At 72.7% G+C, this 115,343-nt stretch carries 89 protein-coding genes (1 of these 89 running past the window's edge); 27 read left to right on the top strand and 62 right to left on the bottom strand.

Annotation, left to right across the window (positions count from 1 at the left end; genetic code table 11):
- The 5 genes in view from BIU97_RS17470 to BIU97_RS01500 are tightly spaced (at most 49 nt apart) and all read right to left on the bottom strand, a layout consistent with a single transcriptional unit that may run on beyond the window.
- On the bottom strand, window positions 1–815 hold the 5' portion of the coding sequence (locus tag BIU97_RS17470; protein WP_071296881.1) for a glycosyltransferase. It extends 106 nt beyond the left edge of the window; the window shows 815 of its 921 coding nt (coding positions 1–815); the start codon lies at window positions 813–815; its stop codon lies off the left edge, out of view.
- Window positions 812–1,855, bottom strand: a complete 1,044-nt coding sequence (locus BIU97_RS17465; protein ID WP_071296880.1) for a glycosyltransferase — start codon at window positions 1,853–1,855, stop codon at window positions 812–814. The genes BIU97_RS17470 and BIU97_RS17465 overlap by 4 nt, the downstream gene beginning before the upstream one ends.
- Complete coding sequence (locus BIU97_RS01510; RefSeq protein ID WP_083420770.1) at window positions 1,852–3,042, bottom strand: glycosyltransferase family 4 protein; 1,191 nt, start codon at window positions 3,040–3,042, stop codon at window positions 1,852–1,854. The genes BIU97_RS17465 and BIU97_RS01510 overlap by 4 nt, the downstream gene beginning before the upstream one ends.
- A gap of 9 nt (window positions 3,043–3,051) precedes the next feature.
- Window positions 3,052–4,275 carry a lipopolysaccharide biosynthesis protein gene (locus BIU97_RS01505; protein WP_071296878.1) on the bottom strand — a complete coding sequence of 408 codons (1,224 nt, stop codon included), beginning with the start codon at window positions 4,273–4,275 and terminating at the stop codon, window positions 3,052–3,054.
- Between the two features lie 49 nt (window positions 4,276–4,324).
- Complete coding sequence (locus tag BIU97_RS01500) at window positions 4,325–5,587, bottom strand: hypothetical protein (protein WP_139195844.1); 1,263 nt, start codon at window positions 5,585–5,587, stop codon at window positions 4,325–4,327.
- A gap of 126 nt (window positions 5,588–5,713) precedes the next feature.
- Here BIU97_RS01500 and wecB point away from each other — a divergent pair, with 126 nt between their 5' ends.
- Window positions 5,714–6,892, top strand: a complete 1,179-nt coding sequence (gene wecB / locus BIU97_RS01495) for a non-hydrolyzing UDP-N-acetylglucosamine 2-epimerase (protein WP_071296876.1) — start codon at window positions 5,714–5,716, stop codon at window positions 6,890–6,892.
- A gap of 19 nt (window positions 6,893–6,911) precedes the next feature.
- Here wecB and BIU97_RS01490 read toward each other — a convergent pair whose 3' ends face one another.
- The 5 genes from BIU97_RS01490 to BIU97_RS01470 form a co-directional block, all read right to left on the bottom strand.
- The gene (locus tag BIU97_RS01490; RefSeq protein WP_139195843.1) at window positions 6,912–7,325 is read right to left on the bottom strand and encodes a hypothetical protein; all 414 of its coding nucleotides are present in this window, start codon (window positions 7,323–7,325) and stop codon (window positions 6,912–6,914) included.
- A 55-nt stretch (window positions 7,326–7,380) separates the two neighbouring features.
- A complete protein-coding gene (locus BIU97_RS01485) occupies window positions 7,381–8,841 on the bottom strand; it encodes a sugar transferase (RefSeq protein ID WP_254782826.1) in 1,461 nt (486 codons plus the stop codon).
- Window positions 8,838–9,797: a WD40/YVTN/BNR-like repeat-containing protein gene (locus tag BIU97_RS01480; RefSeq protein ID WP_139195842.1), complete on the bottom strand. Its 960-nt coding sequence runs from the start codon at window positions 9,795–9,797 to the stop codon at window positions 8,838–8,840. The genes BIU97_RS01485 and BIU97_RS01480 overlap by 4 nt, the downstream gene beginning before the upstream one ends.
- 13 nt (window positions 9,798–9,810) lie before the next feature.
- Window positions 9,811–11,250, bottom strand: coding sequence for a polysaccharide biosynthesis tyrosine autokinase (locus BIU97_RS01475; protein WP_071256863.1), 1,440 nt, complete (start codon window positions 11,248–11,250; stop codon window positions 9,811–9,813).
- 159 nt (window positions 11,251–11,409) lie between these two features.
- A complete protein-coding gene (locus BIU97_RS01470; protein WP_071296872.1) occupies window positions 11,410–12,480 on the bottom strand; it encodes an acyltransferase family protein in 1,071 nt (356 codons plus the stop codon).
- A 181-nt stretch (window positions 12,481–12,661) separates the two neighbouring features.
- Here BIU97_RS01470 and BIU97_RS01465 point away from each other — a divergent pair, with 181 nt between their 5' ends.
- Window positions 12,662–13,384 (top strand): CPBP family intramembrane glutamic endopeptidase, encoded by a 723-nt coding sequence (locus BIU97_RS01465; RefSeq protein ID WP_071296871.1) that lies wholly within the window; start codon window positions 12,662–12,664, stop codon window positions 13,382–13,384.
- Between the two features lie 72 nt (window positions 13,385–13,456).
- Here the strand turns inward: BIU97_RS01465 and BIU97_RS01460 are convergent, their stop codons facing one another.
- The gene (locus BIU97_RS01460; RefSeq protein ID WP_139195841.1) at window positions 13,457–13,855 is read right to left on the bottom strand and encodes a hypothetical protein; all 399 of its coding nucleotides are present in this window, start codon (window positions 13,853–13,855) and stop codon (window positions 13,457–13,459) included.
- A 147-nt stretch (window positions 13,856–14,002) separates the two neighbouring features.
- A complete protein-coding gene (locus BIU97_RS01455) occupies window positions 14,003–14,635 on the bottom strand; it encodes a TetR/AcrR family transcriptional regulator (RefSeq protein ID WP_071256871.1) in 633 nt (210 codons plus the stop codon).
- Between the two features lie 117 nt (window positions 14,636–14,752).
- On the opposite strand from BIU97_RS01455, the gene BIU97_RS01450 reads away from it, so the two are divergent.
- The gene (locus BIU97_RS01450; protein ID WP_071296869.1) at window positions 14,753–15,274 is read left to right on the top strand and encodes a hypothetical protein; all 522 of its coding nucleotides are present in this window, start codon (window positions 14,753–14,755) and stop codon (window positions 15,272–15,274) included.
- Between the two features lie 31 nt (window positions 15,275–15,305).
- Here the strand turns inward: BIU97_RS01450 and BIU97_RS01445 are convergent, their stop codons facing one another.
- The 4 genes from BIU97_RS01445 to BIU97_RS01430 form a co-directional block, all read right to left on the bottom strand.
- A complete protein-coding gene (locus BIU97_RS01445; RefSeq protein ID WP_071256877.1) occupies window positions 15,306–15,977 on the bottom strand; it encodes a response regulator in 672 nt (223 codons plus the stop codon).
- Window positions 15,974–17,317, bottom strand: coding sequence for a sensor histidine kinase (locus BIU97_RS01440; protein WP_083420768.1), 1,344 nt, complete (start codon window positions 17,315–17,317; stop codon window positions 15,974–15,976). The genes BIU97_RS01445 and BIU97_RS01440 overlap by 4 nt, the downstream gene beginning before the upstream one ends.
- A complete protein-coding gene (locus BIU97_RS01435) occupies window positions 17,304–18,281 on the bottom strand; it encodes a CPBP family intramembrane glutamic endopeptidase (protein WP_071296868.1) in 978 nt (325 codons plus the stop codon). The genes BIU97_RS01440 and BIU97_RS01435 overlap by 14 nt, the downstream gene beginning before the upstream one ends.
- A 95-nt stretch (window positions 18,282–18,376) precedes the next feature.
- Window positions 18,377–18,868 carry an SRPBCC family protein gene (locus tag BIU97_RS01430; protein ID WP_071296867.1) on the bottom strand — a complete coding sequence of 164 codons (492 nt, stop codon included), beginning with the start codon at window positions 18,866–18,868 and terminating at the stop codon, window positions 18,377–18,379.
- A 147-nt stretch (window positions 18,869–19,015) separates the two neighbouring features.
- Between BIU97_RS01430 and BIU97_RS01425 the strand changes: the two genes are divergently transcribed.
- Window positions 19,016–21,613, top strand: a complete 2,598-nt coding sequence (locus tag BIU97_RS01425) for a LamG-like jellyroll fold domain-containing protein (RefSeq protein WP_217640085.1) — start codon at window positions 19,016–19,018, stop codon at window positions 21,611–21,613.
- Window positions 21,614–21,732: 119 nt separating this feature from the next.
- Window positions 21,733–22,710, top strand: coding sequence for a hypothetical protein (locus tag BIU97_RS01420; protein ID WP_071296865.1), 978 nt, complete (start codon window positions 21,733–21,735; stop codon window positions 22,708–22,710).
- Window positions 22,711–22,750: 40 nt separating this feature from the next.
- Here the strand turns inward: BIU97_RS01420 and BIU97_RS01415 are convergent, their stop codons facing one another.
- The 4 genes from BIU97_RS01415 to BIU97_RS01405 form a co-directional block, all read right to left on the bottom strand.
- The gene (locus BIU97_RS01415) at window positions 22,751–23,314 is read right to left on the bottom strand and encodes an arsenate reductase/protein-tyrosine-phosphatase family protein (protein ID WP_175472392.1); all 564 of its coding nucleotides are present in this window, start codon (window positions 23,312–23,314) and stop codon (window positions 22,751–22,753) included.
- Window position 23,315: 1 nt separating this feature from the next.
- On the bottom strand, window positions 23,316–24,614 hold the full coding sequence (locus BIU97_RS01410) for an adenylosuccinate synthase (RefSeq protein ID WP_071256888.1): 1,299 nt from the start codon (window positions 24,612–24,614) through the stop codon (window positions 23,316–23,318).
- A gap of 174 nt (window positions 24,615–24,788) precedes the next feature.
- Entirely contained in the window at window positions 24,789–24,953 is a 165-nt protein-coding gene (locus BIU97_RS17865; protein ID WP_175472391.1) for a hypothetical protein, read from the bottom strand.
- Between the two features lie 128 nt (window positions 24,954–25,081).
- Window positions 25,082–28,579, bottom strand: coding sequence for a S8 family serine peptidase (locus BIU97_RS01405; RefSeq protein WP_071296863.1), 3,498 nt, complete (start codon window positions 28,577–28,579; stop codon window positions 25,082–25,084).
- Window positions 28,580–28,896: 317 nt separating this feature from the next.
- On the opposite strand from BIU97_RS01405, the gene BIU97_RS01400 reads away from it, so the two are divergent.
- From BIU97_RS01400 to BIU97_RS01390, 3 genes are read left to right on the top strand one after another with little or no spacing between them, the layout of a single operon-like run.
- Window positions 28,897–29,544 carry a TetR/AcrR family transcriptional regulator gene (locus BIU97_RS01400; RefSeq protein WP_071296862.1) on the top strand — a complete coding sequence of 216 codons (648 nt, stop codon included), beginning with the start codon at window positions 28,897–28,899 and terminating at the stop codon, window positions 29,542–29,544.
- Complete coding sequence (locus BIU97_RS01395; RefSeq protein WP_071296861.1) at window positions 29,541–30,275, top strand: hypothetical protein; 735 nt, start codon at window positions 29,541–29,543, stop codon at window positions 30,273–30,275. Before BIU97_RS01400 ends, BIU97_RS01395 begins: the two co-directional genes overlap by 4 nt.
- Window positions 30,272–32,353, top strand: coding sequence for a YhgE/Pip domain-containing protein (locus BIU97_RS01390; protein WP_071296860.1), 2,082 nt, complete (start codon window positions 30,272–30,274; stop codon window positions 32,351–32,353). The genes BIU97_RS01395 and BIU97_RS01390 overlap by 4 nt, the downstream gene beginning before the upstream one ends.
- Before the next feature lie 108 nt (window positions 32,354–32,461).
- Here BIU97_RS01390 and BIU97_RS01385 read toward each other — a convergent pair whose 3' ends face one another.
- Window positions 32,462–33,232, bottom strand: a complete 771-nt coding sequence (locus tag BIU97_RS01385) for an endonuclease domain-containing protein (protein ID WP_175472390.1) — start codon at window positions 33,230–33,232, stop codon at window positions 32,462–32,464.
- 431 nt (window positions 33,233–33,663) lie between these two features.
- On the opposite strand from BIU97_RS01385, the gene BIU97_RS01380 reads away from it, so the two are divergent.
- Window positions 33,664–34,653 (top strand): LacI family DNA-binding transcriptional regulator, encoded by a 990-nt coding sequence (locus BIU97_RS01380; RefSeq protein WP_071296858.1) that lies wholly within the window; start codon window positions 33,664–33,666, stop codon window positions 34,651–34,653.
- Window positions 34,654–34,812: 159 nt separating this feature from the next.
- On the opposite strand, the gene BIU97_RS01375 is transcribed toward BIU97_RS01380, so the two are convergent.
- From BIU97_RS01375 to BIU97_RS01355, 5 genes are all read right to left on the bottom strand, one after another.
- The gene (locus tag BIU97_RS01375) at window positions 34,813–37,206 is read right to left on the bottom strand and encodes a LuxR C-terminal-related transcriptional regulator (RefSeq protein ID WP_071296857.1); all 2,394 of its coding nucleotides are present in this window, start codon (window positions 37,204–37,206) and stop codon (window positions 34,813–34,815) included.
- A gap of 55 nt (window positions 37,207–37,261) precedes the next feature.
- Window positions 37,262–37,735 carry a hypothetical protein gene (locus BIU97_RS01370; RefSeq protein ID WP_071296856.1) on the bottom strand — a complete coding sequence of 158 codons (474 nt, stop codon included), beginning with the start codon at window positions 37,733–37,735 and terminating at the stop codon, window positions 37,262–37,264.
- Window positions 37,732–52,644 carry a DUF7507 domain-containing protein gene (locus BIU97_RS01365; RefSeq protein WP_071296855.1) on the bottom strand — a complete coding sequence of 4,971 codons (14,913 nt, stop codon included), beginning with the start codon at window positions 52,642–52,644 and terminating at the stop codon, window positions 37,732–37,734. Before BIU97_RS01365 ends, BIU97_RS01370 begins: the two co-directional genes overlap by 4 nt.
- A gap of 185 nt (window positions 52,645–52,829) precedes the next feature.
- On the bottom strand, window positions 52,830–53,465 hold the full coding sequence (locus BIU97_RS01360; RefSeq protein ID WP_071256918.1) for a TrmH family RNA methyltransferase: 636 nt from the start codon (window positions 53,463–53,465) through the stop codon (window positions 52,830–52,832).
- Between the two features lie 23 nt (window positions 53,466–53,488).
- Window positions 53,489–54,154 carry a TetR/AcrR family transcriptional regulator gene (locus BIU97_RS01355; protein WP_071256921.1) on the bottom strand — a complete coding sequence of 222 codons (666 nt, stop codon included), beginning with the start codon at window positions 54,152–54,154 and terminating at the stop codon, window positions 53,489–53,491.
- A 131-nt stretch (window positions 54,155–54,285) separates the two neighbouring features.
- Between BIU97_RS01355 and BIU97_RS01350 the strand changes: the two genes are divergently transcribed.
- Window positions 54,286–55,083: an HAD-IIA family hydrolase gene (locus BIU97_RS01350; RefSeq protein WP_071296854.1), complete on the top strand. Its 798-nt coding sequence runs from the start codon at window positions 54,286–54,288 to the stop codon at window positions 55,081–55,083.
- A gap of 144 nt (window positions 55,084–55,227) precedes the next feature.
- On the opposite strand, the gene BIU97_RS01345 is transcribed toward BIU97_RS01350, so the two are convergent.
- On the bottom strand, window positions 55,228–56,118 hold the full coding sequence (locus BIU97_RS01345) for a CPBP family intramembrane glutamic endopeptidase (RefSeq protein ID WP_071296853.1): 891 nt from the start codon (window positions 56,116–56,118) through the stop codon (window positions 55,228–55,230).
- Between the two features lie 37 nt (window positions 56,119–56,155).
- Between BIU97_RS01345 and BIU97_RS01340 the strand changes: the two genes are divergently transcribed.
- The 3 genes from BIU97_RS01340 (at window position 56,156) to BIU97_RS01330 (ending at window position 58,280) form a co-directional block, all read left to right on the top strand.
- Window positions 56,156–56,845: a metal-dependent transcriptional regulator gene (locus BIU97_RS01340; RefSeq protein ID WP_071256936.1), complete on the top strand. Its 690-nt coding sequence runs from the start codon at window positions 56,156–56,158 to the stop codon at window positions 56,843–56,845.
- Between the two features lie 181 nt (window positions 56,846–57,026).
- Window positions 57,027–57,629: a hypothetical protein gene (locus BIU97_RS01335; protein WP_139195840.1), complete on the top strand. Its 603-nt coding sequence runs from the start codon at window positions 57,027–57,029 to the stop codon at window positions 57,627–57,629.
- 87 nt (window positions 57,630–57,716) lie between these two features.
- Complete coding sequence (locus BIU97_RS01330; protein ID WP_071296851.1) at window positions 57,717–58,280, top strand: hypothetical protein; 564 nt, start codon at window positions 57,717–57,719, stop codon at window positions 58,278–58,280.
- A gap of 134 nt (window positions 58,281–58,414) precedes the next feature.
- On the opposite strand, the gene BIU97_RS01325 is transcribed toward BIU97_RS01330, so the two are convergent.
- Complete coding sequence (locus BIU97_RS01325) at window positions 58,415–59,692, bottom strand: sodium:proton exchanger (RefSeq protein ID WP_254782824.1); 1,278 nt, start codon at window positions 59,690–59,692, stop codon at window positions 58,415–58,417.
- Window positions 59,693–60,031: 339 nt separating this feature from the next.
- Complete coding sequence (locus BIU97_RS01320) at window positions 60,032–60,676, bottom strand: HEAT repeat domain-containing protein (protein ID WP_071296850.1); 645 nt, start codon at window positions 60,674–60,676, stop codon at window positions 60,032–60,034.
- A gap of 116 nt (window positions 60,677–60,792) precedes the next feature.
- Between BIU97_RS01320 and BIU97_RS01315 the strand changes: the two genes are divergently transcribed.
- A complete protein-coding gene (locus BIU97_RS01315) occupies window positions 60,793–61,746 on the top strand; it encodes an aldo/keto reductase (protein ID WP_071296849.1) in 954 nt (317 codons plus the stop codon).
- A gap of 266 nt (window positions 61,747–62,012) precedes the next feature.
- Here BIU97_RS01315 and BIU97_RS17460 read toward each other — a convergent pair whose 3' ends face one another.
- Window positions 62,013–64,253 (bottom strand): septum formation family protein, encoded by a 2,241-nt coding sequence (locus BIU97_RS17460; protein ID WP_071296848.1) that lies wholly within the window; start codon window positions 64,251–64,253, stop codon window positions 62,013–62,015.
- A complete protein-coding gene (pyrE, locus tag BIU97_RS01305) occupies window positions 64,250–64,801 on the bottom strand; it encodes an orotate phosphoribosyltransferase (protein WP_071296847.1) in 552 nt (183 codons plus the stop codon). The genes BIU97_RS17460 and pyrE overlap by 4 nt, the downstream gene beginning before the upstream one ends.
- A gap of 101 nt (window positions 64,802–64,902) precedes the next feature.
- On the opposite strand from pyrE, the gene BIU97_RS01300 reads away from it, so the two are divergent.
- The 4 genes from BIU97_RS01300 to BIU97_RS01285 all read left to right on the top strand — a co-directional run bounded on the left by BIU97_RS01300 (window position 64,903) and on the right by BIU97_RS01285 (window position 69,203).
- Window positions 64,903–66,576 carry a hypothetical protein gene (locus tag BIU97_RS01300; RefSeq protein WP_071296846.1) on the top strand — a complete coding sequence of 558 codons (1,674 nt, stop codon included), beginning with the start codon at window positions 64,903–64,905 and terminating at the stop codon, window positions 66,574–66,576.
- 64 nt (window positions 66,577–66,640) lie between these two features.
- Entirely contained in the window at window positions 66,641–67,984 is a 1,344-nt protein-coding gene (locus BIU97_RS01295; protein ID WP_071256947.1) for a M23 family metallopeptidase, read from the top strand.
- Window positions 67,985–68,024: 40 nt separating this feature from the next.
- Window positions 68,025–68,861: an exodeoxyribonuclease III gene (locus BIU97_RS01290; protein ID WP_071296845.1), complete on the top strand. Its 837-nt coding sequence runs from the start codon at window positions 68,025–68,027 to the stop codon at window positions 68,859–68,861.
- A gap of 93 nt (window positions 68,862–68,954) precedes the next feature.
- Window positions 68,955–69,203 carry a hypothetical protein gene (locus BIU97_RS01285; RefSeq protein WP_071296844.1) on the top strand — a complete coding sequence of 83 codons (249 nt, stop codon included), beginning with the start codon at window positions 68,955–68,957 and terminating at the stop codon, window positions 69,201–69,203.
- A 9-nt stretch (window positions 69,204–69,212) separates the two neighbouring features.
- Here the strand turns inward: BIU97_RS01285 and BIU97_RS01280 are convergent, their stop codons facing one another.
- Together BIU97_RS01280 and BIU97_RS01275 are read right to left on the bottom strand one after the other, a co-directional pair.
- Window positions 69,213–69,620 (bottom strand): aldehyde dehydrogenase, encoded by a 408-nt coding sequence (locus BIU97_RS01280; RefSeq protein ID WP_071256953.1) that lies wholly within the window; start codon window positions 69,618–69,620, stop codon window positions 69,213–69,215.
- Between the two features lie 242 nt (window positions 69,621–69,862).
- The gene (locus BIU97_RS01275) at window positions 69,863–70,786 is read right to left on the bottom strand and encodes an AEC family transporter (RefSeq protein ID WP_071296843.1); all 924 of its coding nucleotides are present in this window, start codon (window positions 70,784–70,786) and stop codon (window positions 69,863–69,865) included.
- An 84-nt stretch (window positions 70,787–70,870) separates the two neighbouring features.
- On the opposite strand from BIU97_RS01275, the gene BIU97_RS01270 reads away from it, so the two are divergent.
- Window positions 70,871–71,467 (top strand): nitroreductase family protein, encoded by a 597-nt coding sequence (locus BIU97_RS01270; RefSeq protein WP_071256959.1) that lies wholly within the window; start codon window positions 70,871–70,873, stop codon window positions 71,465–71,467.
- Between the two features lie 39 nt (window positions 71,468–71,506).
- A complete protein-coding gene (locus tag BIU97_RS01265) occupies window positions 71,507–72,265 on the top strand; it encodes an HAD-IIB family hydrolase (protein WP_071296842.1) in 759 nt (252 codons plus the stop codon).
- Between the two features lie 235 nt (window positions 72,266–72,500).
- On the opposite strand, the gene BIU97_RS01260 is transcribed toward BIU97_RS01265, so the two are convergent.
- Together BIU97_RS01260 and BIU97_RS01255 are read right to left on the bottom strand one after the other, a co-directional pair.
- The gene (locus BIU97_RS01260; RefSeq protein ID WP_071296916.1) at window positions 72,501–73,124 is read right to left on the bottom strand and encodes a phosphoribosylanthranilate isomerase; all 624 of its coding nucleotides are present in this window, start codon (window positions 73,122–73,124) and stop codon (window positions 72,501–72,503) included.
- 68 nt (window positions 73,125–73,192) lie between these two features.
- Window positions 73,193–74,245, bottom strand: a complete 1,053-nt coding sequence (locus BIU97_RS01255) for a serine/threonine-protein kinase (protein ID WP_071296841.1) — start codon at window positions 74,243–74,245, stop codon at window positions 73,193–73,195.
- A gap of 196 nt (window positions 74,246–74,441) precedes the next feature.
- Between BIU97_RS01255 and BIU97_RS01250 the strand changes: the two genes are divergently transcribed.
- The gene (locus BIU97_RS01250) at window positions 74,442–74,645 is read left to right on the top strand and encodes a DUF2945 domain-containing protein (protein WP_071256965.1); all 204 of its coding nucleotides are present in this window, start codon (window positions 74,442–74,444) and stop codon (window positions 74,643–74,645) included.
- A gap of 4 nt (window positions 74,646–74,649) precedes the next feature.
- On the opposite strand, the gene BIU97_RS01245 is transcribed toward BIU97_RS01250, so the two are convergent.
- A complete protein-coding gene (locus tag BIU97_RS01245) occupies window positions 74,650–75,387 on the bottom strand; it encodes a DedA family protein (RefSeq protein WP_071296840.1) in 738 nt (245 codons plus the stop codon).
- A gap of 51 nt (window positions 75,388–75,438) precedes the next feature.
- Window positions 75,439–76,578, bottom strand: a complete 1,140-nt coding sequence (locus tag BIU97_RS01240) for an ROK family transcriptional regulator (protein WP_175472389.1) — start codon at window positions 76,576–76,578, stop codon at window positions 75,439–75,441.
- 36 nt (window positions 76,579–76,614) lie between these two features.
- On the opposite strand from BIU97_RS01240, the gene BIU97_RS01235 reads away from it, so the two are divergent.
- Window positions 76,615–78,342 (top strand): beta-N-acetylhexosaminidase, encoded by a 1,728-nt coding sequence (locus BIU97_RS01235; RefSeq protein ID WP_083420764.1) that lies wholly within the window; start codon window positions 76,615–76,617, stop codon window positions 78,340–78,342.
- A 479-nt stretch (window positions 78,343–78,821) separates the two neighbouring features.
- Here the strand turns inward: BIU97_RS01235 and BIU97_RS01230 are convergent, their stop codons facing one another.
- From BIU97_RS01230 to BIU97_RS01145, 19 genes are all read right to left on the bottom strand, one after another.
- Window positions 78,822–80,918, bottom strand: coding sequence for a PTS fructose transporter subunit IIABC (locus BIU97_RS01230; RefSeq protein WP_071296838.1), 2,097 nt, complete (start codon window positions 80,916–80,918; stop codon window positions 78,822–78,824).
- A 65-nt stretch (window positions 80,919–80,983) separates the two neighbouring features.
- Window positions 80,984–81,994, bottom strand: a complete 1,011-nt coding sequence (locus BIU97_RS01225; RefSeq protein ID WP_254782823.1) for a 1-phosphofructokinase family hexose kinase — start codon at window positions 81,992–81,994, stop codon at window positions 80,984–80,986.
- Window positions 81,991–82,779 (bottom strand): DeoR/GlpR family DNA-binding transcription regulator, encoded by a 789-nt coding sequence (locus BIU97_RS01220; RefSeq protein ID WP_071296837.1) that lies wholly within the window; start codon window positions 82,777–82,779, stop codon window positions 81,991–81,993. Before BIU97_RS01220 ends, BIU97_RS01225 begins: the two co-directional genes overlap by 4 nt.
- Before the next feature lie 286 nt (window positions 82,780–83,065).
- A complete protein-coding gene (locus BIU97_RS01215) occupies window positions 83,066–83,977 on the bottom strand; it encodes a carbohydrate ABC transporter permease (RefSeq protein ID WP_254782821.1) in 912 nt (303 codons plus the stop codon).
- Window positions 83,974–84,975 carry a carbohydrate ABC transporter permease gene (locus BIU97_RS01210; RefSeq protein ID WP_083404470.1) on the bottom strand — a complete coding sequence of 334 codons (1,002 nt, stop codon included), beginning with the start codon at window positions 84,973–84,975 and terminating at the stop codon, window positions 83,974–83,976. Before BIU97_RS01210 ends, BIU97_RS01215 begins: the two co-directional genes overlap by 4 nt.
- Before the next feature lie 3 nt (window positions 84,976–84,978).
- Window positions 84,979–86,304, bottom strand: a complete 1,326-nt coding sequence (locus BIU97_RS01205) for a sugar ABC transporter substrate-binding protein (protein WP_071296836.1) — start codon at window positions 86,302–86,304, stop codon at window positions 84,979–84,981.
- 303 nt (window positions 86,305–86,607) lie between these two features.
- Complete coding sequence (locus BIU97_RS01200; protein ID WP_071252973.1) at window positions 86,608–87,795, bottom strand: ABC transporter permease; 1,188 nt, start codon at window positions 87,793–87,795, stop codon at window positions 86,608–86,610.
- On the bottom strand, window positions 87,792–88,529 hold the full coding sequence (locus BIU97_RS01195) for an ABC transporter ATP-binding protein (RefSeq protein WP_071296835.1): 738 nt from the start codon (window positions 88,527–88,529) through the stop codon (window positions 87,792–87,794). Before BIU97_RS01195 ends, BIU97_RS01200 begins: the two co-directional genes overlap by 4 nt.
- Entirely contained in the window at window positions 88,526–89,599 is a 1,074-nt protein-coding gene (locus BIU97_RS01190; protein ID WP_071296912.1) for a peptidoglycan-binding protein, read from the bottom strand. The genes BIU97_RS01195 and BIU97_RS01190 overlap by 4 nt, the downstream gene beginning before the upstream one ends.
- An 8-nt stretch (window positions 89,600–89,607) precedes the next feature.
- On the bottom strand, window positions 89,608–90,138 hold the full coding sequence (locus BIU97_RS01185; protein WP_071296834.1) for a hypothetical protein: 531 nt from the start codon (window positions 90,136–90,138) through the stop codon (window positions 89,608–89,610).
- A gap of 17 nt (window positions 90,139–90,155) precedes the next feature.
- Window positions 90,156–91,325: a sensor histidine kinase gene (locus tag BIU97_RS01180; protein WP_071296833.1), complete on the bottom strand. Its 1,170-nt coding sequence runs from the start codon at window positions 91,323–91,325 to the stop codon at window positions 90,156–90,158.
- Window positions 91,325–91,978 carry a response regulator transcription factor gene (locus BIU97_RS01175; RefSeq protein WP_071296832.1) on the bottom strand — a complete coding sequence of 218 codons (654 nt, stop codon included), beginning with the start codon at window positions 91,976–91,978 and terminating at the stop codon, window positions 91,325–91,327. The genes BIU97_RS01180 and BIU97_RS01175 overlap by 1 nt, the downstream gene beginning before the upstream one ends.
- Before the next feature lie 22 nt (window positions 91,979–92,000).
- Window positions 92,001–92,123 carry a hypothetical protein gene (locus BIU97_RS18425; RefSeq protein WP_302846690.1) on the bottom strand — a complete coding sequence of 41 codons (123 nt, stop codon included), beginning with the start codon at window positions 92,121–92,123 and terminating at the stop codon, window positions 92,001–92,003.
- Window positions 92,124–92,171: 48 nt separating this feature from the next.
- The gene (locus tag BIU97_RS01170; RefSeq protein WP_071296831.1) at window positions 92,172–92,726 is read right to left on the bottom strand and encodes a DUF2231 domain-containing protein; all 555 of its coding nucleotides are present in this window, start codon (window positions 92,724–92,726) and stop codon (window positions 92,172–92,174) included.
- Between the two features lie 156 nt (window positions 92,727–92,882).
- Entirely contained in the window at window positions 92,883–95,051 is a 2,169-nt protein-coding gene (locus tag BIU97_RS01165; RefSeq protein ID WP_083420761.1) for an ATP-dependent Clp protease ATP-binding subunit, read from the bottom strand.
- Window positions 95,052–95,104: 53 nt separating this feature from the next.
- Window positions 95,105–96,505: an MFS transporter gene (locus BIU97_RS01160; RefSeq protein WP_071296830.1), complete on the bottom strand. Its 1,401-nt coding sequence runs from the start codon at window positions 96,503–96,505 to the stop codon at window positions 95,105–95,107.
- A gap of 166 nt (window positions 96,506–96,671) precedes the next feature.
- Window positions 96,672–96,950: a twin-arginine translocase TatA/TatE family subunit gene (gene tatA, locus BIU97_RS01155; protein WP_071296829.1), complete on the bottom strand. Its 279-nt coding sequence runs from the start codon at window positions 96,948–96,950 to the stop codon at window positions 96,672–96,674.
- A gap of 175 nt (window positions 96,951–97,125) precedes the next feature.
- On the bottom strand, window positions 97,126–98,721 hold the full coding sequence (locus tag BIU97_RS01150; protein ID WP_175472388.1) for a sugar transferase: 1,596 nt from the start codon (window positions 98,719–98,721) through the stop codon (window positions 97,126–97,128).
- A 124-nt stretch (window positions 98,722–98,845) separates the two neighbouring features.
- Window positions 98,846–101,578: a glycoside hydrolase family 2 protein gene (locus BIU97_RS01145; RefSeq protein WP_071296828.1), complete on the bottom strand. Its 2,733-nt coding sequence runs from the start codon at window positions 101,576–101,578 to the stop codon at window positions 98,846–98,848.
- Window positions 101,579–101,815: 237 nt separating this feature from the next.
- Here BIU97_RS01145 and BIU97_RS01140 point away from each other — a divergent pair, with 237 nt between their 5' ends.
- From BIU97_RS01140 to BIU97_RS01130, 3 genes are all read left to right on the top strand, one after another.
- Window positions 101,816–102,235 carry a pilus assembly protein CpaE gene (locus BIU97_RS01140; protein WP_071253182.1) on the top strand — a complete coding sequence of 140 codons (420 nt, stop codon included), beginning with the start codon at window positions 101,816–101,818 and terminating at the stop codon, window positions 102,233–102,235.
- A 63-nt stretch (window positions 102,236–102,298) separates the two neighbouring features.
- On the top strand, window positions 102,299–103,129 hold the full coding sequence (locus tag BIU97_RS01135) for an aldo/keto reductase (RefSeq protein WP_071252992.1): 831 nt from the start codon (window positions 102,299–102,301) through the stop codon (window positions 103,127–103,129).
- A gap of 91 nt (window positions 103,130–103,220) precedes the next feature.
- Window positions 103,221–104,588: a GntR family transcriptional regulator gene (locus tag BIU97_RS01130; RefSeq protein WP_139195839.1), complete on the top strand. Its 1,368-nt coding sequence runs from the start codon at window positions 103,221–103,223 to the stop codon at window positions 104,586–104,588.
- Window positions 104,589–104,627: 39 nt separating this feature from the next.
- Here BIU97_RS01130 and BIU97_RS01125 read toward each other — a convergent pair whose 3' ends face one another.
- The 6 genes from BIU97_RS01125 to dnaK form a co-directional block, all read right to left on the bottom strand.
- Complete coding sequence (locus BIU97_RS01125; RefSeq protein ID WP_071290550.1) at window positions 104,628–106,643, bottom strand: Ig-like domain-containing protein; 2,016 nt, start codon at window positions 106,641–106,643, stop codon at window positions 104,628–104,630.
- A 98-nt stretch (window positions 106,644–106,741) separates the two neighbouring features.
- Window positions 106,742–107,887, bottom strand: a complete 1,146-nt coding sequence (locus BIU97_RS01120; protein WP_071252998.1) for a class I SAM-dependent methyltransferase — start codon at window positions 107,885–107,887, stop codon at window positions 106,742–106,744.
- A 34-nt stretch (window positions 107,888–107,921) separates the two neighbouring features.
- Window positions 107,922–108,332 (bottom strand): heat shock protein transcriptional repressor HspR, encoded by a 411-nt coding sequence (locus BIU97_RS01115; RefSeq protein WP_071253183.1) that lies wholly within the window; start codon window positions 108,330–108,332, stop codon window positions 107,922–107,924.
- A 126-nt stretch (window positions 108,333–108,458) separates the two neighbouring features.
- Window positions 108,459–109,472, bottom strand: coding sequence for a DnaJ C-terminal domain-containing protein (locus BIU97_RS01110; RefSeq protein ID WP_071253000.1), 1,014 nt, complete (start codon window positions 109,470–109,472; stop codon window positions 108,459–108,461).
- Between the two features lie 23 nt (window positions 109,473–109,495).
- The gene (locus tag BIU97_RS01105) at window positions 109,496–110,137 is read right to left on the bottom strand and encodes a nucleotide exchange factor GrpE (RefSeq protein ID WP_254782819.1); all 642 of its coding nucleotides are present in this window, start codon (window positions 110,135–110,137) and stop codon (window positions 109,496–109,498) included.
- Window positions 110,134–111,993, bottom strand: a complete 1,860-nt coding sequence (gene dnaK, locus BIU97_RS01100) for a molecular chaperone DnaK (protein ID WP_071253002.1) — start codon at window positions 111,991–111,993, stop codon at window positions 110,134–110,136. The genes BIU97_RS01105 and dnaK overlap by 4 nt, the downstream gene beginning before the upstream one ends.
- 254 nt (window positions 111,994–112,247) lie before the next feature.
- Here dnaK and BIU97_RS01095 point away from each other — a divergent pair, with 254 nt between their 5' ends.
- Together BIU97_RS01095 and BIU97_RS17860 are read left to right on the top strand one after the other, a co-directional pair.
- Window positions 112,248–115,043 (top strand): Ig-like domain-containing protein, encoded by a 2,796-nt coding sequence (locus BIU97_RS01095; protein WP_139195838.1) that lies wholly within the window; start codon window positions 112,248–112,250, stop codon window positions 115,041–115,043.
- A gap of 16 nt (window positions 115,044–115,059) precedes the next feature.
- On the top strand, window positions 115,060–115,343 hold a 284-nt coding region (locus BIU97_RS17860; protein ID WP_175472387.1), incomplete at its 3' end, for an Ig-like domain-containing protein.

Genomic DNA, 115,343 nt, shown 5'->3' with positions numbered 1-115,343 from the left:
CGGTCACGGACGGCCAGACGTGCGGCCATCACCAGTCGGGCGAGGGTCCAGAGCCACACCCGGCGCCGGTGGTACTTGCGGCCGAACACGATCACCGAACGCGATGCCTGCTCGTACGCGACGGTCGACCGGGCCGTTCCCTCGTACCCGTCGGGTGACACCGTCCCACCACGACCGTGCTGGACGAGGACGTCCGCGGCCACCCGGAACCCGGGCCGCTCGCCGTGCCGCCGCATCCGGGAGACGAACTCGACCTCCTCGCAGTACAGGAACAGGTCCTCGTCGAGGACGCCGTGCTGCTCGAAGCACCGACTGCGAGCGAGGAACGCCGCGCCGAAGAACGTCGACTCGAAGCGTCCGGACCTCGGCGCGGTCAGCAGGCCGCGTCCGAGCAGGAGGTCGAACCCCGGCGAACTGAGCACGGTGTCGGCATCGCCCCGGTAGGTCTCGACGAGCGCTGGGGACACGATCTGCACGGCGTCGTCAGCGAGCAGGACATCGAGCAGGGCGCGGACCGTTCCGGGGGCCGGGTCGACGTCGGGGTTCAGCACCAACACGAACTCGTGCCCGGCGTCGACGGCCGCTCGGATGCCGAGGTTGTTCCCGGCTGCGTAGCCGAGGTTCCGTTGCGCGCTGATGACCGTGACGCGGTCACCGAGGCCCTCGAACGCCACGCGGTCCACTCGCTGCTCGTCGGCGGAGTTGTCCACGATGAGGACCTCGGCCACCTCGGGGTCCTCGCTCACGGACCGTGCTGACGCCGCGGCCTCCGCTTCGGAGCGGTACGAGACGATGACCACCGCGGTGCTGCTCACAGTGCTCCGATCGCGGAACGGGCTCGGGTGTCCCAGTCGTTGTCGTCGAGGAACGCCGCGACCTCCTCCGGAGGCCGACGAGGAGTCCCGGTCGCCGCCCGGACGGCCCGGACGAACGCGTCGGTGCCGTCCGCCCGGACGATGTGGTCTCCGAAGTGTTCGAGTTCGGGGTAGTCCGAGCAGACGACCGGTCGCCCGGACACGATGTACTCGTACACCTTCACCGGGTCGACACCGAGGACGAGGGGCGTCGTCTCGAACGGCATGACGAGCACGTCGCTCGACGCCATGAGCGAGAGCACCTCGCCGTGCGGCCGGGCCCCGACGGCGCGCAGACGCGGGTGGGCCGGCACCGCGACGTCCGCCGGTCCGACCAGTTCGAAGCGGAGGTGAGGGTCGGCGTCGAGCAGTGCGAGGACGTCGTCGAAGCGGAACCACTCCGAGACGGTCCCGATGTACCGGACGGTCCCGGGCTCGACCGCGCCGGGCGATGCGAAGCGTTCCTCTGCGCTCGACCGGTCGAGGGCGTTCCGGACGACCAGGGTCCGCGCGGTGGGCTGGACGTCCCCGATGTCCGCTGCGATCGCCGCGCTCGAGCACCACACGACCTCGGCGAGCGCCAGCAGCCGTCGTTCGGCGTCGACGTCGGCCTCGGTCGCGTCGGCGAACTGCCGGTTGAGGTCCATGCAGTCGTAGACGACCCGGATCCCGGCAGCACGGAGGAGACGTGCGAGGGTGTGGTGCCGCGCATGCGTCACGACGACGACGGACGGCCGCCACAGCAGGAGCAGGAGCGCCGAGACGGCGCTCAGGGCCACGTCCGCTGCTCGGAAGCGGCTGCGGAGGCGTTGCGGCACGAGGGGCAGGTGTCGCACCGGGACCCGCAGTCGCTGCCCCTGCACGAGGTTCCGCCGGTTGACGAAGAGCGAGTCGAAGAACGCGACTTCGACGCCCACTCGTCGCCCGATCGCCTCGCTGAGGAAGTGCGGACGCTGCTTGATCCACCGGCTGCTCACGTGCGACACGTACGCGACCCTCATGCGGAGGAGTCCTCGTACATCGCACTGATGCGCCTGGCGATGCTCGACCAGGCGTACGAGTCGACCGCGAACGCTCGGGCTCGCACGCCCATGTCGCGCCGCTCCGTGTCGGTGCGTGCCGCGAGCGTCGCGACCGCGACCGCCAACTCGTCGTCCGCGCGCGGAGGGACGAGCAGGCCGGTGGCGTCCGACACGAGTTCGGGGAGACCGCCCACGTCGGTTGCCACGATCGGGAGGCCGCTGGCCATCGACTCCAGGGCCGAGAGGCTCGTCGCTTCGAGGAGCGAGGGGATCAGACAGATGTCCGAGGCACGGAGGTGCTCGGCCATCCCGAGCGCGTCGACCGAGTCGACCACCGACACGTGGGAGCGGGCTCGTGCCAACGACGTGCGGATCTCCGCTGCGTACTCGGGGAAGTCCGACTCTCCGGCTCCGACGAAGAGCATCGAGACCCCCGCGGGCCAGGCGTGGGAGCTCATGGCACGGGCCGCGTAGAGCACGCCCTTGCTCGGTGCCCAACGGCGGGGCACGATGCAGACGGTCTCGTGCTCGGCGATCCCGAGTCCTCGCCGCAGCTGCCGACGTTCCTCCGGGTCGGCGGGCCGGAAGGTCTCGACGTCGACACCGTTCGGGACGTAGCGGATCGGACAGCGCACCGCTGCCTGCTCGGCGAGCTCCGGCGACGGCCCGGTCGCGGCGTCGAAGTGCGCGGTGAGCCACCGTGTGATCCACCTGCCCGCCACCGGGATGCGCCGCAGGATGAGGAACTCGCCGAGGTGGTTGGTCCAGACCTGCCGCAACCCGGTCTGCGCCAGCCGCCGCGCGATGACCGAACTGGTGATGAAGTCGTGGTGGTGGACGACGTCGAAGCGCTGTTCGAGGTCGGCGTCGGCCAGCACCCGGCCGATGCGACGACCGATGCGGACACGGGCCAGGAAGTTGGAGAGGAAGCGTCCCCCACCGGTGCTGCGTCGACTCCGCGAACGCCCTTCCGTCGCGGCCGCGTCGGGATCGATCACCCACAACTCCGGCCCCTCGACCGGGAGCAGGCTCTGACCCGGGCTGGTCCGCCCCACCGTCACCTCGTGACCGGCGGCGACCAGCTCCTTGGCGAGGTTGTGGACGTGCAGCTCGACGCCACCTCGGGTCCGGTCGACGTAGCTGTTGGTCAACATCAGGATTCGCATGGCGCCTCGTCAGATCAGGGTCAGGAGAAGGGCGGACAAGAGCGCGGCGACACAGGCCGCCGTGACGGTCACGGCGCGCCGATCGAGGCCGAGCCCCGGGCCGACCCGTCGCAGGAACACGGTGATCGCTGCGGCGCGGGTCGCGGTGCCGAGTGCGATGGCGGCTCCCGCAGCGACCCACCCGAAGGCCAGCACCAACGCGACACAGCCGACCGCGGCTGCGACGACGCCGAGCGCCGTCGCGACCGAGACGAAGCCCGGCCGGCCGAGCCACATGAGCGCCGCCGATCGGTTGTCGGCCAGTGCCTGGAACGCACCCGCGCTGAGCGAGACGATGACCGCAGCGCGGACCGTGGTGACGTCGTAGCTCGGGGGCAACCAGACCGGCAGCAGGGCGAAGACGAACACCACGACGCCCAGGGCGACGACGAGCAAGAGGAGTTGGATCCGCACCAGGTTGCGGTCGAGGCGTCCGCGGAGGTCGCGCTCGTCGACCGCGGCCTGCGCCCGCGTCGACCAGTGCGCGTCGAGGGACGCTCCGATCGTCGTCACCCCGCCGATGAGCAGGGAAGCGTACTGGAAGCCCGCCAGTCCGACCGGCCCGGCGACGAAGCCGACGATGATCCGGGCGAGGAGCAACGTCGCCACTGCCAGCACGAGGTGCGGGACGAGACTCAACGACTGCACACCGATGCGTGTCATGCCCTCGTCGGTGCGTCCCGGGTCGCGCCGACGCACGAGCGGCAGGACCAGGACCGTTCCCGCCACCAGGGCGAGTGCGTAGGACGCGAGCGCGACGTCGAGCGACCCGGAAGCCCATGCCACGACGGTCAGCAGGAGGAGCGCGACGAATTGCGCCCAGAGCGTGAGGACGGCGTAGGACAGCGCTCGGTCGAGGCCCCTGACCACGCCGATGCCGATGATCGAGCACCCCGTCGCAGCGACGACCGCGATCGTGCGGAGGACCGGTTCGTCGTGCTGGACGAGCACACCGGCCGTGCTCACGAGTGCGACGACGATCAACGTCCCGAGCAGGAACCGGACGAGTCGCCCGTCCGGTCCCCCGGCACGAGCGGGATCGCGGGCCAGGCGGTTGGCGATGTGGAGGTGGGTGCCCAGGGTGACAACCGGCGCGAGGATGCTGCTCACCGCGAGCACCGCGGAGAGCTGCCCGACGGACTGCGGCGCGAGGATCCGACCGAGGAGCGGCCAGACCAGGAGCGTCGTGCCCACGACGGCGAGCGGCCCTGCCTGGAAGAGGCCGAACCGGATGCGTTCGGCGTTAATCGACGACCTCCGGCAACGGCCCGGACCGCTGAGCCGACGCACGGCTGAAGAGCACGTGGCCGACGGCGGAGCAGATGACGAGCAGGACGAACGTGAAGGTGAGGTTGATGAGGAGGTACGCCCCGTTGCCGTTCAGCAGGAAGACCCGGATGCCGTAGACGGCCACGCCGGCGCCGAGGGTGGCGAGCGGGCGGGACGGACGCCGGAGGCGGACGACGGCGGCGTGCCAGGCGAACCCGAGGGCGATGAGCACGAGGACGCACACGAGCACCGGCATGCTGTAGAGCAGGTACACCGGACCGCCGACCGTGACCGGGACGAGGAACGCACCGCGTTGGATCGGCGTGCCGGTCACCACCGACGACACCAGTTCGTCGAACGAGTACCCCTCTGGTGCCGTGCCGAGGTACCGACCGAAGAGGACGCCGACGTCACGGATCAGCACGGACGTGTCCTCGGCGATGCCGACGGGTCGCGCGGTCAGCGCCGTGTAGCCCGCGATGATCGCATCGCTCGTCGATCGCCGGACGACGTACGCGAGTCCGGCATCCGACCCTGCCAACGTCTGATACTTCGAGCCGACGTACGTGACGTAGGCGATCGCGACGACGCCACCCGCTGCGAAGCCGAGCAGCTGCTTCACACCGAGCCTGCCGAGCCGGATCGTGAGTCCCAACGCGGTGATGATCAGCACCTCGATGAGGCCGCCCTTGAACCCGAGGAAGACCTGGGTGACGGCGAAGACGATCCAGAGCGTCATCGCGGGTCGCCGGGATCCACGCGACAGCGTCGACAGGCCGATCAAGGCCGCGATCGGGAGGGCGTAGAGCACGGCCCTGCTCGGGAACCCACCCAGTCCGCTCGACCCGACGTCGAAGCGGCTCGTCTCCACGCTGCTGCTCAGCAGGGGGATGCCGACCGCCGAGAAGTGCAGGACGGCGAGGAGGCCGAGCACGACGACGCACCCGCGCAGGAAGGAGAGGAGCCACGGCGGGGTGGTGTCCGCGGGCGGCGGGAGCCCGGGGCCCATCCGGCTCGCGACGAAGACGCCGACGGTGAACAGCAGCGGAGCGAGGAGCACCACCGCCTGACCGCGGACCGGCCCGCGGTCCTGGATGAGCAACGCGAACCCGACGGTCGGGAGGATCCACTGTGCGAGCATCACCGCGGTCACGCCGAACGCCCCGGTGCCGACCCGGCGACGGGTGCCGACGGGCGTCGCGCCCGTGGAGGACCTCGCGGTGGCCTGACGTGGCAACGAGACCCCCTCAGCGACAGACCGGGCGTCTCCCGTGCAGCAGCATTCTGCCAGATCGTCGCAACCGACCGCAGGACGATCGCCGCCTAGAATCGCGCACTGGGGGCACAGGCCTCCTCACAGCGCATGGAGACTCACTTGCACATCATGCCGATCTACGGCACCCGTCCGGAAGCGATCAAGTTCGCCCCGATCGTGAAGGCCTTGACGGCCCACCCGACGCTGACGACCCACGTCACGGTGACCGGGCAGCACCGCGAGATGCTCGACCAGGTCAACGAGGTCTTCGGCATCGTGCCCGACACCGACCTCGCCATCCTCAAGCCCCGCCAGACGCTGGTCGACATCGCGACCGCGACCATGCAGGGTCTCGACGAGTTGTTCGCCCGCGAGACGCCGGACGCCGTGGTCGTCCAAGGCGACACCTCCACGGCGTTCGCTGCAGGGTTGACGGCCTTCTACCACCAGATCCCCGTGGTGCACCTCGAGGCCGGTCTCCGGAGCCACGACCTCCGCCTGCCGTTCCCGGAGGAGGGGAACCGGAGGCTGCTCACCCAGATCACGTCGCTGCACCTCGCCCCGACCCCGCAGAGCCGTCAGAACCTGCTCGACGAAGGCGTCGACCCCGAGACCGTCGTCGTGACGGGGAACAGTGTCATCGACGCGCTCCTGCAGGCGCGGTCACGCGACCACGCGTCGTTCTCCGACGACGCGCTGCAGCGAGCGGTCGACTCCGGGCGTCGCATCCTCCTCGTGACCTCGCACCGACGTGAGAACCTCGGCGGCGGGATGGAGCAGATCGCGGCAGCCCTGGTCGAACTGGCGACGGCGCACCCCGACCTCCTCGTCGTGGTCCCCGTCCACCGGAATCCTGCGGTCCGCGAGACCCTCCTGCCGCCGCTGCGAGGTCTGGACAACGTCGTGGTCACCGAGCCGGTCGGGTACGGCGAGTTCGTGCACCTGCTCGATGCCTCGTCGATCGTGCTCACCGACTCCGGGGGAATCCAGGAGGAGGCCCCGGCGCTGGGGAAGCCCGTGCTCGTGATGCGGGACTCGACCGAACGGCCTGAAGCCGTCGAGTTCGGCGTCGTCCGGCTCGTCGGGACGACGGCGTCCGTCATCGTCGACGCCGTCGACGAACTGCTCCGCTCAGACGCGGCCTACGCGGCGATGTCGCACGCCGTGAACCCGTACGGCGACGGTCTGGCCACCGAGCGGACCATCGCTGCGTTGGAATCGCTGGCGGCGGGTCGACCGGTGTCCGAGGTCACCGGCTTCGACCCGCGCGGCGACGCGCCCCGCTGACCAGGTCGGGGTCGAGCTGTCAACCGGTCAGGAACGGCGCGGCAGCTGCGACCAGACCGGGAACCCCGAAGACCGCCGCGTACACCGAACAGATGGCGGCGACGTCCTCGGCGGACCGCCGCCGCTCCGGCTTCCTCGTCTCGTCCCGCGCGAACGCAGCGCACAGTTCCTTCAGGACGGTGAGGAACGCGCCGACCACGACGAACCCGAGGGCCACCCACCCGTTCGGCGCGATGAGCACGACGAGGGTGAGCGCGGTCGCTGCGAGCACCACCGCGACAGTCGCCACCTTCCAACTCCGGAAGAACCGCCGGACTGCTCCGGGGTCGTGCGCCGGGCCGGTCTCCGGCCCGACCGCGCGACCGGCGCGATCCGTCGGCGTCCGACGACCGGTCAGCACGGCGTTCGTCGCCAGTCCGGCCAGGAAGACCACGGACAACCCACCGACCGCGAGCGGCCGTCGCCACCGTCGCGCTCGCACAGCGCCGTCAGTGCGCATCGTGCCCGGGGCGCAGGACGGCCTTGACCGTGCGCCAGAGGATGACCATGTCACCGGTCATGGACCAGTTCTCGACGTAGTACAGGTCCAAGCGGATCGCGTCCTCCCACCCCAGAGAGGAACGCCCTCCGACCTGCCACAGTCCGCTCATGCCGGGTTTGAGCAGGAGACGCCGGCGAGCAGCGTCGTCGTAGAGGGCGACTTCCCCTTCCCGCTGCGGTCGCGGCCCCACGAGGCTCATCGTCCCGAGCAGGACGTTGAAGAGCTGGGGGAACTCGTCGAGGGAGTGCTTGCGGAGGAAGTGGCCGATCGAAGTGACACGGGGGTCGTTCTCGACCTTGAAGAGCGGCTTGTCGGACGTTCCCTGGCGCTCGAGCAACGCGGCGAGCTCGGCATCGGCGTTCACGCGCATCGACCGGAACTTGAGCATGCGGAACGGTTCCCCGTTCTGCCCGATCCGCTCCTGGCGGTAGAGCACCGGCCCGGCGCTGGTGGCCTTCACGGCGACCGCGATCGCGACGAGGACCGGTGAGAGCACGGCGGTCAGCAGCGCCGCTCCGACGAGGTCGAAGGCACGCTTCAGGAAGTGCGTCGCACCCTCGTACCGCGGCATCTCGACGTGGATCAGCGGGAGCCCGGCAACCGGACGGGTGTGGATGCGGGGGCCGTTGATCTGGGTGAGGCTCGGCGCGACGATGAGGTGCTGTCGACCGCCCTCGAGCCCCCAGCTCAGCTCGCGCACCGCCTGCGCGCCGAGTTCCTCGGAGCTCGTCACCGCCACCGTGTCGGCTCCGGTCGTGTCGAGGGCTGCGAGGGCGTCCGTGATCTTCCCGACGACCGGCACGCCGGTCCCGCCGATCGTCTCACCCGCACGCCCGTCCGGCACGCACACCGCGACGACGCGGTACCCCTCCTCGGGATGCCGGGCGAGTTCTCCCGCCAGGTGCTCGACGCTCGACCGTGACCCGACCAGGAGCACCTGTGCCGAGTAGTTGCCGTTCCACCGCTGCGCGTTCAGCCACTGCCGCCAGATCCACCGACTGAACATGAGGACGACCGTCCCGAGCGGGAAGGCGATGAACACGTAGCCACGAGCCAGGTCGACCTTGAACACGTAGGCCACGATGGCGACGAACGCGAACAGTCGGATCGATGCGTCGACGATCCGCCGGTACTCCGCTGAACCGGTGCCGATGTAGCGGTGGTCCCTGGTGTCGTAGAGCGCGAGGACGACGAGCCACGCCACGATGATCCCGAGCGAGACCGCCGTGTACCCGATGGCCAGGTCGGCGACGCTGCCGCTGACCGCCGCGCTGTCGAAGCCGAACCAGGCGATCTGGACGCCGAAGACGACCCAGACGAGGACCAGGAAGTCCGTGGCAACGAGGCGACGCGCGTACCGCTTCGCCCAGGGGACCTCTGCGGTGGTCTGCCGACTCGTCAACGTCACCACGTGGCGCCGCCGTCGTCGGAGACCAGGACGTCGTCGCCTGCCCACAGCCAGACGGCCGTCCCCACGCGAGCGAGCGCGACGGCGCCGCTCGCGTCCGCACCAGTGGCGCAACCGACCGCGGTCAGGACCGTTCCGTCCGAGGGCAGCGAGGCGAGCTGCACGCCGTCGCAGCCCGTCGCCCCGCTCCGCGCGACCGTGAAGACGGCGCCCTCGGCCGCGAGCGACCGGACGCCACGGACCGGCAACGAGGCCCAAGGGGACGACCCCGATCGCGACACCAGCCCGTCCTCGCACACGACGGCGATGGTCAGGTCGGCTTCGGCTGCCTCGACGGGCTCCGCGCAGGGCTCGGCGACGGTGCCCGACGACAGGACGACCCCGTCCGGACCGACGACGATGCCGGCAGACCCCACCACGCCCTCGCGCCACGTCGTGCCGCCGTCGGTCGACGTCCGCACCACTGTCGCGCACGTCGGGCCCGAACCGATGACGACCGAGACGCCGGCCTCGTCGGCCCGGAGCGCCAGCACGGCACCCCGCACGTCCCCGAGGTCGACCCTCGTCCAGGAAGCACCACCGTCCTCGGTGTGTTCCAGGACTCCGTCTGCGCCGCCGCACGCCCCTGACCAGGCGCGCCACGCATCGCGGCCGGTCGAGGCCGACAGCAGACGGCGGACGGGCACCACCGAGGCGGCCGGGTCAGCCGTGGCGGAGGTGGACGGTCCAGCCGACGAGGTCGGTCGGGCGGGCTCGCTCGACGGCGGACGCGGAACGCTGGAGAAGGTCGGGACGGGACCGGGGGTGCCGTTGGAGGAGGGCTCCGTACGGGACAGCGCGAGGGCGACGAGGACGACGTCGACCACGACGAGCACGACGACGAGCACGGCGATCCAGACGAGCGTGCGGCGCGTGGGGGTGCCACGCGAGGCCTTGCGTCCCCGGCGGCGACTCACGCGGGGACCTCGGTCACCTGACGGCCCCGCGGGCAGCAGCGGCACGGCCGCGCTTCGGCGGCTTCGGCGGCTCGGCCTGGTCGTCGTCCTGCAGGCCGTACCCGTAGGCGTAGCCGTACCGGCCGTACCCGTAGGCACCCGGCCCCTTCGTCGGCATCATCGTCATCACGAAGCCGGCGATCGGGGCACCCACGTTCTCGAGCGCGCTGACCGCACCGGCGAGCTGACCCTTGTGGGTGCGCCCTGAGGCCACCGCGACGATCGCGCCGGAGGCCTTCTTCGCCAGGATCGCGGCGTCCGTGACGGGCAGCAGCGGCGGGGCGTCGAAGAGCACGTAGTCGAACTGCTGCTCGAGCGCGGCGATGAGGTCCTGCATGGCACGGGAGCCGAGGAGTTCGGAAGGGTTCGGGGGGATCGGACCGGCCGGCAGGACCACGAGGTTGCCACGGCCCCAGGGCTGCGCCACGTCCTCGATCTCCGCGCGCCCGATGAGGACGTCGGTCAGACCGACGCCGCCCTCGATGTCCATGTACTGCGCGACCTTCGGTCGGCGCAGGTCGGCGTCGATGAGGACGACGCGGAAGCCGGCGTTGTCGAGCGCGATCGCGAGGTTCGCGACGGTGGTGCTCTTGCCCTCGGACTCGACCGACGACGTCATCACGAAGGTGCGCGACCCGGTACCGATGTCGAGGAACTGCAGGTTCGTCCGGAGCGTGCGGAACGACTCGGCGCGGGGGCTGCGCGGGTCGACCTGCACGATGAGCGGACGCTCGGATGCCTTGCTGTCGAAGGCGATCCCGCCGACGACCGGCTTCTCGCTGATCTTCTCGACGTCGGACTCGGTGCGGATCCGGTTGTCGAGCGTCTCGCGCAGGACGGCGACGCCGACGCCGAGCGCCAGGCCCACCAAGAGGCCGAGCACGACGTTGACGGGGACGTTCGGGCTCACCGGGGTGTTCGGCACCTGGGCTTCCTTGACCCGGGTGAGCTTGACGGTGGCGGTGCCGTCCGCGTCCGTCGCCTCGATGTTCTGCACGACGTTCGTCAGGCTCTCCGAGGTCGCGTTCGCGATGTCGGCCGCCTGCTTCGGGTCGGTCTCGTCGACGGTGATCGAGATGAGCGTGGTGTTCAGCGGGGCGTCGGAGCTGACGATCTCCGCCAGCTCGTCCGAGGTCATGTCGAGCTTCAGGCTCGAGATCACCGGGAGGAGCACGATCGGCGTCTCGACCAGGTTCGAGTAGGTCAACACCCGCTGCTGGGTGAACGTGTTGCCCTGTGCGAGGTCACTCGCGCTCCCGCTGGTCTGCGTCGAGACGAAGACCTGCGCCGAGGCCGAGTAGACCGGTTGCTTGAGCAGCGAGTAACCCGCCGCTGCCGCGACGCCGATCAGCGCCAGGACGAGCATGAAGACCCATCCCTTGCGCAAGACCGCGATGTAGTCGCGTAGCTCCACGCGGCACCCTTCCCCGAATGTCGCCGTGTCCTGCAGTCCCTGTCACAGGTCGACCGGGATCGTCCCAGCGTTCGGCATAGAAATAGTGCCACACGCAAGCGTCGCCGCGACGCATCGTTCGCAGGCCGATCGACCGGGCGCCGACCCTGGTCCCACCGTTCAGGACGGCCGTCGACCCGACTGCGACGGCACGGGCCCTCGACCCCGTGAGAAGCGACGCCCGAGTTCGATGAACGGTGTCTCGAACCAACGGTGGACGACCCATGCGGCGGTCACGGAGAGCGTCACCGCGACCGGGACACCCGCCCACGGCGACGGGACGACGCTCCGGACGCCGTCGATCACCGGGAGGTGGAGGAGGTACAGCGCGTAGCTGACCGCACCCAGCCAGAGCATGCTCGGGACGGAGCGGGACGACCTGCGCAGCGAGAACACCGTGAACAGGAGCACCCCGACCCAGACGGAGAGGTTGAACCCGATCAGACCGTAGCCGTGGGCCGGGTCCTGCTGCGATGCGATCAACGGCGCGCTGCAGAGCGGGACGACGACGAGCGTCGCGCAGGCGTACCCGATCCAGACACGACTCCCGCGGCGCTCGCGCAGGTGGATGCTGTGCCCGAAGGACGCGAGGAAGAGCATCAACGGCGTCGTGGCCGGGAGCTCCTTGCCGATCGCGTACCCGGTGACGGACATCGCTGCGTAGAGCGCGAGCCAGGCGTAGCCCGCGTAGACGGTGCGGTCGAGGTGTCCCAGGTGCTTGCCCAGTCCGGACTGGACGTAGTAGAGCAGTTCCGGCCCGAGGGTCCACGCGCTCCCGAGGACACTCGGCAGCGCGACGATCCCCTGCACCATGAGCAGGTTGGCGACGAGCACGAGGATGCCGTGTTCGGCCGCTGGGTGTGTGGGAAGCTGCACCAGGATCGCCACGCCGAGGACCAACCAGTACACGGGGAAGAGTCGCCAGAACCGACGCACCGCGAACACCCGGACGTCTTGGGTCGACAGCATCATCCCGACCACGTAGCCGCTCACGAGGAAGAACGCGACGACACCGATCCGACCGACGCTGAGGTACTGGAGGGCGTACCGGGTGTACTCCGGCATCCACGCCTCGAGCGCGTGTTCGAGGACGACCGCCGCGGCGGCGACTCCCCGGATCGCGTCGAGGAACTCCACCCGACCGGCTCGGACGGAGGCGTCGGGGGGCGTGACGTCGCTCGTCTGCGGCATGGGGCCTCCCCGGGCGCACCGCGTCGTCGTCCCTTGGTGAGCAGGCACTCCGCGTCGGCGCATGTGGTGCGGGTCCTGATCGATCCCGCACACCGATCCTACCCAGGAAATGACGGGTGATCACGTCCTCACCGGAGTGCAGCTCGAGGGCTGACCCCGCCCCGTCCCGTACGGTGTCGACATGCAGCCCGACCAGGACGCGCCGACGACCACCCCCGGTACCGCGGCTGCCCGCGACCTCCGCGTGGTGCTCGTCGCGATCGCCGTGGCGGTGGTGCTGTCGCGACTGGTGACCGGCGTCGCCCGGTCCGGGGCCCTGCCGTCCCCGGTCGTCCAGGTGCTCGCCGCGGACCTGGCGGTGTGGGTGCCGCTCGCGCTCGGCGTGTGGTGGGTCCTCCGCCGTTCGGCTCCCGTGGCGCTGGTCCGTCGGCTCGGCCTCGGCTGGCCGGACGCGGTCGCGGCGATCGGGGTCGCCGTCGTGTGCCGTGGGCTCGACGCGGGCCTGTCGGTCCTGTTCTCCGGCACGACGGGCCTGACGCCGCCGGTGACGCTCGGCCCGCCCGACGTCGTGCCGCTCGTGGTGGCGGCGGTCGGGGTCTGCGTCGTCAGCCCGGTGCTCGAGGAGGTCGTGTTCCGCGGGGTGCTGCAACGCCGCCTGGCGTCGGAGCTGACGCCGCGCACGCGCTTCCTGGCGGTGCTGCTGACGGCGTTCGTGTTCGCGCTGACGCACGTGCTCATCGCGGGTGCGCCGTCGCCGGTGGCCGGCTTCCAGGTGTTCGTGACGACCTTCGTGCTCGGCCTGCTCACCGGCGTGCTCGTCGCGATGACCGACCGCCTCGGTGGTGCGGTCCTGGCGCACTTGCTGTTCAACACGGTCGCCGTCGTCGCCACGTGGCCGCGCTGACCCGGGTCCGCACCGGGAGCGTCCGGCCGCGCAGCCGACGTCGGCGTGGACGTCGGCGTCGGAGCGGGTCCGTCACGCGCGGTGGTGCTCGGCCTCCGCGTCCACCTGTCGGCGGGAGGGGCGCCGCGCGCCGACGATCGCCCACGCCGCTCCGGCCAGCACGAGGACGGCTCCGGTGACGGCTCCGGTCGTGCGGGTGCCGTCACCGGCGCCGTCGTCGGTGAGTGCGCCGAGGGCGAGTCCGGCACCGACGACGAGCAGCGCGAGGGCGATCACCGTCACCCGACGGTCCGTCCAGCGGGCGCTGCCCGGCGGCAGGCCGGTGAACGCGGCGACGACGGCCACCCAAGCGGTGAGCACCCACCAGTTGACGGGGACGAACCGCCCGAGCACGAGCAGGGCGACGAACGACGCGACGGCTCCGCCGACGCACCAGGTGCGCCAGTTCCCGAGGTCGTCGTCGGTCGTCATGCGCCGACCGTACCGGAGCGGCATCGGCTCCGACCGGTGCGGTGTTCGCGCCGCCACCCGAACCCGAATCGAGCAGCGGCGCACGCGGACGCAGTGCGTCTGCGCCTCGGACGCACGGGGCGTCCTCGGTCTGTGGGGGTGGGTCGGTCAGCCCACCAGGTCCAGGTCCCACACGGGCGGGACGTAGGCGCGCTGCCAGCCCTCGCGCAGGCGGGTGACCGCGCGGTCGTAGGCCTCGAGCAGGTCCATGTCGGGGCGCACCATCGACTGCAGCTGCAGGCCCTCGTAGGTCGCGAGCAGCTGCTCGGAGCCACGGGCCGGGTCCATCGTGTGCGGCTCGCGGCCGAGCAGCACGTCGCGCTCGAGCGCGTGCTGCACGAACGCGTGGAAGCGACGCCAGCGCGCGTGCAGCATCGGCGCCAGCGGGTGCTCGGGCGAGGCGGCGATGTTGAGCGTCGCGGTCAGGAAGCGCATGAGCGTCGGGTCGGCGACGTTGGCCGTGACGATGGCGCGCAGGAAGCGGACGGTGCCGTGCTGCTCGGCGATCGGCATGAGCGGGGCGGTCCGCTCCTCGTTCCACTTGTCGATGGTCGCGAGCAGCAGGCCGTCCCAGCTCGGGAACGCCTGGTCGACGACGTCGACGGACTCCCCGGCCTCGGCGGCCACGACGGCGGGGGTGACCTCGTGCATCGGACGGGAGCGGAGCGCCCGCTGCATCGCCGCGACGACCTTCGGCCGGAGGTCGTCGTCGTGGGCCCGGCCCGAGGGTTCGTTGTGCATGGTGACGAGTCCACCACCCCGCGGGGCACGTCGACTACCCCCAGAACGGGAACGCGCGTTCCCTGGCTGGCCGGCGGGACGCTGGACGCCCGGAGCGCGGTGAGCGATACTCAGGCGATGGAGCGGAAGCAGATGCTGACCATCGCCGTCCTCGCGGCGGCCACGGCGAGCGTGCTCGCCGGGTGCGCGACCGGGGGCACGACCGGGGCCGGCGACGGCGCCGACGGCCCGAGGGGCGCGGGCGACGACGTCGTGGGGTCGGGGTCCTGCATCGACTACGTCGCGGCGAGGACACCTGCCGAACGCAGCGACCTCGCGACCCTGGTGGTCGACGCCGAGGTCACCGCCACCGACCGCACGGTCGAGGTCGGCGGGGTGTACGAGGTGCGACGGGCCAGGATCACCGGCGTCGAGAAGGGTGACTCCCCCGGCCGCACCATCGACGTCATCAGCCCCTCGGACCAGTGCACGACGGGCGGGCAACCGGTCGAGTACCTCGAGGGCGACCCGCTCGCCCAGGACGGCACCTTCCGTCTGTACCTGCACCGGAGCAGCGACGACGACGTCTGGCAGCTCGTCGTCCCCGGCGCCGCCGAGCCGATCACGGCCACGGCCACGGCCACGCCCGCGGCCGACTGACCGACCCGACCGATCGATCGATCGATCGACCCTACGGCTGGTCCGGCACCGTCACGATCCGGTTCTGGTACGCCCACACCACGGCCTGCAGCCGCGACCGCACCCCGAGCTTCGGCAGCATCCGCGCCAGGTGCGATTTCACGGTCGACACCTCGAGCACGAGCGCGGCCGCGATCTCCTCGTTCGACATCCCCTGCGCGAGCAGCAGGAGCACCTCGCGCTCCCGGGCGGTGAGCACCCCGTCGGCCCGGTCGCCGGAGACCGGCTGCAGGCTCCGCCGCGACACGAACTCCCGCAGCACCCGCCGGGTCAGGGCCTGGTCGAGGGTGCCGTTGCCGGCGGCGACCTGCCGCACGGCGTCGACGATGGTGTCCGGCTCGGCGTCCTTGAGCAGGAACCCGGAGGCGCCCGCCTCGAGCGCCCCGAACACGTAGTCGTCCAGGTCGAACGTCGTCAGCATGAGCGCCGGGATCGCCGGGTCGGCGTCCGGCGCGCAGAAGATCCGGGCGAGCTCGATGCCGTTCATCACCGGCATCCGGATGTCCAGGCAGGCGACGTCGGGGCGGGTGGCGCGCGCGAGCGCGAGCGCCTCGCCACCGTCGGCGGCCACACCGACGACCTCGATGTCCGGCTCCGCACCGAGGAGTGCGGACACCCCGGCACGGACCAGGGGCTGGTCGTCCGCGACCAGCACGCGGATCACGCGACCACCCCGGTGCCGTCGGCGGTCTGCGCGGGTGCGGCAGGTGCCTCCCGGCCGAGCGCCAGCTCCACCAGCCACCCACCGGTCGCGGTCGGGCCGGTCTGGAGGCGCGCCCCGACCAGGTCCGCCCGCTCGCGCATCCCCCGCAGGCCGTTGCCGCCCGAGGGAGAGGTCCCGGCTGCCGGGACGGTGGCCGGTGCGTTCTCCACCCGGATCACCACCCGGGTCGCGTCGCGGTCGTCGATGGTGACGGTGCACGGGGCGGACGGGGCGTGCAGGGCGGCGTTGGCCAGCGCCTCCTGGACGGTGCGGTAGGCGGCGAGCTGCGCGAGCGGGCCGACGCCGTCGGCCAGCGGACGGTCACCCGGCAGGACGTCGAGCCGGACGTCGCTGCGGAACCGGGCACGCTCGACCAGGTCGACGATGCCGGCGACCGTCTCGACGGCCCGCTCGGCGGGGGCGTCGTCGCGGAGCAGGCCGACCAGGCGGCGCAGGTCCTCGAGCACGGCGGTGCTCTGCTCGCGGACCTGGCGGGCGCCCTCGTGGGCACGCTCCGGGTCCGCGTCGATCTGGCGGTCGATGACGGCGGCCATCAGGGCGATGCCGGACAGGTGGTGCGCGGCGATGTCGTGGAGCTCCCGGGCCATCGCGGCCCGCTCGCGGGACACCGCGGCGTCGACCAGGGCGTCCTGCTCACGGTTCACTGCGCTGGCCTCGGCGGTGCGGGCGACGCGGACCTCGCGGCGGGACAGCACCACGAGGGTGACCAGCAGCGGCAGGCCGACGGCTCCGACGGCCTGCAGCACGCCCTGACCGAGCGCGCCGGTCAGGCCGTCGGCCGAGCCGGACGCGTTGGTAGCGAGCGCTCCCTCGCCGACGACGACGAGGACGGCCGCGGTGACGAGGGCCGGCCAGAGCCGGACGAGCGGGACCCGGGCGGCGGTCAGGACGACCGCGACGGCGATCGGCAGCGCGGTCAGGTCGAACAGGTCCGCCGAGGCCGGCGCGAGCCCGGCGACGACCACGGGGATCGCCGCGACGACGACGAGCGTGCTGCGCGCTGCCCGACGGACGGCGAGCAACGCCGCCGACTGGGCGAGCAGGCCGAGGGCCAGGACGGCCCAGGGGACGGTGAACGGTGCGGCGGCCCGCAGGGCGAGGCCGGCCGTGTCGGGCTCGGCGGCGTCGAGCGGCGGCAGTCCGAGCAGCAGGCCGAGGGCCACCACGGCCGTGCCGAGTGCGACGAACGGGTCGACGCGGCGAGCGCGGCGTGCGTCGGACGTCGGCTGCGCGGCCGGCGTGGCCGGGGCGCGCAGCGCGTCGTGCTCAGCGGGTGCCATCGTTGGATCCTACGAGGCGGGCGTGGTGGTCCGGGACCGGTGCGTCGAGGGGCAGGGCGCGTCGGGCCGGGTCGTAGCCGAGTCGACCCCGGGTGGCGACGAGGAGCACCACGGCCGCGGTGGTCGACATGATCGTCAGGCCGATCATCAGCGTGCCGGCGGTCATGCTCGGGTACATCTCCGGGAACAGCATCGAGATCGTGTTGTTCACGCCGACGTGCAGCAGCAGGGCCAGGGGCAGGCTCTCGCGGGTCTTGTTGAAGACCTGGATCATCACGACGTTGAAGGTGATGGTGAACAGGGCGAACACGACCGGCTCGCTCCAGTGGGCGTTCGGCCACCCGCCCCAGTCGCTGAGGTACAGCGGCATGTGCCAGAGGGCCCAGATCGGCCCGAGGATCGCGGCCGCGCCGAGGCCGCCGAAGCGGTGCTGCAGCCGGGGCAGGGCGAAGTCGCGCCACCCGGGCTCCTCGCTCAGACCGGTCGAGAACAGCTGGATGACGAGGCCGGGCACGAGCGAGGCGATCGCCAGGACCGAGGGGGCCCGCACGTCGCCACCGGCGAAGGGCAGCGCGGACACGACGATCAGGGCCGGCACGACGACGAGCGCCAGCGCGTACCAGTACCAGGCGACCCGCCAGCGGAAGAGCCGGCCCACCCAGCGCCGCAGACCAGCGCGGCCGTCGGCGACCGCCGTGACGATGAAGGCGCTGCCCAACGGGCCGAGGAGCGCCCCGGGCAGGACGCCGGTGAACTGCCCGCTGCCGAGGACCTCGGGGAAGTGGATGTCCCACACACCCATGCCGTGCGGCGACAGGATGTACGGCACCCAGGCGAGCCAGCTCAGGCCGAGCGCCATGGTGAAGAAGGACGCGAGCGGGTGCCGGGCGATGACGCCGCGGACACCCCCTCGGTCGCGGGCTGCGGTGCCGGCCGTGGGCCGGACTTCGGTGGTGTTCGTCATGCAGACGACGCTAGGAAACGCGCCGCCGCGGGACGACCGGCTTCGGGACGCACCTGCCGGAGTTCCATCGAAGGATGCAAGTGCTCCCGGGCCGCTCAGTCGGTGCGTTGGGCGGCCAGGTGGGCGAGGACGACGGGGTCCTCGCAGCCGCGAGCGAAGCCCCGGATCCGCCGGTCGATGTCCCGTTGCAGCACGAACGCACCGATCCGCTCGGCGAGGGGCGCCAACCACCTCGGCCGGCAGGTGAAGTTGTAGCGCCAGACCGCCAGCGTGGAGCCGGGCTGCCCGTCGACGGGGGTGAAGCGCCACCCGCCGCCCATCCGCTCGAAGAACCACGAGCCCTTCGTCATCTTCATCCCGACGTTCGACGGCGGGTGGTAGGACACGTACTCGCTCTCCATCCGGAGCCCGAAGCGCTGCACCGTGGAGGTCCGGACGCCCTTCGCCGGCACCGTCGCGCCGTCCATCAGGTGCTGCCGCCGGATGAACGGGTCCCACCGCTTCCGGATCGCGCCCTGCGTCTGCGAGACGGCGAAGGCGACGTGCGCGTCGACCGGCACGACACAGCGGGACTCGACGACGGGCATGCGGCCATGCTGCCACGTGAGCCGGCGAGCGGACGGGAGGCCCGGTGCGGCTCCGCCTGCGCATCCCGCGTCCGTCGTCGCCCGCCGCTCACGCTGTGGTCACGTACAGGCAACCGGCGCGACAGACGACGCCGCGACCATCGTCGGGTGACCGCTCACCGATCCCGCCGCAGGTCCGCCGCGCTGGGGGCCACCGCCCTCGCCGTGGCCGCTGCCGTCGGCCTGCCGACCCTGTCCTCCTCCCCGACCGCCGCCGCGGCCGCCGCGCCGGACGCCGACCTCGCGTCGCGCTTCACGCTCGCCGTGCTGCCGGACACGCAGTTCTACTCGCGCTACTCGGCATCGCAGTTCGTGCCGCGGTACGGCGACGACCCGTTCCACGTGCAGACGCAGTGGCTCGCCGAGCACGCCGACGACCTGCACATCCCCTTCGTCACCCACGTCGGCGACGTCGTCGACCAGGTCGGGCAGCCCGGCGAGTGGCAGGCGGCCGACCGCGCGATGTCCGTGCTCGACGACGCCGGGCTGCCGTACAGCGTGACGACGGGCAACCACGACGTCCGGAACTCGGCGGACACCGTGTTCGACACCTCGTACGACCTCGCCGCCGAGCCCTACCTGCAGACGTTCCCGGCGAGCCGGGCCACCGGCCAGCCGACCGTCGAGTCCGGCACCGACCGCACCGGTCTGAGCCAGTTCCACGTCTTCGAGGCCGAGGGCCAGCGGTTCCTGTCGCTCGCCCTGCCGTGGCGCGCGTCCGACGAGACCCTCGCCTGGGCGGACCAGGTCATCGCCGCGCACCCGACGCTGCCGACGATCCTCACCTCGCACGAGGTGATCAACATCGCCACCGACGGCCTGACCCCGGTCGACACGGCCTACGGCGAGCGCCTGTGGAAGCAGCTCATCGCCCCGAACGACCAGGTGTTCCTGACGCTGAACGGGCACTTCCACGGCAGCACGTGGAAGAACCGCACGAACGACGCCGGCCACGCCGTGACCCAGGTGCTCATCGACCACCAGATGGACTACGAGGGCGGCGACGGCTACCTCGGGCTGCTCGAGTTCGACCTGACGAACGGCACGCTCGCGATGCAGACCGCGTCGCCGTGGGTGACGTGGAAGCCGACCGAGACGCTCACCTCGTACGACCAGCCGCTGCTCGACGGCGACCACCAGCGCTACACCGTGCCGGTCGACTTCCGCACCCGGTTCGCGGGCTTCGCGCCGGACTTCCGCGCCGGCTCCGCGGACGAGCCGCCGCTGAACGACCGCGCGCGGGCGATGCTGCTCGACGGCTTCGAGGGCGCGCCGCCCACCACGACCGAGCTGCCCGGCGGCCGCGCCGACCACACCGACGTCGACGGCACCCTGGCCTGGTGGCGCCCCGGTGAGCAGGCGGCCGGTGTGCTCGCTCCCGGTGCGACCGTCGACGACGTCGTCGGGGACGCCGACCTCACCCGCCTGACGCACGCCGAGTCCGGCTCGCCGACCGCGCAGGACGGCGACGTCACGATCGTCGACGATGCCCACCCGCTGTCCTCCGACGGTGCCGGCCTGTGCTTCGCGAACGCCGACAAGGCGGCGAAGCGGTTCAGCGCGCTCACCTCGCCCGGGGACACCGCCGTCGACCGGGCCACGTTCCCGGACGGCTACACGATCGAGACGTTCCTCGAGGTCGACCCGTCCTGGACCGACGGCGCGAACTCGTGGTCGAAGGCGATCGTCCGCAGCGGCAACCGCTCGCAGATCGGCGTGCCGCAGACCCGCTGGGACTGGACGGCGTCGCCGGCGGCGCTCGGCATCTCGAACCTCAAGGAGTTCCAGTGGACCGAGGTGACCGCCGACGCGTCGAAGGGTGACCGCACGGCGTGGTCGGGCGAGATCATCCCCGGTCGCTGGCTGCACGTCGCCCTGGTGAACGACGTCGACGCCCGCACCACCACGATGTACGTCGACGGCGCCCCGGTGCTCCGCAACGCGACCGACACCGGCGGCCAGACCGTGCAGGACGGCATGCCGTGGCTGTTCGGCAGCGACTGGGTCGACGACGCCGCGACGAACGGCTGGAACGGCTGCATCGGCGAGACCCGCGTGGTCGACCACCCGATCGGTGCCGACTCGTGGCTGACCGCCCGCGCCGACCTCGACGCCCTGACCGTCGACGAGCCGGGCACCGACGCCGTGCCGACCGCCGTGACCGGTTCCGGCCACCCCGGCGCCACCGTGACCCTGTCCGGCGCGGTCCGCGGCACCACCGAGGTCGCCGCGGACGGCCGGTGGACGGTCGCCCTGACCGGCACCGCGGCCCGTGCCCGCGCGCTCGAGACCGCGGCGGCGCAGGCCGTGCAGTCGATCGGGACCCGGAGCGGTGCAGCCGTCGACTTCGCGGTCGCGGTGCCCGCGGCGGAGGAACCGGGCGACCCCGGCGACCCCGGCACCCAGGACCCCGGCACCCAGGACCCCGGCACCCAGGACCCGGGCGCCGGTGACCCCGGCACCCAGGATCCCGGTGCCGACGACGAGGGTGCGGGCGCCCAGCCGGGCGCCGGCACGCCGACGCCGAGCGCCGAGGGCCCCGGCGCAGACGGTCCGCAGGACGGTTCCGGGGAGCTCGCCTTCACCGGCGCGGACGGCCTCGGCCTGGCCGGGGTGGCGGCGCTCCTGCTGCTGACCCTCGGCACCGCGGTGCTCGTGCGCCGACGCCTCGGCGCCCTGCCCCGCCTGCCGCGCACGGACCGGTAGTCCGACCGCTCGACCCGACGGCGGGCACGGTGCGACGAGCACCGTGCCCGCCGTCCGACGTTCGCGGGCGCGCCGCCGGGCAGCGGCGTTCCGGCGACCCGACGTGGTGGGGTGGGGTCATGACCAGCGACCTCGTGCCGTGGGTGGTCGCCGGGGGGCTCGCCGTCGTGGTGGTCGTCCTGGTGCTCGTCCTGAGGCGACTCCGATCCGCCGCCCGCTCCGACCTCGACGCCGCCGAGCGTGCCCGCGCCGACGAGCTCGCGCGGCTCGACGCCGAGCACCGCGAGCAGGTCGAGGCCCGCGACGCGGAGCACCGGCGCTCCCTCGACCAGGCCGACGCCGCACGACGCGACGCCCTGACCGCCGCCGAGCAGAGCCGCGACCTCGCGCGCAGCGGCATGCGGTGGGAGGAAGCGTCCGCGCAGGTCATCCGCCAGGCCGCGATCGCTGCCGGGCTGAACGGCGTGCTCATGACGAACGTCGTGTTCGTCCCCGCCGACGAGACCGAGCGCGGCTCGTGGCGGCGGTTCGTCGCACAGGCGGACCACGTGCTCGTCTCCGACGCCGGGCGCGGACTGGTCATCGAGAGCAAGCGCTGGGGCGGCATCGTCTTCGACGGCCGTCGACCGAGCGAGGTGCACCCGGCGTTCCGGAACCTGCTCGACGAGTCGTCGCTCGTGCCACCGTTCGCCGTGCAGGTGCAGAGCCGGACCGTGCTCAACCACGAGCAGGAGGCCGAGAACTGGTGGCAGGTGCGCGTGCAGGCGAAGAACGCCGCTCCCGCGCAGCAGGTCCGCGTGCAGGCACGCCGCCTGGCGGGCTTCGTCGACGCGGCGACCGGCACACGCCGGACTTGGTTCGACACCTGCGTGTTCTACTCGTCGCCGACGGCGATGGCCTACGTGCAGGCGGAGGACCGGAGCGGCGGCGCCTCGACGGCCGTCGTGACGAACCAGCACGAACTGCAGTCGGCGCTCGCGGCGTGGGCGGCGAAGGACGCGGTGCCGAACCGGGCCCGTGCCGACGCCGTCGTCCGGGCGCTCGCGGGCCAGGGCGCACACACGATCACGATCGGGTCGTACCGGCTGCCGGAGTGACCCGGCGGCCGTCCACGAGCGCGGCAGTCGTCGAGCGCGGTCAGGCCGCGGCGACGGCGCGCAGGGCGTCCGCGATGCGGCTGACCGCGGCGTCGAGCTCGTCCGCCACCCGGGCGTGCGTGGCCTCGGACCGGCGGTAGGGGTCGTCCACGTCGTCGTCCGCGGGGTCGGCCGGCGGCAGCACGGTCCCCCGCAGCCGCGCGACCCGCTCGACGAGTGCCTCGGCGGTGTGCACGTCGGCCAGGTCACCGGGCTCGAGCCCGTCGAGCACGCGCGCGAACTGCTTCACCGTGAAGGTGCGGCGGGCGGCACGCGGCACGAGCGACACCACGGCCTGCCGGTGCGACCGCTCGGCGGTGAGCACGAGGTCGGTGTCGTCGACGATCGCCGCGGTCAGGTACCGCGACCCGTGCCCGGACGGGTCGCCGCCGAGTCGGGCCGACTGCGCGGCGGCGGCGGCGTCCATGGCGGCGCCGTCGTCGGCGATGGTGCCGGCCGACCCGACCCGGAACGCCGGGGCGTCCGGGCCGAGCCGTGCCGTCAGGACCTGCTCGCCGAGCGGCGACCGGCAGATGTTGCCGCTGCAGACGAACAGGACCCGCACGTCAGGCCTGGTCCGCGCCGAGCAGGTCGTGGCGGACGACGATGGCGTCACGGCCGGGGCCGACACCGATGGCGGAGATCCGCGCACCCGACATCGACTCGACGGCGAGCACGTAGTCCTGCGCGTTCTTCGGCAGGTCGTCGAACGACCGGGCGCCGGTGATGTCCTCGGTCCAGCCCGGGAAGTCCTGGTAGACGGGCTTCGCGTGGTGGAAGTCGGACTGGTTCACCGGGACCTCGTCGACGCGGACGCCGTCGACCTCGTACGCGACGCACACCGGGATCGTCTCGAGCCCGGTCAGGACGTCGAGCTTCGTGAGCACGAAGTCGGTCACGCCGTTCACCCGGGCCGTGTACCGGGCGATCGGGGCGTCGTACCAGCCGCAGCGACGGGGGCGCCCGGTGGTGGTGCCGAACTCGAAGCCGTTGGCGCGCAGGAACTCGCCGGACTCGTCGAAGAGCTCGGTCGGGAACGGGCCGGCGCCGACACGGGTCGTGTACGCCTTGACGATGCCGATGATCCGCTCGAGCTTGCCCGGGCCGATGCCCGAGCCGGTCGCCGCGCCGCCGGCCGTCGCCGACGACGAGGTGACGAACGGGTACGTGCCGTGGTCGACGTCGAGCATGGTCGCCTGACCGGCCTCGAACAGGACGGTCTCGCCGCGCTCGAGCGCCCGGTGGATCTCGAGCCCGGTGTCGGCGACCATCGGCCGCAGGCGGTCCGCGAACGACAGCAGCGACTCGACGACCTCTTCCGGGTCGATCGCGCGGCGGTTGAAGACCTTGAGCAGCAGGTGGTTCTTCTGGTCGAGGGCCGCCTCGACCTTCTGCCGCAGGATGTTCTCGTCGAAGATGTCCTGGATGCGGACGCCGACGCGGTTGATCTTGTCCGCGTAGCTCGGGCCGATGCCGCGACCGGTGGTGCCGATCTGGCGCTTGCCGAGGAAGCGCTCGGTCACCTTGTCGATGGTGCGGTGGTAGTGCGTGATGACGTGCGCGTTCGCGGACACGAGGAGCTTCGAGGTGTCGACGCCGCGGGCCTTGAGCGCGTCGAGCTCCTGGAACAGGACCTCGAGGTCGACGACGACGCCGTTGCCGATGATCGGCGTGACACCGGGGGTCAGGATGCCGGAGGGCAGCAGGTGCAGGGCGTACTTCTCGCCACCGACGACGACCGTGTGCCCGGCGTTGTTGCCGCCGTTGAACTTCACGACGTAGTCGATGCGGCTGCCGAGCAGGTCGGTGGCCTTCCCCTTGCCCTCGTCGCCCCACTGGGCGCCGATGATGACTGCTGCGGGCATCTGGTTCTCCTCACGTTGGCGGAGGACCTCACGCGACCGACGGGCCGGTGGTCCACCCGAGTCTATCGGCTGGTCACCTCCGCGTCACCCGCGTGACGGTGACGACGGACGGACGGGAGGCCCGGTGCCAGCTGGCACCGGGCCTCCCGTCCGGTCGGTCCGTGCGTTCCGCGATCAGACGCGGAAGAAGTCCTGGTACGACGGATCACCGACGGGCTGCGCGTGCCCGGGCTCGGCGAGGCGCTGCTCGATCATGGCCTGGATGACGTCCGGCGGGGTGAGCCCACGACGCCGCCACTCGACCGGGTTGGACCGGAGTTGCTTCAACGTGCTCTGCATGGTGACCACCCTGACAGCGCTTCGCTAGTTTGTCTAACTACCTGTCCCCTTCCCGCACCGTCCGGGAACAGACCGGTGCCGGGCCCCTGGACGGGACCCGGCACCGGTGCTGGTGGGACTGCGTGCGACTAGCGGCGAGCGACCTTCGCGGTCGAACCCGACGTCGCCGTACCGTCCTTGTACCCCGAGGCGTGGGCCGTCACCTTGACCGAGAACCGGTGTCCGGCGGCCGAGGACGTCAGCGTGTACTTCGAGCCCGTGGCGGTCGTGATCGCCTTCCCGTCACGGAGCCACTGGTACTTGTACGTCGCCTTCGCGGCCCAGGTGCCGGGCTTCGCCGTGAGCGTCGCACCGACCTTGGCGGTGCCGCTGATCGTCACGGCGCTGCCCTTCTGCAGGGCGAGCGTCGGCGGGGTCACCTGGATGGTCGAGACGTCGGCCTGCGAACCCGCGGCGTTGCCGAGGTGCAGGGCGAGCACCTTGGCGCTCGTCACGCCGGAGGCACGGGTCACCGTGAGGTTGCCCGCGTCGGCGAACAGCACGCCGGACGTGCCGCCCTGGCTGAACGTCAGCGCCGGCTTCGACACGTCGAACGTGACGGTCTTCGTCTCGTCCACGACCGACGAGGCGTCCGTGGCGATCGCGGGGGCGTACGCCGACTCGGTCAGGACCGAGTAGGAGAACTTGCCCGTCGCGCCGATGGCGGCACCGGTGACGGTGAGCACCTTCACGGAGCTGTCGAAGGTGTTGACGTCCTGGCCGGGCGCACCGCCGTTCAGCGGCTGCGCGTCGACCGTCTCACCCGTCGCCAGGTCGACCGTCGTCGCGAGGGTCGCGTCGACCGCAGCCGACTTCACGTCGTAGACCACGTAGTCGGGCTCGCCGTCGCGATCGGTGTCGATGAGGACCTCGACGTTGGTCACGGCGCCCGGGTTGGCGTCGGGACCAGCGGTCTGGACGCCGAAGGCGACCGTGTCCGAGGCCTTGTCGTAGCTCGCACCGTAGGACAGCACGTCCGCCGCCCGCAGCGACTGCGCCGCCGAGCCCTCCGGGAACGTCTCGGCCGGGTCGGTGCCGCCGAGCACGAACGGCGCGACGGTCGAGTGGTAGCCGTTCGTCAGGCCGCCCTGGTCGAACGAGCGGCCCTTCAGCGTCAGGTTCGCGGACTTGCCGGGGCCGGTGAAGGGCACCGTCGTCCGGGCACGCACCGCGCTGACCGGCTTCGGCGCCACGTAGGTGCCGATCCGCATCGGGTCGACCGCCGAGTCGGTCGGCGTGAACGCCACCACGCCCGAGGCCGCGGCGACGAACTCGCGCTGGTACTTCTGCTGCACCGGCTCCTGGGTGGGGTCGATGACACGGCGCAGCGCCGTCGGGTCGGCCACCGTGAAGGTGAGCTCGACCGTCTTCGTCACGCCGGACGGCACGGTGATCCGGTTCGTGCTCAGCGCGAAGGCCACGCCGGGCTGGTCCACCTGCGGCTCGTACGTCACGTCGTACGTGTGCGGCGAGCCGTCGGTGTTCTGGATCTCGAGGGTGCGGGTCTCGCTCGTCTTCCCGGCGACCTCGACGACACCGAAGGACGCGGTGACCAGCTGGCCGTTCTCCGCGCTCCGGACGGTGGTGCCGGTGGTCACGGCCTGCAGGGCGTCGACGCGGCCGGTGCCCTGGCGGAGCAGGGTCGCCGCACGCGAGCCGTCCTTGACGTCGTGCGTCGCGGTGTTCATCAGCGCGGCCTTGACCTGCTGGGCACTCCACCGCGGGTGCGACTGGAAGGTGAGCGCCGCGATGCCCGCGACGTCCGGGGTGGCCATCGAGGTGCCGCTCATCGACATGCGACCGTCACCGGTGCCGTTGGCGGCGGAGATGACGTTGACACCGGGACCGGCGATGTCCGGCTTCACGATGTCGTCGAACGACCCGTGCACACCGCGGCTGGTGAACGACGCGAGCGTGTTCACGGACTCCGGGTCGGTGGCGAGCGCGTAGCCCTTCAGCTCGTCCGCGAAGCGCACGTGCAGGGTCCCCGCCGTGGCGCTGGCGCGCAGGGCCGTCGCGGCGTCGAGGGTGAGCTCGGCGCCCGGGATCGTCGCGTTGCCCGCGATGCCGGAGTCGAAGGTGTTGATCGTGCCCGCCAGCAGGACGCCGACACCGCCGGCAGCCTGGACGTTGTTGAAGCGCACGCCCGAGCCGCACTCGAGCGCCGCGTCGGTCCACTTGAGCCAGACGACCTTGCCCGCGATCTTCGCGGCGTCGTCGGCGCTGAACGCCGCGCAGCCGTCGACGTTCGCGGTCGGGACCACGACGTCGCCCTCGACCGGCAGGGTGCCGGTGAAGTTCTGCGAGTACTGCGCACGGTAGGTGCCGGCGACGTCCGACGGCCCGGTGGCCTCGACGGCGTCGAACAGCGACTGGCCGGTCGCGCTGGCCGCGACGGTGAGCGCACCGGCGGCGTTGCCCGGCGAGCCACCGATGTCGGTGAAGTCGTCGGCGTTGCCCGAGGCGATCACGGGCAGGACCCCGCGGGCCGTCAACGCGTCGATCTTGGCGTTGTCGGGGTCGTCCGGCGCGCCGTAGTCGGAGCCGAGCGACAGGTTGAGGACGTTGATGTCCTTGCCCTCGGTCAGCGCACGGCCGACCCAGTCGAGCGCCGCACCGGTGACGTCGGTGGAGCCACCGTTGTCACCGAAGACCTTGAGGGCGTAGAGGCCGGACTCGGGCGCGGTGCCCGGGCCGATCCACATGTCCTGGACCTGCTGCGCGGTGAGCTTCGTGTAGTCGCCGTCGAAGGTCTGCTTGTCGGCGGTCAGGCCGTAGCCCGCGATCGTGCCCGCGACGTGGGTGCCGTGGTCGCCGCCCTTGCCGTCGATGGGGTTCTCGTCCGGAGCGGGCACCGGGTCGTAGGACGCCGGGTCCGACGGGTCGGCGTTGTACGTCGCACCGGCGAAGTCGTAGCCGCCGAGGAACTTCGAGCCGTCGTACAGGCTCGGGTCCGGGGCGCCACCGCTCGCGTTCGCCAGCGCCGTGGCGTACGCCTCGGTGGTGCCGGGGCCGCCGAAGTCGGCCTGCGTGTAGTCGAGGCCGGTGTCGAGCACGGCGACGTTGATGCCCTTGCCGGTGTGGCCGGTCTGCTGCCAGGCGTCGAGCGAGCGCGTGTAGATGTCGCTCGCCGCGTTCTTCGGCGCGGCGCCGTCCACGCCGGGCTTGACGAGGCTCGGGTCGACGCCCGACGGGGCGACGCCGGCGTCCGGCAGGACCGTCGGCTCGACGACCTTCTTCGGCGTGAGCGGGATGACGCTCTCGACGTCGGGACGCTTCGCGATCGCCGACAGCGCCGAGACGTCGGCGACGACCGCGACACCGGGGACGGTGTACTCGGTCGCGTAGAGCTCCTTCGAGCCCTTGTCCGCCTTCTTGACGGCGGCGCTGACGGCCTCGGTCGTCGACCGGATCGCCTCGACGCGCTGCTTCGCCTGCGTCGAGGGGGACTTCGACCGGCTGAGGTCGCCGCCCTTCGCCTGGGCGTCCACCTCGAGCGCGCCCTTGCCGGTCGTGCGGATGAAGGCCGAGACGGTCTTCGAGGGCTTCGCATCGCGCAGGGGTGCCGCGAGCTTGAGGTCGGCCACCGAGGTCCCGGCGGGAGCCGCCGAAGCCGCACCCCCGACTGCGAGGCCACCGCACGCGAGGGCCGCGACGGCGAGGCCGGCGGTCAGGACGCGTGTGAAGCGGTGTGGGGAGGGATTCGGGTTCGGGTTCGGTGTTGCACGGTTCAAAGAGGGCACTCCTGGCTCAGTCCGTGGTTCGCATCAGATTCCTGTGAAGCTATGTGTTGACGCTCAGAATGGGCAGTCCGCACTTTGGGGGACACCCCCGTGCGGGGGACGCGAGCGACAGCCTCCCTGTTAACTTGCACACCTGTGTGCAGGTTATTACGCTTGGGGTCGTGACCACCGCCGACCAGCCCGTCCGTGCGCCCCGCCGCGACGCCACGGAGAACCGGGCAGCCCTCATCGACGCCGCGAAGACCTGTCTCCAGCGTGACCCCGACGCGTCGATCGAGACCATCGCCGCGGCCGCCGGACTGTCCCGGCGCGCGGTGTACGGACATTTCCCCTCCCGCGACGACCTCGTGCGCGAGGTCGTCACGGCCGGGGCCGCCCGGATCGCCGCGGCCATGCCGACCGGCTCCGACCTGCAGGAACTCCCCCCGGCCGCCCGCCTCGCCGCCATCGCGGTGACGCTGTGGTCCGAGGTCTCGCACGTCCGGTCGATGGCCCGGGTCGCCGTCCGGAGCCCCTTCGCCGAACCCGTCGCCGAGGTGTTCGCACCCCTGCGCGCCCAGGTCCGCGACGCGTGCGCCCTCGGGATCGCCGACGGCACGATGCGCGACGACGTCGACCCCGCCACGCTCGGACGCCTGGTCGAGGGCGCCTGCATCGCCGTGCTCGACGAGGCCACCCGCTCCGGGACGCCGGACGAGGACGGCCGCCGCATGGTCGTGCTGTCCGCGCTCGGCATGGCCGGCATCGACTGGCGCACCGCCCTGCTCTCCGAACCCGTGGCCACCCCCTCCGCGAAGGAGCCCGCATGACACTCGAACTCGACCACGTCGGCATCGGTGACGAGCCGGGTGCCGCACTGCCCGTCGTCTCCGCCGTCGCCGCTCCCGGGCGCCCCGGGGTCGTCGCCGTCGAGACCGAGCAGTCCCCCGTGCTCGCCTCGCTCGTCGCCGGCGGCCGGATGCGGCCCGACACCGGGCGGCTGCTGCTCGACGGGCACGAGGACGCCGCCGCCGTGCGCCGCACCGTCGCCCTCGTCGACACCCCCGGCATCGCCGAGCCCTTCCCCGTGCTCACCGTGCAGCAGGTCGTGCGCGAGGAGCTCGCCTTCGCCGACCGGCGGCCCAGCCGCGCGCACGTCGACACGGTGCTCGACGAACTCGGCCTCCGGCAGTACGCGGACACCGCCGTGCAGCGCGTGCCGACGGCCGTGCGCGTCCGCCTGCTCGTCGAACTCGCCCTGCTCCGCGACGGCGTGACCGGCGTCGTCATCACCTCGCCCGAGCGGCACGGCGGCGCCGTCGAGGACTGGTTCACCGTCGTCCGCGACGTCGCCCGGCGCGGCGTCACCGTCGTGCTCGTCACCTCGAAGGCCGCCGCGGCGACCGTCGAGGCCCTGCTCGACACCATCGACGCGACCGACGCGTCCCAGCCCGAGGGTCCCGACGACGCGGCCCTGTCCGACGGAACCGAGCCGGGCCTCCCGTCCGCCCCGTCCGTCACCGCAGAATCCGCAACCGTCCCGACGGAGGCAACCCCGTGACCACCACCTCGCTCGTCCGCGCCGAACTGGCGCGACTCACCGCGACCCCGCTCGCACGACTCGCGTTCATCGCGCTCATGATCGTGCCGCTGCTCTACGGCGGCGCCTACCTGTGGGCGAACCGCGACCCGTACGCCAAGCTCGACCAGATCCCCGCCGCGATCGTCGACCTCGACGCCGGTGCCACGCTCGACGGCGACCACGTCGACTACGGCACCGACGTCGCGGACGAGGCGATCGACGGCGGCGACTTCAAGTGGACCGAGACGACCGCCGCCGACGCCCGCTCCGGCGTCCGGAACGGCACCTACGACTTCGTCGTGACCATCCCGCACGACTTCTCCGAGCACCTGGTCTCCGCACAGTCCGACGACCCCACGCAGGCGCAGCTCGTCATGACGACCGCCGACACGAACTCGTACCTGGCGTCGACCATCGCCGAGCAGGCGGGCAAGACCATGCGCACCGCCGTCGCCGAACGGGTCGGCAAGCAGGCCGCGAAGTCCCTGCTCGTCGGGCTCGCCGACGTCCGCGACAGCCTCGGCGACGCCGTCGACGGCGCCGACCAGCTCGCCTCCGGCTCGGCGAAGGCGGACACCGGAGCGCACACGCTCGCCGACGGCACCGCGCAGCTCTCCGCCGGAGCCGCCTCGCTCGCCGACGGCACGGCGTCCCTGCCCTCCCAGACCCAGCGCCTCGACAGCGGCGCACAGCAGGTCGCGTCCGGCGCGTCGACCCTGGCGTCCGGACTCGCGAGCGCGCAGCAGCAGACCGCCGCACTGCCCGCGCAGACGCAGCAGCTCAACGCGGGAGCGCAGCAGGTCGCCGCCGGCAACGAGCAGCTCGCCGACACGATCGACTCGTACAGCGCCGACGTCGAGTCGCTCCGGCCCGTCGACGCCGCCACCGTGCTCGCCGACATCACCGACAACCTGCCCGAGGGCGTCGAGCTCACGGAGGAGCAGCAGGCCGCGCTGAAAGCGACCGTCACCGAGGCCGTCACCCGGGTCAACAGCGCCGGCGCCTCGGCGAAGAGCACCTACGAGACCACGAAGACCTCGGTCGACCGGCTGCGCGACGGCTCCGCGCAGGTCGCGGCCGGCACGTCGTCGCTCGCGTCCGCGGCGCCCACGCTCGCCTCCGGCATCTCCTCGGCGGCGACCGGTGCGTCCACGCTGTCCTCGGGCGCCTCGCAGGTCGCTGCCGGCACGTCGAAGCTGGCGGCGGCCGCTCCCACGCTGTCGTCGGGTGCTGCGTCGCTCGCATCGGGCGCGGCCGCTGCGGACCGAGGCGCCTCGTCGCTCGCCTCGGGCCTGGACGAGCTGAAGAAGGGCTCGGCGAAGCTGGCCCACTCGCTCGACGAGGGCCGCACGAAGATCCCGGCGTCGGACGCCTCGCAGCGGGAGTCGCAGGCCTCGGTCATCTCCGACCCGGTCACCGTCGGGGACGACAACGTCGCCGCCGCGTCGAACTACGGCGCCGGCCTCGCCCCGTTCTTCATCTCGCTGGCGGCCTGGATCGGCATGTACGCGCTGTTCCTCATCCTCAAGCCGATTTCGAAGCGTGCCATCACGGCGGCACGCAAGCCCCTCGCGGTGGTGTTCGGCGGCTGGCTGACCCCGGCACTGCTCGGACTCGTGCAGATGGCGGCGCTGTTCCTGATCGTGCGGTTCGCGCTCGACCTCGACGTCGTGCACGCCGGCGGCACCATCGGCGTCATGGTGCTGGCCTCGGCGACCTTCGCCGCGATCATCATGGCGCTCAACGTGCTGCTCGGGTCGGTCGGACAGTTCCTCGGGCTCGTGCTCATGCTCGTGCAGCTCGTCACCGCCGGCGGCACGTTCCCGTGGCAGACCCTGCCGGGGCCGTTGGCGGCGCTGCACTTCGCGCTGCCGATGACCTACTCCGTCGACGCGATCCGGCAGACGATGTACGGCGGGGACCTCGGCGCCGCGTGGTCGGACGCGGGCGTGCTGCTGTGCTGGTTGCTCGGTGCGCTCCTGGTGTCCTTCGTGGTGACGGCGCGGCAGACCCGCTCCCGCACGTTGCGCGACCTGCGCCCGAGCCTGATCGGGTAGGGCGGGGCGGTCGGGCCGCGGGCGCGCCGTGCGACGCCGCGGGCGCGGGCCGCACTCGCGAGTGAGCAGAAGATGACGAGTGTCTCCGAACGAGGCGTCGTCTTCTGCTCACTCGGTGCGCGATGCTCGCCGGACCCGGGACGTCGTGCACGCGAGCAATGTCCGCAGGTGGTCGATCGCGCCGTTCGTGCTCGTGCTCAGGTCGGACTTGGTCCACCGGACGACCGCCCACCCGAGTCGTTCCATCGCACGGTAGCGGCGGAGGTCTCGGCCCCACTGTTCGGCATCGGTCCGGTGGTGGTCGCCCTCGTACTCGACGACGATGCGCTGCTCCGGGTACGCCATGTCGACCCTGCCGACGAAGCGCCCGGCCTCGTCGAACACGTCGACCTGCAGCTCCGGCTCGGGCAGCCCGGCGCGCACGATCGCCAACCGCGCCCGGGTCTCCTGCGGCGAACCGGCGCCCACGCGCACGAGCTCGAGCGCCGCACGCAGCTTCCGTACCCCGCGCCGAGCACCGACCGCAGCGAGCGCGGCGGCGAGGTCGTCCGGCGTCGTCGCACAGCGGCGCTCGGTGACGATCGCGTCGCCGAGCACGACGAGCTGATCGACGTCGAGCACCGTCCCGCACTCGATCCAGAGGGTGGCCGGACTGCTCGCGGGAACCCCGTGACGTGATCGGATCGAGGCGTGTGCAGCCGTCACCCGGTGCCCGACCACACCGGCGCGGCGAGGCTGCGCCTGGGGCAGGATGCTCGTGACGTGCACGGGGGCGTCCACCGTCTGCGGGACCGGGAGCCCCCAGAGCACGGCTGCCGACAGGTGGCTGACGAACTGGCCGGGCAGCAGGACCGGACGCAGCGCACGGATGCGCTGCACCGCGTCCGGAGGGTGGTCCCGCTCCCAGCGCACCGAGCGGGTCGGGCGGACGAGGTCCCGACGCTGGAGCCGCGCACGAGGGACACCCGCGCGGTCGGCCGCTCCGACGTCGAACGGTCGCCCCCGGAGTGACGGGGGAAGTGGACGTGGTCGCATGCCGGACACGATCGCGCACCGCGCCCCTGCCCGGGGCACGGCAGCACCGCGCGTGGACGACGCACCCCGTGCCTCCAGTGTGGAGGACTGGTACCCCACTCCCCCTGCCGCCATCAACACGCCGCCACACACTCCACGCCGCACAACCGAGTGAGCAGAAGACGGCGGGTCAGTGTGCAGTACCCATCGTCTTCTGCTCACTCGACGCCGTCGGAGTGCCCGGTCGCGCCGCCCGCTACGATCGACGCACGAACCAACGGAGGTCGAAGCGCATCATGGGAGACGGCAAGCCCGCGACCATCTACGACGTCGCCGCGCGCGCCGGGGTGTCCAAGTCCCTCGTCTCCCTGGTGTTGCAGCGGTCACCGCGGGTGAGCGACCAACGTCGCGAGGCCGTGCTCAAGGCCATCCAGGAGCTCGACTACCGGCCCTCGACGGCCGCGGTCTCGCTCGCGGGCACGCGCAGCCGGACCGTGGGCGTGGTGCTCGACGACTTCCGGAACCAGTGGTTCGTCGACCTGCTCACCGGTCTGCGCGAGTCCCTGCAGGACCAGGGCCACCGGCTCGTCGTCGCCGACCGGTTCCTCAACACGGGGCTCGACGCCTCGCCGGTGGAGGGCTTCCTGTCCATGCGTGTCGAGGGCATCGTCATCGCCGGTGAGCCGGACACCGACCTGGCGATCCCGGCCTCGATGCCGCTGGTGATCGCCGGCGGCCGTGTGTCGATCCCCCGCGCGGACACGGTGGCGAACGACGACCGCGCCGGTGGCGGCATGGCCGCGGAGCACCTGCTCGACCTCGGCCACACGCGGCTCGGCTTCGTCGGCGCACGCTCGGCCGCTTCCGCCGAACGGCGCGCCGGGTTCGAGGCCGCGGCGTCCGGGCGTGCCTCGGTGTGCGTCACGGTCCTGCCGGAGGAGCCCACCGAGGACGCCGGTTCACGCGGCCTGCGGGCGCTGCTCGACGAGCACCCCGACGTCACGGCGGTCTTCGCGGCGAACGACGTCATGGCGCTCGGCGCGATGTCCGAGCTGGCGGAGCGGGGCCTCCGCGTCCCCGAGGACGTCTCGGTCATCGGCTACGACGACACCCCCGTCGCGGCGACGCGCTACGTGGGACTCACGAGCATCGACGACCGCAGCGTCGAGATCGGCCGCGGTGCCGGTGAACGGCTGCTCGCGCGGATCGCCGACCCCACGGTGGCCGCCACCGAGGTCCTCGTCGAGCCCCGGCTCGTCGCGCGCCGCACCACTGCGCCGCGCTGATGGGCGGGCGGGGCTCCCCGCCGCGAGCACTTCCTGAGCAGAAAAGGTCGAGTCCGCGCCTCCGACCCAACACCTTCTGCTCACCAAGCGCCGCCCCGCCGCGCTGAGCAGGCGACGCCCCGACACCCGCCGCGCCGAGCAGGCGGCCTCCGCCCCGCCCTACGGCGCCAGCAACCCCAGCAACCGCGCCTGCTCGACGGCGTCGCGCCGGGACGACACCCCGAGCTTCCGGTAGACGCTGCGGACCTGCGTCTTCACCGTGTTCACCGACACGTGCAGCTCCGCCGCGATCCCGGGCACGCTGTGCGGGGCGGCCAGCAGTGCGAGCACCACGGACTCCCGCTCGGACAGCACCACCGACACGTCGGGTCCGGGCATCACCGACGACAGGGACGACACCGAGGCGAACAGCGCCCGCGCCCGGGCGTCGTCGGCGACCTCGAGCAGCTGCAGGACGTCGTCGCGGGGCGGGGTGAGCAGCTCCGCGCGCATGCCGTGCCGGTCGAACATGTCGACGGCCTCGCAGAAGGACGCGACCGCGCCGTGCACGTCCCCGGTCCGCCGCAGCGCCACCGCGCGGAGCAGCACGAGCAGTGCGGTCGTCCGTGCCTCGTACCGGCCGCCCTGCGCGAAGACGGCGGTGACGAGGTCGAGGGCACGCTGCGGCTCGTTGCGGGCGAGCGCGAGACCGACGTGCTCCGCGGCGTTCCAGCCCTGGACGGGGCCGAGGGCCTCGAGGCCCCGCTCCGCCTGCGGCAGCTGTCCGGCGGCGAGCTGCAGCCGCACGCGCGCCCGTCCGAGCAGCCGGGCGCCGACCCCGCCCGCGACCGCCCGCATCCGGTAGCGCTGCGCCTCGGCGTCGAGCGCGGCGAGCTGGTCGGCCGGCGGCACGCGTCCGGCGATGGTCGTGGCGCGCGCCCGCAGGGTGAGGACGAGGGGCCAGTGCTCGAACGCCCCGAAGAGCGGGTCGACGCGGTGCAGCAGCGCGAGGACGGTGGCGGTGTCGCCGTCCTCGAGCGCGACGACGGCGCTCGCCAGTGCGCCGGTGGGCAGGTCGAGCACGCCGTCGACCGAGAGCAGTCGCCGGGCGACGTCGACCTCGCCGGCCAGGGCGTGCACGAGCGCGGTCAGCCCGTCGGCGGCGGCGCGTTGCAGCGCTCCGTCCGGCCCGTCGGTCGGCTCGACGTGCACCAGGGTCGCGAGCGCCGTCTCGACGTCCCCCGCGGTCAGCGCGGTGGCGGCGAGCTGCTGCAGGACGAACGGGAGGCGCGGTGCCAGTCGGTCGGTGGCCGTCGCGTCGAGCGCGGCGAGGCGTGCGCGGACCGCGTCCGCCGCGCGTTGCGCGCCGGCGTCGTCGCCGGTGATGCGACGGGACTGCATCTCGATCGCGGCGAGGAAGACCGCCTCGGCCGGGTGGGCGGTCCCGATGACGGCGGCGACGGAGGGCACGACGGCGGCGTTCACCCGGGACGCCCGTGCGTGGTGCCGGTCGGCGGTGGACTCGGCGCGCGCGATGGCGGCGAGGACGACAGGGTACCGGGCCGCCCGACGGGGTCGGACCGGGTCGAGCAGCCGCGCGATGGTCGGCGCTCCGGGACCGGTCAGCCGGGTCCAGGCGGTCGTCAGCACGTCGGAGAGCAGCTCGAGGTCGTCGAGCTGCACGGCGGCGTCCACGGCGGTGACGGTGTCGTCGTGGGTGATCGCCCAGGCCGCTGCCCGTCGTGCCACCTCGCGCTGCCGGTCGGGGTCGCGTGCGGCGCCGGCGGCCCGGAGTGCGCCGGCGGTGGCGTCGAACCAGGTGAAGCCCTGCCCGCGGACGGTGCCGAGTCCAGCAGCCGCGGCCGCGCGGCACACCGCGACGGGGTCGACCGACGGGTCGTCCGCGAGCTCCGCGAGGAACGCGACGGGCGCCGACCGGACGACGGCGGCGCGTTCGGCGAAGCTCCGCAGCGCGGGGTCCTCGACGGTGCCGATCCAGTCGGCCGTGGCGGTGTCGACGGCGGCGTGGAAGCGGCTGCCGAGGTCGACGGGCGGACGGTCCTCGGCGGCGACGGCGGCGGCCGCGGCGGCGAGCACGCCCACCAGCCCGCCGACGCCGTCGACGGTGCGTGCGACGACGACCGGGGCGACGACGACGCCGACGCTCCGCCCGAGCAGGGTCGCGGCCTCGGTGGCGTCGAAGGCGAGGTCCGCGCCGTCGAGGACGACCGCGTGGGTGTCCGCGGCGATCCGGTCGAGCGTCGGGCCCGCCCCGCCGGCCAGGACCACGGGGACGTCGGTGGCACGGGCGAGGAGCGCGTGGAGGCCCTCGGCGCCGAACAGGTGCGCGTCGTCGACCACCAGGACGGCGTCGTCGTCCTGGTCGCCGGGTGTCAGTCCGGTCACGACGGTCCGCTCGGTCTCCGACGCCCAGTGCCGGACCAGGGTGGTGACGCCGGCCCGTGGCGGGCCGGCGACCACGACGGGTCGACCGGTCTGCAGCGCGCTCTCGATCCGGGCGAGCAGCCGTGGTCGCTCGACCCGGTGTCGCGGCGTGCCTCGGACACCGCTCACGTGAGCGGTGTCCGAGGGGCGGTGCAGCGGTGGCACGGTCCGGGCCGGGCCGGTCTCAGGCTGCGAACCGCTCCACGCGCAGCACGCAGGACAGTCCGCTCTCCGACGTGCCGATGGTGGTGGACCAGTCGTCCGAGGCGCCGGCGGCGACGCTGTCGACGTCGACCTCCTTGACGGCCCGGGTGTCGGACTGGCCCTTGAGCAGCGAGACGTAGATGCGGTAGCCCTGCGCGCTCTTCGCGGGGTTCTCCACCGTGCCCTCGACGGCCCACTCCGAGCCGGACTTCTTGCACGAGCTGACCTGGACGTCCTTCAGAGCGCCGACGTACTCGCCGTCACCGCCCGCCGGGGTGTCGACGTCGGTGATCGCCGGACGCTCGGTGGCGGTCGCCTGCGCGGTCGCCGTCCCGGAGGCCTTCCCGTCCGGCCCGTCGCCGCCGGAGCAGCCGGCCAGGCCGATGCCGAGCGCGGCGACGCCGGCGATCGCGAGCAGGCGGACGGGCAGGGAGCGCGTGGGGCGCAGGGTCATCGGTGTTCCTTCCGGGTGCGGCGGCGGCTCCCGAGGGCCGCCGTTGCGATGCCGAGCGCCAGCAGGAGTGCGGCGACGGCGATGGCCGGGACGGGGTCGGAACCGGTGAACGCGAGGGCGGGGACCCCAGCGGCCGGGTGGACCTCGATCCGGACGTTGTCGGGCGCGGACACGATCGGGCCGTCACCGGGCAGGGCCCCGGGCTGCGGCGTCCCGATCGCCGTCGCGCTGTTCTCGACGCTACCGGACGCGCCGTCGGCACGGCTGATCGTGTACGTCGCCGTGGCGGTGACGCGCTCCCCCGGTGCGAGGGTGCCCGGCGTGCCCGGCCAGTCGCCGTACGCGACGTCCGACAGCCCGGGCATCCGGTCGTCCACGCGCACGTCGTGCAGCGTGACGGTGCCCGTGTTGACGAGGGTGAAGCCGTAGACCAGCTGCTGGCCCACCCGCCCGTCGGTGCCCTCGGCGTACTGCACGGTCTTCGTGACCGTCAGTCCGCCCACGCCGTCGCCGGGGGTCGGCGGGGTCGGCGGCGTCGTCCCGGTCGGCGCGGTCGGGGTGATCGCGGTCGAGGGGTCGCTGCCGACGACGACCCCACCGGGGCCGGTGCCGCCGGCGGTGGCGGTGTTCACGACGGAGCCGGCGTCGACGTCCGCCTGGGTCACGGTGTACTGCGCGGTGCCGGTGGTCTGCTCGCCGGGTGCGAGCACGCCGGCGGTGCCGGGCCACTCCCACGTGACGGTGGACAGGCCGGCCATCGGGTCGTCGAGCCGGACGTCCGTCAGGGTCGTGTCGCCGTCGTTCGTGACGGTGAACGTGTACCCGACCCGCTCGCCGGCCGTCGCCGCGGTGCCGGCCGGCAGCGTGCTGCGCTTGTCGAGCGTCAGGTGCGGACCGGACGGCGGCGTCGAGGTGGCCTCGGTCGGCACGGTGGCCGCGCCGCCTGCGGAGGTGCCGGCACCGTCCGGTGCGGTGCCGGTCGCGCGGGCGGTGTTCACGACCCCGCCGGCGTCGACGTCACCGCGGGTGACGACCGAGGTGCCGGTCACGCGGACGGTGTCGCCCGGGGCCAGGGTCCCGGCCTGCCCCGGCCAGGTGGTGCCGGTGGTGGTGAAGCCGGCGAGCTCGTCGGAGACGGCCACGTCGGTGAGCGTCACGGTGCCGGTGTTCGTCGCCTCGACCGTCCAGCGGACCTCGGCGCCGAGGACGGCCGCGCCGGTCGCCTCGCCGCGCTTCGCGACCGTCAGCCCCGGGGTGCCGGTGACCGGGTTCGTGCCGGCGTCCGCGTCGCGGACGACGGTGCCGTCGGCCGCGGTGCCCGTGGTGGTCGCCGTGCTGGTGACCGCGCCCCGGTCGACGTCCGCCTGGGTCAGGGTGTACACGGCGGTGGCCGTCGCGACCTGCCCGGGTCGGAGGACCCCCGGTTCGCCCGGCCACGTGACCGTGACGCGCCCGAGGCCCGGCTGCCCGTCGGCGACGGTGACGCCGCGCAGGGTGGCGGCGCCGGTGTTCGTCACCGTGAAGGCGTACTCCACGCGGTCACCGGCACGACCGGCTGCGCCCTCGGCGAGCTGCTGCCGCTTCTCGATGGTGATGCCGGCGGTCGCCGAGCCGAGCGGCACGGTCGTGCTGCCGGTCGCGGTCACGGGGTCGCCGGTCGGCGGGTTCGCCGTCGTCGTGGCGGTGTTCACCACGCTGCCGGCGTCGACGTCGTCCTGGGTGACGGTGTACCGCGCCGTGCCGGTGACGGTCTCGCCGGGGGCGAGCGTGCCGTCGGAGCCGTCGGGCAGGGTCAGCGCGCCGAGCCCGGGCAGCGGGTCGGTGACCGTCAGGTCGCGGACCGTGGTCGTGCCGGTGTTCCGGACGGTGACGCGGTAGTCCACGACGTCGCCGACCGCACCGGTCGCGCCGTCGGCGAGGGCACCGGACTTCGTCAGGGCGAGCTCCGGCGCGCCGGGCAGCACGAGCGTCGCGCCGGCGTCGGCCCGCACGGGGTCGCCGGTGGGCGGCGTGCCGCTCGTGGTCGCCGTCCCGCCGACCGACCCGCGGTCGACGTCGGCCTGCGTCAGGGTCACCGTCGCGGTGGCGGTGACGACCTGCCCGGGTGCGAGCGTGCCGGCGGTGCCCGGCCAGTCGTACGTCGGGTTCCCGACACCCGCCTGGGCATCCTGCAGCGCGACGCCGGTGAGCGTCGACGTCCCGGTGTTCGTCACCTGGTAGGTGATCGTCACGACGTCCCCGGCACGCGGCGCGGCGTCGCCGTCCGGCAGCGCGGCCGTCTTCGTGATGCCGATGCGTGCCGCCGCGGGGCCGGTCTCGACGGCCGCGGAGGCGTCGGCGGTGACGACGGAGCCGTCGGGCGCCGTGGCGGTGGCCGTCGAGGGGTTGACGACCCGTCCGGCGTCGAACTGCGCCTGCGAGACGACCGAGGTCGTGGTCGCCGTGACGGACTGTCCCGGCGCGAGCTCGCCGGTGGTGCCCGGCCAGGTCCCGAAGGCCGCGGTGTCGCCGAGCTGCTGCTCGAGCGCGGTGCGGTCGAGCGTGACGGATCCGGTGTTCGTGACGACGTACGTCCAGCGGACGGTGTCGCCGACGGCGCCGGTGGCGCCGGGCGCGAGCGTCCCCTGCTCGGTCAGCGTGAGGGCCGGCGCCGCGGGGATGCGGACCGTCGCCGAGTCGGTCGCGGTGACGGTCGCGCCGCCGGGTCCGGTCCCCGTCGCGGTCGCGGTGGAGGCCTGGGTCCCCCGGTCGACGTCGGCCTGCGTCAGGGCCGTGGTCGCCGTGGCACGTGCGGACTCGCCGGGTGCGAGCACGCCGGCGCGTCCCGGCCAGGTGACCGCGATCGCCGAGGTGCCGGGGCGCGCGTCGGTGAGGGCGACCCCGGTCAGCGTCGCGGTGCCGGTGTTCGTGACGACGTAGCCGAACTCGACGGTGTCGCCGGTGCGTCCGGTCGACCCGTCGGCCAGGCGGGCCGTCTTCACGACGTCGACCTGCTGGGTCGAGGTCCGCAGTGCGACCGTCGCGGAGTCGTCCTGGGCACCGGGGTCCGTGACGCCGGCGGGCACCCGGGCGTCCGCGGTCGCGCGGTTCACGACGCTGCCGGCGTCGACGTCGGTCTGCGTGACGGCGGACCGGGCCGTGGCGGTGACCGACTGCCCGGGGCGCAGCGTGCCGGCGGTGCCGTTCGGCCACGTCGCGACGACGGGCGCGGTGACGCCGGGCAGGTCGTCGCCGACGACCACGTCGGTCAGCGTGACCGTGCCGGTGTTCGTGACGCGGTACGTCCAGTCGATGCGGTCGCCGAGCACACCGGCGGCCCCGTCGGCCAGGGCGCCGGACTTGGCGATCGTCCACGAGCCGGTGCGGACGGTGTCGACCGCTCCGGTCGCGGTCGCCGTGACGACCTCGCCGGACGGCACGGTGCCGGTCGTCGTCGCGGTGCTGCTGATCGAGCCGCGGTCGACGTCGGCCTGGGTGAGCGTGTACGTCGCCGTGGCGGTGACGGCCTGGCCCGGTGCGAGCGTGCCGACGGCGCCGGGCCACGAGCCGTACGACACGGTGCCGAGCCCGGACTGGTCGTCGTCGAGGGTGACGCCGGTCAGGGTGCGGTTGCCGGGGTTCGCGATCGTCCAGGTGAAGGTGACGGTGTCACCCGCGACGCCGGTGCCGGAGGTCACGCGCTCGTCCTTCACGAGTGCGATCCCGTCGGCGGGAACGGCGGTGCGGAGCGTGGTGCCGTCGGTCGCGGTGACGGGCGCGCCGGTCGGCGGGCTCGCCCAGAGCACGGCCTGGTTGACGATGCTGCCGGCGTCGACGTCGGCCTGGGTGACCGTGTACTCGGCGGTCGCGGTGACGACGGCTCCGGGCGCGAGCGTGCCCGCGGCGGCCGGCCAGTCGGCGGTGAAGGCGGACAGCCCGGCGAGGCGGTCGGTCACCGTCACGTCGCGCAGGGTCACCGAGCCGGTGTTCTCCGCGCGGACGGTGTACCGCACGGTGTCCCCGACGCGGCCGGTGCCGCCGTCGGTGTACGCGGCGGTCTTCGAGAACGCGACGCGGGGTGCGGGTGCGATCGTGACGGCCCGGGTGTCGGTGGCGCGTACGTCCGTGCCGTCCGGCGCGGTGCCCGTCGCGATGACGGTGCTGCGCAGGACGCCGGCGTCGACCTCGGCCTGGGTGAGCACGTGCGAGGCCGTCGCGGTGACGGTCTGGCCCGGTGCGAGCCGGCCCTCGGTGGTCGGCCAGTCGCCGAAGACGACGGCGGACACGGCGGTCTGGTCGTCGACGGCGCCGATCCCGGTCAGGGTGACGTTGCCCGAGTTCGTGACCTCGTAGCGGTACTCGACCCGGTCACCGGCGCGGCCGGTCGCGCCGTCGGCGAGGACGGCGGTCTTGACGACGCCGATGCGCGGTCCGGACGCGGCGGTCTCGACGGTGGTGCCGTCGGTGCCGGTGACGTCGGACCCGTCGGGCGCACGGCCGACCACGGTCGCGGTGTTCGCCACGGAGCCGGCGTCGACGTCGGACTGGCGGATCGTGTACGTCGCCTCGGCCGTGACGGTCTGGCCGGGCGCGAGCACGCCGACCGAACCGGGCCAGTCGCTCACCGTCGGGTCGCTCAGCCCGGCGAGGCGGTCGCGGAAGTCGAGGAGCTCGACCGTCACGTTGCCGGTGTTCGTCGCGCTGAAGGTGTAGCGGATGCCCTCGCCGGCGGCGCCGGTGGCGCCGGGCGCGAGCCGTCCCTGCTTGTCGAGGGACAGCCCGGGAGCCGCGGCGAGGTCGACGCCGGCGGTGTCGGTGGCGCGCACCGTGCCTCCCGTCGGGGCGACGCCGGAGACGGTGGCGGCGCTCTCGACGCGAGCCGCGTCGAGGTCTGCCTGGGTGAGCACGTACGTGGCCGTGGCGGTCACGGACTGGCCGGGGGCCAGGCGACCGGCGGTGCCGGACGGCCAGGTGCCGTACGCGACCGACGTGACGCCGATCTGCGCGTCGGTGACCGTGACGCCGGTGAGCGTCTGGTTGCCGCGGTTCGTCAGCGTGTAGTCGAGGCGGACGGTGTCGCCGGCTGCCGGGGTGCCGGTGCCGGTCAGGCGTTCGGTCTTGGTGATCCCGATCGCCGGTGCGCCGTCCGACGTGCGGACGGTGGTGCTGTCCGTGGCGGTGACGTCGTCCCCACGGGCCGGCGTCGCGGTCGCGGTGGCGCCGTTGACGACGCTGCCGGCGTCGACGTCGGCCTGCGTCACGGTGTACGCGGCGCGGGCGACGAGGGACTGCCCGGGAGCGAGCGAGCCGTCGCCGTCCGGCCCGGCCTCGACCGAGACGGGTCCGAGGCCGGCGAGCCGGTCCGCGACCCGCACGCCGTCGACGGTGACCTGACCGGTGTTGACGACGGTGAAGGTGTAGTCGACGGTGTCGCCGACCCGACCGGTCCCGCCGTCCCGGAACGCGGCGCGCTTCGTGAGCGACACCGCGGCCGGCGCGGTGAGCGCGACCGTCCCCTGGGCGCTGTCGACGACCTCGGTGCCGCGCGGGCTCGTGCCCGTCGCGGTCGCGGTGCTGCCGACGGTGCCGCGGTCCACGTCCGCCTGGGTCAGCGTGTACGTGGCGGTCGCGGTGACGCTCTGCCCGGGCGCGAGGGTGCCGACGCCGGACGGCCAGGTGCCGAACTCGATGTCGGACAGTCGCGCCTGGGCGTCCGTCAGCGCGACGCCGGACAGCGTCGCCGTGCCGGTGTTCGTGATCGTGTACCCGAGGCGCACGGTGTCGCCGGCCACACCGGTGGCGTCGTCGACGAGGCGCTCGGTCTTGTCGAGGCGGATGCCGGGGGCGGCCGCCGCCAGGGTGACGGTCGCCGCGTCGGACGCCGTGACGGTGTCGCCCGCCGGCGTGCTGCCGGTGACGGTGGCGTCGTTGAGCACGCTGCCCGCGTCGACGTCGGCCTGGGTGACGCGGTACGTCGCGGTGCCGGTGACGGTGTCGCCCGGCTCGAGCCGCCCGGCGGCGCCGGACCAGTCGTCGATCGTGACGGCGGAGACGCCGGAGAGCACGTCGGCGACGCCGACGCCGGAGAGCGTCACGTTCCCGGTGTTGGTGACGCGGAAGCCGTAGCGGACGGTGTCGCCGACCGCGCCGGTCGCGCCGCCGAGGGTGCCGGTCTTGTCGACCGACAGGGCGCCCCGCGGGGTGACCGTGACGCCGGCGTCGTCGGAGGCCGCAACCGTCGCGCCCCGGGGCGGGACGCCGGTGGCGGTCGCGGTGCTCGCGACCCCGCCACGGTCGACGTCCTGCTGGGTGAGCGTGTACGTGGCGTGCGCGACGACCGACTGCCCCGGTGCCAGGCGGCCGGCGGTTCCGGAGGGCCAGGCGTCGAAGCGCACGGCGGAGACGCCGGGCTGGCCGTCGGCGACGGCGACGTCGGTCAGCGTCACGTCGCCGCGGTTCGTCACCGTGACGGTGAGCTCCACGGTGTCGCCGGCCGCACCGGTGGCGCCGTCGGCCAGCGCCTCGGACTTCTGCACCGCGATCGCGGGCGCGCCGGGTGTCGTGACGACCGTCCGGGTGCCCGAACCGGACGTGGTGGTGCCGGCGGGCGTGGTGCCCGTCGTGGTGGCGGTGTTCGCGATCGACCCGGCGTCGACGTCGTCCTGCGTGACGGTGCGGTCCGCGGTGACGACGACGGCCTGTCCCGGCGCGAGCGTGCCCGCCGTGGCGTTCGGCCAGGTGGTGGTCGGGGTGCCGAGGCCCCGGAGCGGGTCGGACACCGTGACGTCGGTGAGCGTGGTCTGCCCGGAGTTCGTCGCGGTGACGGTGTAGCGGACGACGTCCCCGGCGCGGACGGCGCCGATGCTGCCGCCGCCGACGGTCGCGGCGGTCTTCCGGGTGGCGATGCCCGAGGTCGGCGCGAGCGTCACGGAGCCGTCGTCGGTGGCGCTGACGGCCTCGCCGCTGCGCCGGTCGGTCGCCGTGGTCGTGGCGACGCTGGTGAGCGCGACGCCGTCCGCGGTGTCCGCCGCGGCCCGGTCGACGTCGGCCTGGGTCAGGCGGTACGTCGCCGTGGCGGTGACGGACTGCCCGGGTGCGAGGGACCCGGTGGCGCCGGACGGCCACGCGCCGTAGGAGACCGTGCCGAGGCCCGGCTGCGCGTCGGTCAGGGCGACGCCGGTGAGCGTCGTGGTGCCGGCGTTCGTGATCGTGTACCCGAACCGGACGGTGTCGCCCGCGACCCCGACGGCGCCGTCGGCCAGCGCCTCGGTCTTGTCGAGCGTGATCGTCGGGGCCGAGGCGTCCACCCCGGTGGTGCTCGTCGTCGTCCGCGTGATCGCGGAGCCGGTCGGCGGGCTCGCGATCGCGTTCGCGCTGTTGAGCACGCTGCCGGCGTCGACGTCTGCCTGGCTGATCGTGTACGCGGCGGTGGCCGTGGCGACCTGCCCCGGCGGCACGACCCCCGGGGCCGCGGGGTCGGGCCAGCGGTACTCGAGCACGCCGACGCCCTGCAGCTGGTCCGTCATCTGGAGCAGGTCCAGCGTCGTGTTGCCGGTGTTCCGCGCGGTGAGCGTGAACGTCAGGCGGTCGCCGACACCGGCCGTGCTGCCCGCGGGGACACCGCTCTTCGAGAAGTCGAACGTGTTCACCTGGGTGACGGGCACCGTGCGGTAGCTCGTCGCGGTGACGGCCGCACCGGTCGGCGGGGTGCCGGTGGTGCGCGCCGGGCTCGTGACGTAGCCGGCGTCGATGTCGGCCTGCGTCAGCGTGTGCACCGCGGTGGCGGTGACGGTCTGGCCGGGCTCGAGGCGGTTCGCGGTGCCGGAGGGCCAGGTGCCGTAGCGGACGGAGCCCGCGTCGGCGCCGTCGTCCGTGACGGTGACGCCGGTCAGCGAGAAGTCGCCGGTGTTCGTCACCGTGTAGCCGAGGAGCACCGGGTCGCCGGGCTGCGGCGTGCCGGTCCCGGGGACGGAGGCCTGCTTGACGATGCCGATCGCCGCCGTGTTGTCCGCCGCGGTGGCGATGGTCACGGTGGCGTCGCGGCTCGTGGACGCGCCACCGGGCGTGGTGCCGGCGACGGTCGCGGTGTTCGTGATGCTGCCGGCGTCCACGTCGGTCTGGGTCACGGTGTAGCGCGCGGTCGCCCGGACGCGTTCGCCGGGGGCCAGGGAGCCGGCGCTGCCGCCGGACCACTCGAGGTCGCGCAGCGCGGGGGTCCCGTCGATCGGGGTCGCGGTGGCGAGGCCGACGAGCTGGTCCCGCAGCGTCAGGTCGGTCAGGGTGACCGAGCCGGTGTTCGTGGCGAGGAACGAGAACACCACGGTGTCCCCGACGCGGCCGCTCTCGACGGCGCCGGCGGCGTTCGTGTCGTAGCGTGCGGTCTTCGTCAGCGCGACGGCCGGCTGCGGCGTGATCGTCACGCCGTCGGTGGCGGACGCGGTCACGCGGGTGCCGGCGGGCGTGGTGCCGAACGCCGTCGCCGCGGAGCGGATGCCGCCCGCGTCGACGTCGGACTGGCTGAGCGAGTAGGTGGCCGTGGCGGTGGCCGAACGGCCCGGTGCCAGGGTGATGGTCGTGTCGCCGTCGGCGAAGACGACGCTCGAGACACCGCGCTGCGCGTCCTGCACGCCGACGACGGTGAGCGTGACGTTGCCGGTGTTCGTGACGACGTAGCGCATGTCGACCTGCTCGCCGGCGACGGCGGCGCGGGTCGTCGAGCCGTCGGCGTCGAAGGTCTCGACCTTGCTGATGCCGAGGCCGGGCGCCGCGTCCGAGGTGCGCACGGTGGCGGCGGAGGTGGCGGTGACGGTCGCCGGGTCGGTGCCGGAGGGCGCGGTCCCGGTGACGGAGGACGTGTCCACCAGGGACCCGGCGTCGACGTCGGCCTGGGTGACGGTGGAGGTGCTGGTCGCGGTGAGGGTCTCACCCGGGGCCAGGGTGTTCGGCGCGTTCGGCCACGCGTAGGTGACGGTGCCGCCGAGGGCGTGCACGACCTCGGGGACCGTCAGCGTCACGGTGCCGGTGTTCGTCGCCTGGTACGTCCAGGTGACGACGGAGCCGACGCCGCCGTTGCCGCTCGTCACGGAACCGGTCTCGGTCAGCGCGACCCCGGGCGTGCGCTTCGGCACGACCGAGCCGGTGTCGGTGGCGCGGACCGTCACGCCGCCGGGCGAGACACCCGTCGTGGTGGCGTCGCTCGCGACCCGGCCGCGGTCGACGTCCGCCTGGGTGAGCGTGTACGTCGCCGTCGCCGTGACGGACTGGCCGACGGCGAGCGTGCCGGCGGTGCCGGACGGCCAGGTGCCGAACGCGAACGCCGAGTGCCCGGACTGGTCGTCCGTGAGCGTCACGTTCGTCAGGGTCTGGTTGCCCGTGTTCGTGATCGTGTAGCCGAGCCGCACGGTGTCACCGGCGACGCCGGTCGCACTGGTGGCCAGGCGCTCGGTCTTCGCCAGCGTGATCGCCGGGGCCCCGGAGGCCGGGGTCACGGTGGCCGAACCGGTCGCGCGGACCGTGCCACCGCCCGGCGTGGTCGCCGCCGAGGACGCGGTGTTCACGATGCTGCCCGCGTCGACGTCCGCCTGGGTGATCGTGTAGGTCGCGGTGCCGCGGACCGTCTGCCCCGGGGCGAGCGTGCCCGCGGTGCCGGACGGCCAGGTGCCGTAGGTGATCCCGGACAGCCCGGACAGCGGGTCGGTCACGCCGACGCCGCCGAGGGTCGTCGTGCCCGTGTTCGACACGTCGAAGCGGTAGGTCACGGTGTCGCCGACCCGACCGGTGCCGCCGACGACGGCGCTCTTCGCCACGGCGATGCCGGGTGCGGGCGCGATGGTCTGCGCGGCGGTCGCGGGGGTGCTCACCGCGGTGCCCTGCGGGTTCGTGCCGGAGACGGTGGCGCGGTTCGCGACCGTGCCGGCGTCGACGTCGGCCTGCGTCAGCGTGTAGGACGCCGTCGCGGTCACCGTCTGCCCGGGGGCGAGCCGCCCCGCCGTGCCCGGCCACTGGTACGTCAGCGCACCGAGGCCCGCGTGCGGGTCGGTGATCGTGACGCCGGTCAGCGTCTGGTTGCCGGTGTTCGTCGCGCGGAACGAGTAGTCGAGGGTGTCGCCGGCACGGCCGGTGTACCCGGTGCCGGTGGCGACGGCCTTCGTGAAGGTCAGCGCCGGGTTGCCGGCGAGCGGCACGGTCCCGGAGCCCTGGGCGGTCGCGGTCGTCGTGCCCGACGGACCGGTGCCGGTCGCGGTGGCGGTGTTCGTGACCGAACCGGCGTCGAGGTCGGCCTGGGTGACGGTGCCGGTCGCCGTCGCGGTGACCGTCTGGCCCGGCGCCAGGGTCCCGGCGGTCCCGGACGGCCAGGTGCCGTAGGTGAGCGCGGAGAGCCCGGCGAGCGAGTCGGTCGCGCCGACGCCGGTGAGCGTCGTGTTGCCGGTGTTCGTGATCCGCAGCGTCCAGGTCGCGGTGTCGCCCGCGGTGCCGGTCGAACCGGCGGCGAGCGCTCCCGACTTGGCGACGCTGACGGCGACGGTGCGGTCCACCGACACCGTGGCCGCTGCGGCCTGGCTGACGGCGGTGCCGCGTGGCGTCGTGCCGGCGACCGTCGCGGTGTTGCGGACGGTGCCCGCGTCGACCTGCGCCTGGGTGAGCGTCGAGGTGGCCGTCGCGGTCACGGTCTGTCCCGGTGCCAGGCGCCCGGTGGCCCCCGGCCAGGTGTACGTGACGGTGGAGATCCCGGCGAGCTGGTCCGTGATCGTGACGCCGGTGAGCGTGACGTTGCCGGTGTTGCGGGCCGTGAAGGTCCAGTTCACCGTGCCGCCGGCCGCGGGGGTGCCGGAGCCGGCGAGGGTGCCGGTCTTCGCGAACGACAGGGTGCCGTTCGACGGGACCTGGAGCGTGTTCGGCGAACTCGCGGTGATCGTCGTCGTGGCGGGCGTGCGGGCCGACACCTGTGCGGTGTTCACCACGCTGCCGGCGTCGACGTCGGCCTGGGTGAGCGTGTAGCGCGCCGTCGCGGTGACGGTCTGCCCGGGGGCGAGCGTGCCGGCGGTGCCGGACGCCCACGTGCCGTAGGTGACGGTCGAGACGCCGGCGAGGGCGTCGCTGATCGTCACCGCGGTGAGGGTCTGGTTGCCGGTGTTCCGGGCCGTGAACGTGTAGTCGACGGTGTCGCCCGCGGCGCCGGTCGCACCGGCGGCCAGCGCACCGGACTTCGACACGGTGATGCCGGGTGCCGACGGCACCGTGGTGCGGGCGGTCGCGGCGTTCGTCGCGGTCGAGCCGTCCGGTGCGGTGCCGCGCGCGGTCGCGGTGTTCTGCACGGAACCCGCGTCGACGTCCTTCTGGGTGAGCGCATAGGTCGCCGTCGCGGTGGCGGTCTGCCCCGGCGTCAGGCGGCCGCTCGTGCCCGGCCACGAGTACGTGAGCGCGGACAGCCCGGCGAGCGGGTCGCTCACGGCGACGCCGGTGAGCGTCGTGTTGCCGGCGTTCCGGACCGTGAACGTGTACGTGACGGTGTCACCGACGGCGCCGGTCGCCCCGGAGGCGAGCGCGCCGGTCTTCGTGATCGCGATGCCGGGGGCGCGCGAGAGCGACACCGCCGCGGTCGTCGTCGACGACGCGGACTGGCCGGTGCCGTCGGCACGCGTGTTGCCCGCCGCGGTGGCGGTGTTCACGATGCTGCCGGCGTCGACGTCGGCCTGGGTGAGGGTCGAGGTCGCGGTGGCGGTGACCGTCTGGTTCGGGTCGAGCCGTCCGGCGGCGCCCGGCCACACGTAGGTGCGGGCCGAGATGCCGGCGAGGTCGTCGGCGATCGCGACGCCGTACAGCGTGGTGTTGCCGGTGTTCGTCGCGCTGAACTGCCAGTTCACGGTGTCGCCGACCTTGCCGGTGGCGCCGCTCGCGAGCGAGCCGGTCTTCGTCAGCGCGATCTTCTGCGCCGAGGCGATGTCGACGGTCTTCGTCGTCTGGCCGCTCGTCACGGTGGTGCCGGAGGGGTTCGTCCCCGAGGCGGTGGCGGTGTTCGTGATCGAGCCGGCGTCGACCTGCGCCTGCGTCAACGTCGACGTGGCGGTGGCGGTGACGGACTGCCCGGGAGCGAGGCGACCGGTCGTGCCGGAGGCCCAGGTGCCGTAGGCGATCGTCGAGATCCCGGGGAGCGGGTCGGCGATCGTCACCCCGGTCAGGGTGCGGTTGCCGCCGTTGGTCACCGTGAAGGTCCAGTTCACGGTGTCCCCGGCCCGTCCGGTCGCGCCGGACGCCAGGCTCCCGTTCTTGACGACGGTCAGACTGGAGGCATCGGTCACCGACACGGTCGCCGTCGCGTCCGGCGCGGTGACGGTCCCGCCCGACGCGCCGCGGCCGGAGGCCCCGGCGGTGTTCACGACGCTGCCCGCGTCGACGTCGGTCTGGGTGAGCGTGTACGTGGCGGCGGCCGTCACGGACTGCCCGGGCGCGAGCGTGCCGGTCGTGCCCGAGGGCCACGTGCCGTACGTCAGCGCGGAGACGCCGCTCAGCCGGTCGGTGATCGACGCGGTGGTGACCGTCTGGTTGCCGGTGTTCGTCAGGCGGAAGGACCAGTTCACGGTGTCGCCGGCACGACCGGTCGACCCGGACGCCAGGGCACCGGACTTCGTCAGCGCGAGCGCGTTGGCGGCGGGCACGGCGACGGTCGCGGTGGCGGTCGGGGCGGAGACGGTGCCGCCCGAGGCGCTGCGGCCGGAGGCGGTCGCGGGGTTCGTCACGGAGCCGGCGTCCACCTGGGCCTGCGTCAGCGTCGACGTGGCGGTGGCGGTCACCGACTGCCCCGGCGCGAGCCGACCGGTCGTCCCGGAGGGCCAGGTGCCGTAGGAGATCGCGGAGACGCCGGCGAGCTGGTCGGCGATCGTGGCACCGGTGACGGTCTGCGCGCCGGTGTTCGTCAGGCGGAAGGACCAGTTCACGGTGTCGCCGGCACGACCGGTCGACCCGGACGCCAGGGCACCGGACTTGGTGAGCGCGAGGGTGTTCGCGGCGGTGAGCGGCTGCGTGCGGGACGCCGAGGCGGTCGGGCGCGGGCCGCCGTCGGGGTCGGTGCCGGTGACGGTCGCCGTGTTCGCGACGGAACCGGCGTCGACGTCGTTCTGGGTGAGCGTGTAGGTCGCCGTGGCGGTGACGGCCTGGCCGGGCTGCAGCGTCCCGCTCGTGCCCGACGGCCAGGTGCCGTACGTCAGCGCGGAGAGCCCGGAGAGCGGGTCGGTGATCGCGACGCCGGTCAGCGGGCCGGTGCCGTTGTTCGTGGCGGTGAACGAGTAGTTCACGGTGTCGCCGGCCTTGCCGGTGGCGCCGGAGGCCAGGGCGGAGGTCTTGGTGAGGGCGAGCGACGACAGGTAGGTGTTCGTCGAGCCGGTGTCGCTGACGGTGACGGTGGTGTCACCGGCCACCTGGGCGGTCGCGGTCACGGAGCTCGTGGTGGACGCCGCCGTGGGCGGGGGGCCCGTGCACCGGACCGTGGCCGTGGCCCCGGCGGCGAGTGGCCCCGCGATGGTGGTCGACGGCGTGCACGTCTCGGTGTCCGGGAACGTCAGCTGGATGTTCGTCAGCGCGACCGAGCCGTTGTTCGTCACCGTGATGGTGAAGGCGGTGTTCTCCGTCGCGGTGCGGAACTGGTCGTTGACCGTGCCGTCGAGGGTCTTCGACACGCTGAGCGCCGCGGTGGGCACGGACAGCACCGCGTTCTGCAGCAGGTACGAGTCGCCGCTCGTGCCGACCGTGAGCGTCATCGCGGTGTCGCCCTTGTCGACGCCGGACAGCGTCTGCGTGTGCACGTCGACGCTCTGGTTCGTGAACGCGGTGGTGTCGGCGGTCTGCGTGTACCGGACCGAGCCGTCCGCCTGGCCGACGCCGATGTTGCCGCCGGCGTTCTTCGTGTTGAGCACCTCGGTCGGCGACCCGCCCTGCGGGGTGTACCGCATGTAGTCGCCGGTGATCCCGCGGTCGCCCTCGTAGAGCGTGTACCCGAACTTGACGCCGGACTGCAGCGCCGAGAACCCGGTGAAGTTCACGGTGAGGGGGCTGTCCGACGCGGCCTCGCGCACGTGCCCCTGGTAGTAGATGACCTTGTGCGGGGCCGAGTTGGCGTTGCCCGCGATGTAGCGGCCGTAGTCGTAGACCACGGTGAGCGACCAGCCCGCGTAGCAGCCGGCACCGACCGCCGCCCAGACGTTGCCGGCGCTGATCGACAGGGGCGACCCGGTGGCGGCACCGGCGAAGGCGTTCGTGACGTCGGCGGAGGCCGAGTAGTAGAGCGCGCTGGCCTGCGAGGCGGGGTCCTCGAGCAGGGCGTCGGGCGCGACGCTGCGGATCGCCGACGAGCCGACCTTGAGCTGCGCCGGCTGCGTGCGGTAGCCGGCGGCCGCGTCGGGGCGGGTGGCGTACCACTGCGACCCGTTCGCGGAGTTCCCGGAGCAGGTGACGTTCTGCGTCCCGGAGAAGACGCCGGTGTTGGCGCTCCAGTTGAGGGACGCCTTGACGACCGTCGCGCCGGCGGGGATCGTCAGCGTGCCGGTGGACGAGTTCGTGGTGAAGCCGGAGACGGTGTTCGAGTTCACCATCTTGAAGTAGTCGTTGTAGGACGTGGTGGTCGACGAGCCGACAGCGTTCGCGTGCAGGTCCGTGCACGTACCGCTGGTCCCCGTCGCCGTCAGCGCGGTGCCGGAGCAGGCGAGGACGCCGTTGCCGGTCATCGTGAAGTCGCCGTTGACCGTCGCCTGGTAGTTCGGTGCCTGGTCGGCGCCGACGCCCCACTGCACGACCGCGGCCTGCGCGACGCCCTCGGTGCCGAGCGCGACACCGGTCGTGGGGATGAGCACGGCGAGGGCCATCGCGACGCCGCGGAACCACCGGGGACGGGCGACGGACTCCGCGCGGTGGCGGGGACGGCGGGTTGCGAGCAGCAAGCAGTGACCTTCCGGACACGACGAACAGACCCTTGGAGTGGTCGGGTCCACGCTGCCGGGTGGGGATCAGGGTGCGACGACCGCCTCACAGGCCGCTGCGCTTCCATCCTGAGGACACTCACGGCTTCGCGGCGACGAACGGTCACTTTTTCACCCTGCCGTTCACCCCGTTGGGGGGTCGTCGGTCAGGACGGGCTGGCGTGCTGCACGATCCAGCTGTGCATCACGACGGCCGCTGCGGCCGACGCGTTGATGCTCCGGGTCGAGCCGTACTGCGTGATCTCGAGGTGCCCGTCCGCGCCGGCGATCGCCTCGTCGGTCAGGCCCGGCCCCTCCTGGCCGAACAGGAACACGCACCGCTCGGGGATCGCCGCCGTCTCGATCCGCTCGGCACCGGGGGTGTTGTCGATCGCGACCACGGGCCGGCCCTCGTCCGCCATCGCCGCCAGGAACGTCTGCACGTCGGGGTGGTGCCGCACGTGCTGGTAGCGGTCGGTGACCATCGCCCCGCGCCGGTTCCAGCGTCGCCGTCCGATGATGTGCACCGTGCCGGCGAGGAAGGCGTTCGCGCTCCGCACGATCGACCCGATGTTCAGGTCGTGCTGCCAGTTCTCGATCGCGACGTCGAACGCGTGCCGACGGGTGTCGAGCTCGGCGACGATCGCCTCCATCGACCAGTAGCGGAACCGGTCGACGACGTTGCGGCTGTCCCCGGCCGCCAGCAGCTCCGGGTCGAGCCGCGGGTCGTCCGGCCACGGCTCGGGGTGCGGACCGACGCCGTTCGTCGTCAGCTCGTGCGACGGCTCGGGCGTGGTGCTCACCGGACCAGCGTACGACCCGGCGGTCAGGCGCTCGCGCGCGCCTCGATGCCCGCGATGAGGATGTCGAGCCCGAGGGCGAACCGGACGTCGTAGGAGTGCTCCCCCAGCACCTCGCCGACGAGCGCGTGCCGCTCCGGTCGACCGGCGGGGGCGTCGCCCCGGCCGACCTGCACCCCGGCGTGCCCGACCACGAAGTCGTAGACGACGAAGAACGCGTACATCGCCTCCTCGTCGGACAGGCCGGCCCGGCGGAGCGCCCCGACGACCTCCGCCACGACGGCGTCCGACTCGGTGGACGCCAGCGGGGCACGCTGGCTGTGCGACTCGAGCACGAGCGGGTGCGTCCGCATGAGGTCGCGGAAGGTCGTGGCGAAGGTCCGGACGACCTCGTGCCACTCGTCGGGCCAGACGAACGTCGCGGTGAACTCGTCGACCGTGCGGCGGACGAGCTCGGCGTGCAGGTCGTCCAGGCCGCCGATCGTCCGGTGCACCGTCATCGGGGCGACGCCGAGCCGCGCCCCCAGGGCCCGGAAGGACAGACGGTCGAGACCGTCCTCGTTCGCGATCGCCGTCGCCGCGTCGACGACCTGCTGCCGGTCCAGCGCGTTCGGCCGCCCGCGGCGGCGACGCGGGGCGGCCTCGGGCGGACTCCCTGGGGCGGCGGTGGCTGGTCCGGGTTCGACGAGCACGGGCGGTCCTCCTTGATGCGGTACGTGTCCCGAAAAGCCTAGGGCAAAGCCGACCGGCGGTCGGTGTTCAGGCAGGCGCGGTGCCGGTGGTCCCGGGGTCCCCGTCACGGCCGCGCACTAGGGTGAGGGCCATGGCAACCCGCGACGAGGTCGAGTGCTGGCTGACCGACATGGACGGCGTGCTCGTGCACGAGAACCAGGCGCTCCCCGGAGCCCCGGAACTCATCCAGCAGTGGCTCGACGAGGGCACCGAGTTCCTCGTGCTCACGAACAACTCGATCTTCACGCCGCGGGACCTCAGCGCGCGGTTGCGCAGCTCGGGCCTGCACGTCCCCGAGGAACGGATCTGGACCTCGGCCCTGGCGACGGCGGACTTCTGCCGCTCGCAGATGCCCGGCGGCTCGGCGTTCGTCATCGGCGAGGCCGGCATGACGACCGCGCTGCACGAGGCCGGCTTCATCATGACCGAGACCGCCCCCGACTACGTGGTCGTCGGCGAGACCCGCAACTACTCGTTCGAGGCCATCACGAAGGCCGTGCGGCTCATCCGCGCCGGCGCCCGCTTCATCGTCACGAACCCCGACGCCACCGGCCCGTCGGCCGAGGGCGTGCTGCCCGCCACAGGCGCCATCGCCGCGATGATCGAGAAGGCCACCGGCAAGCAGCCCTACGTGGTCGGCAAGCCGAACCCGATGATGTTCCGCTCGGCCATGAACCGGATCGGCGCACACTCCGAGAACACCGGCATGATCGGTGACCGGATGGACACCGACGTGCAGGCGGGCATCGAGGCCGGGCTCCACACCGTCCTCGTCATGACGGGCATCAGCGACCAGGCCGAGATCGACCGCTACCCGTTCCGCCCGAGCGAGGTCATCTCGGGCGTCCACGAACTCGTCCGCACCGAGCCCTTCGAGGTCGAGCTCTAGCGAGCAGCGCGCCGCCGCCCGCGCGGCTGCGTCGCTGCGCACGACCGAAGTGCATCCGCGCCACGTCGCGTCGCGGTTCCGGTGCACTCGGTGTGCGCCGTCGCGCCCAGGGCCGGACCGTGCCGGGCGCGACGGACGGGGTCGCTACCGCGATGCGAGACCGGCGGGGGCCTCGACGGATGCGGTGCCACGGGCCTCCAGGGCGAAGGCCGCCATCGGCGGCACCGAGCGCCACTGCTTCGCCAGGCGACGCGGGCGGTCGTCCCGCCACGCGACCAACGCGCCCGCGACGATCCCGAGCACCAGCACCCCGAACGAGAACAACCCGATCAGCCCGACCGCGAGCAGGCGGCCCCGGTCCTCGAACCCGGCGGTCGCCGAGAAGCCGATCGACCCGAAGTCCCAGAACGCGTGCAGGAGCACCGGGGCGAGCAGGTTGCCGGTGAGCCGACGGGCGACGTAGAGCGTGGAGCCGAACGACGCCGCGAACACCACCTGGAGCAGCGTCGCGTCGACCTCGGCACCGCCGAGCACGTTGAGCAGGTGGAGCACGCCGAACAGCGCGCACGAGATCGCCCACACGCCGATCTCCGGCACGCGACGGCGCAGTCCGACGAGCAGGACGCCGCGGGTCATCAGCTCCTCGAACACCCCGACGAACAGCACCCCCACGGTGAGCAGCAGGAAGTAGTGCGGCGGCAACGCCGACCAGTCCACGAAGGGCAGGCGGGCGAGGCCCACGAGCACGATGAGCAGCGGGGCGACCATCGTCCACCGCAGGGGCGTCCGGGTGCGGTCGACCGTGGCGATGCGCCACCAGCCGAGCGCGGTGACGAACACGGCGAGCGCCACGACGGCGATGCCCTCCGGCACCACGAGCGCCCGGACGACGCTGTCGACCGTCTGCCCGAGGGTCGCGTAGTCGTCACTCGGTCGGGACCGCCAGGCGCTGACCGCCGCGAAGACCACGATCGGGACGAGGCCGACGAGCAGGGACGGCGGGACCGGCCAGCGGCGGCGACGGGGTGGGTGCACGTCTCATCTGTACCAGGGCGGCCGTACGATTGGCGGTATGCGCCTGCCCTCCTTGTCGACCATGGCAGAGGACTACGTCAAGCTCATCTGGAAGGACGGCGAGCGCGGTGGCGCGGGGCTCGCCACGCGGGACATCGCGGCCGCGCTGAAGGTGTCGGCGTCGACGGTCTCCGGCAACCTCCGCAAGCTCGACCGTGACGGGCTCATCGAGCACACCCCGTACTACGGCGTCGTCCTCACCCCGCTCGGCCAGCAGGTCGCCGTCGCGATGGTGCGCCGGCACCGCCTCATCGAGACGTTCCTGGTCGAGCGGCTCGGCTACTCCTGGGACGAGGTCCACACCGAGGCCGAGGCACTCGAGCACGCCGTGTCCGAGCGGTTCCTCGACCGGGTGGACGCCGACCTCGGCCACCCCACGCACGACCCGCACGGCGACCCGATCCCCGCCGCCGACGGCTCGGTGCCGGACTCACCCGGCACACTGCTCGGCGCGGTCGAGCCGGGCTCGTGCGGCACGGTCGACCGGGTGTCGGACGACGACCCCTCGTTGCTGCGGTACTTCGACGAACTCGGGGTGGGACTCGGCACGCACCTGCGGGTCGAGCGAGTGCGCGACTACGCCGGCGTCATCGCAGTGGCGCGCCGGGCGAGCGACGGGACCGAGTCCCTCGTCGACCTGCCGGCAGCGGCGGCGTCCGCGATCTGGCTCGCTCCCGACGCCGACTGACCGCGGCCGGGCGGGCGCGCTCAAGGCCCGACGATCTCCGAGCACCCCCGTTCGGGGTACAGGTCTTGTCCCAGGAAGAGTCGACTGACAAGCATCCGGCCTGGGGTGAAACTGCTCGTGATCCAAATCGCGATCATTTTTCAAGAAGTGCGATGGCGCACTTCATGAAGGGGGAAAGACCATGCACGTTTCATCCAAGCTCGCCGGTGCGTTGCTCGTCACGACGGTCGCCGCAGGCATCGCAGTAGCAGCGCCGACCAGTGCCAACGCCGTCGTCGAGACCACATCGGTGACGATGCCGATGACCATCACCGGGTACGACGCGAAGGTCGCCGAAGCGCACGGCTACAAGATCGTGACCGACGCAGATGGGGTCCAGCAGTCCGTCCCCGTCACGGCCGCCGCGAAGAAGCAGGCCGCGAAGGACGCAGCGTCGAACCTCGCGACGAGGCCCGGGGGTGTCAGCACGAAGAACATCGTCTACGGATCGTGCGGCTCGTCCAGCCTCAACATCGTGCGGTACGTGAACGGGATCCGCATCTCCACGGGGTACTCGGTCAAGGCGGCGACGGTCCAGCACACCTGGAACGTCGACGGCTCGACGCTGTCGAAGGCCTACAGCGAGGGCTTCAGCGGTCTCAACAACAAGAGCTACTGGAACGCCACGCACGACGTCGCGATCGCGGGCAACGCGTCCGCGCACGGCACGGTCCGTGCCGGATCGAGCGCTCTGCTCGTGACCGGCGCGCGCTGCACGAGCGGATCACCCACCGACGCGTACTGATCCGCCAGTCCGGGGGTGGCGGCACGCCGTGCCGCCATCCCGCCCTGGCCGCCGTCGGCGGCGGCCAGACTCGAAGAAGGAGTGAGCATGCGCTACGCAGCGACGACACCGAACCCGGTCGACTGGCCCAACGAGATGGTGGTCGAGGTCGACGACCACGATCTCGAGATCCTCGAACTGCTGTTCGTCCGCAGCGCCTGGGGCCTCGGAGGACACAGCGGCGCCCCGGTGTCGACGGGTCCGATCGACACCGGCTCGTCACGTCGTCCGGTTCGCCTCCGCGACGACGTCGAGCGCACGTGGGCGGACGAGTGGGCGACGCTGCTGCAGTCGAAGCCCACCATCCGCAACACGACTCGGTGGCACGACAAGTACGGCTGGGAGGGCATCGACCAGGAAGCACTGGAAGCCTGGGTCGACTCGGTGCGCGGAGAGTCGCGCCAGATGCGTCCGATCGAAGAAGCACCCGAGACGAAGGCGCAGGGAAGCCTGATCGCCGCTTGGCGACGCGGGCTCCGTCGGGTGACCGTCCTCCCGGTCGAGGCATGGAGCCAGCAGCGTGACGAGGACGAGCTCATCGTCGCCGCCGAGGTGCGGGCCGACGAATCCGCATACCGCCTTGCACTCGACGGCTTCACCAGCAGCCGCTGACGACAGCGAGGTCGCACGACCTGCCGCTCACGTCCGCCGAGGACGCACCTTGCGCCGCCCGAGCGCCGACCAGGCGGCAGAACGCGCGACCTCGCGCCCGCCCAGCGCCGGGCCCCCGGCCCCTGGCCCCCGGCCTACGCCGCCCGCGGCCGGCGGAACGGCGCTGCGAGCGTCGGCCCGATCTCCCGCCGGTTGATCCAGAACACCACGACCGCCGCGACCAGGTGCACGGTGCTGAGCACCCACCGGCCGCTCGTGTCGGTCACGACGAACTGCACCGCGAACAGGGCCACGAGGGCGATCGCCGACCACCGGTGGAACCGCAGCGCGATGATGATCGCCACGCCGAGCACGGTCTGCGACGCGGTGAGCATGAACTCCTCGACCTGCCGGCCGTCGAGCGGCAGCCCGCCCGAGGTCCCGCCGCCGAGCACGTGCGCGATCGGCAGCGAGCCGACGAGCAGCGACCACTGGTTGATCTTCGACGCGATGAGCGTGCCGATGGCCGCGCCACCCATGCCGCGCAGTGCGAAGAGGACGGCGACGATGAACTCGGGGGCCTCGGTCGCGAGCGGCGCGAGCCACTGCACCAGGAAGTAGCTGTCGATGCCGAGCGCGCTGCCCGACTCGACGAGGGCGTCGGCGAACGGCTCCGCAGCCATGAGCACGATGGTGGCGGCTGCGGCGAAGAGCAGCACGATCGTCCAGCGGCGGGCGACCCTCGGCATCGAGGCGATGTTGCCGGCCATGCCGGGCAGGTCCTCGTCGTCGTCGCCCGGCACCTGCGAGGCCCGCCACAGGTAGACGACGAACACGGCCAGCAGCACGAAGCCGAACCACATCGGGATCGAGCCCATCAGCGGGATGAGGAACGCGACGACGGCGAGCAGTGCGAGGAACCCGACGTCGAGCCGTGCGGACCGCTCCAGCTCGAGCACCCGGCTGGCAGCGGCGGGCATCGAGCCCTCGCGCACGAACCGTCGCGCGACGAGCAGCGACACGATCACGACGAGCGGCCAGCCGAAGCCGAGCAGGAGCCGGTTCGACCCGGTCATGTTCGCGGCGGCGAACTGCTCGTACGCGGGGTCGTACCCGGAGCGGAACGCGTAGTACAGGTCGACGGCGTACTCGGGGAGCACGGCGATGAGCGCGAGGATCGCGATGGCGAGCGCCCCGGAGATGTCCTTCTGCGCGGCCTCGGCGGCCCAGGCGAGCAGGAACGCGGCGGCGACGACGGCACCGCCGAAGACGAACAGGTCGACGACCGGGTTCGGTGCGAGTCCGCCGAGGCGGAACACGACGGCGGGCAGCGCGAGGACGACGCAGATCGCGATGCGGCCCCAGGCGCTGGCGCCCATGCGGGGTGCGGGGGCGGCGGCCGTCGACGTGGGGGTCGACAGGGTGTCGGTCATGGTGGGTCTCCCGGGAGGAGCCACGGCAGGGCCTCGCAGGGAGGACCTCGGCCACGGCGGAACGGCCGAAGGTCTCGCTCGCCCGATCCGGCCCTGTCGGATCCGTGTCGGGTGGTGCACCGGGCCGATCGTCGTGATGGCCAGTGTGTCGATGCACGCGCTGGGAGCTACTCCCCTTCGGCACCCACCTTGGCGCGCTCCGATCCGCGTGCGCAAGCCGATCCGGCCTCTTCGGCGTCCCGAATCCAGGTCTTGCCCGGCCCGCCCCGGAACGGTCGGGAGGCCCGTGGCGGCGTCCGCCACGGGCCTCCCGTCCGTCAGGTGCGCACCCCGCGGGGCCTACCCCTTCGCCGACCGGGTGCGGCCGAGCGCGACCTCGCGGCGGGCGCGCTCGAGCGCGAGCGCCGAGGCGGCGTCGGGGTCTTGCAGCAGCCGCTCGGTCTCGGCGACGTGCTCGCGCACCGCCGCCGAGCCGCGGTCGGCGGCGGAGGCGAGCACGCTGGCGACGGTGTCCTCGCCGAGGGCGACGAGCGCCCGCGACAGGCTGAGACGTCGTTCACGGTCGCCGACGCCGAGCTGCACCGCGAGGGTGCGGGCGAGGCCGTCCCGTTCGTCGTCGGGCACCAGGCCGACGGCGGTGCGCCACGCGGTGCGCAGGACGCCCTCGTCGGGGTCGCCGAGCAGCGGGCGGACGACGGGCCAGGTCGACCGGTCACGGATCTTCGACAGCGTGTGCAGTGCCTGGCTGCGGGCCTGCGCCTCGGGTCGGGTGAGCTCGCGCGTGACCCGTGCGACGACGGCGTCGGCGGGGTGTCGGGTGAGCGCCCACGTCAGGGTGTCGCGGACGAACAGGTCCGGTTCCACCACGCACCGGGCGACGAGCACGTCCAGGTCCTCGGCCTGCGGGGTGGCCCCCGCGGCCATGACGGCCTGCAGTCGGACGGAGGAGCGCGGGTCGGCGAGGGCTTCGGTGAGCGCGGTCATCCGTCCATGCTCGTCCGCGATCCCGGGACCGCGTCGAGACTCGGGGCATACCGTCGGCAGACGACGGTCCGTCCCCGGACCGCCCACGACCACGTGCACAACCGGAAGGACCCCACATGCCCCGCATCGGCACCAGCGACCTCCACGTGTTCCCCCTCGCCCTCGGCGGCAACGTCTTCGGGTGGACGGCGGACGAGCGCACCTCCCACCAGGTGCTCGACGCGTACACCGCCGCGGGCGGTGACTTCGTCGACACCGCCGACGTCTACTCGGCCTGGGCGCCGGGCAACGAGGGCGGCGAGTCCGAGCGGGTCATCGGCTCGTGGCTCCGCGCCTCGGGCAAGCGCGACGACGTCGTCATCGCGACGAAGGGTTCGCAGCACCCGCAGTTCCAGGGCCTCGGCGCCGCGAACGTCGCCGCTGCCGCCCGTGCCAGCCTGCAGCGCCTCGGCACCGACCGCATCGACCTGTACTACGCGCACTTCGACGACCAGGCGACCCCGCTCGAGGAGACCGTCCGCGCCTTCGACCAGCTCGTGCAGGACGGCCTGGTGCGGTACACGGCGATCTCGAACTACTCGAAGGAGCGGGCCGAGGAGTGGATCCGCATCGCGACGGAGAACGGCCTCGCGCAGCCCGTCGCGATCCAGCCGCACTACAACCTGGTGACCCGCCAGCCGTACGAGTCCGACATCGCCCCGCTCGCCCACGAGCACGGCCTCGGCGTCGTGCCGTACTTCGCGCTCGCCGCCGGGTTCCTGACCGGCAAGTACCGCACGGAGGGCGACTTCGCCGGGAAGGACCGCGAGGGCCAGGTCTCCGGGTACTTCACGGACGAGGGTCTCGCCGTCGTCGACGCGCTGTCCACCGTCGCCGAGGCCCACGACGTCGCGATCGCCACCGTCGCCCTCGCCTGGCTGCAGGCGCAGCCGGACGTCGTCGCGCCGATCGCCAGCGCCCGGGACACCGACCAGCTGCCGGCACTGCTCGCCTCGGCGGCCCTCGAGCTCAGCGCCGACGAGCTGCAGACCCTGACCGACGTGTCGGCGCAGGTGCCGGCGAGCGCCTGACCCCACGCGCGCCCGGGTACCCGAGCGCCAGGCCCGTCCGGTCGGCCCGGATGCTCGTGCATGCTCCGACAGCCCACTCGTCGTTCGACGGGTGGGCTGTCGTTCGGTGCACACGCACCCGTTGCGTGTGCACGGTGCGACAGCCCACGCTCCGATCCCAGGGTGGATCGTCGCAGAACGGGTGCTCGGCGACCCCGGTCAGCCGCCGCGGCGGCGGGTGCGAGTGCGGGTGCGGGTGCGGGTGCGGGTGCGGGTGCGGCGCAGACCTACGCCGGCGCGAGCGACCCGGTGAGCGGCTGCCCGGACGACCGCGTCACGAAGCACGACAGGAAGTGGTCGCCCTGGTCCCACGTCTGCTGGTCGGGGGCGTAGGAGCCCTGCACCTGCACGTCCCCGACGGCGGCCGCGGCCGAGCCGTTCAGCGCCGCGTCCGACTGGCACTGCTCGGCGGCCTGCGCCCCGAGCGCCTCGGCGCCGGGGTACGCGTCGGCGGTCACCGGGATCCGCGCCGTGAGCTGGGCGATGTGCGGGGTCGCGCAGTCGACGACCGTGAAGGTCTGCGACCAGGCGTTCGTGAAGGGTGACAGGCACTCGCCACCGGCGAGGTCGGTCCACGGGTGCTCGCCGGGCAGCGCGGGCGTCGTCGCGAACTGCAGCGTCGTGCCGGACTGGGCTGCCTCGCTCGACGGCGCCGCGGCCGAGGGTGTGGTCGACGGGGTCGCCGGAGCCGTCGACGCAGCTGCGGCGGGCGAGCGCGTCGGTGCGGTCTGCTCCGCGATCCCGTTGCCCCGGATCCACAGGGTGAGCAGGAACACCGCGACGACGAGCACGAGGATGAGCACGACCGACGCGCCGATGAGCAGCTGCTTGCCGCGCGTGCCCTCGCTCCGGAGCCGGGCGACGCCCTCGTTGATGAAGTTGTCGCGACCGCCGGACGCACCGCCGGCACCGGACGACCCGCCCGCTCGCTGCCCGTTCGCGGCGGACACCCCGGCCGACGACGCGACGGCCGCCGGCATCATCCGCGTGCCGGTGTCCTCCGGGTCGTAGCCGGTGCCGCCGAGCTGGTCGACGGCCTCGGTGCCGAACAGGTCCTTGATGGCGCTCGTGTCGCTCGTCTCGCGGCCGGCCCACTCGGACTGGTCGAGGTCGTCCGGCGCGGTGCCCGGCAGGGCGGTCGGACGCTCGGCGACGTGGTCGTCGTCCCGGCGGTCGGCGCCGAGCCCGAGCAACGCGTCGAGGTCCTGCCCGACCGCGGGCGGCAGCGCCGCGGGGTACGCCTGGGTCCCGGCCACGGGCTCGACGAGCGGCGGGGCCGCCGTGGGCGGCACGGTCGCGTCGGGGTCGTCCCACCTCGCGTCGGCCGCCGGCATCGCGGTGGTCGGCGCGTCGGACGGGAGGCCCGGGGCGGGGTCCGCAGCGTCGTCCCGCCCGGGCGCGCGGCGCACGTCCAGGGCCTCGGTCGCGTCGGACGCGGGCGTCGCCCCGGGGCCGGGAGCGGCCGGCGCGCTCGCGGCGGCGGCAGCGGCTGCGGGGACGGCCGGCGGCACCGGGAACTCGCGGAGGACCGGCGGCACACCGTGCGCCGGGGTGGCGTCGTCGCGAGCGGGCTCGTCGGACTCCGCGGCGAGCGACCACGAGCCGGAGCCCGTCGAGGTCGTGGTGGTGTCGAACGTGTCCGCGGTCAGCGCGGACGGCACCTCGCCGGCCTCGTCGTCGCGGATCGCCCAGTCGAAGGGCCGGTCGGCGCCGGCGACACCCGACGCCGGTCGCCCGAGCTCGTCGAGGCGCAGCAGGTCGGTGAAGCTCGGCGGCTCCTCGGTCGGCGGCAGCACGTTCTCGACGCCGGGCGGCTGCTGGGCCACCGGACCGGTCGGCACGGCCCCGGGGCCCGTGGCCCGTCCGAGCCAGTCGACGTCGGCGCGACCCTCGCCGAACGGGTCGACGCGGCGGCGCTCCGCGTCGACGGCACGGCTCGCGGCGGCGCGTTCGTCCCGGTGCGTCTGCGCGGTCGGCAGCGAGATCGACGAGGGGTGCGGCGCGGCGGCGGCCGGGGGCACTGCGGCGGGCGGCGGGATGCGGTCGTGCAGGGTCGAGCGCTCGTACTCGACCGCCGCGGTGGGGTTCTCGGACGGTGCGGCGAGCTGCTCGGGCATCGAGATCGCCTGCGTGGCGCCGTCGTCGAGCGGCGCGGGAGCGGACGACACGGCGCCCGCGCCGGCGTCGGTGCCGGTGCTCGTGCCGGACTCGGGCTCGTCGTCGGGGACGAACGGTTCGGGCAGCGGTGCGCCGGTCTCCTTCGCGGAGCGCTCCGCCTCGCGGCGCTCGCGCCGTGAGGGCCAGTCGTCCGCGCCCCTGGGCGCCCCGAAGATGTCCGCAGCGCTGCGGAGCCCGTGGAACGGAGCGTCCTCGCCGGACGCACGCCGGGCCTCCTGGCCGTCGACCCCGTCTGCCGGGCCGGCGGTGTCCTCGGGCCCGCGCGCGTCCTCGGGACGCTCCTCGGTCACGCGGTCAGCCCCAGATCAGCCAACCCGATGGCCGCGAAGTAGGGGTAACCGGCGGCCTCGATGGTCTCCTTCGCACCGGTGTCCCGGTCGACGACGACCGCGACGGCGGCGATGATCGCGCCCTCGCGCTCGAGCGCCTCGGCCGCCTTGAGCGGCGAGCCACCCGTGGTCGAGGTGTCCTCGAGCACGACCACGCGCTTGCCCCGCAGGTCCGGGCCCTCGACCTGCTTGCCGCGGCCGTGGTCCTTCGGCTCCTTGCGGACGACGAACGCGTCGTAGGCCAGGCCCCGAGCGGCGGCCTGGTGCAGCACCGCGCTCGCGATGGGGTCGGCGCCCATGGTGAGGCCCCCGACCGCGTCGACGTCGGGCACCTGCTGCACGAGCTCGGTCATGACCTGGCCGATCAGCGGCGCGACCCGGTGGTCCAGGCTCACCTTCCGCAGGTCGATGTAGTACGTCGCCTTCTTCCCGCTGGTCAGGGTGAAGTCGCCGTGGAACACCGCTTCGGAGGAGATGAACTGGATCAACTGTTCGCGCGCGTCGGTCACAGCCCACAAGGGTAGCCGGTCGGGCGCGTCCCGCGCGCCTCCCGGCTGCCGGGGCGAGGAAGCGGTACGGGCACCGAGCGCGGCTCGGTACGCTCCGGAGCATGTCCCGAGCACCGCACCGCGCCACGGTGGCCACGTCGTCCGCCGGCGCGGGCCGGGCGTCGGCGGACACTGCGTCCGGCGCGGTCCGGCGGGAGGCCCTGGGCGCCCTGGTCGCGCTGGCCCTCGCCGTCGTGGCGCTGCGCCACGTCGTCGCCACCGAGCGCGTCTCGGTGCTCTGGTACGACGGCGACTCGGTGCTGCTGCCGCTCGTGCGCCGGTCGCTCGAGGCGGGGCAGCCGTTCGAGTGGGCGATGTCGCCCGCGCTGTTCTTCTTCCCCGAGCTGCCGGTCTACCTGCTCTGCGCCCTCGTGACGGCGACCCCGCAGCAGGCCCTCGCGCTGAACGGCGTGCTCGTGCTGCTCGCCGTCTACGCGCTGGTCCGGGCGGCGGCGAACGAGCTCATGCCCTCGGCCGGGCGCGCGGCGCGGATCACGGTGTCCGCCGGGGCGCTGGCGTTCGTGACCCTGCTGGTGCTCACCGAGTCGTCCCCGACGACGAACTCGCTCGAGCTGGCGTCGCTGCTGTTGACGACCACGTACTACTACGGGGTGGTGCTCGCGATGCTCGGCACGGCGGTGCTCGTGCTGCGGGCCGTCCGGACCGGCCGGGCCTCGCCGACGGTGCTCGTCGTGCTCGGGCTGGTCGCGGCGTGCACGACCGCGTCGAACCCGATGTACGTGCCGTGGTCGGCCGCGCCCGTGGTCGTCACGCTCGCGCTCCTCGCCCTGGCCCGTCGGGTGCCGTGGCGGCCGGCGGGGCTGCTCGGCGCGACGCTCGTGGTGGGCTCCGTCGTCGGGTACCTGCTCCGCGTCCCGCTGCGGCCCTTCGTGTCGCTCGACCCGTCCTCCTACCTGCACCCGGACCGGGCGGCCGCGTCGCTGCGCTTCTTCGCCGCGCTGACCGACGACCGCGCCGGCACCGCCGCCGGGGACGCCGGGCTGCTCCTGCTCTTCGCCGGGGTGCTCGTCGCGGTCGGCGGCACGGTGTGGGCGTGGCGGGTGCGGACGTCGCGGACGGTGCTCGTCGCCACCGCGCTCCCCCTGGTGACCGTGGTCGCCCTGTCGGTCGGCGTCGTCGTGACCGGGCAGGACGCCGCGCGGTACCTGCAGCCGATCGCCACCGTCCCGCTGCTCGCGCTCGTCGCCGTCGCGGAGCTCGCCCGCACGGCGGTCCGCCGCACCCGGGTGCACCGTCCGCGGCGCGGCCTCGCCACCGCCGTGGCCGTCGCCGCCGGCGTCGTGCTCGTCACCGGCGTGGCCGTCACGCCGAGCACCGCGGGTGCGGTCGCCGCCGCACGGTACGGCCCGACCGCCTGCCTCGAGCGCTGGGCCGACGGCCGTACCGTCACCGGCGTCGGCCAGTTCTGGACGGTCCGGCCGCTCGCCGCCTACGCGACGCCGAACGTGCACCTGCTGCAGGTCCGCGACACCTTCGACGCCTACCCCTGGCTCGTCGACCTCGGTGCCTACCGCGACGCGTCCCCGACGTTCGTCGTCGTGGGGTCGCGCGACCTGTGGACCACCGCCGTCGAGGACTCGCTCGGCGCCCCGGCGACCATCACCCACTGCACGGGCTTCGACGTCTACGACTACGCGGGCACGGCCGGCGCCGAGGTCCTGCGCCGCGACGTCGTCGGCAGCGCGGACGTGATCCGACGGGAACGCGGCTTCTAGGAGTTCTCCACAGCGGCGCGTTGTCGGTCGATCCCGGCTGTACGGATGTATAGGCTCGTGCCCGATGTCTCGATCCTCCCGCCTCCGCTCCCCCAGGGCCGCCGTGCGCCTGCGACTCGCCGTCACGGCCCTCGCGCTCACGGGCCTCGTCGGCACGGTCGTCGCCGAAGCCCCCGCCGCTCAGGCGGTGACCTACCCCACGTGGGACGAGGTCAAGGCCGCCCGCGGCAAGGAGTCCGCGAAGCAGGGGCAGATCACCGAGATCCGCGGCATCATCAGCGAGCTCGACGCGAAGGTCGAAGCTGCCGAGGCGAAGGCGCAGGAGCTCGGTGACGTGTTCTACGCGGCGCAGCGCAAGGCCCAGACCGCGGCCGAGAAGGAACAGCGGCTCCGCGCCGACGCGAAGGACCACGCGGAGGTCGCCGACCAGAGCGCCGCGCAGGCCGGCCAGTTCGCCGCGCAGATGGCCCGCTCGGGCGGCGCCGACGTCACCACCTCGGTGCTGACCAAGGGCGACGACGCGAGCGACCTGCTCTACGACCTCGGCGCGCTGAGCAAGCTCTCCGAGCAGGCCGAGCGCGTGCAGGCCGCCGCCGCCAACGACGCCGCCGTCGCCCAGTCTTTGCAGGCCCAGGCCGACCGTGCCGCCGAAGCGCTCGAGGACCTCGCGGCGAAGGCCGAGGCCCGCATGCAAGAGGCCCAGGCCGCCTCGGACGCGGTCCAGGCCGCGTACGACGAGCAGCAGTCGAACAAGGCGCGACTCGACGCCCAGCTCGCGACCCTGACCTCGGGGCGCGTCCGCACCGAGGCCGAGTTCGCCGCAGGTGAGCGTGCCCGCAAGCGGGCCGAGGAGAAGGCTGCGCGCGAGGCAGCCGAGCGTGCCGCGGCACAGCTCGCGGCGCAGAACGCGAACGCCGGCTCCTCCGGTGGCGGCGGGGGCGGCGGGGCGTCCTCCGGTGGCAGCAGCGGCGGGGGCGGTTCGGCCGGGTCCGGCTCGGGCACCGGCTGGGTCCGACCGGCGAGCGGGTACGTCATCAGCCCGTACGGCTACCGGGTGCACCCGATCACCGGCGTCGTCACCATGCACGAGGGCACCGACCTGGCGAGCGGCTGCTACACCCCCATCGTCGCGGCGTCGGCCGGCACCGTCGACTACGTGGGGTGGTACGGCGGGTACGGCAACTACGTCCGCATCAACCACGGCGGCGGCGTGCAGACCGCGTACGGCCACATCGTGGACGGCGGATTCCGGGTCGCCCAGGGGCAGCAGGTGTCCGCCGGGCAGCTCATCGCCCTGGTCGGCTCCACCGGTGCGTCGACCGGCTGCCACAGCCACGTCGAGGTCCACATCAACGGCGCCACCACGGACCCGGTGCCGTTCATGTCGGCCCGCGGCGTCGCCTTCTAGGCGCCACGGTCCCCAGCCGCCACCGGTAGGTTCTTGTCCCATGCGCGTGGCGACCTGGAACGTGAACTCCGTCCGCACCCGAGTGGGGCGGATCGTCGACTGGCTGGTGCGCGAGGACGTCGACGTCCTCGGCATGCAGGAGATCAAGTGCAAGCCGGAGCAGTTCCCGGTCGACGCCTTCGAGGCCGCGGGCTACCACGTCGAGGCGCACGGCCTGAACCAGTGGAACGGTGTCGCGTTCGCCAGTCGCCTGCCGATGGAGGACGTCACCCGCGACTTCCCCGGCCAGCCCGGCTTCCTCAAGGGCCACGAGGGCCCGGACCTGCCCGTCGAGGCGCGCGCGATGGGCGTCACGGTCGACGGCGTCCGGCTCTGGAGCCTGTACGTCCCGAACGGCCGCGAGCTCGGCGACCCGCACTACACGTACAAGCTCGACTGGCTCGCCCAGCTGGCCGACCGCACCTCGGAGTGGCTCGAGGCCTCGCCGGAGACCCCGCTCGCCCTGATGGGCGACTGGAACGTCGCACCGCTCGACGAGGACGTCTGGGACATCCGCGTCTTCGAGGGCTCGACCCACGTCAGCGAACCCGAGCGCGCCGCGTTCCGCGAGTTCGAGGCCCGCGGCCTGCAGGACGTCGTCCGCCCGATCGTCCCCGACGGCTCCACCTACTGGGACTACAAGCAGCTGCGGTTCCCCCGCGACGAGGGCATGCGGATCGACTTCGTGCTCGGCTCGCAGGCCTTCGCCGACGTCGTCACGGACGCCTCGATCCACCGCGACGAGCGGAAGGGCGACGCCCCGAGCGACCACGTCCCCGTGGTGGTCGACCTCGACCTCGACACCTCGCTCGACGACGACCGGCCGATGATCTTCTGACGTCTGTTACGCCCCGCGACCGCCGTCGTTGAGCGGTCGCCGACGGCCACGTAGGTTTCCCTGCACCGACCCCGTCCGAGAGCAGGTGCAGCCATGTCCCCCACGACCGTCCTCCCGATCCAGCGCGTCATGGCGAGCGCGGCCCCCGGCGCCTGGCGCGACGGCATCGTCCTCGAGACCGGCGTGACGGACACGGTCGTCGCGTTCCTCGACGGCGACGTGCAGCGGCTCCGGGTGGCGGGCGCCGACGGCGTCCTGTCGGTCGGCGACCCGGTCGCCCACCACCCGGTGGCGGAGATCCTCAGCGCCGGCGGCCGTCAGACCACGGCGCGCAGCGCGTAGCGGGACGGCTCAGGCGGCCATCGCGTCGAGCAGCGCCCGGCACTTCGACACCATCTCGTCGCAGGCCATCGCGCAGTACCGGCACGAGTCGTCCATGTCCTGGTGTCCGCGGCACTCGGCAGCACACGCGGTCCCCATCGCCACGACGGCCAGGAGCATCGCCCGCATCGCCTCGGTGTCCGTGCCCATCGGTCGCATCATCATCCGCATGCCGGTGTCCGCGAGCATCGCCGTGTTCGAGCACATCGCGGCACACGTCGCCATCTCGGCACCCATGCGCATGTCCGACGCGGAGCACATCGTCGCCGCCATCGACGCGGCGTTCATCGCCATCATCGTGTCCTGCACCGCGTCCGCGTCCATCGCCACGGGCATGTCCGTCGTCGACATGCTCTTCATCATCGCCATCGTGTCCATCGGAGGTCTCCGTCCGTCGTGGTCACGGGGCGGACCCGCCCCGTGGGTGCCAGGGTACGCGCGCACCCGACGCGGTTCGTGAGCAGGAACGGTCGGGTCGGCACCCACCACCCGACCGTTCCTGCTCACCATCCGGAGCGCACGCGATCACACGCGTCCGCACGCGACCCCACGCCGGACGGGAGGCACGGTGCGGGTCCGTCACGGGCCTCCCGTCCGGCGCGTGGTGGGCCCCGGGCGCGCTACGGGTGCAGCAGCGCCGCGACCGCGACGAGCACGGGGACCGAGCCGATCGTCGAGATGAGCACGACGTCGCGGGCGACCGGGACGGCCGCGCCGTACCGCTGCGCGTAGTTGAAGACGTTCTGCGCCGCGGGCAGTGCGCCGAGCGTCGTCAGCACGAAGACGTCCTGCGCGCCGAGACCGAAGACGAACCGGGCGAACACGAACGCGACGGCCGGCATGACCACGAGCTTGATCGACGACGCCACGATGACGTCGGTGCGGATCGCCGGGTCGCGCAGGGGCGTGGCACCGTGCAGGCTCATCCCGAAGGACAGCAGCACGACGGGCACCGCGGCGGCCCCGACCAGCGAGAACGGCTCGAGCACCGGTGCCGGCAGGTCGACGCCGGTCGCCGAGAACACCAGGCCGACGATCGAGGCGATGATGATCGGGTTCCGGAAGGGCCCGGAGACCCGCCGCACCCAGCCACCCGAACCCGCGGTCGCGGCGTCGAGGATCGTCAGCGCGATCGGCGCGAGGACGACGAGCTGCAGCAGGATCACCGGCACGACGGCGGTCGCCTGCCCGAGCACGTAGACCGCGACCGGCAGCCCGATGTTGTTCGCGTTGACGTAGCTCGACGCGAGTGCGCCGACGGTGGTGGTCGTGACGGGGCGGCGCAGCACCAGGCGGAAGACCACCGCGGCTGCGAGGGCCACGACGACGGCACTGAGCAGCGACACCACGAGCACCGGCGACAGCAAGGAGGCGATGTCCGCCGTCGCGATGGTGTGGAAGAGCAGGCACGGCATGAGCACGAAGAACGCGAGGCGGCTCATGACGAACTGCGCGTGCGGCCCGAGCAGTCGGATGCGCCCGACGACGTACCCACCGGCGATGATCGCGCCGATGATCGCGAAGCCGGTCAACACGCCACCCATCGGGTCCATCCTGGCACCTGTGCGCGGTCACGTGCCGTCACGCGGGTCGGAAATGCGTACGCATCGATTACCGTTGCAGGCACCATGACCTCGACGAACGCCGACACCCTCACCCGGTCCACCGACTCCAGCCAGCCCCTGGTGCCCCTGCTCGAGGAGCGCTGGAGCCCGCGCTCCTACGACGAGACCGCGACGATCACGGACGCGCAGTTCGACGCCGTGCTCGAGGCCGCCCGGTGGGCCGCGTCGGCGATGAACCACCAGCCCCGCCGCTTCCTCGCGGGCCGCCGTGGCACCGAAACGTTCCGGAAGATCAACGAGAACCTGCTCGGCTTCAACGCCGCGTGGGCGTTCCGCGCGAGCGCCCTGGTCGTCGGCGTCCTCGAGACCGTCACCGAGGACGGCGAGGCCCGTCCGTTCGCGCAGTACGACCTCGGGCAGTCGCTGGCGGCCCTGACGGTGCAGGCGCACGCCGAGGGGCTGCACGTGCACCAGATGGCGGGCATCGACGCCGAGGGCCTCCGCGCCGCCTTCGACCTGCCGGAGCGCTTCCTGCCCTACACCGTGACGGCGATCGGCACCGTCGCGCACCCGTCGCAGCTCGACGAGAAGGCCGCCGAGCGCGAGGTCGCCCCGCGCACGCGCCTGCCCCTCGACGAGGTCGTGCTCGTCAAGGAGTAGTCAGCGGGCCCCTGGTCGGCGTCTGGCAGGATCGGGGGCATGACCACGCCCCGCCTCGTCGCCTTCGACCTGGACGACACGCTCGCCCCGTCGAAGTCCGCCCTCGACCCCCGCATGCTCGAGACCTTCGCGTCCCTGCTCGAGGTCGTCCCGGTCGCGGTGATCTCCGGCGGCAACTTCCAGCAGTTCGAGCAGCAGCTCGTCACGCCCCTGCGCGAGCGTGACGGGCTCGTGCTCGACGACCTGCACCTGCTGCCGACCTGCGGGACCCGCTACTACCGGTGGGCGGGCGACGACTGGGCGCTGCAGTACGCCGAGGACCTGACCGACGAGCAGAAGCGCCGCGCGCTCGCCTCGGTCCGGGCCCGTGCGGAGGAAGCCGGCTACTGGGAGTCGGAGACCTGGGGCGAGATCCTCGAGGACCGCGGCTCCCAGATCACGTTCTCGGCGCTCGGCCAGACCGCGCCCGTCGACGTGAAGAAGCAGTGGGACCCCACCGGCGCGAAGAAGGACCACCTGCGCGGGCTCGTGCAGGCGGACCTGCCCGACCTCGAGGTCCGTTCCGGCGGCTCGACGAGCATCGACATCACCCGCAAGGGCATCGACAAGGCGTACGGCATGCAGCGGCTCGCCGAGATCACCGGCATCGCGCTCGACGACATGCTGTTCGTCGGCGACCGGCTCGATCCCGAGGGCAACGACTACCCGGTGAAGGCCCTGGGCGTGCCGTGCCACGCGGTCGAGGGCTGGGAGGACACCGACGCCTTCCTCACCGCATTGGTCCCCACCCTGCGCTGACGCGCTTCGTGAGCAGGAACGGTCGGGTCGGTACCCGCCACCCGACCGTTCCTGCTCACCGTCCGCAGTGCACGCGACTGCACGCCGGACGGGAGGCACGGTGCGGGCGCGCGACGCGCCTCCCGTCCGCCACCGGGCACGTCCGGAGCGCGCGCCGGCTGGCCGGCCGGCCGTGCGCCCGCCGGTCCGCGGCGGGCGACCGCTGCCAGCCGGTCCGTGTCAGCCGGACCGAGCGTCAGCCGAGGCTGCGGACGGCCTCGACGAACGCGCGGATCTTCGCCGGGTCCTTGACCCCGCGCTCCGACTCGACGCCGCTCGACACGTCCACGCCGTCCGGGTCGAGCGCCTCGACCGCCGCGGCGACGTTCGCCGGGGTGAGCCCGCCGGCCAGGATCCAGGCCTCGTCGACCGTGCCCTCGACGGCCGCGGGGTCGATGAGCCGGCCGCTGCCCGGCACCGCGGCGTCGAGCAGCAGCAGGTCGTGGTCGTACGCGGCGCGCTGCTCCGGCGTCTCGCGCAGGTAGTCTTCCGCCGCGAGCGCCCGGATCGTGAAGAAGCCGGCGTCACGCGCCCGGGCGAAGTCGGTCGCGGACTCGCCGCCGTGCAGCTGCAGGGTGGTGAGACCGACCTCGGAGGCGATGCCGACGACCTCGTCGATCTTCTGGTCGCGGAACACTCCGACCGCGTCGATGCCGTCGGGCAGCCGCTCGACGAGCTCCTTCGCGAGGTCCGCCGTGACGGTCCGCGGGCTGCCGGCGGCGAAGACGAAGCCGACCGCGTCGGCGCCGGCGTCGACGGCGGCGTCCACGGTGTCCGGGGTCGACAGGCCGCAGATCTTGATCCAGCGCTGGTCGGTCATGTCGTCCATCCTGCCAGTCGACCGGACGCCGGTACCACCGCGGCGCCGGGGTGCTCCGTGGTCAGTGGTCAGTGCAGCATGCCGGCGACGTACGCGGCGCCGCAGGCCAGGAGCACGCCGGAGACGGCGAACGAGCCGACGAGCACGTTGCGGCGACGCCAGCGGCGGACCGCCTCGAACGTGCCGCGCTTCGCGTGGCGGTGGGCCGCGCGGTGCATGCGGTGGTCGCGCTGGCGCTTGACCCGCTCCGGACCGAGCGGCAACGGGCCGGTGATCTGCGTCGAGCCGCCGCGCAGTGCGCTCGCGATCGCCACGGCGGTGGGCCGGCGCGCCGGGTCCCGGTGGGTCATCCGGCTGAGCAGGTCGCGCCACTCCGACGCGACGTCGTCCGGGACGACCGGGTCGTGCCGCAGCCGCGCGAGCGCCGCCTCGATGAGCGTCCCGGAGTACTCCTGCTTGCCGGTCAGCGCCTCGAGCAGCACCAGGCCGAGCGAGTAGACGTCCGTCGCGAAGCTGATCGGTTCACCGGCGACCTGCTCGGGGCTCAGGTACGCCGCCGTGCCGATGATCGTGCCGTCGTTCGTCAGCCGCGAGCCGTCGACGAAGTGCGCGACCCCGAAGTCGGTGAGCTTGACCGTGCGGGCGAAGCCGGACGAGCCCTCGTCGCTGATCAGGATGTTCGCCGGCTTGACGTCGCGGTGCACGATCCCGCGCGAGTGCACGTACGCCAGGGCGTCGGCGAGCTGTGCGCCGAGGTCGGCGACCTCGTAGTTGTGCAGGGCACCCTCGGACAGCCGGCGGAGCAACGTCGTGTCCGCGATGAGCTCCATCACGATGAAGCGGTGCGGCCCGTCCTCGAAGTCGTGGGTGCCGGCGTCGTACAACGGGATGAGCCCCGGGTGCGACAGCATGCTGAGCAGCCGGATCTCGCGCTCCTGGCGGACGCGGTCGGCGGTGGTCATCTTGTCCGGGGTGGCGAAGAGCTTCACGGCGACGGCACGGTAGGTGTGCTCGTCGCGGGCCTCGTACACCGAGCCCATCCCGCCCGTGCCGATCAGCTTGACGAGCCGGTACCGGGCCGCCAGGACCGTGTCCGCCCGCGCGCTGTCCAGCAGGGTCATGATGCCGTCGTTCCGTTCGGAGCCAGGAGATCCGCGGCCGCTGCCGGCGTGTGTGGCTCGCCGTCAACGGTACGCGTCCGCTCTCCGTCCCGCTCGGGCGTTACGACATCGTGACCCCTTGCTTCCCTGTGTCCGTGCGGGATCGGCGGGTACCGTCCGACGTCCACCAACGGACTACTTCGCAAGGAGGACAGCGATGGCACTGTCGAAGGGCGACGAGGTGCACTGGAACACCTCGCAGGGCACGACCACCGGCACGCTGGTCGAGCAGAAGACGAAGGACTTCACGTTCGACGGGCAGCACTTCAAGCCGACGGACGACGACCCGTACTGGATCGTCGAGTCGGAGAAGAGCGGCAAGCAGGCCGCCCACAAGGAGTCGGCCCTGCAGAAGGCCTGACGGGTCAGTCGCGGGCGGGCTCGGCGCGTCGCCGACCCCGGGCACCGTCCGCGTCGCCGTCCGACCGCCGGTCGGCACGGGCGCGGCGGATGCGGCGCACCACGAACATCACGACGACGACGGCGATCGCGAGGTAGAGCACCCGGTCGATCCACTCGGTGTACTGCTCGACGCGCTCGTACTGCGAGCCGAACGCCGCACCGAGGAGCACCAGGGCGCTGTTCCAGATGCCGCTCGCGATGATCGTGAACACCGAGAACGTGGCGAGGTGCATCCGGTCGGCACCGGCCGGCAGCGAGATGAGGCTGCGGACGATCGGCACGAACCGGCCGAAGAACACCGCGCTCTTGCCGTGGCGGTGGAACCAGTCGGCGGCCTTGCGGAAGTCGTCCTCGTCGACCAGCGGCAGGCGGCCGAGCCAGCGTGTGGTCCGCTCGAAGCCGATGACGGCGCCGAGCCAGTACAGCACCAGGGCCCCGAGGTACGACCCGAGGGTGGCGAGCAGCAGGACCAGGACGAGGTTCATCTTGCCCGCACCGGCCAGGAACCCGGCGAGCGGCAGGATCACCTCGGACGGGATCGGCGGGAACACCGTCTCGACGAAGAGCATGAGCGCCACGCCCCACTCCCCCAAGGCGTCGATGAGCTGGAGCACGAGCCCGGACAGGCCCCCCAGGTCGGACGGGGTGGAGGAGTCGCCGGTGGCGACGGTCATGGCGCGGTCGGTCACGGCAGTCGTCATGCCGCCATCTTCCCTGAACGGCCTGTCAGGAACCCGGGTCCGGTCTGGAGGTCAACCGAGTCCCATGTGCTCGGTGCGCACGTGCGTCAGGGACCGGGCGAGCGCACCCCGCGCCACCGCGTCGCGCCCGACGGTCGACGGCACGACCTCGACCGGGTGGCGGAGCTGCGGTGCGATCACCGCGGCGAGGGCCTCGCTGAACTCGGCCGCCGCCGGCAGGACCTCGCCCCCGACGACCACGACCTCCGGGTCGATCGTCGCGACGAGCTGCACGACGCCGGGGGCCACGTCCGCGGCGAACGCGCGGACGACCTCGACGGCCCACGCCGCCCCCTGCCCGGCCGCGGCGAAGACGGACTCGAGGTCCGTGTCGGCGGGGACCCGGGCCTCCAGCCGGCTCGGCGCACCGGGCCAGCCCGTGACGTCGAGGCCGCCCATCTCGCCGGCCGCGCCGCGCGCCCCGCGCGCCAGTGCCCCGTCGACCACGAACGCCGCACCGATCTGCCGGCCCATGACGAGCGAGACCGCGTCCCGCACACCACGCAGGCGCCCCCACATCGCCTCGGCGACGGCGGCGAGCTTGGCGTCGTTGTCGAAGAAGGTCGCGACGCCGGGGAACAGGTCCTGGATGCGGCCGGGCACCCGGCGCTCCACCCACTCCGGCACCGCGACGGTGTAGTCGATCGCGCCCGTCCGGTCGACGACGGCCGGCACGCCGAACGTCGCGGCGAGCACCGGTGACGTCGCGGTGTCGGCGGTCAGGCGGCGGACCACGTCCTGCACGCTCGTCCACGCCTGCTCGGCGTCGGCGAGGTCGGCGTAGCGCTCCTCGACCCGGGCCTGCTGGACCCCGCGCAGGTCGGAGCGCACGCCGACGATCCCGTGCAGCCCGAGGTCCACGCCGAGCACCGAACCGGCGGCGGCGTCGGCCCGGAACCGCTTCGGGCGCCGACCGGCCTTGTTCGGGGTCACGAGCACCTCGGCCTCGGCCACCCAGCCCTCGTCGACGAGGTCGGTGAGCGCCGCCTCGACCGTGGGGCGCGAGAGGCCGACCGCGCGGCTCAGCTCGGTGACCGAGTGCGAGGCGTCGTCGCGCAGCAGGGCGTCGAGGATCGCACGCGAGTTCATCTGCCGGAGGACGCCCGGCGTCGCTCCGACCACTCCCGGGATCGTTGACACGGTCTCCTGCACAGCCATAGCCTCCACATTACGAAAGATCATTGAGGAATGGTGGACTCCGACATGCTCATCCCACGACCGCGCCGCTCCGCCCCGGGCACCGGCGCCTTCGAGATCACGCCGTCGACCCGGATCGCCGCCGACGACGCGGCCGGATCGGTCCGACTGTACCTGCAGCAGGCGCTGCGGGCGTCGACCGGGCTGCCGGTCCGCGACGCCGCCGACGACGGCACCGGGCAGGGCGGCACCACCGAGGGCGTGATCGCACTGCGCGTGGTCGACGACCCGTCGCTGCCGGCCGGGCCCGCGACCCCCGAGGGCGACCGCAGCGAGTCCTTCCGCCTCACGGTCACGCCGCGCGGCATCGACGTCGTCGGCGGCTCGGCGGCCGGCGTCTTCTACGGCGTGCAGGCCCTGCTGCAGCTCCTGCCACCGGACGTGTACCGCCACGGCCGGGTCGGCACCGGGCCGTGGTCCGTCCCGTCGACGGTCGTCGAGGACGCACCGGCCTTCGCCTGGCGCGGCGTGATGCTCGACGTCGCCCGGCACTTCCGCACGAAGCACGAGGTCATGCGCGTCGTCGACCAGCTCGCCGCGCACCGGATCAACCGCCTGCACTTCCACCTCACCGAGGACCAGGGCTGGCGCATCGAGATCCGCAAGTACCCCCGGCTGACCGAGGTCGGCTCGTGGCGGCGCGAGTCGCAGGTGGGCGCCCACGTGCCGGGACCCGACGGTTCCCTGGTCGTCGCCGGCAAGGACGGCCGCCCGCACGGCGGCTACTACACGCAGGACGACATCCGCGAGATCGTCGCCTACGCCGCCGACCGGTTCGTCACCGTCGTCCCGGAGATCGAGACGCCCGGACACGTGCGCGCCGCGCTGGCCGCCTACCCGTCGCTCGGCGTGCACCCGGAGACGCCCGTGGAGGTCTGGACCGAGTGGGGCATCGCCGACGACGTCCTCAACGCCGACGACAGCACCGTCGACTTCTTCAAGGACGTCCTCGACGAGGTCATCGCCCTGTTCCCGTCCCGCTACATCGGCATCGGCGGCGACGAGTGCCCGAAGGTGCAGTGGGAGCAGGACCCGCGCACCCAGGAGCGCATCCGGTCGCTCGGCCTCGCCGACGAGGAGCAGCTGCAGGCCTGGATCATCGGCCAGCTCGCCGACCACGTCGCCGGCCACGGCCGCCGGGCGTTCGGCTGGGACGAGATCCTCGAGGGCGGCACGCTCGACCCGTCCGCGACGGTCGTCTCGTGGCGTGGCCTGACCGGCGCCCGGACCGCGGCCAAGCGCGGACACGACGTCATCTCCTCACCCGACGACCAGGCCTACCTGGACTACCGGCAGAGCGACCTGGCGACCGAGCCCATCCCGGTCTCGATCGTGCTGTCGGTCGACGACGTCTTCGCCTTCGACCCGGTCCCCTCCGGCCTGACCGAGGCCGAGCGCGCGCACGTCATCGGCGGCCAGGGCAACATGTGGACGGAGCACGTCGACACCGCCCGGAAGCTCGACTACCAGCTGTTCCCCCGCGTGGCCGCCCTCGCCGAGGCGCTCTGGTCGGCCGACGCCGCCGGCCCGCGCGACCTCGCCGAGTTCCGGGGCCGACTCGCCGAGCACACCGCCCGGCTCGAGGCCATGGGCATCGAGTACCGCCACGAGGCCGGCCCCTTCCCGTGGGAGCAGCGCCCGGGCGTGCCCGGCCGCCCGCACTCCCGCGAGGAGCGCGCCGCCTACATCGACGCCGTGACGGCGAACATCGCCGAGTAGGACGCGGCCCCCGGCGCCGAGGTCACGGAACCAGCCGCACGGTCGTGCGCCGGACGGCACATCGCGCGACCTCGGCCGCGCGACCCGGCCGCCGGCGGCCCGGCGACGTCGGGCACGCGGCCCGGCGCCGAGGTCGCACGACATGCCGCAGCCCGCCCGCCGAGGTCGCGGTACCGGCCGCACGATCCGGCGCCGGACGGCACTTCGCGCGACCTCGGCCGCTCGACCTGGCGTCGGCGACCCGGCGACGGCGCGCCGACCTCGCGCACGCAGCCCGGCGCCGAGGTCGCGCAACACGCCGCAGCCCGCCCGCCGAGGTCGCGGAACCAGCCGCACGGTCGGGCGCCCGACGGCACTTCGCGCGACCTCGGCCGCCCGACCCGGGCGTCGGCCCGGGTGTCGGCCCGGCGATCGGAGACGGACGGGAGGCCCGGTGCCAGCTGGCACCGGGCCTCCCGTCCGTCAGGTGGTCGCGTGGACTACGCGGCGACCGGCGCGCGCTGGCCGACCGTCTCGGCGGCCGCGGCAGCCTCGCCGCCGGCGGCGGCCTCGTCCACGGGACGGCGGCGCACCCACTTCTTCAGGGCGACGAGCACCCCGGCGGACACGAACGCGCCGAGCACGACCGCTCCGAGCCAGGCCCAGAAGTTCCCGATCGCGAAGAACACGAACACGCCGCCGTGCGGTGCTCGCGAGGTCACGCCCACCGCCATCGAGATCGCACCGGTGACCGCCGCCCCGACCATCGAGGCCGGGATGACGCGGAGCGGGTCGGCCGCGGCGAACGGGATCGCACCCTCGGAGATGAACGAGAAGCCGAGCAGGTAGGCCGCCTTGCCGTTCTCGCGCTCCGGCTTCGTGAAGCCCTTGCGGTAGAACAGCGTCGACGCGAGCGCCATCGCGAGCGGCGGCACCATGCCGGCACCCATCACGGCGGCCATGATCTCGAACGGCACGACGTTCGTGGCGGTCCCCGCGCCGAGGCCGGCGACGGCGAACGCGTAGGCCACCTTGTTGACCGGTCCGCCGAGGTCGAACGCCATCATGAGGCCGAGGATGATGCCGAGCAGGATCGCGGAGGCGCCGGACAGCGAGTTGAGGAAGCCGGTCAGCTGCGTCATGAGCCAGGCGATCGGGCCGCCGAGCACCAGGAGCATGAGCCCGGAGGCGATGATCGACGCGAACAGCGGGATGATCACCACCGGCATGAGGCCGCGCAGCCAGCGCCAGGTCGGGATGCGCCCGATCCAGTACGCGGCGGCACCGGCGATGAGGCCGCCGACCAGACCGCCGAGGAACCCGGCGTTCATGAAGACGGCGATCGACCCGGCGACGAACCCGGGCGCGATGCCCGGTCGGTCCGCCATGGCGTAGGCGATGTACCCGGCGAGTGCGGCCACCAGGAACCCGAGCGAGACCTGTCCGATCTGGAACGCGGCGGCACCGAGGTAGTAGCCGAGGCCCTCCGCCGGCAGGTTCAGCAGCGTCGAGTGCGTCAGCGTCCAGGCGGCGTTGCTCACGCCGTCGTCGCCGTGGGTCGACGCGATCTGGTACCCGGAGAGCAGGAAGCCGAGCGCGATGAGGAGCCCGCCGCCCGCGACGAACGGGATCATGTAGCTGACGCCGGTGAGCAGCCAGCGCTTGAGCGACTGACCGAAGTGCTCGTTCTTCGCGGTCGACTCGCCGTCGGTGGCGGCGGCGCCCTGGACGCGGGCGGCGTGCGGGTCCTCCGAGGCGCGCACGGCCTCGGCGATCATCGCGTCGGGCTCGTCCACGCCGCGCTTGACCGGCCCGGAGACGAGCGGCTTGCCGGCGAACCGCCCACGGTCGCGGACGTCGACGTCGACCGCGAACACGACGGCGTCGGCCCGGGCGATGAGCGCCGGGTCGAGGGGCTCGACCTGCGAGGACCCCTGCGTCTCGATGTGCATCTCGGCACCGGCGCGCTGGGCGGCGGCGACGAGCGCGTCGGCCGCCATGTACGTGTGCGCAATGCCGGTCGGGCAGGCGGTGACGCCGACGAAGACCTTGCGGTCGGCGGCCGGTGCGGCCGGTGCTGCGGTCGCAGTGGAGGCCCGGCTCGCGTTCCCGACGCCGGCCTCGGCCACCTCACCGCTCACCTCGTGGTCGACCAGCCGGACGATCTCGTCGGCGGTCGTCGCGGCGCGGAGTGCGGCGGTGAAGTCGTCGCGGATGAGCGCACGTGCCAGGGTCGACAGCACCGTCAGGTGGTCCTTGTCGGCGCCCTCGGGCACGGCGATCATGAAGACGATGTCGGCGTCGCCGTCCGGGGCGCCGAAGGGCACCTTCCGGGCGAGACGCGAGAACGCCAGGGTCGGCTCGGACACCGACGCCGACCGGGCGTGAGGGATCGCGATGCCGCCGGGGACGCCGGTGCCGACGCTCGCCTCGCGGGCGATGGCGTCCTCGGCGAGGGCACGGCCGTCGGCGGCACGCCCGGTCGCGGCGACGCGGTCGGCCAGGACGCGGATCACCTCGGTCGACGTGGCACCGAGGTCCTCGTCGAGGCCGACGAGCTGTGCGCTGATGAGGCGCGGACTCGAGTCTGCGGACATGTGCTTGCTCCTTCGCAATGGCGCTGGTCGCGCGGTGGTGCAGGTGTTCGGGGGTGGGGAGGGGATCAGGCGGGCTCGGGGGCCGGGTGCGTGTCGAGCACCCGGACGGAGACCGCCGTCGGGTCGGTGTGGTCGAGGGCCGGCACGTCGCTGCCGGGCAGTGCCGCAGCGGCGGCCCCGGTTGCGACGGCCTGGGCGAGGCGTTGCTCGGGGGACGCCCCGGCGACCTCGGCGAGCAGGTAACCGGCGAGCGAGGAGTCCCCCGCGCCGACCGTCGACCGGGCGACGATCGTCGGGGCGGCCGCCGCGAAGGCACCGTCCTCGGCGACCAGGACCGCGCCGGCGCTGCCGAGGGTGAGCAGGACCGTGCCGACGTTCCGCTGCCGGAGCCGTCCGGCGGCGACGACGGCGGCGTCGAGGTCGCGCTCGTACTCGTCCGGGTCGCCGCCGACGACCTCGGCGAGCTCCTCGGCGTTCGGCTTCACCAGGTCGATCCGTTCGCCGGACTGCAGCAGCGCCGTGAACGGCACCCCCGACGAGTCGACGGCGATCCGGACGTCCGCTCCGTGCCGGGCACGGACGGCCCGGACGAGCACCGCGAGCGCGTCGTCGGGCAGTCCGGGCGGCAACGAGCCGGCGAACACGACCCAGCGGGCGGCCGGACCGGTGGCAGTCGCGGCGGCGGTGTCGGCGACCAGCGCGGCGAGGTCGTCGAGCCGGCCGGCGAGCGAGGGGCCCGGCTCGTTGAGCTTCGTCGTGGTGCCGGTCGGCTCGGTGACGGTGACGTTCGAGCGGAGCGGTGCGCCGATCGGCAGCGCGGCGGTCGGGATGCCCCGGGTCGCGAGGCCGAGCAGCACCGGGTCGAGCTCGTCGCCGGGCAGCACGGCGGTGGTGTCCCCGCCGCTCGCCACGACCACGCGGGACACGTTGACGCCCTTGCCGCCGGGCTCGGCGGTCGACCGGGTGGCCCGCTGCACGGCACCGCGCTGCAGTTCACCGGCGAGCTCGATGGTGCGGTCGAGGGACGGGTTCGGGGTCACCGTGACGATGCGGGTGCTGCCGTGCTGCTCGTTCACGCGACGACCACCTCGACGTCGGCGTCGGTGAGCGCCCCGGTCAGGTCCGCCGGCGGCTGCTCGTCGGTGACGAGCGTGTCGATCTCGTCGAGCCGGGCGAAGCGCATGAGCGCCTCGACCCCGTGCTTCGCGGCGTCGGCGAGCACCACGGCCCGGCGGGCGGCGAGGACGTAGGCGCCCTTGACGGCGGCCTCGTACTCGTCGGGGGTGCTCAGGCCGAACCCGGCGGACAACCCGTTCGTGCCGATGAAGGCGATGTCGGGGCGCAGCGCCCCGATCTGCTCGACGGTGGCGGTGCCGACGGCGGCGCTCGTCACGCCGCGCACCCGACCGCCGAGCAGGTGCAGCTCGACGTGCGCGCTGTGCTGCAGCACCGCGGCGATCGGCACCGAGTTCGTGATGACGGTGATCGTCGCGCCGGCCACCTCGGGCTCCCAGCGGGCGAGCTCGGCGGCGACGGCGGCGCTCGTGGTGCCGGCGTCCAGGGCGATCGACCCGGTGAAGGTGGCCGGCACCAGGCGCATCGCGGCCCGGGCGATCGCGGACTTCGCGGTGCCGTGCTGCCCCTCGCGCTCGGCGACGCTCAGCTCGACGACGCTCGAACGTCCGACCGGCACCGCTCCCCCGTGCACCCGACGCAGCACGCCGGCCGACTCGAGCGCGCCGAGGTCGCGGCGGACGGTCTCGGTGGTGACGTCGAAGTGCTCGGCCAGGTCGGCGACGGAGACCCGGCCGGCGTCCTGCAGCGCTGCGGCGATCGCCTCGTGCCGCTCGGTTGCGTACATGCCCGAACTCCTTCGTTCCCGTGGGTTTCGGAAACTGTAAGCCCGAACACCACACAAACGCAACCGCCGCCGCGAGCGACGGAGTACGACGAGGTCGCACGATCTGCCGCTCGAACAGCGCCGACGCAGCACATCGTGCGACCTCGACGCACCGCACGCGGCGAGTCGTGCGACCTCGGCGGCGCCGCGCGGGCCGGGGCACGCGGCCGGGGCGGGTCGCGACGCGGCCGGGCGCGCACGGACGCCCCGCCCTGCTCGTGCAGGACGGGGCGTTCGTCGCGGTGGGTCAGCCCTTCACGGCCCCCGCCGTCATGCCGCTCACCAGCCGGCGCTGCACGATGAGGAAGAAGACCACCACCGGGATCGAGAACAGCACGCTCGCCGCCATGAGCCCGCCGAAGTCCGTCCCCTTGTTCGTCGAGAAGCCGGCGAGCCACACCGGCAGGGTGTACATCCCCTGGTCCTTGAGCATCACGTACGCAATGAGGTAGTCGTTCCACGCCGCGATGAACGCGAACACGCTCGTGGCGATGACCCCGGGCATCACGAGCGGGAACAGCACGCTCCACAGGATCCGGAACGTGCCGGCGCCGTCGACCTTCGCGGCCTCCTCGATCTCGACCGGCACGGAGACGAAGAACCCGCGCATCACCCAGATCGAGAACGGCAGCACGCTCGCGACGTAGGCCAGGATCAGCCCGACGTAGCTGTTGAGCAGCCCGAGGGTCTGGAACGACAGGAACAGCGGGATGAGCAGCGCGCCGGACGGGATCATCTGCACGAACAGGATGGCGACCAGGATCGCGCGTCGTCCGCGGAACCGGAACCGCGAGAGCGCCGCCGACGCCAGGAACCCGACGACGATCGACAGGAGCACGGCCGCCACGACGACGATGGTCGAGTTCCGCAGGTACACGAGGAACCCGTCCTGCGTCAGCGCGCGGGTGAAGTTCTCGAACGTGGGGTGCAGCGGCAGCCAGATCGGGGTCATCGTGGTGACCTCGTCGGCGGGCTTGAACGCGGTGTTCACCATCCAGTAGAGCGGGAACACCCACACCAGGCAGAACAGCACCGCGACCGTGTTCGCGACGATCCGCGGCCTGCGCCGCCGGGTCCGCGGCGGGGCGGGCGTCGGCAGCGCTGCAGGAGCCGGCGTCGGCGCCCCGGCGGTCGGGCGGGACTGCGTCGAGAGGGTCACAGGTCCTCCTCACCGCTGCGGACGAGGCGGCGGATGTAGTAGCTGGTGAGCACGCCGAGGATCACGGTGGAGATGACGGCGATGGCGGCGCCCTGCCCGTAGGCGTTCGAGACGAACGACTGCACGAAGGTCCAGATGCCGAGGGTCAGGGTCGCTTCCTCCGGTCCGCCGCGGGTGAGCAGCCAGATCTGGTTGAAGACGTTGAAGTCCCAGATCACCGACAGGATCGACACGAGCAGCAGCGTCGGCGCGAGCGCCGGCAGGGTGATCGACCGGTACATCGTCCAGGTCGAGGCGCCGTCGAGCGCCCCGGCCTCGTAGTACTCGGGCGCGATCTGCGACTGCGCCGCGTAGAGCGTCAGCGCGACGAAGGGCACGGCCTGCCAGATGACGAGCGTGAGCACGATCGTGTAGGCCTGCGCCGGGTGCGACGCCCAGTTGTCCTGCGTGTGGTCACCGAACACCCGCAGCTGCGTGACGAGCCAGTTGAGCACGCCGTAGAACGGCTGGAACAGCCACTGCCAGACCAGGCTCGACGCCACGTTCGGCATCGCCCACGCGAGCACGAGCACGACGCTCACGATCGTCCGCATGGCCACGCCGAGCCGGGTGAGCAGCTGGGCCACGCCCATCCCGATGACGATCGTGCCGAGCACCATCGCGCCGGTGACGAGCACGGTGCGCAGGATGACCGGCCAGAACGACGCGTCGGTCAGGACGTCGGTGTAGTTCGACGCCCCGGCGAACCCGGCCTGTCCGGTGAAGATGGCCCGCAGCCCGTAGTCCTGGAACGAGATGACGACGAGCCGGACCAGCGGGTAGACCACGAGGGCGAGCAGCAGGACGGCTGCCGGCGCGAGCAGCACGAGCGGTGCCCGCGACGCCACCGGCGACCGGCGACGCGGCCGGGGTCGGGGCTGGGGGCCGTCCGTCCCCCGCCGGCCGGTGGCCGGCCCGGTGTGCACCGGGTCGGCCACCTGCTCCGCAGTGGAGGTCATCGACTACGGCTGCGCGTTCAGCGCGGTCGTGAGGTGCTTCGAGAAGCCCTCGGCTGCCTGCTGCGGCGTCTTCCGTCCGGTCGCGACGTCGGCGAACATCGACTGGAACGACGCGTCGCCCTCGATGGTCGCCCAGCCCGGCGCGCCCGGGGTCGGACGGCTGGTCGAGGCGGCCTCGAAGTACGGCTTGTGCAGCGTGTCCACGTCACCGGCGACCGCGTCGAGCAGCTGGGTCGAGTTCGGCTCCCAGCCGTCCACGCCGAAGACCTGCTCCTGCTGGAACTCCTTCGAGGTCAGGATCTTCAGGTAGTACAGCGCCAGGTCCTGGTTCTGCGACTTCGCGGGGATCCCGAGGTCGGACCCGCCGAGGAACACCGGCTGCGTCTTCCCGGCCGTCTTCGAGGGCATCGGGAAGGTCCCGATCTGGTCGGCGAGGGCGGGCTTGGCCGTCGTCACCGACCCGATCTCCCACGCGGACCCGAGGAACGCCGAGGTGTTCCCCTGGGCGAAGACGTCGCTCTGCGAGGGCTTGTCGGTGTTGATGTCCTGCGTGGACTTCGCGGAGTAGTCGTTCTGGAAGTCCTTCCACGCCGTCAGGCCCTCGACCGCGTCGTCGGAGTCGAGCGTGCCGGTCCACTTGCCGCCGTCGTCCGTGGCGATCTCGCCGCCGGCGTCCCACACCCACTGCAGCCCGCCGTACCAGTACTGACCGGGCATGTAGAACGCGGAGAAGTCACTGCGCGGGTTCGCGGCCTTGACCTTGTCGAGGTCGGCGGTGAGCTCCTCGTAGGTCGTCGGCACCTCGGTGACGCCGGCGTCCTTCCAGACCTTCTTGTTGTAGACGACGGCACGGTTGCCGGCGAAGAGGGGCGCTCCGTAGAGCTTGCCGTCGACGGTCGCCGGCCCCTCGAGCCCGGTGAGCCAGGTCTGCCCGTCCTTCAGCTCGTCGCGGTACGGCGTCAGGTCCTTCAGCCCGCCGGCGGCCGCGTACACCGGCACCTGCGTGTTGCCGAGGTCCACGACGTCCGGAGCGTCGGACTGCGCGAGCGCGGTGGTGAGCTTGGTGGTGATGCCGTCCCACTGCTGGGTCTGGATCGTCACCTTCGCCCCGGTGTCCGCGGTGAACTGCTTCTCGGCGGCCTGCAGGACCTTGTCCGTCAGGTCGCCGTTCATCATCCAGACGGTGATGGTCTTGCCCTTGCCATCGGGTGTGCCGATGGACTTCGTGCCGCCGTCGGAAGCTCCGTTGCTTCCGGCGGAGCACCCGGTGAGGGCGAGCGCGCCTGCGAGGGCGAGCGCACCGAGTGCGGCGAAACGCGTGCGTGTCACGTTGACTCCCTTGGTCCGACCTTTATGAAAGGACGTTGCGTATTGGTCATGAAAGACCCTTCGGAAGCCGTTGTCAACCGTTGGACCGGTCCCTGCGGAGAGCGGTCTCCCGCGTGTTTCCGGGGGATCACGGATGGCGAACAGATGATGACCACCGCTTGACGCGGTGGTCATGACCAGGCATGATCTGCGCCGCACGAGCGTGGCTCTGCAGGCGACGGCCAGGAGGCCCGGCACCGGTCTCGGGACCGGTGCCGGGCCTCCACTGCGCCACCTCCACGGCGTCACCTCCACCGCACCGTGTCAGACGGCCGCCAGGGCGGACGTCGGCGGGATGCGCGCCGCGCGCGCCGCCGGGTAGAGCCCGGAGACCCCGCCGATGACGACCGTCGCGCCGAGGCCGCCGGCCACCGCCCAGGGCGGCAGCGCCACCGGCCACCCCTGCGCGACGGCGAACGCCACCGTCACGCCGACGCCGATCACGACCCCGGCCACCCCGCCGAGGAACGACAGCAGCAGGGACTCCACCAGGAACTGGTCGCGGATCGTCCGCCGACGCGCGCCGAGGGCGCGGCGCACCCCGACCTCGGCGCGACGCTCGAGCACCGTGATCACCATCGTGTTGGCGACGCCGATGCCCCCGACGAGCAGTGCGACGCCGCCGATGCCGACGAGCAGTCCGGTGAACGAGTCGTCGGTGGCGTCCTTCGCGGCGAGCGCGTCCGACGGTCGGGTGACCCCGACGTCCTGCGGCGCACCCGGTCGGACCGCGGCCGCGAGGACGTCACGGGCCGCTTCCACCCGCTCCGGGTCGACGCGCGTGTAGACGGCGGTCGGCGCCCCGTCGAACCCGAGCTGTCCGGCGAGCGCACGCGGCACGAACACGCTGTTGTCGAGTTCCGCGGCGAGCGCGAGCGGCCGGAGGACCCCGACCACCTGCACCCACTGTCCGCCGATCCACACCCGGGTGTCGGCACGGACCCGGTCGATGCCGAGCGCGGCCGCGGCCGCGTCCCCGAGCACGACCTGCGGCGCCGCGGTCCGGGCGTCGTCGATCCACCGCCCGGAGGCGAGCTCGCCACCGAGCACCCCGGGCACGTCGCCCCAGGCGGCGAGCACGGCGATGCCCTTCGTCTCCGGCGCCGGGACGTACCCGTTGCGGTAGACCCCGGCGCCCGGCACCGTGCCGACCGCGGCGGCGGACTCGACGTCGTCCTGCCGGTGCACCGACTCGAGCGCGGTGTCCGGCAGCGGCGGCGTCTCGCCGAACCCCTCGGCCTCGGTGACGGTGAGCACGTTCGTGCCGAGGGCGTCGAGGACCTGGTCGACCTTCGCCTTGCTCGACGACGAGATCCCGACGACCGCGATCATCGCCGCGATGCCGATGGCGATGCCGAGGGCCGACAGCACGACGCGCGCCGGCCGGGTCCGCAGGCCGAACACCCCGAGTCGGAGCAGGTCCGTCGGGCTGACGGTGCCCCGGGCGCTCACCGGTCGCCCCGGATCGCGGCGCCGAGCGCGGCGGCCCCGCCCGCGGTGTCGTCCTGCGAGACGAGACCGTCCCGCATCCGGACCCGGCGGGGCAGCGATGCCGCGAGCTCGAGGTCGTGTGTGATGACGAGCACGGTGGTCCCGCCGTCGTTGAGCTCGCGCAGCAGTCCGAGGACCGCCGTGCCCGAGGCGGTGTCGAGCGCCCCGGTCGGCTCGTCCGCCAACAGGATCGTGGGCTCGCCGACGACGGCCCGGGCGATCGCGACCCGCTGCTTCTCACCGCCGGACAGCTGGTGCGGGCGGTGGTCGACCCGGTGCCCGAGCCCGACCCGGCCGAGCGCCTCGACCGCGCGCCGGTGCCGGTCGCGGCGCGGGACCCCCGCGTAGAGCAGCCCGTCGGCGACGTTCTCGGCGGCGGTCGCCCCGGCCTGCAGGTGGAAGTGCTGGAACACGAAGCCGATGTGCTCGGCCCGCAGGCGCGACAGGGCGTCGTCGGACATCGTGGCGACGTCGTTGCCGGCGATCGTCACGGTGCCGGAGGTCGGCCGGTCGAGTGTGCCGACGATGTTGAGCATGGTCGACTTGCCGGACCCGGACGGCCCGACGACGGCGACGAGTTCCCCGGCCGTGACCTCGAGCGAGACGCCGCGGAGCGCGCCGACGTCGCCGTAGGTCTTCACGACGTCCGCGAGCGACAGGACGACCTCGCGGTCCGGCGCGGTGGTGCCGGTCATCCGGGCACCACCACCCGGTCGCCCGCGGCGACGTCGCCGGTGATCGCCACGCGGCCGCCGGCGGTGAACCCCGGCTCGACGGGCACGCGCTCGGTCGTGCCGTCCCGGCGGACCACGTCGACGGCGTAGTGACCGCCGGAACCGGCGACGAGGGCCGAGACCGGCACGGAGAGCACGCCCCGTTCGGTGGTGCCCTCCGCGTCGACCTGGGCAGAGGCCGCGGCCGGCAGCTTGCGGTCGCCGGGGTCGAAGGACACCGAGACGACGACCTTGGTCCCGCCGTCCTCGTCGGTCTCGGGCTGGACGTCGGCGACCTCGCCGCGCATCGGGGCGCCCGTGCCGTTCACCCGGACGTCCACCCGGGTGCCGACCGCCAGCCGCTCGGCGTCGCGCTGCGACACGGTCGCCGAGACGATGCGCTCCGTGCTCGTGACCTGCAGCACGTCGCCGCCGCCGGTGCCCGCTGCGCCCGCGCCCGCGGCGCCGGTCGGCCGGCCGAGCTCGCCGTCCACCGACGCGACCCGCACGGCCCCGTCGACGAACGCGACGTCGTCGGCGGTCAGGACCCCGGTCACCTCGTGGTCCCGGTCCTCCTGCCACTGCCGCACCGCGGCCTGGGTCCGCGGGCCGAACTCGTCGTCCACGGACACGTCGTAGCCCAGGGCCGCCAGGTTCTCGTTGAGCTGCCGCACGTCGGTGCCGTGCACCCCGCGGGACAGGTCGCGCCACAGCGGCACCGTGCCGTACATCGACCGCACACCGCGCTCGTCCACCGCGTACAGGTCCTCGTCGCGCTCGATGACGTCGCCGGGGCGGGGCAACCACGTGATCGTGCCGGCGGCCGCTGCGGGCACGCCCGTCGGGGCGCCGTAGCCGAGGGTGCCGGCGAAGACCTTCGAGTCGGTCAGGTCGCCCTTCGTGACGGTCGCGGTGGGGCTGCTGGAGGCGTCGTCCGGGGTGGCCGACGCCGACGACGACCCCGGGGCCGGGGCGACGACGGCCCACGTGCCCAGACCGACCCCGACGACGGCGACCAGACAGGCGCCGACGACCAGCGACCGTCGACGCACGGAGCGGCTCACTCGCCGGCCCCGGTCGTGCCGGACCCGAGCGTCTCCTCGTCGCACGCGCGCGCGACCTCGTCGAAGGCAGCCCGGTCGTCCGGCTGGTACGCCTGCCTGCCCGCCTCGTCGTCGGGGTAGTCGGAGAACCCGCCCTCGCGGATGCACGCCGCTGCCTGCTGCTGCTCGGCCGCACCCTCCATCGGCTTCGCCATCTTCCCGTCGCCGGCGCCACCGCCGTCACCGATGCACTCCTTGAGGTCGTTCTGGTACTGCTCCGGGTCGACGCCGTCGGGCGCACCGAACTGCATCGTCTGGCCACCGCTCGAGGGGTCCGCCATGTCGTACCCCTTGCCGCGCATGCACTCGGCGAGCGTCGCGCCCTTGCCGGCCGACCCGGCGGTGTGCCCCGAGGTGGCGCCGGCGGACCCGGTGTCCTCCGCGCTCGAGCACCCGGCGAGCAGTCCGGGCAGCAGGACGACGGCGACGGCTGCGGTGGCGAGGAGGGAACGGGTCCGGCGGGTCTTCGTGGTGGTTGTCGTGTTCATGCCACCAGGACACCGGATCAGCTGTTTCGCCCGGCGTCTCGTCGGGGTTGCACCGGCGAAACACCGACGCGGACGACGAGTCCACCGGCAGCTCGCGCGTCGACGGACAGCGACCACCCGTGCGCCTGCACGACGGACGCCACGATCGACAGTCCGAGACCGCTGTGCCGCCCGGCGGACCGCGCCGACGGGCACCGCCGGAACGGCTCGACCAGGCGGGGCGCCTCGTCCACCGGCACCGCGGGGCCGGAGTTCTCGACGACGATCCCGTCCGACGACGTCGTCACCCGGACGAACCCGCCGGGCTCGTTGTACTCGACGGCGTTGCCGACGAGGTTGCCGAGGAGCTGCCGCAGCAGCGTCGGCTCGGCGTCGACGACCAGGCCGGGAGGCCCGGTGCGGGCCTCGTGGGTCAGCGCGACCCCGGCGTCGGCTGCGTTCCGTGCCGCTCCCACGACCACCTCGGCGGTCACGTCGTCCACGTGGACCACCTGCGTCGTGCCGTCGAGCCCGCGGTCGGCCTCGGCGAGTACCAGCAGCGACTCGACCAGGTGCTCGGTCCGCCGGTTCTGCTCGAGGAGTTCGTCGCGGACGGCCCGGACGTCGTCGCCGCCGACGTCGTCGTGCAACCCGATCTGCACGGCGGCCCGCTGCACCGCGAGCGGGGTCCGGAGCTCGTGCGACGCCTGCGCCACGAACCGCCGCTGGCTCTCGAACGCCGTCTCGAGCCGGTCGAGCAGGTCGTCGACGGTGCGGGACAGCCGCCGGAGTTCGTCATCGGGCCCGACCAGGGCGATCCGCTCGTGCAGGTTCGACGCGGTGATCCGGGTCGCGGTGGCGGTGATCCGGTCGATCGGGCGGAGCATCCGCCGGCTGACGAACCACCCGACACCACCCGCGAGCATCCCCGCGACGACGATCCCCACCGCCGACCACTGCCACTGCAGCGCGTTGGCCTCGGTGACGACGCGCAGGGTCGTCTGCGACGCACCGATCCGCTCGGGGGTGATCGGGACGGCGGACGGGATCCGGGTCGCCGGCCCGCCGTCCCGACCGAGCACGGGGAGCGTCCGGGCGAACGACTGCTGGGACGCCAGGTTCACGAACACCAGCACGGCGGTGGTGAGCACCATCGAGGCCACGGCGAAGGCGAGAGCCGTCCGGACGCGGATGGTGAGCGTCCGCATCACAGGGCGTACCCCTCCCCCGGCACCGTCCGGATCGGGTCCGGGTCGCCGAGCTTCCGCCGGAGCTTCGACATCGTCACCCGGACGGCGGCGGTGAACGGGTCGACGTTCACGTCCCAGACCTTCTCGAGCAGTTCCTCGGCCGAGACGATCCGGCCGTCCGCACGCAGCAGGGTCTCGAGCACGCCGAGCTCCTTCGCGGTGAGGTCGAGCGGGCGACCGTCACGCGTCGCCATCCGTCGGTTCGTGTCGAGGAGCAGGCCGGCACGTTCGAGCACCGGCGCGACGGGCGCGACGCTCCGGCGGCCGAGCGCCCGGACCCGCGCGACGAGCTCCGGGTACTCGAACGGCTTCGTCAGGTAGTCGTCGGCGCCGAGTTCGAGGCCGTTCACCCGGTCGGTCAGGGTCGTCGCCGCGGTGAGCATGAGGATCCGGGTCAGACTCCCCCGGGCCGCCAGCCGCCGGGCGACCTCGTCGCCGTGCATGCCCGGCAGGTCGCGGTCGAGCACGACGACGTCGTAGTCGTTGACCGCCAGGAGCTCGTCGGCGTGGTCGCCGCGGTGGGCGACGTCGACCGCCATGCCCTGCCGGGTCAACCCCGTCGCGACGAGGTCGGCGAGGGCTTGCTCATCATCCACCACGAGTACACGCACTGATGTATTGCAGGTGATGTTCCTACGAGGGAACTGGGAGCACGGTGACGACACCGGTCCGCTCGTCCACCCGGACCACGAAGGTGGCGGCCGTCGGCAGTGGGACGGTCAGGAGCGGCAGGGCGTGGGTGCTGACGAGGTCCATGCTCCGACCATGGCGGCCGGAGGGTTTCCTCGGTGTTGCGCGTGCGGCTCAGGCGTCGAACGGCACCTCGCCGTGGTCGCTCACGCCGGCACGCTGTCGGTACGCCAGGTGCCCACCGAGGTACCCACCCACGCCGACCACCGCCAGCGCCGCGAAGCCGAACGCCTTGGCGGCACCGTGGTTCCCGTGCTTCCGCTGCCACCACGACACCCCGTACAGCGAGATGCCGACCCAGTTCACCGCCTGGTGCACCCACCCCGTGCGCAGCTGCTCACGGTCGAGCTCGGACCAGTCCACGTAGCCGGCGAGCGATGCGCTGCCGGACGACACCAGCCCGACGCCGACCAGGGTCTTCGCGGCCTTCGCGTTGCCCTTCCCGCCGATCAGGTCGAGCACCGCGGCGGAGATCCAGGCGCCGAGCGGCACCTGGACCATGAGGGGGTGCACGGGGTGGCCGAACGGCACGCCGTGCAGGAGCCGGCGGAGTCCTCGCGGCTTCGCGAGGGCGTTCACGACGGCACGGTCGATGTCGACGGCCTTGTCGAGCACGCTCGCGTGCTCGACGGCGTCGGTGAGGCGGCGGAACGCGCGGATCTCAGGCATGCCCTGCAGCCAACCCGGGAGGCCCGGTGCCGGGTCCCAGGAACCGGCCCCGGGCCTCCTGTCGGTCACCCCATCCACCCCGGAACCAGGTTCCGGACACAGCGCCACGTCGTTCCGCGGTGTCGTGTCCGGAACCTGGTTCCGCGCGTCCGTCGGCTACTCCTCGACGATCTCCGCCAGCTCGAAGGGCTCGACCGTCAGCCCGTCGCCGTCCGCGGCGACGTCCACCCGCACGGTGTCGCCGTCACGGACGTCACCGGACAGGATCGCCCGCGCCAGCCTGTCGTCGATCTGCCGCTGCATGAGCCGGCGGAGCGGCCGCGCGCCGTAGAGCGGGTCGTACCCGCGCTCGGCGAGCCAGCTGCGTGCCTGCGGCGTCACGGCGAGTTCGAGCCGTCGGTCGGTCAGGCGTCGGGCCAGCCGGTCGACGTAGAGCGAGACGATCTGCCCGAGGTCCTCGGCCGACAGCGCCTGGAACACCACGATGTCGTCGAGCCGGTTGATGAACTCCGGGCGGAACGCCTGCTGCACGAGCTCGCGCACGGCCGTCTCGCGCTGCTCGTCGGTCAGCGTCAGGTCGGTCATGAACTGCGAGCCGAGGTTCGACGTCAGCACCAGGATGGTGTTCCGGAAGTCGACCGTCCGGCCCTGACCGTCGGTGAGCCGCCCGTCGTCGAGCACCTGGAGCAGCACGTCGAACACCTCGGGGTGCGCCTTCTCGATCTCGTCGAGCAGGATCACCGAGTACGGGCGGCGGCGGACCGCCTCGGTCAGCTGCCCACCGGCCTCGTACCCGACGTACCCGGGCGGGGCGCCGATGAGCCGCGCGACGGAGTGCTTCTCGCCGTACTCGCTCATGTCGATGCGGACGAGGGCCTTCTCGTCGTCGAACAGGAACTCGGCGAGCGCCTTCGCCAGCTCGGTCTTGCCGACACCGGTGGGCCCGAGGAACAGGAAGGACCCCGTCGGCCGGTCCGGGTCGGAGATGCCGGCGCGGGTGCGGCGGACGGCCTCGGACACGGTGGTCACCGCAGTGCGCTGCCCGATGATCCGCCGGCCGAGCTCGCTCTCCAGGTGCAGGAGCTTCTCGGTCTCGCCCTGCAGCAGTCGACCGAGCGGGATGCCCGTCCACTGCGCGATGACGGCGGCGATGTCCTCGTCGGTGACGCTGTCGTTCACCATGCGGTCGGTGCTGCCTGCCCGCTCCGCGGCGGCGAGCTCGGCCTCGATGCGGGGCTTCTCGCCGTACTCCAGGCGCGAGACGAGCTCGTAGTCGGCCTCGCGCTGCGCCCGCTGCGACCGCATGTTCAGGTCGTCGAGCTGCTGCTTCAGTTCACCGATGCGGTTCAGGCTCGCGCGCTCCGCCTGCCAGCGCTGCTCGAGTTCGCCGAGGCGTTGCTCGCGCGTGTGCAGCTCGTTCCGCAGGGTCTCGAGCCGCGCCTTCGAGGCGTCGTCCTTCTCCTGCTTCAGCGCGAACTCCTCGACGCGGAGCCGGTCGACGTTGCGCTTCAGCTCGTCGATCTCGACCGGGCTCGAGTCGATCTCCATGCGGAGCCGGCTCGCGGCCTCGTCGATGAGGTCGATGGCCTTGTCGGGCAGCTGCCGGCCGGAGATGTACCGGTTCGACAGGCTCGCCGCGGCGACGAGCGCGGAGTCGTTGATCGTGACCTTGTGGTGCGCCTCGTAGCGCTCCTTGAGCCCGCGCAGGATCGCCACGGCGTCCTCGACGCTCGGCTCACCCACGTAGACCTGCTGGAAGCGGCGCTCGAGTGCGGCGTCCTTCTCGATGTACTCGCGGTACTCGTCGAGGGTGGTCGCCCCGATGAGTCGGAGCTCCCCGCGGGCGAGCATCGGCTTGAGCATGTTCGAGGCCGCGACGGACCCCTCGCCCCCACCGGCACCCATCAAGGTGTGCAGCTCGTCGATGAAGGTGATGACCTGGCCGTCGGAGTCGTTGATCTCCTTGAGCACGGCCTTGAGCCGCTCCTCGAACTCACCGCGGTACTTGGCGCCGGCGATGAGGGCGGAGATGTCGAGGGAGACGAGCCGCTTGTCCTTGAGGGAGTCGGCGACGTCGCCGGCGACGATGCGCTGCGCGAGCCCCTCGACGACGGCGGTCTTGCCGACGCCGGGCTCGCCGATGAGCACGGGGTTGTTCTTCGTGCGGCGGGTCAGCACCTGGCTGACGCGTCGGATCTCGGAGTCGCGTCCGATCACCGGGTCGAGCTTGCCGCTGCGGGCGATCGCCGTGAGGTCGACGCCGTACTGCTCGAGGGCGGTCTTCTGTCGCTCTTGCGAGTCAGGAGCACCCTGGAGGTTCGCCATGCGTTCCGTCCTTTCGTTGCGGTGGTCTCGTACTTGAGTCTACTGCACTCAACTTAGGACCGTGCGGGTTCATTCCGGATCCCGACGGCGCTGACGAGCGCGCCGGCCAGCAGCAGCAGCGCCATCACCACCATGGCCCGGTGCAGCCCCTCGACGCCCACCTCGCCGCCGAGCACGACACCCGCCAGCGCCACCGTGACGAGCCCGGCGATCCGCGCGACGGCGTTGTTCACCGCGGAACCGGCGCCGGCCTCGGTCTGCGGGACCGAGCCGAGCACGGCGCTCGTGAGCGGGGTGACCATGAGCGCGATGCCCGCGCCGACGAGCACCAGCCCCGGGAGCACCGACCACCAGTACCCGGCCGGGTCCTCGCCCGTGAACAGGAGCAGGAGCGCCCCGACGGCGCCGACGGCGGGTCCAGCGGCCATGAACCACCGCGGCCCCCACCGGCCGGCCAGCGAGCCGACCGTCGTCGAGAGCAGCAGGAGCATCACCGTCGGCGGCAACGTCGCGAGGCCGGCGACCCAGGCAGGGAAGCCCCAGACCTCCTGCAGGAACAGTGTGACGACGAAGAACACCATGCCGAGCGCGCCGTAGATCGACAGCGTCGCGAGGTTGCCGACCGTGAAGTTCCGCGCCCGGAACAACGCGAGCGGCACCAGCGGCGCCCCGGACGTGCGCGTCACCCGGAGCTCCCACGGCACGAAGGCCACGAGCGCCGCGGCCCCGAGCACGAGCGCGGCGACCACGACCGGCGCGCCCCACCCGAGCCGCTCCTGCTCGATCAACCCGAGCACCACGCCGCCGACCCCCACCACGGCGAGCACCGCACCGACCACGTCGATCCGCGGGCGGGTGGCGGGGTGCACGTCGCCCGTGATGCGCAGCACGAGCACGATCGTCACCGCGATCGGCACCGCCGTCAGCACGAAGATCCACCGCCAGCCGATGCTGTCCACCACGAGCCCGCCGACGACCGGCCCGAGGATCGACGCCGCGCTCGACCACGCCGTCCACGTGCCGATCGCCCTCGCCTGGGCCGCCCCGCGGAACGCCGCCACGATGAGGGCGAGCGCACTCGGCGTGACGAGCGCACCCCCGACGCCCTGCAGCGCCCGGGCGACGATGAGCACCGCGCCGGACGGGGCCACCGCGCACAGCACCGACGCGACCCCGAACACCACCAGCCCCCACGTGATGATCCGCACCCGGCCGAACACGTCCGACAGCGACCCCGCGACCAGGATGAGCGACCCGAGTGTCACGAGGTAGGCGTCGACCGTCCACTGCTGCACGACCAGGCCGCCACCGAGCTCGGACCGGATGGCGGGCAGTGCCACGTTCACCACGCTCGAGTCGAGCCCCACCACGAACGAGGACAGGACCGCCACCACGAGCACGGTGCGTCGGTCGTCCCGGAGCGGCGCGACGGCGGCGTGCGGTGCGGAGGTCATGTGCTCATCCTCCGCCACCCCGGCCGATCAGGCGGCCGGTCGGACGGCTTCGCGGGCGAGAACGGTCGCCTCGAGGGCCCGGACCCGCCGTACGCGACCCCGGACACGCCGAAGCCCCCGCGACCGGAGGGTCACGGGGGCTGCCGACAGGACGGGGCTGGGTGTCCTAGATCTGGGAGGAGTTGCGCGACTCCGGGGTGGGCTGCACCGTCGGCGCCGGGTTCACGACCGGCTGGGCGACGGGAGCGGCGGGGTCGGCGACCGTGTTCTGGACGCCGGCATCGGTGCCCTTGGCCCGCTTGTCATCGGTCTCCATCTCCTTCTTGAAGATGTTGATCGACTGGCCGAGGCCCTTGGCGAGCGCCGGGAGCTTCGTCGCACCGAAGAGCAGGATGACGATCCCGAGGATGACCAGCAGGTGAATGCCGGTGAGACCTTGCCACATGTTGACTCCTTGGTTCTGGACCTGATCGCCGTCTCGCGCGTCATCGTCGACACGTGCAGCGGAAGTCCGTCGTCCTCCCATCGTAACGCGCGCTCCCCGGGATGCCCAGGCCGAGCCGGAACGGACACCGTTCGCACAGGGAAGTCGCACGGCCACGGCAGCCGCGGGCGACCGCTCAGTAGGCCCCGTGCGAGCGGAGCACCGACGGGATCGTCCGCGCGAGGATCACCAGGTCGTGCAGGAACGACCAGTTCTCGACGTAGTGCAGGTCGAGGCGGACGCCCTCGGCCCAGTCCAGATCGGACCGACCGCTCACCTGCCAGAGCCCGGTGATCCCCGGGGTGACGAGCAGGCGGCGGTCCGCGAAGTCCTCGTACAGGGCGACCTCGCGCGGGAGCGCCGGCCGCGGCCCGACCAGGCTCATCGAGCCGGTCAGCACGTTCCAGAGCTGGGGCAGCTCGTCGAGCGAGGTCCGCCTCAGGAAGGCACCGACGCGGGTCACCCGGGGGTCGTCCTTCATCTTGAAGAGCGGCCCGGCACCCTCGTTCTCGGACTGCAGCGCGGCCATCCGGGCCTCGGCGTCGACACACATCGTGCGGAACTTCAGGATCGAGAAGGCTGCCCCGCCCCGGCCGACGCGCACCTGGCGGAAGAAGACCGGCCCGCCGTCGTCGAGGCGCACGGCGAGGGCGACGACCCCGAGCAGGGGCGCCAGCAGGAGCAGTCCGACGCCGGCCCCGACGACGTCGAGCAGACGTTTGCCCGCCCGACGCCGGTAGTCCGGGGTCTCGATGTGCATGAGCGGCAGGCCGTCGACGGGGCGCTCGTGCACCCGTCCGGCCGCGATGTCGGCGAGGGGCGAGGACACGACGAGCTCGACGCCGTGCTCCTCGAGCTGCCAGCCCAGGCGGCGCAGACGGGCGTGCCCACCCCGCACCGCACCCGCCACGACGACCGCCGAGACGCCCTGCTCCTGCGCGAGCGGGAGCACGTCCTCGATCCCGCCGACGACCCGGGCTCGCGCGGCCCCGAGGTCGATCTCGGCGCCCGCGGCCTCGCAGTCGGTGACGACGGCCCGGACGCGGTAGCCGGCACTCGGCGTCGCGGCGATGCGGGAACCGACGTAGCGGACGTCCTCGGCGTCGCCGACGAGCAGGACGTCCTGCAGGCGCTCGCCCCGGGAACGGGAGCGCGCGAGCACGGTCCGGACGGCCTTCCGACCGAGCACCAGGAACGCGAGCCCGAGCGGGAACGCGATCGCGACGTAGCCACGGGCGAGGTCGAGCTGTGCCGCGTACGCCACCACCGCCACCCCGGCGACGGCCACCAGGCTCGCGGTGACGAGCCGGCGGTACTCGTCGCCGCCGATGCCCGCGATGCGCGGGTCACGGGTGCGGAACACCGACAGCAGGACCATCCAGACGACCACGATGGCCGGTGCGACGGCGAACTCGAGCCAGCCGGACCGGGGGCGGACCGCTGTGAGCTCCCAGGGGAACCGGGCGACGTGCGCCACCGCGAACGCGGCGAGCAGCAGCCCGAGGTCGAGCAGGGCGACGGCCGGCACGTACCCGTGGCGGGCGCCCGCGGGGGCGACCGGACGGTGCGCGTGCGGCGTCGTGTGCGCCCGCGTTCGCGGTCGAACCGGACGGGAGCGTTCGGTGCCCGTCAGATCGGTGTCGGCCGGGTCGGTACCGGTCAGGTCGCTGCCGATCGGGCCGGCGCCGGTCGGCGCGGACGCGACCGGGACGGCAGCGGTGGGTGGACGCATCGCGAGGGACATGGTGGGACCTCCTGTCGAGCGGACGACCGGGGAGGTCGACCGGACGCCGGGTCGGTCGGGTCACGACGGCGAGCGGCGCACCGTCCAATGTATCACCGTGTTGTTCTGAATATCACCGGACGGACAGCACCTGGTCGAGGCTCCACAGGACCGGGGCCGCACGGAGGGCCGGGACGTCGGCCTCGGAGACACCGGTCAACCGGAACACGACGCGCTCCCCCGGCAGCAGGGTCATGAACCCCCGGTCCACCGTCCCGGCACCGGCGACCCGGTCCGGCTGCACGAGCAGGTCGCGGACGAGCGAGTCGGCCTCGACGGTCAGGTCCAGGCCGCCGTCGACGGGGGTGAACGACGTCCGGTAGCGCGCCGGCTCCCACCGCAGGTCGGCGTCGGGTGCCGACGTCCACACCGCTCGGCGCCAGTCCATGTCCGCGACGACGAGCTCGTTCGCGGGGTCGTCGACCACCCCGACCGACTCGGGCAGCGCCACCACCGCGACGCCGGCCGACGACAGGCGGACCGGCAGCTCAACCTCGGCGAGGATCGCACCCGCCGTCGTGACCCGGCGCACCCGGACGACGCTGTCCAGCCCGCGCCGGGCGGAGCGCACGGCGATCTCGACGGGCGACGACCCGAACGCGCCGGGCGAGACACCGAGCGAGAGCGTGTCCGCCAGCTCGCCCGTCTCGTCGACCGGAGCCGACGGCGCCGGGTGGTCCGCGCCTCCTGTCCGGTCCTCGTCCGGGGTGACCGACGCCGGCGGCCGCGCTCCCGACGCCTCCGGCGACCCGGCGGTCGCGACGGACACGCGGGACACCGGACGGATCGTCAGCAGGACGTCGTCGTACAGCCGTCGCAGCTCGTGCGCGAGCGGCTTCAGCCGCCCCGCCGAGTCGATCGCCGACCACGAGGACACCGGCCACAGGTCGTTCAGCTGCCACACCACGACACCCGCGTTGCGGGGCCAGTGCGTGCGCCAGTGCTCGACGCCGGTCGCGATCGCCCGGGTCTGCTGCAGCTGGGTCAGGTAGTGCCAGGCGTCGAAGTGCGCCGGGTCGACCGCACCGAACCGCGGTGCGATGCCGCTGGCGAGCTTCGCCATGCCGCCCTCGGCCTTCTGGTGGTGCACGACGCCGGGTGAGTCGACGCGCATCGGCTCGTCGACCACGGCGTCGCGCAGGGTCCGCCAGGCCGGCGGCGCCTGCCAGCCGAACTCGGACACGAAGCGCGGCACCGACTCGCGGTACGCCGTGTCGGGCAGCCGGTTCCAGGCGTCCCACGAGTGGTGCGTCTCGTGGTCGACGTCGTTCGCGGGGAGCGACTCCGAGCCGGACCACGGCGATGCCACCGTGTAGAAGCGCGACGGGTCGACCGCGTCGACGATCGTCGGCAACAGGTCGAGGTAGTAGTCGAGGCCCCAGCCGCGCCCGTCGAGCGAGGACTCCCAGTCCCCGACGTCGTGCAGCCAGATGTTCTCGTTGTTGCCGTTCCACACCACGAGCGAGGGGTGCCGCGACAGCCGGGCGACGTTGTCCCGGGCCTCGGCGATGACCTCGCTGCGGATCGGCTCGACCTCGGGGTAGGCGGCGCACGCGAAGGGGAAGTCCTGCCAGACGAGCAGCCCGAGCTCGTCGCAGACCTCGTAGAACTCCCGGGACTCGTAGACCCCGCCGCCCCAGACACGCACCAGGTTCGTGCCGAGCGACGCCGCCGCCGTCAACCGGGCCTCGAGCCGCGACCGGTCGACGCGCGAGATGATCACGTCGTCCGGGATCCAGTTCACGCCCCGCACGTCGACGAGGGTCCCGTTGACGTGCACGGCGAACGGGCGGCCGATGCGGTCGACCTGGGTCTCGATGCGCGTCGACCGGAACCCGGTGCGGAACGTGTCGCGGTCGAGCACCTCGCCGTCGACGGTCTGCAGCTCGACGACGACGTCGTACAGCGACGGGGTGCCGTACCCGCGCGGCCACCAGCGCCGCGCATCGGGCACCCGCACCGTCACGACGGTCTCGTCGTCCTTCGCGGTGAGCTGGGCGCGGGAGCGCTGCCGGGTGGTGGTGCCCTCCTCGGTCTCGCCGCTGACCGTCACGACGAGCACGAGGTCGTCGTCCTCGCCGTCCTGGTCCAGGTCGGCGGTGCTCTCGCCGAACACGGACGGTCCGGACCGCTCGACCGTGATGTGCGTGTCGAGCACGCCCTCGCCGGCCTCGACGTCGACGAGCGGCCGCACCTCGCGCAGCCGGGCGGTGGACCACCGCTCGATCGCGACCGGCCGCCACGGACCGCTGGTCACCGCGGTGAGGCCCCAGTCCCAGCCGAAGTTCGACGCCGACTTGCGGACGTACGGGAACGGCTCGTCGTACGGGCCCGGCATGCTGCCGGCCTTCGCGGCGACCCGGCCGGCCTCGCGGTAGGGCGACTCGAACAGGATCTCGAGGTCCTTCGCGGTCGCGTCGCCCGACCCGCTCTGCACGCGGGCGTCGAACCGGTACCGGCGGTGCATGTTGCGGGTGGTGCCCACGACGACGCCGTCCAGGCTGAGCTCGGCCACCGTGTCGAGCCCGTCGCAGACCAGGTCGACGCGCTCGTACCCGCGCGGGTCGACGTCGACCGTGCGGCGGTACGCCCAGTCGGCGCGGCCCACCCACTTCGCGGGCTGCTCGTTCAGGTGGAACGTCGGGTCGGGCAGCAGCCCCTCGCGCTCCAGGTCGGTGTGCACCTGCCCCGGCACCGTCGCCGGGATGGTGCGGTCCGCGATGCCGGCCGGCGCGCCGGCGGGCACGGTGTCCCCCGCGATCGTCACGGTCCAGTCGTCGCGGAGTTCCTCGCGTTCGAGGGTCATGCGGGTCCTTCTCTGGGTGCACGGGATGTCCGTCCACCTCGGTCGGGACGCCGGCCGGCGGCCCGCCCCGCGGCCGTTCGGGCGGCCAGGAGGCGCGGCACCGGTTGCCCGGGCGTCGTCGCGTCGCGCGCGCGGGCGGGTTGCGCTCGCGCGGAGGGTGCTCGGCGATGCTAGTACGCCCGAGCCACCAGCGACCTCCGTGGTGACACGGTCGGTGTCGTGCGGCAGGGTGGGGAGGTGATCACCGTCGACCTCGCCCGAGCCCTCCGAGACGCCGGCCTGCGCTGGCACCCCGACACCGGGGACCGGTTCGTCATCGACAAGCCCGAGGCCGACGGCGACGTCTACACGGTGTCCGAGATGACCGTCGAGCGGCACGACTCCCCGACGGGCACCATCCTCGGCTTCAACGGCACGACCGAGTGGGCGCTCGACTCCGTCACCGCGGACGAGTCGCTCTGGCTCCCGCGCGAGGACCAACTGCGCGAGCTGCTCGGCCCGTCCTTCGTCGGGCTCACCCGGGTGCAGCTCGGCGACCGCGTCGTGCACACCGTGACCGCGACGATCGGCGGCGTCGACCGGAGCTTCGCGTCGGAGGACCCCGCGGTCGCGTACGGGCAGGCGCTGCAGGCGTACATCCGCGCGGCGCTCGACTGACCGACGCGCCGCACCTGGACGTTCCTGGAACAACCGCTGACCGCCGTTTGGTTGCATGACACCATGACCGTTCCGAACATCACCCTGAACGACGGCAAGACCATCCCGCAGCTCGGCTTCGGCGTCTTCCAGATCGACCCCTCCGAGACGAAGGCCGCGACCCTCGCCGCACTCGAGGTCGGCTACCGCCACATCGACACCGCCGAGATGTACGGCAACGAGAAGGAGGTCGGCGAGGCGATCGCCGAGTCCGGCATCGACCGCTCGGAGATCTTCGTCACCTCGAAGCTCAACAACGGCTTCCACGCGCCCGAGGCCGCGCTGGAGAACGGCAAGAAGTCGGCGGAGCTGCTCGGCGGCTACACCGACCTGTTCCTCATCCACTGGCCGCTGCCCACCGTCTCGGACTTCGTGCCGACCTGGAAGGCCCTCGAGGAGCTCTACCACGCCGGCACCTCCCGCTCGATCGGCGTGAGCAACTTCCAGGCGCACCACCTGCACCGCCTGCGCGCCGAGACCGACGTGCCGCCGGCCGTCAACCAGATCGAGGTGCACCCGTACCTGACGCAGGACGAGCTCCGTGCCGTGGACACCGAGCTCGGCATCGCGACCGAGGCCTGGTCGCCGATCGCGCAGGGCCTCGTGCTCGACGACGAGACCATCACGCGCATCGCCGGCGCCGTCGGCAAGTCCCCGGCGCAGGTCGTCCTCCGCTGGCACATCCAGCGCGGCGACATCGTCTTCCCGAAGTCGGTCACCCGCGCCCGCGTCGAGGAGAACTTCGCGATCTTCGACTTCGAGCTCTCCGACGAGGACATGACGGACATCACCGGCCTCGACAAGGGCCACCGCACCGGCCCGGACCCCGACACGTTCGACTACGTGCCGGCCTGATCGGTCCGGACCACCACGCACGGAGCCGCCCGGGACCCCCGGGCGGCTCCGCCCGTTCCGGGCGGATACGCTCACAACCAGAGGGGTGGAGATGACGGTGAGTCGTGCGCGCGACGACGGCTGGACACCGGAGTTCGGTGCCGCCTACCGCACCGTGCTCGGCGCGATCCGAGACGGCTCGCTCGAGCGCGACACCGACCACGACGAGCTCGCCCTGTCCGGACGGTTCGACGTCGACCCCGCCGTGTTGCACGGCGCACTCGAACGCCTGGCCGACATCGGACTCGTGGAGTTCGTCGCCGACGCGGCGGTCCGATTCGGCTCACTGTCCGTCCCTGCCTGGGTCGACAACGGCTGGCTCCTGGTCGGGTTGGTGGAAGGCGTGATGCGATCTGCGCTGCCGGTACTCACCGAGACGGACGTCGCGGCGCACACCGCCGTCGCCGAGGCTCTGCGTCGAGCCGCCGCCCTCCGCACGCCCGACCTGGACCCGGCCTTCTGGGCCTCCCTGCAGTTCTGGATCGAGCGCACCCCGAACCGGGTCCTCGCACGCCTGACGTCCCGGGCGATGGAGCGCGTGCGCTTCGGGTTGGAACCGTCGGTGCGCTTCGAAACGACCGACGTCGAAGCTTGGGTCGCGACGTCGCAACAAGCTGTCCGCTACCGCGTTCCTGCTTCGACCGAGCGCGCTGCGCACGTCCTCGCTCGGTTGTGGGACGCGCACCTGCGCGGGTCGGCCGGACGCTTCGACCGATTCCCCGACGCCCTCGTGGCCGAGACGTCATCGGCCGAGGACGCGCCGTTCTGGGCCACGTGGCGCCCGGACGACCTGTGGTGGGATCTGCTCGCCATGGTGCGCGACGGCACGCTCCGGCGCGAGCACACCTACCGCGCTCGAGAGATCGCCGCACGCCTGCGGCAGCCGGTGCGGACCCTCATGCCGCTGTTCCGGCGGCTCGAACTCATGGGCCTCGTGGACACGCGGGCGGACGACCCCGAGGGGATCCGTGTCACCCGGCCGGACGTGCAGCACTGGATCGACTCACTCCAACTCGCCTCGACGCTCGCCGAGATGTGCGCCCGGTGGGCGGTCCCGGTGCTCTCCGACCAGGGTCGAGCCGAGCTGCACGCGGTGACCGCCGCAGCCCGACGCCAGGCGCGGATCCGCGACTACGCGTACACGCTCACGATGGTCGACCTCTCGCGGGTACTCGGGGCGCACACCCCGAACCCGTGGATCGCGGGGAACCTCCGCCTGGCGATCAGTCGGCTGGCGTTCGTGTTCGACGAGGCGCCGCCGCTCCGGCAGTGGGACATCGACGACGTCTTCGCGTTGCTCGACCAGGCGATCGACGCCGGTGACGCGGCGCTCGCCACCGAGGCGATGCACGCGCAGAACGTGCTCTTCGACGCGCACATCGCCGACGTCGTCGAACGGTTCGGTCGCCGCACGAGCTGAGCCGCACGGCGCGCGTCCGCGCCGTGCGGCCCAGGCCGGTCAGACCTCCGTGCCGACGTCTCGCCGACGTCGACGGACGACCAGCAGCACGGCGCCGGACGCCGCGAGTCCGCCTCCGATGAGGGCAACGGCCACGACGCCATCGGACCCGGTCCAGGCCAGCCGGGACGTGCCGCTGCCGGCGGACCCACCGGCGCGTGGTCCACCGGACGCGGACGCGGCCCCCGGAGATCGACCTGGATCACCGGGTTCGCCGAGACCGACGCCCGGCGTCTCGGACGGTCCCGGCGTGGGTTCCTCCGTCGGACCCGGCGTCGGGTCGGGCGTCGGACCAGGCCCCGGCGTCGGGTCCGGGTCCGGGTCCGGGGTCGGTTCGACCTCCACGCGGATCGTCGCCGACGCCACCTGCCCGGCGTCCGAGGTGACCTCGTACCGGACCGGCTTCGCCACCCCGCTGAACCCGTCCTCCGGTGTGAAGGTGATGCGCCCCTGGTCGTCGGCCACGTAGGTGCCCTCGCCGGGGACCCGCAGCTGCTTGCCGTCCGCGGAGAGCTCGGCCCCGTCGATCCCGTCCGCGGTCAGCCGCAGCGACCCGAGGTCGGCGCCGCTGCCGTCGAGCGCGTCGTTCCCGACCACGTCCACGACCACCGGTTCGCCCTGCGCGCCGGACGCCGTGTCGTCGGACGCGACGGCCTCGGGCAGCAGGACGTCGAACCCGATCGTGTCGGTGTCGTTCGTCAGGTCGACGTCGCTCACCGAGCCGTCCCGCGCGACGGCGGACAGTCCCTCGTCGAAGCGGTCCGCCGTGAAGTCCGTGACGGTCTCCGCGGTGGTCGTGTAGGTACCGCTCCGGGTCGTCGCCGGCACGGTGCCGCGACCGACCAGGGTGATCTCGCCACCCGGCGGAGCCGTCCAGTCGGTCCCGACCGCACCGCTCCCCCGGTCGTCGCCGCACGTCGCGCCACCGCTGGCCTCGCACGTCCAGCTGACCTCGGTCAGCGGCAGGTCGTCCGTCAGCGCGACGGTCCGGGCGACGGCGTCCGGCGGGCCGCCGATCGTCGCCGGCCCGTCGTTGACCGAGCGCACGCGGAACGTCACGTCGCTCCCGGCCGCGACCGGTCCGTCGGTGTCCACAGACGCCGTCGTCACCACGTCCGTCGGCTGCGTGGCCCGCACGTTCCGGAGCTCGTGGAACTCCGACCGTCCGCCGGTCGAGGCGCTGAACCCGAAGCGCATCCGGTCCGGCAGCGCCGTCGCCGGCAGGTCGGTCGAGATGACGTGCCGCAGCTCGGCCGGCTCCGAGCCGACCGCCGTGGCGTCGGACATCGAGACGATCGCGGTGATGCCCCCGGCGTCCCGCGGCACGACGTCGACCTGCACGTGGCGGTAGGTCGCCGTGGCGGCGTCGGCTCCGCGGTCCTCGAGGAACCCGAGTCCTCGGTCACCGGTCGTCGCGAGCACCGGGTAGCACTGGGCCTCTGCACCCCGGACCGTCACGGCGTTCGGGACGGACTCCGGCACCGCGAAGTTGCCGAAGCGGTCGAACCCGACCCCGACGACCCCGCCGTCGAGCCCGGCCGAGCACGCGGCACGACCGTCGTAGTACCCGAGCCCGCCGCCGACCGGGCCGATCGACTCGAGCGGCACCGCGGCGTCCTGCAGGAAGAACCCGATGCCGTCGGCGTACCCGGTGTCGGTCGGGCTGTACATCCGCTGGTCGAACTCGACCGTCAGACCGTGGCTCGAGTCGTACGGCACCTCGTTGTACACGGCCGAGCGGGAGTACTTCGCGTTGTCGGTCATCCGCAGCCACTTGCCCGCGGCGCCGTGGTCGACGACGGCGGCCTGGGCGTCGTCCGTCGCGATGCGGGTCCAGCCCGCGGGCATCGCGGTGCCGACCGGCAGGTCGGCGAAGGGGTCGCGGATCGGGAACGGCTCGACGGCGTGCGCCGGGCCGGGCTCGGCCACGACACCCACCCCGGCGACGAGCGCGCCGAGGGCGAGCGCCGGCACGAGGGCGACGGCCCTCGCGGTGCGGCGTGGTGATCGGTTCATGGGAGTCCTCTCTGACGTGCGAGAGACGACTGTGCAGGACCGTTCACCGACCCACAAGTATTATCTGCGTGATATGCCGGATCCGGTATCGGGGTCGATCACGTGGAGCTCGCGACCGACGCCGTGACCGTGAACTTCGGCGTCCGGACGACCTGCCTCGTCGGCCCGACGAGCCGCTCGAGCACCGGCCGGTAGCGCAGGTGCGAGTTCCACACGCACCACAGTTCGCCGCCGGTCTGGAGGATCGTGGCCGCGTTCCGGAACATCGCTGCGGCCGCGTCGGTGGTCACCGTGGTGTCCGCGTGGAACGGCGGGTTGCAGAGCACGAGCTGCGCCGAGCCCGCTGCGATCTCGTCGCCGGCGTCGGTCCGTACCACCGTCACCCGGTCCGCGACGCCGTTCGCCTCGGCGGTCGCCCGCGTCGAGTCCACCGCGATCCGCGAGACGTCGGTCGCGACGACCCGCACCGTCGGTCGACGACGCGCGACTGCCGCGGCGATCACCCCGTTGCCGCTCCCGAGGTCGACGACGGTGCGAGCTGTGGGCACCGCGTCGTCGAGCACGTCGAGCAGCACCCGGGTGCCCTGGTCGAGCGAGGTCCCCGCGAACACCCCGCCGTGCGCGACGAGCGTCATGCCGAGGTCGTCCACGTGCACGGACCGCGGCCAGGGGTCGGTGACCGCGGCGCGGTTCGCCTGCGCGCGCAGCGGGTCCTGCGCGATGAGCAGCCGCGACTTCCCGCGCCCGCGCGACGCCGTGACCTCGCCGAACGACCGCCGCAGCACGTCGTTCTGCGACACGTGCATGTACTTCACGTTGCCGCCGCAGAGCAGCACGACGTCGGGAGCCGCGAACCGTGCGACGGCCCGCGCGATCTCGTCGAGCCGGTCGTGCGACTTCGACAACCGGAGCACCACGAGCCGGACGTCGCGGAAGGCGTCCTCGAGCGTCGCCGGGTGGTGGAACCCGCGCAGCCCGAACGTGCCGGCGTTGGCCTCGAGCGCACGCTCCCCCACCAGGGAGTCCTGCACGACCCGGATGTCCGACGCCCCGTACTGCGTGATGAGCCCGAGCGTCAGGACGCCGTGACGGTCGTCGACGACCGCGACCTCGCCGGGCTGCCGGAGCGCATCGCCGTGCACGTGCGGCGCCTCGTCGATGAGGAACCGGTCGGTGCCGTCGATCGCGATGAGGTCCGGCGCGGAGTCGTCGCGGCGGCGGAAGAGGTCGGCGAAGTCTGGCACCGCGTCAGCGTACCGACGACGGCGCTGCTGTCGGTCAGCGCGGCCCGCGGTACAGGACGATCTGCGTGTTCCGCTGCGGCCGGGACCCCGCCTTGAGCGAGATCGCGGCACCGGTCGCCGTGGCCGCGAACACCCGCGCGCCCGGTCGGTTGATGAGGTGGTCGGCCAGCGCGGACTCGAGCTCACGCACCCGGTCGCGCAGTGCCCGGTTCTCGTTCTCCAGGTCGAGCACGCGCCGGATCCCCTCCAGCGACACCCCCTCGGAGCCGAGCCGCGCGATCTCACGCAGCTGCACGACGTCGCGCATGGAGTAGCGGCGCGAACCGCCGCGGGTCCGCCCCGGCACGACCAAGCCGAGCCGGTCGTACTGCCGCAGCGTCTGCGGGTGCATCTCGGCAAGCTCCGCCGCGACCGCGATCGCGAAGACGGGCGAGTTCTCGTCCATGTCGGTCACGGCGCGTTCCCTTCCGTCGTCCGCGTGGTGTGGGGACCGGCCTGGAGGCTCGGGGCGGCTTCCTGACGGAGCCGCTCCGTGCCTCCAGGCCGGGTCTTCTGCTGTGGTCGCGTGACGCTAGTCGCGCGCCTTGGCGAGGAGGTCCTCGCGGGGGTTCTCGTCGGGCAGGGCGGCCGCGAGCGCCTCGACGGCCTCGCGCTGCTTGTCCGACAGGTGGGAGGGCACCGCGACCTGGACGGTCGCGAGCAGGTCGCCCGTGCCGTTCTTCGTCGTGACGCCGCGGCCCTTGACGCGCAGGACGCGACCCGACGGCGTGCCGGGAGCGACCTTGAGCTTCACGGGTGATCCGCCGAGCGTCGGGACCTCGATCGTCGCGCCGAGCGCCGCCTCGGTGAACGTCACGGGGACGTCCACCCGCAGGTTGAGCCCGTCACGCTCGAAGACCGGGTGCTTGCGCACCGAGACCTGGACCACGAGGTCACCGGGTTCGCCGCCGTCGGGCGAGGGTTCCCCGCGACCACGCAACCGGATCTTCTGCCCGTCCGCGACCCCCGCGGGGATCCGGACGTTCACGGGCCGACCGTTGCCCTGCGACAGCTTGACGGTGTCGCCGGCGATCGCGGTCGCGAAGTCGAGCGTCGTCGACGCCGTGACGTCGCGGCCCTTCGTCGGTCCGCCGAAGCCACGGAACCCGCCGCTCGGCTGACCGAAGCCACCGCCACCGCCACCGCCGAACATGCCACCGAGGATGTCCTCGAAGCCGCTCCCGCCGCCCGCGCCGCCCTGGCCGAAGCGGACACGCTGTCCGCCACCGCCCTGCTGCCCGAACATGCCGCCGAAGACGTCCTCGAAGCCCCCACCCTGGCCCGGGCCACCCGCGGTGAAGCGGGCACCCGAACCCATGGCACGGACCTGGTCGTACTCGGCGCGCTGCTCCTTGTCGGAGAGCACCGAGTAGGCCTCGCTGATCTCCTTGAAGCGGTTCTCGGCAGCTGCGTCACCGGGGTTGGAGTCCGGGTGGAACTGCCGGGCGAGCTTCCGGTAGGTCTTCTTCAGCTCGGCCTCCGACGCGTCCTTCGACACGCCGAGGACCTTGTAGAAGTCCTTGTCGAACCAGTCCTGACTGGCCACTGGTACCTACCTTCCGTTCCGGCTCAGGCCGGGACCGCCACCGCGACCTTGGCCGCACGGAGCACGCGCTCACCGAGCTTGTAGCCCGGCTCGACGACGTCCGCCACGGTCTGGCCGGTGGCACCCGGGGTCGGGAGCTGGACGATCGCCTCGTGGATGTTCGGGTCGAACGCCTCGCCCTTCTCGCCGATCTGCACGAGCTTGAACTTGTCGAAGCCCCCGCGGATCTTCTGCCCGATGACCTGCATCGGCCCCTCGGTGAGGTCGCCGTGGGCCTCGGCCCGGGTGAGGTCGTCGAGCGCCGGGAGCAGCGCCCGCACGACCTCCGCGATCGCGACCTCGCGGTTTGCCTCACGGTCACGCTCGACGCGCTTCCGGAAGTTCACCAACTCGGCCTGCGCGCGGAGCATGTCCGCACGCATCTCGGCGACCAGGTCGCGGTCCTCGGTGCTCAGCTTGTCCTCGGCGATGCCGCGGGCGGCGTCGGCGAGCAGTGCTTCGTCCTCGGGGCTCAGGTCGGTCGGCACCTCGACGTCGGGACCCTCGGCCTCGATGAGGTCCTCCGGCTCCGCGGCGTTCGTGGCGTCGCCCTCGACCTGCGGCTCGTCGTTGTTCTCGACGCCGTCCTTCGGGTCCTGGGTGGGATCGGTGTTGGGGTCCGTCACTTCTTGTCGTCCTCGTCGTCCACGACCTCGGCGTCGACGATGTCCTCGTCGTCCTGCGCGGTCTGGTCACCGGCGGGCTGCTCGCCACCGGCCGCGGCACCCGCGTCCTGCTGCGAGTAGATCGCCTGGCCGAGCTTGCCCTGCGACTCGTTGAGCTTGTCGAAGGCGGTCTTCACGGCGTCGTCGTCCTCGCCGGCGAGGGCCGACTTCAGCGCGTCGACGTCGGCCTGGACCTCGGACTTGACGTCCGCGGGGAGCTTCTCGTCGTTCTCCTTGATGAGCTTCTCGATCGAGTAGACGAGCTGCTCGGCCTGGTTGCGACGCTCGTTGGCCTCGCGACGGGCCTTGTCCTCGGCGGCGTGCTCCTCGGCCTCGCGGACCATGCGCTCGATGTCCTCCTTCGGCAGCGACGAGCCGCCGGAGATGACCATCGACTGCTCCTTGCCGGTGCCCTTGTCCTTCGCGGACACGTGCACGATGCCGTTGGCGTCGATGTCGAACGTGACCTCGACCTGCGGCACGCCACGGGGAGCCGGCGCGATGCCGGTGAGCTCGAAGGTGCCGAGCGGCTTGTTGTCGCGGGTGAACTCGCGCTCGCCCTGGAAGACCTGGATCGCGACCGACGGCTGGTTGTCGTCAGCGGTCGTGAAGGTCTCGCTCCGCTTGGTCGGGATCGCGGTGTTGCGGTCGATGAGCTTCGTCATCAGGCCGCCCTTGGTCTCGATGCCGAGCGACAGCGGCGTGACGTCGATGAGCAGGACGTCCTTGCGCTCGCCCTTCAGCACGCCGGCCTGCAGCGCGGCGCCGACGGCGACGACCTCGTCCGGGTTGACGCCTTGGTTCGGCGACTTGCCGCCGGTCAGCGACTTGACGACCTCGGCCACGGCGGGCATGCGGGTCGAGCCACCGACGAGCACGACGTGCGCGATGTCGTTGACCGAGACACCGGCTTCCTTGATGACGTCGTTGAACGGCTTCTTCGTGCGGTCGAGCAGGTCGGAGGTCATCTGCTCGAACTGGGCGCGCGAGATGGTCTCGTCGAGGTTCAGCGGGCCGTCGGCGGTGAGCGTCAGGTACGGGAGCTGGATGTTCGCCGACATCTGCGACGAGAGCTCCTTCTTGGCCTGCTCTGCCGCTTCCTTCAGGCGCTGCTTGGCGATCTTGTCCGTGGACAGGTCGACGCCGTGCTCGTCCTTGAACTTCTTGATCAGGTGGTCGACGATGCGCTGGTCCCAGTCATCGCCGCCGAGGCGGTTGTCGCCGGAGGTCGCACGGACCTGGATCGTCGAGAAGTCGTCGTCCTTGCCCACCTCGAGCAGGGAGACGTCGAAGGTGCCGCCACCGAGGTCGAAGACCAGGATGAGCTCGTCTTCCTTGCCCTTGTCGAGGCCGTAGGCCAGCGCGGCCGCGGTCGGCTCGTTGATGATGCGCAGGACGTTGAGGCCGGCGATCTCACCGGCGTCCTTCGTGGCCTGGCGCTCGGCGTCGTTGAAGTACGCCGGGACGGTGATGACCGCGTCGGTGACGTCTTCACCGAGGTACTGCTCGGCGTCGCGCTTGAGCTTGCCGAGGGTACGGGCCGAGATCTCCTGCGGCGTGTACTTCTTGCCGTCGATCTCGACGGTCCAGTCAGTACCGATGTGGCGCTTGACCGACGCGATGGTGCGGTCGACGTTGGTCACGGCCTGGCGCTTCGCGGTCTCGCCGACCAGCACCTCGCCGTCCTTCGTGAACGCGACGATCGACGGGGTGGTCCGGAGGCCCTCGGCGTTGGCGATGACGGTGGGCTCGCCGCCCTCGAGAACGCTGACGACCGAGTTGGTGGTTCCGAGGTCGATGCCTACTGCACGTCCCATGTGTGGTGCTCCTTCTTGCTCGAGGTAAGTCGTTGGACTTGCGTCCGATGGACTCAACTCTACTCGGGACCACGGCGACGTCAACCCAGGAGGGTCGAAGTTGCGTCGATCCCACTCAACTCCCAGCGACAGGCAGTGCGTGAACCTATGTATCTCACGTGATATTCTGAATACACATGCTGCGACGTTCGTTGTCGCCCGCGTGCTTCCCTCCCGCACAGCCGCCGTCGCGCGGCTTGTCCTGAAAGATGCACATGTCTCACAAGAAGAGGGCCTCGACGGCCTTCAAGTCCATGGGCGCGGCCGGGCTGGCCGCCGCCACGATCGTGTCAGGGTTGTCGTTCGGCTTGCCCGCCGCCAGCGCCGCTGCCGATCCAATTTCGACGAGTTCGATGACCTCTCCGCTCGTATTCAAGGTCGGCAGCTCGTATCGCGCTTACACGATCCAGCCGGAACAATGGGGCGAAAGTCGATTCAAGGTCACCAACCACAGCAGCTACAGCTCGGCCTCGGCTGCGGCGACGCCCGTCAGCATGCCTGACCCCGGTCAGCGTGGCGTCATCAGCGTCGAGGGGAAGTGTCTCGGTGCGCACGGCTTCGGGTCCTTCACCCTGGTAAGTGCGGAGGCCCGCTACTGCAGTGGAGACAGTCAGAGCAACTGGCGCGTATCGACAAGCGGCTCGCTCTACCTGGACTTCGGCGATTGGAAGGGCTATGCGGGCGCGCAGCAGTCCTATGAAGGCGCCGTTTTTGGAAGCATCAGCGGCACGAGCTACGACCTGGGTGGACCGCGTTTTGATACGTCGCCGCTGGTCGCGAGCCTCACGAAGACGAACAACATCGCGCGAACCGCGGTGATCGGCGGGACGGCGACACCGAACGGGACGGTGACGATCGGCTCGAAGACCGTGAACGTGTCGAATGGCGGCACGTGGTCGATGACGGTGGATGGGCTCTCGGTTGGGACCCAGACGTTGACGGCGAAGCAGCGGTTCAACAACGCTGACGTCGACGAAAAGCCCGTGACGGTGACGATCGTGGAGGGTGGCACCGTTGTCGGTGTCAACCAGGGTCCGGTTGAGTTGACGCGTGGTGCAAGCACGGAGGTGCCGTTCCTGGTGCAGAACAACGAGACCCGCACGAACATGAAGGGCTCGGTCACGTTGACTGCGCCGGCGGGCACGACGTTCGCGGACGGACAGGCGACGGTCGCTGCCAGCTATCGTTCCGGCACGAGCGGTGACTTCCGTCCCTACACCCGGCTGGACCTGAAGAACGGTGTCCGTTCCGACGGGAACACGAAGATCACCTTCGACCTGGACACCGCTGGCGGCAATATGGTCGCCGGCGAGCAGTACCAGTACATGCTCAACGTCACGACTCCGGCTGATGCCGCTGCGGGCTCCGGGCAGATGGGCTTCACCTACGCCGGTGACAGCTCGAAGGGTGACTACCGTGCCGAGGGGAAGACGACCACCAATCTCGAGGTAGCGCAGCGTGAGCTGACGGCTGCAGTCGACTCGATCGACCACGCCGCCGGCAGCGCGGTCCTCAAGGGCACGGCGACGCCGGGTGCGACGATCGTCATCGGTGAGCAGAGCGCGACCGCGAACGAGGACGGCGACTGGAGCCTCGAGGTCACCGGCCTGGAGTCGGGCCCGAACAGCCTGCTCGTGGAGCAGAAGATCGGCAACGACACGGTTGACTCGAAGCCGGTCACGGTCACGATCAACGACGCCGCGATCATCGGGCAGGACGGCCCCGCCGCCACGCTCGAGCGTGGTGAGCGCACCAAGGTGCAGGCACAGTTTGAGACCAAGGGCGACGTCTCGCGTCCGGACGCACAGGTGACCTTTACAGCACCCGAGGGCACCACGTTCGCCGAGGGGCAGAACACCATCGAGGGCTCCTACAAGAAGCCCGGTGAGGACTGGGCGAACCGTTCCGCGACGCTCACCGGTGGGGAGCAGTCGATGGACGGCAAGACCTACACCTACACGTTCAAGCCGACCAGCAGCACGTGGACGCTCCCGGATGCGTCGCTACTGCGCTGGGACATTGATGTGGTGACCCCGGTGGATGCTGCCGAGGGCACGTCCTCGATGACCACGAAGCTCGAGGGCACCGCTGTGCAGGGGTCCTTCAACGCCTCCAGCAGCACGCGGACCACGATCGAGTCGGCGGAAGCGCCCGCTCCGGCGCCGCTGGTGGTCACCACGCCGGCGAACGACTCCGTCGTCGATGTGAAGCGCCCCATGTTCTCCGGCACCGGCGACGAGGGAGCGACGATCGAGGTGCGCGGCAAGTCCGGCCGCCTCGTCGCCACGACCACCGTGCAGGACGGCGCATGGAGTGTCCCGGCGTCGTTCGACCTGAACGACAACGCGTACGCCCTGGACGTGTTCCAGAAGCCGCTGCAGGGCAAGGAGTCGCAGACCGAGGTCCGCTTCACGATCGCGACGAACCCGCTCACGACGCAGCTGACCGCCGACGGTCGGTTCCTGGCCGATGTCACCAAGCTGGCTGAGATCTTCGGCAACGCCACCACCGGCGCGACCGTGACCGTGAAGGACAGCCTCGGCAATCCCGTCGGCGAGGCGGAGGCTGTGGACGGCAAGTACGTCATCCCGGTGCCGCCGTCGCTCGCCCACTTCGGTGTCAACGAGTTCACCGTCACCCAGACCAAGAACGATGTCACCTCCGACGAGGAAGACGTGTCCCTGGATTACGGCACGCCCGCACCGATCCAGATCGCCAGCCCCCAGAACGGTGACACCGTCGCCAAGGAGGGTCTGACCTTCACCGGCACCGGCGACGACGGCGCCCGGATCGATGTCCGCGGCAACGTCCGCGCGATCGCGACCGGCACCGTCACCGACGGCACCTGGACCGCACCCGTGACCCTGGACCTGCAGAACGATGTCTACGACCTCCGCGCGATCCAGACCACCAAGGGTGGCCTCACCACGCAGCAGCCCATCACGATCACCATCACCGACCGCACCGATCGCGGACCTGACGGCGACGGCGGCGTTCAACGCCACGGATGAGAACCTGCCGGCACTGGTGTCGGGCACGGCCGAGCCGGGCGCGACGGTCACCGTCCGCGACAGCAAGGGCGAGGTCATCGACACCGCCATCGCCACGGGCGGTCGTTACACGATCACGATCCCGCCGTCGAAGGCGCACTTCGGTGTCAACGAGTTCACCGTCACCCAGACCGTTGACGGGAAGGTCTCCGACCCGCTGACCCGGACCCTGGACTACGGCACCCCCGCAGCCCCGGCGATCCTCACCCCGGACAACGGCGCGACCGTCACGAACGGGTCGATCCGCTTCACCGGCACCGG

Source organism: Curtobacterium sp. MCBA15_009 (genome assembly GCF_001864895.1).
In the GTDB taxonomy this organism is placed as follows: Bacteria; Actinomycetota; Actinomycetes; order Actinomycetales; family Microbacteriaceae; genus Curtobacterium.
The sequence above is the reverse complement of the archived record's forward strand: the minus strand, read 5'-3'. Positions and strand labels throughout refer to the sequence as shown.

What these genes read in the sequence shown, in the direction of transcription:
- BIU97_RS01340 (WP_071256936.1), top strand. Translation starts at nt 56,156, where the DNA reads ATGCGCCTGCCCTCCTTGTCGACCATGGCAGAGGACTACGTCAAGCTC.
- BIU97_RS01270 (WP_071256959.1), top strand. Translation starts at nt 70,871, where the DNA reads ATGACCTCGACGAACGCCGACACCCTCACCCGGTCCACCGACTCCAGC.
- BIU97_RS01335 (WP_139195840.1), top strand. Translation starts at nt 57,027, where the DNA reads ATGCACGTTTCATCCAAGCTCGCCGGTGCGTTGCTCGTCACGACGGTC.
- BIU97_RS01210 (WP_083404470.1), bottom strand. Translation starts at nt 84,975, where the DNA reads ATGACCTCCACTGCGGAGCAGGTGGCCGACCCGGTGCACACCGGGCCG.
- BIU97_RS01195 (WP_071296835.1), bottom strand. Translation starts at nt 88,529, where the DNA reads ATGACCGGCACCACCGCGCCGGACCGCGAGGTCGTCCTGTCGCTCGCG.
- BIU97_RS01230 (WP_071296838.1), bottom strand. Translation starts at nt 80,918, where the DNA reads ATGTCCGCAGACTCGAGTCCGCGCCTCATCAGCGCACAGCTCGTCGGC.
- BIU97_RS01235 (WP_083420764.1), top strand. Translation starts at nt 76,615, where the DNA reads ATGGTGGACTCCGACATGCTCATCCCACGACCGCGCCGCTCCGCCCCG.
- BIU97_RS17865 (WP_175472391.1), bottom strand. Translation starts at nt 24,953, where the DNA reads ATGCAGAGCACGTTGAAGCAACTCCGGTCCAACCCGGTCGAGTGGCGG.
- BIU97_RS01185 (WP_071296834.1), bottom strand. Translation starts at nt 90,138, where the DNA reads ATGAACACGACAACCACCACGAAGACCCGCCGGACCCGTTCCCTCCTC.
- BIU97_RS01280 (WP_071256953.1), bottom strand. Translation starts at nt 69,620, where the DNA reads ATGGACACGATGGCGATGATGAAGAGCATGTCGACGACGGACATGCCC.
- BIU97_RS01095 (WP_139195838.1), top strand. Translation starts at nt 112,248, where the DNA reads ATGTCTCACAAGAAGAGGGCCTCGACGGCCTTCAAGTCCATGGGCGCG.
- BIU97_RS01165 (WP_083420761.1), bottom strand. Translation starts at nt 95,051, where the DNA reads ATGGCGAACCTCCAGGGTGCTCCTGACTCGCAAGAGCGACAGAAGACC.
- BIU97_RS01250 (WP_071256965.1), top strand. Translation starts at nt 74,442, where the DNA reads ATGGCACTGTCGAAGGGCGACGAGGTGCACTGGAACACCTCGCAGGGC.
- wecB (WP_071296876.1), top strand. Translation starts at nt 5,714, where the DNA reads ATGGAGACTCACTTGCACATCATGCCGATCTACGGCACCCGTCCGGAA.
- BIU97_RS01470 (WP_071296872.1), bottom strand. Translation starts at nt 12,480, where the DNA reads ATGCCGCAGACGAGCGACGTCACGCCCCCCGACGCCTCCGTCCGAGCC.
- BIU97_RS01170 (WP_071296831.1), bottom strand. Translation starts at nt 92,726, where the DNA reads ATGCCTGAGATCCGCGCGTTCCGCCGCCTCACCGACGCCGTCGAGCAC.
- BIU97_RS01265 (WP_071296842.1), top strand. Translation starts at nt 71,507, where the DNA reads ATGACCACGCCCCGCCTCGTCGCCTTCGACCTGGACGACACGCTCGCC.
- BIU97_RS01315 (WP_071296849.1), top strand. Translation starts at nt 60,793, where the DNA reads ATGCCCCGCATCGGCACCAGCGACCTCCACGTGTTCCCCCTCGCCCTC.
- BIU97_RS01295 (WP_071256947.1), top strand. Translation starts at nt 66,641, where the DNA reads ATGTCTCGATCCTCCCGCCTCCGCTCCCCCAGGGCCGCCGTGCGCCTG.
- BIU97_RS01275 (WP_071296843.1), bottom strand. Translation starts at nt 70,786, where the DNA reads ATGGGTGGCGTGTTGACCGGCTTCGCGATCATCGGCGCGATCATCGCC.
- BIU97_RS01380 (WP_071296858.1), top strand. Translation starts at nt 33,664, where the DNA reads ATGGGAGACGGCAAGCCCGCGACCATCTACGACGTCGCCGCGCGCGCC.
- BIU97_RS01180 (WP_071296833.1), bottom strand. Translation starts at nt 91,325, where the DNA reads ATGCGGACGCTCACCATCCGCGTCCGGACGGCTCTCGCCTTCGCCGTG.
- BIU97_RS01410 (WP_071256888.1), bottom strand. Translation starts at nt 24,614, where the DNA reads ATGCCCGCAGCAGTCATCATCGGCGCCCAGTGGGGCGACGAGGGCAAG.
- BIU97_RS01420 (WP_071296865.1), top strand. Translation starts at nt 21,733, where the DNA reads ATGACCAGCGACCTCGTGCCGTGGGTGGTCGCCGGGGGGCTCGCCGTC.
- BIU97_RS01455 (WP_071256871.1), bottom strand. Translation starts at nt 14,635, where the DNA reads ATGCACAACGAACCCTCGGGCCGGGCCCACGACGACGACCTCCGGCCG.
- BIU97_RS01330 (WP_071296851.1), top strand. Translation starts at nt 57,717, where the DNA reads ATGCGCTACGCAGCGACGACACCGAACCCGGTCGACTGGCCCAACGAG.
- BIU97_RS01255 (WP_071296841.1), bottom strand. Translation starts at nt 74,245, where the DNA reads ATGACCCTGCTGGACAGCGCGCGGGCGGACACGGTCCTGGCGGCCCGG.
- BIU97_RS01435 (WP_071296868.1), bottom strand. Translation starts at nt 18,281, where the DNA reads ATGACGAACACCACCGAAGTCCGGCCCACGGCCGGCACCGCAGCCCGC.
- BIU97_RS01440 (WP_083420768.1), bottom strand. Translation starts at nt 17,317, where the DNA reads ATGGCACCCGCTGAGCACGACGCGCTGCGCGCCCCGGCCACGCCGGCC.
- BIU97_RS01290 (WP_071296845.1), top strand. Translation starts at nt 68,025, where the DNA reads ATGCGCGTGGCGACCTGGAACGTGAACTCCGTCCGCACCCGAGTGGGG.
- BIU97_RS01450 (WP_071296869.1), top strand. Translation starts at nt 14,753, where the DNA reads ATGGAGCGGAAGCAGATGCTGACCATCGCCGTCCTCGCGGCGGCCACG.
- dnaK (WP_071253002.1), bottom strand. Translation starts at nt 111,993, where the DNA reads ATGGGACGTGCAGTAGGCATCGACCTCGGAACCACCAACTCGGTCGTC.
- BIU97_RS01465 (WP_071296871.1), top strand. Translation starts at nt 12,662, where the DNA reads ATGCAGCCCGACCAGGACGCGCCGACGACCACCCCCGGTACCGCGGCT.
- BIU97_RS01370 (WP_071296856.1), bottom strand. Translation starts at nt 37,735, where the DNA reads ATGACCCTGCGCCCCACGCGCTCCCTGCCCGTCCGCCTGCTCGCGATC.
- BIU97_RS01245 (WP_071296840.1), bottom strand. Translation starts at nt 75,387, where the DNA reads ATGACGACTGCCGTGACCGACCGCGCCATGACCGTCGCCACCGGCGAC.
- BIU97_RS01300 (WP_071296846.1), top strand. Translation starts at nt 64,903, where the DNA reads ATGTCCCGAGCACCGCACCGCGCCACGGTGGCCACGTCGTCCGCCGGC.
- tatA (WP_071296829.1), bottom strand. Translation starts at nt 96,950, where the DNA reads ATGTGGCAAGGTCTCACCGGCATTCACCTGCTGGTCATCCTCGGGATC.
- BIU97_RS01325 (WP_254782824.1), bottom strand. Translation starts at nt 59,692, where the DNA reads ATGACCGACACCCTGTCGACCCCCACGTCGACGGCCGCCGCCCCCGCA.
- BIU97_RS01220 (WP_071296837.1), bottom strand. Translation starts at nt 82,779, where the DNA reads ATGTACGCAACCGAGCGGCACGAGGCGATCGCCGCAGCGCTGCAGGAC.
- BIU97_RS01260 (WP_071296916.1), bottom strand. Translation starts at nt 73,124, where the DNA reads ATGACCGACCAGCGCTGGATCAAGATCTGCGGCCTGTCGACCCCGGAC.
- BIU97_RS01460 (WP_139195841.1), bottom strand. Translation starts at nt 13,855, where the DNA reads ATGACGACCGACGACGACCTCGGGAACTGGCGCACCTGGTGCGTCGGC.
- BIU97_RS01350 (WP_071296854.1), top strand. Translation starts at nt 54,286, where the DNA reads ATGGCAACCCGCGACGAGGTCGAGTGCTGGCTGACCGACATGGACGGC.
- BIU97_RS01115 (WP_071253183.1), bottom strand. Translation starts at nt 108,332, where the DNA reads ATGGACGAGAACTCGCCCGTCTTCGCGATCGCGGTCGCGGCGGAGCTT.
- BIU97_RS01320 (WP_071296850.1), bottom strand. Translation starts at nt 60,676, where the DNA reads ATGACCGCGCTCACCGAAGCCCTCGCCGACCCGCGCTCCTCCGTCCGA.
- BIU97_RS01130 (WP_139195839.1), top strand. Translation starts at nt 103,221, where the DNA reads ATGACGGTGAGTCGTGCGCGCGACGACGGCTGGACACCGGAGTTCGGT.
- BIU97_RS18425 (WP_302846690.1), bottom strand. Translation starts at nt 92,123, where the DNA reads ATGGACCTCGTCAGCACCCACGCCCTGCCGCTCCTGACCGTCCCACTG.
- BIU97_RS01510 (WP_083420770.1), bottom strand. Translation starts at nt 3,042, where the DNA reads ATGCGAATCCTGATGTTGACCAACAGCTACGTCGACCGGACCCGAGGT.
- BIU97_RS01150 (WP_175472388.1), bottom strand. Translation starts at nt 98,721, where the DNA reads ATGCGTCCACCCACCGCTGCCGTCCCGGTCGCGTCCGCGCCGACCGGC.
- BIU97_RS01160 (WP_071296830.1), bottom strand. Translation starts at nt 96,505, where the DNA reads ATGACCTCCGCACCGCACGCCGCCGTCGCGCCGCTCCGGGACGACCGA.
- BIU97_RS17465 (WP_071296880.1), bottom strand. Translation starts at nt 1,855, where the DNA reads ATGAGGGTCGCGTACGTGTCGCACGTGAGCAGCCGGTGGATCAAGCAG.
- BIU97_RS01125 (WP_071290550.1), bottom strand. Translation starts at nt 106,643, where the DNA reads ATGAACCGATCACCACGCCGCACCGCGAGGGCCGTCGCCCTCGTGCCG.
- BIU97_RS01285 (WP_071296844.1), top strand. Translation starts at nt 68,955, where the DNA reads ATGTCCCCCACGACCGTCCTCCCGATCCAGCGCGTCATGGCGAGCGCG.
- BIU97_RS01145 (WP_071296828.1), bottom strand. Translation starts at nt 101,578, where the DNA reads ATGACCCTCGAACGCGAGGAACTCCGCGACGACTGGACCGTGACGATC.
- BIU97_RS01135 (WP_071252992.1), top strand. Translation starts at nt 102,299, where the DNA reads ATGACCGTTCCGAACATCACCCTGAACGACGGCAAGACCATCCCGCAG.
- BIU97_RS01430 (WP_071296867.1), bottom strand. Translation starts at nt 18,868, where the DNA reads ATGCCCGTCGTCGAGTCCCGCTGTGTCGTGCCGGTCGACGCGCACGTC.
- BIU97_RS01395 (WP_071296861.1), top strand. Translation starts at nt 29,541, where the DNA reads ATGACACTCGAACTCGACCACGTCGGCATCGGTGACGAGCCGGGTGCC.